The organism is Mycobacteroides immunogenum, from assembly GCF_001605725.1.
Taxonomy (GTDB): domain Bacteria; phylum Actinomycetota; class Actinomycetes; order Mycobacteriales; family Mycobacteriaceae; genus Mycobacterium; species Mycobacterium immunogenum.
In genome coordinates this window covers 1,258,482-1,372,458 of record NZ_CP011530.1, presented here as the reverse complement: position 1 = coordinate 1,372,458, position 113,977 = coordinate 1,258,482, and the positions used below count along the sequence as shown (strand labels likewise).

The window sequence follows — 113,977 nt, the reverse complement described above, 5'->3', positions numbered from 1 at the left end:
CGATCACGACATCGAAGATCGTTTCGCCCTCAAGTTCGTCGCGCTGGGTGACGACGGCCTGGCGCAGGTCGCCGACCCGACTGACTCTGCCTTGATCTGCCGGTTCGATGCCGGCGAGCACCTCCAACAGCGTCGTCTTGCCGCCACCGTTGAGGCCCACGACCCCGATGCGATCTCCCGCCTGTACTCCGAGGCTGACGTTCGAGAGCAACGGCTTGACGCCGTACGACTTCGATACGTTCTCGAGGTTGACGAGGTTGATGGGCTTGGCGGGGCTGGTCATGGCCTCCACAAACTACTCAGGCACGGGCGGCCGGCGCCACTTCCCTGCCTCGGTCGAGGAGCCCCGCCCGCCACAACGCGAACAATGCCGCCGCGCACACCAGGCCGACAGCGGTCAGCGATACCCACAACAACGAGGGCATACCGTGCTGCTGGGCGTAACCGAACACCGACCCGGTCATCAGATTCCCGGCCAGGATGCCGATACCGACGATGGTGTTGTACAGCCCGTAGTGAGTGGCCACCAAACGGTTGTCGGCCAGCCTGACCACGGTGTCCATCTCGAAGGGAAAGGTCGCGATGGTTCCCACGGCCAACAACGCCGCCGAGAGCAGCAGCGCGGCGACCGCGGCGAGTCGTCCTGCCGACGCCGCGGCGGGTAGCAGCGCCAACGGCACGAACGCCGTCGCGATCACCAGCATCCCGAACACCAGACTGCGGCTGGGGCCGAACCGCGCGGAAAGCCAGCCGGTGAGTCGCACCTGACCGGCGATGGCCACCAGCCCGGACACCACGAAGATGCTTGTCACCAAAACCGTTTCGGACCTCTGGTCCTCGGTCAGCAGCGCGGCCTGGAACGGCAACGCCAGGTACACCTGGAAGGTGAGCACGTACGAACCGACCATGGCGCCCGAGAACAACAGGAATGCCCTGTTGGAAACCACCGACCGCCAATCAGCGAGCACCGGCTGCCGATCGGCACCCGGCTCGGCCCCATTCGCCGGCAGCGCCATCAACTGGATGACGGTCAGAAAAGCGAAGACCGCCGCGGCGACGGCACAGGTGATTCGGAAGTCCCACGCGGTCAACGCCAAACCGAGGATCGGCCCGAACAGGATGCCGGCCTGATAGAAGACGTTGAAGACCGCGAAGGCTTCCACCCTGCGCTCCCCCGAGTCGGCCGCGAGGTAGGCACGCACCGCGGGATTGAACAGTGCACCCGCGAAACCCGTAGCCGCCGAGGCGATCAATATGGCGGGCAGAGTTCCGACGAAGGCCAGCATCAGGAATCCCGCGGTACGCAACAAACAACCCGCGACGATCAGCGGCTTGTACCCGAACCTGTCAGCCAGCGTGCCGCCGACCAGAAACATGCCCTGCTGGGAGAAGTTCCGAACTCCCAGCACCAGCCCCACCATCCAGGCCGCCAGCCCCAAGGGCCCGGCCAGATATCCGGCGAGGTAGGGCATCAGCATGTAGAAGCCGACGTTGATGGCGAACTGATTCACCATCAGAATCTGGCTGGGCCGATCGAAAGACCGGAACTGGCGGAATGTCTGGATCACGCCGTCCGTCCTATCGGGTCAATCACGCGGGTCAGTCTGGTCCAGCGATCCACCACCCTGTCTGCGGGATCGTCGATCACGTCGGGATTCTGCGCGGGCGGGCGGTCCAGCAGATCGTGGCTGCGGCAGTAGTCGTCATCGTAAATTGTGCCGTGATAGCGCATCGGGCCGTCGGGGAAGATCGCGGCGATGCGCGTGCCGGGCGCCGAGGTGCGTGCCACCCAACCCGCGACCAATGCCACCGCACCGACGCTCCATCCACCGCTGGCGTGGTAGGTGGCGGCGAGAGTCCGGGCCGCCCAGACCGCCTCGTTCGGTGCGACCCAATGAGCTTCGTCAAAGGCGGGATAGTCGACATTGCCCGGGTAGATGCTCGACCCGAGCCCGCGCATCAGCCGCGAGGCGGCGGGCTGCCCGAATATCGTCGATCCGATCGTGTCGACGCCCACGAGCCGCAGATCCGGATTATGTTCCCGCAGCACGCGTCCCACGCCGGAGGAGTGCCCGCCGGTTCCCACCGAACACACCAGTGTGTCCACGGTGCCCAGCTGGTCGATCAACTCCTCGGCGAGGCCGCGGTAAGCGTCGACGTTGTCGGGGTTCTGGTACTGGTCGGGGCACCACGAATCCGGTTCGACGGCAAGTATTTCGGCAACGCGATCCTTGCGTGCCTGTTGCCAGCCGCCGATCGGGTGCGGCTCGGCCACGATTTCCACGCGCGCACCGTAGGCGGTCAGCATGCTGCTGACGATGGGTTCCAGACCCGGATCGGTGACCAGGGTGACCGGATGACGGTAGATGATGCCCGCCAGCGCCAGCCCCAAACCTAATGTTCCGCTGGTTGATTCGACGATCATGGCGCCAGGCTTGAGGTCACCACGTGCCCGGGCCTGCTCGATCATGTGCAGTGCGGGCCGGTCTTTCATACCGTTGGGATTGTGGCCTTCGAGCTTGGCCCAAAATCCGGTGCCGGGTGGCGCGAAGGGCTCGGACACCCACAGCACCGGGGTATTACCCACCAATGTGTTGGGGTCGTGGAACCTGGGTCCCTGGTGAGTGCAGCTACGACGAGATGACAGAGCAATGCTGTTGTTCATGAAGAATCCCTGCGTGAGGGCCGCACGAAGCGGCCGGGAAGCTGATGGCGGCGCGCGTGGGCAGGACGGAATCCCGTCATGCCCGTGGGCCGATCAGCGCCGAATGACGCAGAGAGTGGTGAGGATGTCGCGGCCCGTCCGGGCCCTGTAACAATCGGTGGGCAGCGGCGGCCCCCGCGACAGATGTGCCGCCACGAGTTGGAACACGAGAGTGGCCAGCATCAGCGCGGCGAGCACGATCAGAACGCGCAGCGGATTCAGGCCGCGGGCCACGGCAACCATTCCGTCCAGGGTCTGGCATGTCAGCTGGTGTATCGAATTGTCCAGGTGCGCATGGGTAGCCGACGGGCCATGCCCGGGCAGTGCGGCGTGTGCCGCCTGGTGGTGCGGCGCACCGGCGCCGCCATGCCCGGAGACACAATGCAGGATCGGCAGGCTCGACATCATCGCGACCAGGATCGCGACGAGCCAGAGTCGACCATGACCACCGCTGCGGCGCGCTCGGGTCGACATGGCAGCCAGGCTAGCACCATTTTTTATACCCTTACGGGGTATGTGATCTGATCGCGACCTATTCGTGGTGAGCGCTCAATGCGATTGGCGCGTGCCCGGGTTGCTCCACATACCCCTGCGGGGTATACATGGACTTCATGAGCACTGGCATGTCAGCACGGCTTGGCCGACGCGAACTCCTTCGTCTGGGCATGACGGCCGCAGCCGTGGGAGTCTTGGCCTCCTGCACCAAAAACACCCCCAGAGCTGCCACATCGCAACGAATCAATCCCGATTCACCCCGAATTGCCGCAGTGGAAGCGACGCGAAGAGGTCCGGGAGCCGCAGTCCGGCAATTCGCGCTGAACGCAGGTCCCACGGAACTCGACCTTGCCGGAACCCGGGTGCCAACCTGGGCATACGGGGGGCGGGTACCCGGACAGGAGATCCGTGTCCGCAGAGGGGAGATACTCCGGGTGCGGACGGTCAACAACCTCCCCGCGCCCACCACAGTGCACTGGCATGGGCTGGCTCTGCGCAATGACATGGACGGCGTGCCCGGCCTCACTCAGTCAGAGATCGCGCCGAACGGAGTCTTCGACTACGAGTTCGCGGTACCCCACGCCGGAACATATTGGTTTCACCCCCATGTGGGAACGCAGATCGACCGAGGGCTCTACGCACCGCTGATCATTGAAGACCCCGATGAGCGCACCGCGTACGACGAGGAGCTGGTGGTGGCGCTCGACGACTGGATCGATGGCACCGGCACCGATCCAGATCAAGTACTCGACGGGCTGCGTACCAAGGGCATGGCACCGATGGATCATTCGATGATGAGCATGGGGGCAGATCCGACGGCGCCGCTGGGTATGGATGCCGGCGATGTGACCTATCCCTACTACCTGATCAACGGGCGGGTGGCCGCCGATCCCCAGTCCGCGACCTATCGCGCCGGGCAGCGGGTGCGGCTACGCATCGTCAACGCGGGCGGCGACACGGCGTTCCGGCTCAGCATTCCGGGCGTGCCGATGACGGTCACTCATACCGACGGCTTTCCGGTGCAGCCCTACCAGGCCGACACCGTCCTGGTCACCATGGGCGAACGAGTGGACGCGATCATCACCATTCCGGGTTCTTCGGTACCGCTGGTGGCCGTTCCCGAGGGGAAGAAGGGATTCGCACAATTGATCCTGCGGTCCGGCGATACGCCGGTGCGCGGGCGGGCCGAGGATGCCGCGATGCTCATGAAGTCCCAGGTGCCACTGGATACCGCGACGCTCACCGCCACCGGGGAGGTTCAGCTCACGCGCCGCGAGCCCAACGTGACCCACGATGTGCGATTGGCCGGGCCGGGTGAGAAGTACACATGGACCATCAACGGCAAAACCTACGACCCGCAAGATGGGCTACCTGTGCGCGAAGGACAGCGGGTACGCCTGCGTTTCATCAACGACTCCATGATGTTCCACCCCATGCATCTACACGGGCACACCTTCGCGGTGCACGATGCCAAGGGGGCGTTCCGCGCCCGCAAGGACACCGTCCTCGTCGCACCCATGAAGACCGTCGAGGTGGACTTCGACGCCGACAACCCCGGGCAGTGGCTTACCCACTGCCACAACATCTATCACGGCGAAACCGGGATGATGGCGGTGGTGTCGTACATGCGGGATTGACGTACTGCCAGTTTCTCATGGCATATGCAAGTGCTCGGCCATGAGCGACAATCGCTCGGTGACGAATCGCTGGATCGGGCTCACCATCGACTGCGCCGACCCTGCGCGCCTCGCATCGTTCTGGGGTGCGGTCCTGGATATTGCGCCATCCACGGAACACGGCGAGGATCCGGGATGGACGAGCCTGGGCACACGAAGCGGCGATCAACCGCGACTCACCTTTCAACGAGTACCCGAAGTCAAGACCTCAAAAGTGCGCTTGCACCTGGACGTCGAAGTCGATGACATCGATTCCGCGCGAAGCCAAGTAGAGAGCCTCGGCGGATCTTGGTCGGGCGAGCGCCACAACTACGACGAGGGCGTGGTGCTCCTCATGCGCGACCCGGAGGGGCATGAGTTCTGTCTCGTGCAGTTTTACGAATGAGATGTCCAGCTGGCCGCGAAATATCCTCGGTACCTTCGCGATGCGTTCGCGTGAAGGTGGCCGCGGAATGCTCGATCGCCAACCGCACCTGCCAAGACCTGCCACGCCGCGAGGCCCGTTTCAGTCCCCCGAAACTGGAGATTGGCCAGGGCGTCCGCATCGGCTTTGCCGAGTGCCCGCATCACCTCATCGTCGCTGAGCTTTGCATCCTCGATGTCCCGCGCGTGGGCAGCTGCGGTCATACAGGTGGATCCTTCACCCATGACAATCATCGAGACGCGCTCGGCCCGTCCGGCCAAATCCCTCCCCAGCTCAGCACACGTATGTCGCGACGCACCGAAATCGACGGCTTGGAACGCAACATCGGCGGCAATTCCCCCTCTCTCACCTATCCGAGATTTACTCATGAGCCAGTACCCGAGAGTCAGGGACAGCGGTAGGGGCTGAGGGTTCTCGCTGTCGACACCCCACCCGTAGTCCCAGCGGACACCGCTGGCCCAGAGGCTTCCATAGACGCAGGCCGGATCGAAACTCCTTGTCATATCGTCGCCGCCCACGATCACGACCAGATGGGGTGCATTCGGGGCAATCACGTGTCCCCCACCGACAATCGGAATATTCAGTCGGCGAACCGATTCCAGGCAAGCATCACGGAGCCGACGCCACTTTCTATCCGCATCGCCCGCAATGTCAGGGATCAACATCATTGGGTGTGGACATATCGCGGCCGAAACCAGCGCCATCAGATCGACTCGCGCCGGTGCACGGCTGGTCCACGTGGCGCGTGGCGACAGGTCATACGCCGAACTTAGCGCGCGCTCCATCCGTAACCGGCGTGAACAGGTTGACGAGATTCCCGTCGGGGTCCCGGAACAACAACGCACGGTTACCCCACGGCATTGTCGTTGGCTCGGTCACCACCTCGGAGAGCTGCGCGCGAAGCCGCTCATACTCGGCATCCACATCGCCCACGATGAACTCCAGAATGGCTGAGCGGTTGGCCGCAGGCTCGGCAGATCCCTGCCCGAACAGCGGCACAGTCTTATCGCTGCCGATGGCCAGCGTGCCGACCGAAGTCGGGATCTCGGCGAAGAGTTCGTTCCCCCAGACAGCCGCCGTCTCGGTCACCATCTCGTAGAACGTGACCAATCGACGGACGTCGGCTGTGATGATTCGTGTCGAAACAAATCTCATAAGGAGACCTCCTGAGTGTGCCGCCGATGATCGGCAGACTGTGCGATGAGCCAGATGCTAGGTACGCACCCCGACAAGTCCTCGAGACTGCAACCATCTGGTCGAAAGGAAGGCCACCATGACCGACAAGGACCTGCGAGATCTGCTCGAAAACCATTGGGCAGCCTCCAATACAAACGCCTTCGAGGCCGAACATCGGGTCTACCGAGCCGACGCGGTTCTCGAATACCCCCAGTCAGGTTGCCCTCGGACTTCCTCACCTCGTCGATTGCGGCAAGTCGGCAAACGAACAGGGCTAATCGGCTAGAGTGCCCGGCGACAACGCAAGGGGGCCGTATGAAGATTTCGGGCATTGCCATTCAGAAGTACCGTTCGATCAAACGTTCGCCGCGCCTGGACCTTGGGGACTTGACTGTTCTCATCGGCCCCAACAACGAGGGCAAGTCGAACGTCCTCCGCGCCTTGGCTGTCAGCATGCGGATAATACGAACCTACGGCTTCCCTTCTGGCAACGCCCGGGCGGCTCGAGCTGCGACCCGCCCGCTGCCTCGCAGTCTCTACGACTGGTCCGATGACTTCCCTAAGGATCTCCAGGAGAAAACGCCCGACGGCAACTCGATCATCGACCTCTGGTTTGATTTAGATCCCGAGGAACAAACGCAGTTCTACGCCCGCGTCGGCTCGAAGCTGAAGACCGAGTTGCCGATCCGGTTGACGATTGGCGCGCGGACCGTCGAGTTCGCGGTTCGAAAGCAAGGCCCAGGTGCGGCGGCCTTGACGAGGAAAACTGGCCTTGTCGCCGAGTTCGTCGGCCGGTCGCTTCGTGTCGAGCACGTGGAATCCGTTCGGACGGCGGCTCGGGCCAAACGGGTCGTCGAAGACATGGTCGGACTCGAACTCTCTGGCCTGCAGGGTGACGATGGGTTCTCCACCGCGCTTGCGACGCTGGTGGACGCGGTGAAGCCCGTCGCGGAACGACTGTCCGCAGACCTCGCCGCCACGTTGAAGGCATTCCTGCCTGACGTTAAGGGCGTTGAGGTCGCACTCGGGACTGATCGCATCATCTCAGCGCTGTCGTCGCAGGTTCAGATCACCGTCGACGACGGGGTGTCTACCGAGTTGCAACACAAAGGCGATGGTGTTCAGAGCCTCGCCGCGCTTGCACTGATCCGGAAGGCTGCGGAAGTCAGGCGAGGTGCGTTGGTTCTTGCGATCGAGGAACCAGAGGCGCACCTCCACCCCCGGGCGATTCATCAATTGCGTGACGTACTCTCGGAAATTGCCGTCAGTCAGCAGGTTGTTCTGACAACCCATAGCGGTGCTCTCGTCGACCGGCGGAACCTCAGCAACAACATACTGGTCCGAGCAAACCGAGCAACGCCGGCCAGTTCCCTTGAAGAAATCCGAAATGCACTGGGTGTCCGGGTCGGGGACAACATGAGTAACGCGGATCTCGTACTGGTCGTCGAAGGCGGATGTGATTCGAAGGCCCTTGTCTCGTTGCTAGCACATATGTCCGTAGATCTCGCGAACGCGCTGACGGGAGGTGCTCTCGCCGTTGAATCGCTCGGAGGCGCCTCGAACTTGTCTGCAAGGCTGGATGCACTCACGAATGTGCTTTCCCAGGTACATGTCCTGCTAGACAACGACGATGCAGGTCGCCAAGCGGCTCAGAAAGCTCGCAGCCTCGGGCTGTTATCGGTAGCCGAGGAGAACTTCGCCACCGTGCCCGGAATGAGGAACTCTGAGTTTGAGGATGTTCTCGATCCGGCGTGCTACACGCCTGCCATACTTCGAAGCTTCGGAGTGGATCTGAACGTCAAGGAGTTCAAACACAGCCGGGCCACATGGTCGAATCGCGTTGGAAGCACGTTCACCTCTCAGGGCAAGGCTTGGAACGACTGCACCAAGACCTCGGTAAAGACAATGGTCGCGATGGAGGTCGCGCAGAATCCAGGCATTGCACTTCACCCGACGCGCTCGACCAGTATCAATGCGCTCGCGCAGAGCCTCGAACGCCGACTCGCTAACAGTGGACAGCCGTAGCGAAACATCGGTCGTTCGAGTCGCGTCTCGCCTGAGCACGAATACGTCACCGCCGTTCGGCCCGAAGCGCCCTGCCTGCCGCTCGTTCGGGCGGTCGATGTTACTCCCGCACACGTAGTTCGGCCCAGGCCCGAATCTCAATACCTCGGTCAGGTCCGATTTCTACACGTTGAACCCGAACTCAACCGGGTAGGCCCCCAACTCATTGCGATAGTCATGATCGAGCCCGAGGCGCTCCTGCCATTCGTCCACGAACCGTGCTGCCGCATCACAAGCCCAGTTCGCGCATCCAGCACCGAGAACCTTGTTCGGAAAGAGGGGCGGACCAACGGGTTGCTGATTCTCGCCAGCCCGCTGCATCACTCCAATGAAAACTTTTTGAAGATCAACTGTGTTCGGACTCTCGGAGTTGTAATGAATTAGGTAATTTCGCAACTGAATCAACATAGCTATGTCCTGAAGTGGGGCGCACCCTGGAGCGAAAGTCCGCTTGCCTCCGCATAGTAAGGCGAGCTGGTACTTGTGAATGACGGAAATTCGATCACTCGGAACGGCGCCGCCTTTCCACAACTCGCGCATCTGCTCACGCGCCGTGTCCGACAGGCCACGAGTACGCGGTGTCCCATGTGGCTTTTCGGCAACATCCGAGAAAAGCTCGTTGACGAACCCCTCAAGAAACATCACTGCCGACACAACTGCGTTGATCGCGTCAGCCCTGTGTCCCGGGTCTAGTCTCGGCGTAGCCTCTGCTACTAGTGCAGCCTCGCGTTCCGAGCACATTTGCGCGGACCTTTGCGCCGACCATAATGAATGCACGGCCATATAGACACGAGCGAATGCACTCTTGGCGCCTCCGTTGAACGACACCGCGTCCCAGCCAAGCAGGTACACCTCGATCTCCGCGCTCAGTGTCCCTACTGCTCCGGCGGCGGCCACGCTGCTACCTGCAAGATCGGCGGTTTCTTCCGGCTCCAAGCTAGCCATTGGACCTACACATTGAAGCGGAACTCCACCACGTCCCCGTCGACCATGACGTATTCCTTACCTTCCATCCGGACCTTCCCGGCGGCCTTGGCCGCGGCCATCGAGCCAGCCTCGATGAGGTCCTCGTAGGACACCACCTCGGCCTTGATGAAGCCCTTCTCGAAGTCGGTGTGAATGACGCCGGCCGCCTTGGGCGCGGTATCGCCCTGATGAATCGTCCACGCGCGCGCCTCTTTTGGCCCGGCGGTCAGATAGGTCTGCAGCTTGAGGGTGTGAAAACCGGCATGCGCCAAGGCATCCAGGCCGCGCTCGGTCTGCCCGATCGACTCCAGCAGCTCGGCAGCCGACTCTTCGTCCAGCTCCTGCAACTCCGACTCGATCTTCGCGTCCAGGAACACCGCATCGGCGGGGGCCACCAACGCACGCAGCTGCGCCACCCGGGCCTCGTCCCCCAGCACCGACTCGTCGGCGTTGAACACATACAGGAACGGTTTGGTGGTCATCAGGTTCAGCTCGCGCACCGACGACCAGTCCTTACCCGTCGAGAACAGCGTCTTGCCGCCATCGAGCACCTCTTGCGCGGCCTTGGCGGCATCAAGAAGCGGCTGGCGTTCCTTCTTGGTCTTGGCTTCCTTCTCCAGCCGCGGCACCGCCTTCTCCAGCGTCTGCATGTCGGCGAGAATCAGCTCGGTCTCGATCACCTCGATATCGGCCGCCGGGTCTACCCGCCCATCGACGTGCACCACGTCGTCATCAGCGAACACCCGCACCACCTGACAGATGGCATCGCATTCGCGGATGTTGGCCAGGAACTTGTTCCCCAGCCCAGCCCCCTCGGAGGCACCCTTGACGATTCCGGCGATATCCACGAACGTCACCGTCGCGGGCAGTGTCCGCGCCGAGCCGAACACCTCGGCCAGCTTGTCCAGGCGCGGGTCCGGCAACGGCACCACGCCCTCGTTCGGCTCGATGGTCGCAAACGGGTAGTTGGCCGCCAACACGTTATTGCGGGTCAACGCGTTGAACAGCGTCGACTTTCCGACGTTCGGCAGACCAACGATTCCCAAGTTCAGGCTCACGAGATGGAGAGTCTACGGACCGCGGCGGATAAGAATGGCGAGGTGACCTTTTCCACCAAGCGGATCTACGAGACTCCCGACCCCTCAGACGGCTACCGCGTCCTGGTCGACAGGCTCTGGCCGCGCGGCGTCAGCAAGGCCGCCGCGCAGGTCGACCTCTGGTTCAAGGACATCGCACCAAGCCCCGATCTGCGGGTCCGCTGGCATCACGCGCCCGCTGAAGACTGGGGCGTCTACGCCGAGGAGTATCGCGCCGAACTGTCCGCCAACCCCGCGGTGGACACCGCCCATGACCTCGAACGCGAGCACGGCACCGTCACGCTGCTTTACGCCGCCAAGGACCCGGAGCACAATCACGCGATCGTGCTGCTGGACGTCCTCAGCACGTGATATCGACGTTGACGACGCGGTGCTGCAGCAGAATGCCGCCCCACGCCACTCCGGGCGTATTGACCACCGTTCCCGGGTTGAGGAACCTGCCCGGGCGCACAGCCGTCGCGGTGCAGTCGGCCATGGGACCACTGCCCACGCGGTTGACGACCACGATGTTCCCGCGGGCCTCTAAGTCCGCGATGACATCGGCGGCACTCTCGCCGTCCTCCGGTCCGGCAAGCGCCGGCGGCGCCGCCAGCAGTGCCCCCGCAACAACGAGAGCGGAAATCGCACAACGAGAAAACATGGATGCTCCTGTGTAGAACCGCGTTATCGCGGCATGACTGACATGGGTCGGGACGCACCGACCACATCAGCACCTATGTACACAGCCCCCGAGCAACACCGCCCGACCAGAACGGCCAAAAACCCGTTGCAGCACAGGCGATCCCCGCGTCGCGGTAAGCAGCACGTAGCGCAGCACAAACGCCAGCACCAACAGCATCGCCCCCGCGAGCACCCCCCGGCACATCTTGGTGATCTGCACCACCTGCGCAAAGGCGTCGACCTGCGGCGCGTCCGACGGTGCCGCAGCGGCATTTTCCGGGCCGACACCGTGCACCACAGAGATCGGCCCTGGCTGGCCCACAACACTTCCGGGATTAACACCCACAAGGCAGAGCACTCCCACGACAAGCGTCAGCACGGTAACCCCTAGGGGGTAATCGTATCGACGCATGTCCGCAGACTAACCCATGATTCGCCCCCATGCCGAGTGTCATACACCCGCTGGTTACGAAGAATTAACGTACGACTCCCGGCGTCACTGCTCCCTCGGAATGAGCACCCACAACGCCAGGTAGGCCAATACCTGTGGGCCGGGCAGCAGAATCGACGCGACCGCAAGGACCCGGACGATCGTCACGTCCCACCCGAAGCGCTGCGCGAACGCCGCACACACCCCGCCGATCATCTTTCCGGTGCTGGGCCGACGCAGTGCAGAAGTAGTCATGAGTTCACCGTAATACGCTGAAACACCCTGCGGCATCGGGGAAATCCCTGATCTTTCCCCGAGCCACGGCTCAGCATTTCAAGTCCACGTAGTACGTTCCGTGGTCCAGGATCTTCGTCGGCGCGGTGTTGGAATCGGAACCGACGGGCCGCTCAAATCGATACACCGAGGGTCCTTGGCGAACCTGGGTCACCATGCAATCTTCCACGGGTAGGTTGCCCACCCGGTTGAGGATCACGTAATTGCCTTCCTCTTCAAGGGAAGTGATCAAGACCTCGGGGTCGCCGTAACCCTGCGGCCCCGCATGCGCGACGGCCGCCAGCGCCACTGCCGCAACCGGGAAAACCACCACGGCGGCGTCCAAAGCTGTTGCAAAACACGCTGATTTATGGCTCTATTGCCATGAATGTGGATGACCTCATGTGTGGTATGGGAGTTCGAGGGTCACCGGTCCGCAGACGAGCATGATCATGGCGAGCGCGTTCTCGGCGTTGTGGAAGCCGTAGGCCCTGCGGATGATCAACCGGACCTTGTTGTTGAGCCCTTCGTGGCGGCCGTTGGCCAGTCCGCGCTCCACCGCGGCTTGGATGCCATCGAGGTGTTTGTTGATGGTTCGGCCGACCTTGACGAACTGCGGGATCCGGCACCGCTGCGCCCATGAGCACCATTTCCCGAGCATGTCGGTGACGGTGTCGGCGTCAAGATCCCCGGCGAACACCGCCCGCAGCGATTCCTTCAGTTCGTAGGCGCGGACCAGTGCGCCGCCCTCGCGTTTGAGCTGGGCGAGGGTGGCTTTCTGTGTGTCGGTGAGGGATTCGGGGTTCTTCAGCAGCGCCCAGCGGGCTCCCTTGTAGGTTTTGGCGATCTGCTTGTCCGACAGTTTGCGCGCGGACTGCCATACCTGACGGCGAACGTCGTCGAGGGCGTCGGTGGCTAGTTTGACGACATGGAACGGATCGAAGCAGATCACCGCCTGCGGGGCATGTGCGCGAACGGATTTCGCGAATGCCGGCCCGAGGTCCATCGACACGGCCTCGATCTTCTTCGCGCCATCGGCGGGTAGGGCCGCGGTGAAGAACGCGTCGAGAGTGGCTGCCTTCTTGCCCGGCGCACCCCACACGATTGTGCCGGTGTCGTGGTCGGACACCAAAGTCAAATACTTGTGGTGCTTGCGCCAGGAGATCTCATCGACGCCGATGTCGACCAGCCCGGCCAGCCGGTCGGGGTCCAGTTTCTCGGCCACGACGCGCGAACACATCGCCCCGACGGTGCGCCACGTGACGCGGCAGAACGTCGACACCGTCTTCTTGTCACACTTGGCGGCCAGCCAGACCGCAAGGTCCTCGAAGTCGCGGGTGAACCCCGATCCCGGCCGCGCGAACGGCACTGACTCGGCCAGGACACCGTGCTCGGGGCAGCGCAACCGACGTCGCCGCAGTTTGAGCACACATACCCGCCCACTGAGGTCCAGGTGCCGCCACGCCGAATCCACCATCCGTGTGTCGTAGCGGTGCCGGGTACGGAAATCGCAATGCGGACAGGACATCACCCGCTGTTGCGGGCGCACCCACACCGTCACCTTGTCGCCGCACTCGACGTCGCGGACCGTGGTCTTCGGCAGGTCGAGGACACGGTTGAGTAAAGTGGTCGCGCGCACGGGCAAGCTCCTTGGTACGAGGTGTAGGAGCTTTCGAACCTATGAGCTACCCGTGCGCCCAGACCACTCCGCCACGCGAGACATAGCACACCCCACCCGACCCACATTCATGGCAATAGAGCCTGATTTATTCACGTCTCGACGCTATGAATCAAGATCACCAGACGCATCAGGGATGGCCCCGATCTTTCCCTGATCTTGAACACGCCCACAACTCTGAACAGGGCCTGGCGACGGCCACATAAGGTGGCTCGCATGGCCTCAGACGCGCCGCAAGTCCTAACTCCCCCGCCCCACGTCGAGCTGCTGCGGACCGATCCTGACCTTCCACCCGTCGGCGTGATCGACAACCGGGCACCGTCCCCCACCGCTCGGGTGGTGCTGCTGCTGGTGGCGCTGCTCGGCGCTTTCGCCTGGACGATGATCGCGCTACTGCGCGGCGAACACGTCAACGCGGTCTGGTTCGTCGTCGCGGCCATCTGCACCTACCTGATCGCCTACCGCTTCTACGCCAAGCTGATTGAACGCAAGCTGGTTCGGCCGCGCGATGACCGCGCCACTCCCGCCGAGGCGCTGGACAATGGCAAGGACTTCATCCCCACCGACCGGCGGGTGCTCTTCGGACACCACTTTGCCGCCATCGCCGGGGCCGGTCCCCTGGTGGGACCGGTACTGGCCGCGCAGATGGGCTATCTGCCCGGAATCATCTGGATCGTCGTGGGTGTGGTGCTGGCCGGGGCCGTGCAGGACTACCTGGTGCTGGTGGTCTCCACCCGCCGCGGCGGCCGCAGCCTCGGCCAGATGGCCCGCGACGAGATGGGCACCGTCGGCGGCGTCGCGGCGATGGTCGCGATCTTCGTCATCATGATCATCCTCATCGCGGTGCTCGGGCTAGTCGTCGTCAACGCCCTCGGCGAAAGTTCATGGGGCGTGTTCTCCATCGCGATGACCATCCCGATCGCGCTCTTCATGGGCGTGTACCTGCGTTACCTGCGGCCGGGCAAGGTCAGCGAGGTCACCGTCATCGGAGTGGCGCTCCTGCTCACCGCCATCATCTCCGGCCGCTGGGTTTCCGAATCGGGCTGGGGCGAAACATTGTTCAGCCTGGACAAGACCACCATCGCCTGGCTGATGATGTTCTACGGGTTCGCCGCCTCGGTGCTGCCGGTGTGGCTACTGCTCGCTCCCCGCGACTACCTGTCGACCTTCATGAAGGTCGGCACCATCGCGATGCTGGCAGTGGGGATCCTGATCGCGCGACCGGTCGCACAGCTTCCCGCGGTCAGCGAATTCGCGTTCAACAGCGCGGGACCGGCCTTCGCCGGATCGCTGTTCCCGTTCCTGTTCATCACCATCGCCTGCGGAGCGCTCTCCGGTTTCCATTCGCTGATCTCCTCGGGCACCACGCCCAAACTGCTGGAAAAGGAAAGCCAGGCCCGCTTCATCGGCTACGGCGGCATGCTCACCGAGTCGTTCGTGGCCGTGATGGCCCTGGTCACCGCGGCAATCCTCAACCAGCACTTGTACTTCGCCATCAACGCGCCCACCGCGGCCACCGGTGGCACCGCCGAAACCGCGGCCGCCTACGTCAACAGCCTGCCCCTGACCGGTCCGAACATCACCGGCGACCAGCTGACCCAAACCGCCCGCGACATCGGTGAAAGTTCCATCGTTTCGCGCACCGGCGGTGCCCCCACTCTCGCCATCGGCATCTCGCACGTCATGTCCGATGTGTTCGGCGGCAGTGGCTTCAAGGCCTTCTGGTACCACTTCGCGATCATGTTCGAGGCGCTGTTCATCCTCACCACGGTCGACGCCGGCACCCGGGTCGCGCGTTTCATGCTGTCCGACTCCCTGGGCAACCTCGGTGGTCCGCTGCGCCGCTTCAAGGACGCCTCCTGGCGGATCGGCGCCTGGGTCTGCTCGGCGATCGTCGTCGGCGGCTGGGGCTCGATCCTGCTCATGGGTGTCACCGATCCCCTCGGCGGCATCAACACCCTGTTCCCGTTGTTCGGCATCGCCAACCAGCTGCTGGCCGCCCTGGCCCTGACCGTGGTGACGACGATCGTCGTCAAACAGGGCCTCTACACATGGGCATGGATCCCGGCCCTCCCGCTGGGCTGGGACCTGATCGTCACCATGACGGCCTCCTGGCAGAAACTCTTCTCCGCGGACCCGGCCGTCGGCTACTGGAAGCAACACCAGATCTACGCGGCCGCCCGGGACGCGGGCCTGACGAGTTTCAAGACCGCCAAGACCCCCGAGGCCATGGACGCCGTGATTCGCAACACGTTTGTCCAAGGGACACTGTCGGCTGTCTTCGCCTCACTGGTGCTCATCGTCGTCGCGGCCGGAGCCTGGACGTGCGTGCGCGCGATCCGGTCCGGAGGTCTACCCACCAGTGAGGATTCGGCAGAGCCCTCAAGAATCTTCGCGCCCAGCGGCTTCCTGCCCACCGATGTGGAGAAGGACGTCGAAAAACAATGGTCAGCGCACCAACTCGCCGAGGCCCGGACATGAAGGCGATCAAAGGGCTGGTGTGGTGGTTCACCTCGGTCATGGGCGACCACGACTACCGGCGCTACGTGGAACATCTGCGGCGCCGCCACCCGGCCGCTCCGGTGCCCACCGAAGCGGAATTTTGGCGCGCGCGGTACGCCGACGCAGACGCCAATCCGTCGGCTCGCTGCTGCTGACACAACCGCGCTGACGGGCACCGTTACCGAACATCCGGCTCGGCACCGGTACCTTTCAACATGTGACAGGTCAACGCGCCCGCTCATCGGTGGAAGCCGATCACCGGTCGGCACATCCCGATATCCCGGGCGTGCCGTGGTGGGGTGCCATCCTGATAGCAGTTGCCGGAACCCTGCTCGGTTTCGCACTTGACGCGATGACCAATGGTGAGAAGCTGACCGGCGCATTCGCTGGCTGCTATGCGGCGGGATGCGTCGTGGCAGTCCTCGCGGTCCGCTACGCATCGATCTTCACCGCCGTCGTACAACCGCCGCTGATCCTCTTCGCGAGCATTCCGACGGCCTACCTGATCATGTCGCAGGCGCCCCTTGCCGGCGGAAAGTCGACGGCCATCACCATCGGATACCCCCTGATCGAACGATTCCCACTGATGATCAGCACCGCGCTGGGTGTGCTGATCATCGGAGTGGTGCGCTGGTACTGGGGAATCTTCAGCAGCAAGCCGGTTCGGGAGAAAGCAGCCAAACCCGCCAAACCGAAGGCCACCAAGGCGGCCAAACCGAGGGCATCCGCACGGACCCGGGTACAGACGCTGGCCGACACCGAAACCGACTCCACCAGCAAGGCCGGCGCAACGGCCACCCGCAGCCGACGCCCCCGGGCCGACGAAGCCGCCGCACGCACCCGACACGGACGGCACGAGTCCCCCGCACGGCGTCGCCCCATCCATGATTCCGAGCCCGTCGCGCGACGCACGTCGTCGCTGGGCACCCCATGGGAGGACGAGCGTCCGATGCGCACGGAACGCCGTCCCGCGCGCCGACTCCGCGACGAATACGAATATGACGAGTACGGCTATGAGGAGCGGCCGCGCTACCGGGAGCCGCGTGCCACCGAGGCCCCGCGCGAACCGCACCGGCCGGCCGTCAGATATCGGGACGAGCGTCCCCCGGTCCCGCCGCGGCGCCGCACGGACCGCTACGACGCCTGGGACTACGACCGCTAGCGCGAATTAGTGGCGTGCTGCCCGCAGTTCACGCGGCAGCGAGAACACCAGAGTTTCGTTGGCTGTCGTGACCGGCTGCACTTCGCCGTAGCCGTGCTCCGCGAGCCGCTCCAGCACGCCGCGCACCAGCACCTCCGGCACGGAAGCCCCCGAGGTGACACCGACCGTGGTCACGCCCTCAAGCCAGGCCGGATCGATGTCCTCGGCGTAGTCGACCAGGTACGACGCATTCGAACCCGCACCCAGCGCCACTTCCACCAACCGCACCGAGTTCGACGAGTTGCGCGAACCGACGACAATCACCAGCTCGCATTCGGGGGCCATCGCCTTGACCGCGACCTGACGGTTCTGGGTGGCGTAGCAGATGTCGTCGCTGGGCGGGTCCTGCAGCGTCGGGAAACGCTCGCGCAGGCGCTGCACAGTCTCCATGGTCTCGTCGACGCTCAGCGTCGTCTGAGACAGCCAGATGACCTTGTTCTCATCACGCACCGTGACGTTGTCCACCGCGTTGGGGCCGTCGACCAACTGCACGTGGTCGGGGGCCTCGCCGGCGGTACCGATCACTTCCTCATGGCCCTCGTGACCGATGAGCAGAATGTCGAAGTCGTCGCGCGCGAACCGCTTGGCTTCCTGGTGCACCTTGGTGACCAGCGGGCAGGTGGCGTCGATGGTCTTCAGATTGCGCGCCGCGGCATCCACGTGCACGGTCGGCGCCACTCCATGAGCGGAGAACACCACGATCGCGCCCTCGGGCACCTGATCGGTCTCGTCGACGAAGATCGCGCCCGCCTTGGCCAGCGTGTCCACCACATAGCGGTTGTGCACAATCTCGTGACGCACGTAGACGGGAGCACCATGTTTCTCCAGGGCGCGCTCCACCGTCTCGACGGCACGATCGACGCCCGCGCAGTAGCCGCGCGGCTCAGCCAGCAGCACGCGCTTGCTCGTCGCCGGGCCGACGACGGCGCTCACCATCCCCGGAGTGCCCATATCGACTGCAGCCATAGTCACCAGCTTACGGCCCAGTCTTTCGCTGCACGACCGACGTAAGGCAAGCTTGAACCTATGATTCGTCCCCCGTTCGGTGTCCGGTTGATTCTTGGGGTCGCCGCGACCGTTCTCGAAGAGACCCGCAAGCTGCCGCAGGCGGTGCTGACCTATCCGATGACGGCGGCCAGCCAGGCCGTGCAGAACTTCATGCGGTTCCAGCAGACGGTCACCGAACTGGCCATCAAGGGCGACGAGACCTGGGAAAACATCTTTCCCCCCACCGAAGAGCAACCGGAGTGGGCGACGTTCGACGAGGACCTCGACGAGCTCGACGCCGCCGAGCCCGATGAGACACAGGCCACCGCCGTCTACGAGGACGCCGCCGAGCGGATGACGCAAGGACGGTTTGCCCTGTACTCGTCGGAGCCGGCCGCGCCCGAAACCGAGACAGCACCGGCCGCCCAGCCCGAACCGGCCGCGCCGCGCAAGGCTCCGGCGAAGAAGGCCGCCGCCAAGAAAGCCCCCGCGCCCGCCGCTGCTTCCCCCGATTCGAACGCTCCCGACGTGGTCACCGAGCTCGGCTACCACGACCTGACACTGGCCCAGCTGCGGGCGCGGCTGCAGTCGCTGTCCGTGACCGAGCTCGAGGCGCTGCTGGCCTACGAAGACGCCCACAAGGCCCGGGCGCCGTACCAGACCTTGCTTGCGAACAGGATCACCCGCGCCGCTGCCCGTGGCTGATCCCGGAACCAGCCCCGAGAACCCCTGGCCGGTCCGGGCTGTCGCTACCCGTGTCGCCAAGTGGATCGATCGGCTGGGGCAGGTGTGGGTCGAAGGTCAGCTGACACAGATCGACATCCGCCCCGGCAGCAGAACGGTATTCATGGTGCTGCGTGACCCTGCCGCCGACATGTCGCTGACCGTGACGTGCCCGCCGGATATGGTGCGCAACGCCCCCGTGAAGCTCACCGAGGGCACTCAGGTGGTGGTGTGCGGCAAACCCACCTTCTACACGGGCCGTGGATCTTTCTCGTTGCGGCTCAGCGAGATTCGCGCCGTCGGCATCGGTGAACTGCTGGCCCGCATCGAACGGCTACGCCAGCTGCTGGCCGCCGAGGGACTGTTCGACGCGCGGCTGAAACGCCCCGTCCCGTTCCTGCCGTCGCGCATCGGTCTTATCACCGGCCGGGCCAGTGCCGCCGAACACGATGTGACCTCGGTGGCCGCCGCGCGTTGGCCCGCAGTGCAATTTGAGGTGCGCAACACTCCGGTGCAAGGCCCGCACGCGGTGGCGGAAATCGTCGCCGCGCTCAGAGAGCTCGATGCCGACCCCGCCGTGGACGTGATCGTGCTGGCCCGCGGCGGCGGCAGCGTGGAGGACCTGCTGCCGTTTTCCGATGAGACCTTGTGCCGCGAGATTTCGGCCTGCCGCACCCCGGTGGTAAGCGCCGTTGGCCACGAACCGGACAACCCGCTCTCCGATCTGGTGGCGGACCTGCGTGCGGCGACGCCCACCGACGCGGCCAAGAAGCTGGTGCCCGACGCCGCGGCCGAGCAGGCGTTGATCCTGGATCTGCGGCGGCGTTCGGCGCACGCACTGCGCAACTGGGTGCAGCGCGAAGAGCGCGGGCTGGATCAGGTGCGCAGCCGGCCGGTACTGGCCGATCCGCTGCGGATGGTGACCGTACGGCAGGACGAAATCGACGGCGCCCGAAGCGCTTTACGCCGCGATGTGCGGCGGCTCGTGGACATGGAGTCGCAACGGATCGAGCATCTGGCTGCCCGGCTGACCACGTTGGGCCCGGCAGCCACCCTGGCTCGCGGATACTCGGTGACGCAACGAGTGCGCGACGATGGCACCGTGGAGGTGCTGCGCACAGTGGCCGACGCACCCGCCGGGGCAACGCTACGAATAAGAGTTTCGGACGGCGCCGTGACCGCAACCGTGACAGGAGAGGATTCATGACGGAATCCGGGAAGCCCGTGGGCGAACTGGGATACGAAGAAGCGCGCGGCGAGTTGATCGAAGTTGTGCAGCAGCTCGAACAGGGCGGCCTGGATCTGGATACCTCACTGGCGCTTTGGGAACGCGGCGAGGCGCTGGCCAAGCGCTGCGAGGAACACCTCGCTGGGGCACGCAAGCGCATCGAAGACGCGCTGGATTCCGACTAGTGTCACTGGACGGGCTCGACACTCCTTTCCTGGCCGTCGATCTGGCGGTGATGGACCGCAATATCGAACGACTGGCCGGGCGCCTGCGCGGCACCGGCATCCAGCTGCGGCCACATGCCAAGAGCCACAAGTGCGTCGAGATCGCTCAGCGCCAGATCGACAGTGGTGCGATCGGCCTGACCGTCGCCACGATCGGCGAGGCTGAGGTCTTCGCCGAAGCGGGATTCACCGACCTCTTCATCGCCTACCCGCTGTGGGTCACCGCGCCGAAAGCACGGCGGCTACGCCAGGTCGCCACCCGCACGGCGTTGCGGTTGGCGGTGGATTCCGCCGTCGGTGCCCAGCAGCTGGCCGAGCACCTTGGCGATCTACCCTTTACCGTTGTCGTCGAGATCGATTCCGGACATCACCGCACCGGGGTCACCCCAGAAGAGGCCGGCGCGGTTGCGGCAGCAGCGCGAGCGGCCGGGCTGAACGTTGTGGGTGTCTTCACCTTCCCTGGCCACGGCTACACGCCCGGACAACGCGCCGAGGTCGCCGCGCAGGAATCGCGTGCACTCGACGCGGCTGCCAAAAGCCTGCACGCACAAGGGATCGAACCGTCGGTACGCAGCGGCGGCTCCACCCCCACCGTCGGCGCCGCAGACTCCACCGTGCTCACCGAGGTGCGGCCCGGCGTCTACCCCTTCAACGACGCGCAGCAGTTCGAGTTGGATGTCTGCACGCTCGATGACATCGCATTGTCCGCCATCACCACCGTCGTACACGCTCGCGGCCGGACCGCGATCGTGGACGCGGGCAGCAAGATCCTGGGCGCGGACCGCCCCGGATGGGCCACCGGTTTTGGGCGCGTGATCGACGCGCCGGACGCCCGCATCGTCGCGCTGTCCGAACATCATGCGACCGTCGAGTTCCCTGGCGCCGCACCATCTCCCGGCACCCGTCTACGCATCGCCCCGAATCACCTGTGCAACGCCGTCAATCTGGTCGACTCACTGGTGATCGACACAGCGGGCGGCCCATATCACTGGGCGGTGGCGGCACGGGGCGCCAACACGTAAGGCGGCATCGAGATCGACGTTTTGCAGCAAAATGCCGAGAAGAGCCCTGCATTTCGTCGATTTCGACGTGGCAGAACCTAGCGCGGCAGCGGCGTAGCGGTCTGCACCGCACGCGCGACGGTCCGGAAGGCCTCGGCATCCCCGGCCCCGGTGACACCTACCGTCACCGTGTTGCCCAGCCGGGTAACCCACAGTGGCTCGACACCTTCATCGCCCTCGTACGCCACCCAGCGCACGCCGTCGACATCCTCCGGCCCGCGCGGCACCAGCGAGGTGTTCACCTTCGGCACGAGTCTCTCCTCGGGCGCACCGCTTTGCAGGACCGCCATGTACGCACCCGACGGGCTCAGGTACCCGACCCTCGAGAGCGGTACTCCGTCAACGCTGTCGCGGCCACCGGAGTTGGCACGCCACCCCTCGGGCAGCGACGGTTCGCGGATCGGGAACGAGAACTGCCGGGCATCGGCCTGCAACGCGGCGTGCGCGTCATAGGAGGGCGGCGCACCGGCGGTCGGCCCGCTGGGCGTGAACGAGCACATGCCCAGCACCCCAGCCAGCACGATGCACACCAGCACGAGCGGCGCCATCGACCAGAACATGTCGCGGCCGTCCTGAAACAGGCGCGGCTTGGCCGGCCTGGGTGCGGGCACGGCAATGCGATCGTCGGGTTCTGGATCTCCGCTTGCATCTGCGCTGCCTGCCACGCCTCCCATACTCGCAGGCCCGCATGAAAGAATCACATCCCATGACCCCGTCGCGCAGAGAAGCCCCTGACCGCAACCTGGCGTTAGAGCTGGTCAGAGTGACCGAAGCGGGTGCCATGGCCGCGGGCCGCTGGGTCGGCCGCGGCGAGAAGGAAAAGGGCGACGGTGCCGCCGTCGATGCCATGCGTGAGCTGGTCAATTCCGTGTCCATGCGCGGCGTGGTGGTCATCGGCGAGGGCGAGAAGGACAACGCCCCGATGCTCTACAACGGCGAGGAAGTGGGCAACGGCGACGGCCCGGATTGCGATTTCGCGGTGGACCCGGTGGACGGCACCACGCTGATGAGCAAGGGCATGCCCAATGCCATCTCTGTGCTCGCTGTTTCCGAGCGTGGCGCCATGTTCGATCCGTCCGCCGTGTTCTACATGGAGAAGATCGCCGTCGGCCCCGACGCCGCCGATGTCATCGACATCAGCGCTCCCGTCTCGGAGAACATCAAGCGCGTCGCCAAGGTGCGCAACTGTTCTGTCTCCGACATCACAGTCTGCATCTTGGACCGGCCCCGTCACGGCGAACTGATCCAGAAGGTCCGCGAAACCGGCGCCCGCATCCGCCTCATCTCCGACGGCGACGTGGCCGGTGCCATCTCCACGGCCCGCCCCAACTCGGGCACCGACATGCTGCTGGGTATCGGCGGCACCCCCGAGGGCATCATCGCCGCGGCCGCCATGCGCTGCATGGGTGGTGCCATCCACGGCAAGCTTGCCCCGCGTGATGACGAGGAACGCCAGAAGGCCATCGACGCCGGCTACGACCTCGATCAGATCCTCACCACCGAAGACCTGGTTTCCGGCGAGAACGTGTTCTTCTGCGCGACCGGCGTCACCGATGGTGATCTGCTGCAGGGTGTCCGGTACTTCGGCGGCGGGTGCACCACGCAGTCGATCGTGATGCGCTCCAAGTCCGGCACCGTCCGGATGATCGAGGCCTACCACCGCCTCACCAAACTCCGCGAATACTCCGCGGTCGACTTCACCGGCGACGACGGCGCCACTCATCCTCTCCCCTGATCACTCCATCATCGACGACGAGAAGGAAGACCATTGTCTGAACAGCAGTACCGCATCGAGCACGACACCATGGGCGAGGTCCGGGTACCCGTGGAAGCACTGTGGCGCGCGCAGACTCAGCGCGCGGTCGAGAATTTCCCCATCTCGGGACGCGGCCTGGAGCGCACCCAGATCCGCGCCCTCGGGCTCCTGAAGGGCGCCTGCGCACAGGTCAACAAGGACCTGGGCCTGCTGGCTCCGGAGAAGGCCGACGCGATTATCGCAGCGGCACAAGAGATTGCCGACGGCAAGCACGACGATCAGTTCCCCATTGACGTCTTCCAGACCGGCTCGGGCACCAGCTCGAACATGAACGCCAACGAGGTCATCGCCTCGATCGCCGCGAACAACGGCGTGACAGTGCACCCGAACGACGACGTGAACATGTCGCAGTCGTCCAACGACACCTTCCCGACGGCCACCCACCTGGCCGCGACGGAAGCCGCTGCACGCGACCTGATCCCGGCGCTGGAGTACCTGCACCAGGCGCTGGCCACCAAGGCCAAGGCCTGGAAGACCGTGGTGAAGTCCGGCCGCACCCACCTGATGGACGCGGTGCCGGTGACCCTGGGCCAGGAGTTCGGCGGCTACGCCCGCCAGATCGAGGCCGGCGTCGAGCGCGTCAAGGCGACACTGCCCCGCCTGGGCGAGCTGCCGATCGGTGGCACCGCGGTGGGCACCGGCCTGAACGCCCCCGACGGCTTCGGCGCGAAAGTTGTTGAGGTGCTCAAGCAGTCGACGGGCCTGTCGGAGCTGAAGACGGCCACCGACTCGTTCGAGGCGCAGGCCGCCCGCGACGGGCTGGTCGAGGCGTCCGGTGCGCTGAAGACCATCGCGGCGTCGCTGACCAAGATCGCCAATGACATTCGCTGGATGGGATCCGGCCCGCTGACCGGCCTGGGCGAGATCCAGCTTCCCGACCTGCAGCCCGGCAGCTCGATCATGCCCGGCAAGGTGAACCCGGTGCTGCCCGAGGCCGTGACCCAGGTCGCGGCGCAGGTCATCGGCAACGACGCGGCGATCACCGTGGGTGGCCTGTCCGGCGCCTTCGAGCTCAACGTGTACATCCCGGTCATGGCGCGCAACCTGCTGGAGTCGTTCACGCTGCTGGCCAACGTGTCTCGTCTCTTCGTCGACAAGTGCGTCGACGGCCTGGTCGCCAACGAGGAGCACCTGAAGACGCTGGCGGAGTCCTCGCCGTCGATCGTCACCCCGCTGAACTCGGCCATCGGTTACGAGGAAGCGGCGGCGGTCGCGAAGGAAGCCCTCAAGCAGCGCAAGACCATCCGTCAGACGGTCATCGATCGCGGCCTCATCGGCGACAAGCTGAGCGTCGAGGAGCTGGACAAGCGCCTGGACGTACTCGCCATGGCGAAGGTGAAAGATTAATTAAGGCTCGGTTCGTCCGTCTGGTCCTCGTCATCGCCGGTATCTACCAGGCGGTGACGGGGACCTGGGCGATTGTGGCCCCTGAATCGTTCTTCGAGACGCTCGGCGCGTTCGGTGTGCGAAATGACCACTACCTGTTCGACTTCGGGTCCTTCGCGATCCCGGTAGGGCTGGCGCTGCTGGCGGCGGTCGCGTGGCAGTCGTGGCGAGTACCCGCGCTGGCCATCGCCACCGGCCATTGGGTGCTGCACACCGTGAGCCACCTGGTGGACACCAACCATCACCAGGGTCAGACGTTGGGGTGGCTCGAAGGCATCGGCCTGTTGGTGACGGCAGCGCTCCTGGCGCTGGCCCTCTGGTTCGCCGCCGCCGAGGAGTCCGGCCCCCGCACGTCCTAACGCGGCCGCGACACCGTCACCGTAGACACCGCCTCCTTGGCGACGTCGTCGGCGGTGAAGGCCAAGGGGCGCAGCTGTTCGGCGCTGAAGGCCTGAGCTCCCGTGTAATAGGCCGGATTTCTTGGATCATCCGGATTTCCGTAAACCAGAACGCCTTTGGCATCCGGCCCGTCGGGTCCGTATTGCAGCGCCATGATGAAGCTATCCCCCTCCTGGACGGGGTAACCATTGAGCACGCCCGGGGCATCCGGGATGGCGCGCAGCTCGGTGCCCGGCTCCAGACGCTCGCCCGGATCTGGTTGCGGCTCGGAAGTTGTTCCCCAGGAGCAGCAGTCCACGATGTTGGCAGCACCTTCGATATCGGTACCGCCGCCGACGGGCAGCAGCCGGCCGGTGTGGAATTCACGTTGCACACTGCCCAGCGGTGCGTCCACCGGGATGCCCGCCCGCTGCAGCAGTCGCACCGCGGCGGCCAGCTCAGCGAGCCACGGCTTGACATCGGTGGCCGGAACCGAAGGCGAGCCAACGGGATTGGCAGGGTTGAAGCCATCAGCGAAGAGCCTGCCACGATCCTTGCGTTCTGCCGAGGTGAACCGGGACAGCCATTCGCGGAACACGACGGCCCCGCGTGCGGTCTTGGTGAACCTGCCGTCCCAGCCAGCCAGCGCCGCGCAGGCCGGCGCCAGATCCACTCCGTCGACAACCTTGGTGATCGTGCAGGCCCGGACCAGCGGCACCCGCAGCTGGTCAGCGAGGATCGCGCGGTCGCTGAACAACGCGGCGCTCACATCGTCGACGGACCACTTGCCAGGGTTCTCGGCGAGCAGGCGTGCGTTTGTTTTGGTCCGGGGCGAGAGGATCCATTTCTCCCCGCCCTGCTGCGGCTGGTAGCCGGTGAGCAGCTGATCTGGATTGGCAAGCCACATACTGTCATTGGCGTTGAAGACGTAGTCGCGCCGCTCCAGCTGCGGCATATGTTCATATCCGATGAGTCCGGGTGCCGCGGCGTCCTCGTCGTCGGCCCAGTCGAACAATGACCGGGATCCGTTGAGCACCACCATGCCCGCGGAGCGGAACGCATCGCCGATCAGTCCGGGTTTCTGGCGGTCAGCAGCCCAGGCGGCCAGGGCTTCTTTGGACAGGTTCGGGGTCGCCGAGCTGTCGACGATCCAGGCACGCCCGTCCGCACTCGTCGAGACGGTGTTCATCCAGGGCACTCCCCGATTCAGCCGGAACACGTCCTGGAATTCATCCATAGACCGTGCGGTGGCCATACCCAGATACTGGGACAGCGTGCTGTTGGTCGCGGCGTTGGCGTCGGCCATCGCGACGGCCTGCGTGGATGTCCAGCCCACGGTGTCGGCGTCAACCACCGGGCCGTGCTTGGTGGAGTAGAGAGTCCGGCTGATCGGCGAAATCCCGTGCTCGCCGGCAACTTCAATGGTGATCGGGTCGGGTGTCATCACCTGGCGGCGGCCATCGACGTAGTACGCGGTGGGATCTGCCGGATCCAGGTCGTAGCGGTACAGCGCGAAGCGGCGCCCGGCTGCCACCGTCGCGGTCCAGGCCACCGCATCGGTGAAACCGAGCTGCACCAGCGGCATTCCCGAGAGCCCGACGCCGTAGACGTTCAGCTGCCCCGGGATGCTCTGGTGCGCTTCCCAGAGCCGATTCTCCCCCGTCCACGGGTAATGCGGGTTGGCCAACAGCAGACCACCACCGGTGGAGGAACGTTCCGAGCCCAGGGCCCACCCGTTGCTTCCCATCCGCGGCGGCGCGGGCAGCGCACCCGGATGCGGTGTCGAGGTGCCCGACGGTGGTTGTGCCCTGCCGATTTCGGTGATCATGGCGACGCTGGACACCGTCATCACGACATCGGAGAAATGTGCATAGAGGTCCTGGGCGGTGATCGGACGGACCCAACCGGCACCATCACACCAGCCGCCGTTGACGCCGTTGACCGCTAGTGACTCGTTGAACCCGGCAACGTATCCGTCAACCATCTCGCGCACTCTGACCGGCTGGTCGGCCCAGCGCTTCGGCGCGTTCTCCCACAGCTTCAGGTGCCGGTAACCGAAGTCCATATCGACGTTCCGGTTGCCGACTCCCGGCCCCAACCACTTGCTACGTTCCCCACGCACCTTGACGATCTGATCGATCAGCGTGCAGGCCCGATCCTCGCTGAACGCATATCCGGTGCCGTAGCCCAGTGAGCCCCAATCATCGGCACTCACATGCGGGACACCGCGCTCGTCGCGACTGATCGTCGCCGAATAATGTTGGCGGGCAGGCACTACGACACTAGCGGGACCAACGAGAAGTGCCGTGATCAACACCAAGGCGACGAGGCGCACCCCTATTGCCCGACGGTCGGTCCGCCCGCCCCTTGATTGGGCAGGTCGGTGATGGGAATGTTGGTCGCGGGCAGTGGCGACGGGGTGTTCGGCAGCGGCGGGATCTCCGATGCCGGAATATCTTTCAGCAGATTGACGGGCGGGCCGTTTTCTCTGCTGCCGTAACTGGTGCCTGGCTCGCGCGGTCCGAGCATCTTCGTGACCGTCACCGCGTGATAGCCGTTGGCCCGCAACACCGGTAGAAACTGCTCAACCAGATCCACTGTGCTCGAATAGGTGTCATGGAACAGCACCACCGATCCGGGTTTGATCTGTGACATCAGGATGGCCCGGGAAGCATCGGTGTTCGAATCGTTGGCCCAGTCGAAGGGGATGACGTCCCAGTTGATATCGGCCAGGCCCTGTTTCTTAGCCTCGGCCAGCACCTGATCGTTGACCAGGCCACCCGCGGTACGGAACAGTTTGGGACGCTGGCCGGTGGCCGCCTCGATGGCATCGCTCGCCTTGCTCAGCTGACCGGCGATCGCTTCGGGCGGGATCGTCGTCATATTGGGGTGTTCCCAGGTGTGACTGCCGAGCTCCATCCCGGCCTCCACCACCCGTTTGGCGCCTTCCGGGTCGCGCTGCACCTTGTTGCCGATTTCAAAGAAGGTGGAGTGCGCGCCATTGGCCTGCAGGATGCGCAGCAGCCGGTCGGTGAAGGGGCTCGGCCCGTCATCGAATGTCAGCGCGACGCACTTCTCCTGCTGGCAATCCACCGGCTCGGCGAGGGCGCGCTGCTTGTCGGTGACGACGATCGCGGCCGCGATCAGACTTCCCACCGCGGCCGCGACCATCGTCCAACGAAAGACGTCACGCTTAGTTAGCACGTCTAACAGCGTAATGCCGGTTTACACCGGCACTACGCGGTGAGGCCGGGCCCGAACTCCTCCAGCATCTCCGTGACCAGTGCCGCGATGGGCGAACGTTCGCTGCGCACCAGCGTGACGTGCGCGAACAGCGGATGCCCCTTGAGCTTCTCGATCACCGCGGCGACACCGTCGTGACGGCCGACACGTAGGTTGTCGCGTTGCGCGACGTCATGGGTGAGCACCACCCGCGAACCCGTGCCCAGCCGCGACAGCACGGTCAGCAGCACATTGCGTTCCAGGGACTGTGCCTCGTCCACGATGACAAAGGAGTCGTGCAGCGACCGGCCGCGGATGTGGGTCAGCGGGAGCACCTCGAGCATCCCGCGCGAGAGCACCTCTTCGATGACCGCCGGTGACGCCAGCCCTTCCAGGGTGTCGAAGACGGCCTGCGCCCACGGGCCCATCTTCTCGCTCTCGCTGCCCGGCAGGTACCCCAGCTCTTGACCACCGACGGCGTAGAGCGGACGGAACACCACTACCTTGCGATGGCTGCGCCGTTCCAGGACCGCTTCGAGTCCGGCGCACAGTGCCAGCGCCGACTTACCGGTGCCGGCCTTGCCGCCGAGAGAAACGATCCCGACCGACTCGTCGAGCAGGATGTCCAGTGCCACACGCTGTTCGGCGGACCGGCCGCGCAATCCGAAGACCTCACGGTCACCGCGGACCAGCTGCACCCGCTTCTCGGCGTTGACGCGACCCAGGGCACTGGAGGTTCCGCCCAAAAGCCGGACTCCGGTGTGGCACGGGAGATCTCGCGCTGCTTCCAGATCAGCCTCGCCGGACTCGAAGAGTGAGTCGATGACGTCGGCGGTGGTGTCCAGCTCGGCCATGCCGGTCCAACCCGAGTTCACCACGTCCTGGGCGCGGTACTCGTCGGCCGCCAGGCCCACCGCACCGGCCTTGACGCGCAACGGGATGTCCTTGCTCACCAACGTAACCAGCTTGCCCTCGGCGGCGAGGTTGAGCGCGCACGCCAAGATGCGGGAGTCGTTGGAGTCGGTGCGGAAGCCCACGGGCAGCACCGAGGGATCGGTGTGGTTCAACTCGACATGCAGCGAACCACCTTGTGTCCCAACAGGAATGGACTGATCAAGACGGCCGTACTCCAGCCGCAGATCGTCGAGCATCCGCAACGCAGTGCGGGCGAACCAACCCAGCTCGTGGTGGTGACGCTTGCCTTCCAGCTCGCTGATCACCACCAACGGGATCACTACCTCATGTTCGGCGAATCGGTTTGTAGCCCAAGGGTCAGACAACAACACCGAGGTGTCGAGCACATAGGTACGGATTGTCCCAGGGTTCATTGAAGCAGTCACCGAGCGCTCCTGACATCCGTGCGGCACCACACGCGATCTGTCGTGGACGCGGTCGGTACTGGGTGTGAACCGTCATACAGACGGTCCACATCAGGACCGGGGCCGGTCCTGTCGCTCTCGCCACGATCAGTACCTCCCGGATAGCAAAGCATGTCGCTAGCCATCGCTTTTGACGCTACTCGCACCTACCCGCAGATGCCGCGCACCGGATCAAGCGTGTTGACTAACACCGGGTTAACGCACATTTCGTGTGAGTGTCGAGTTACCACACGAGTGCACAAACGCACCCGCCCACGGGGTGACGTTCGGCGAAACCCTAGAGCCTGTCGGTGACGCCCCACTTGTCGGTGAGCTCGCGGACCACATCCTGCACGGTGCCCTCATCGATGATCCCGGCCTCGGCCACCGTGGCGACCTTGTCCTCATAACCGTCGATATCAGCCCCGATGACCTTGAGTTCCGCCGCGCGGGCCTTGATGGCCGCGATGGTGTCCTCGGGGTGCAGGCGCAAGCATTCCAGCACGATCTTGCTGTACATCTGCTCGTGACGGCGCTCGTCCTTCTCGATGTTGGCGAGCAGACCCTTGAGCACCGGGTCCTCCGCCTGCGCGGCCAGGTTCTGAACGAACACGGCGTGCATCTGCTCGAAGAACGCGTTGAACACCAGCGTCTCGATCTGGCTGTACGAATCGGCCCGGTAGCCCTTCATGACATGAGCCAGCCGGGTGTCCTCGTCGGCATTGGGATCGGCATTGCGGGTCACCACGAGGTACTCACGCAGCGCGATGGCGTGCAGGTTCTCCTCGGCGGTCCAGCGTCCGATGAAATCGGCCCACGGGATCACCTCCAGGGAGAAATGCTCGACCATCTCGCGGTGGTAGCCCGCGAGGTTGTCCTTGGTGATCAGCAGAATCTGAACGGCGTCGACGACAGCCTTGGGCAGCTTGACGTCGGAAGGCTCCCAATCGCGTCCACCCAGGAAGGCGAAGTTCTCACCCTCGTCGTAGGGGACGTGCTCATGGGCGTACCAAAGCTCCGCAGAATCGCGGTGGCGATCGATGGTCTCGGCGACGACATCCGTCAGCTCAAGAGTCAACGCATTGGGTACAGGTTTCTGTGCCATGCGGTAACAGTAACCGGACGCGGCAGAATTGTGAAATCGCCGCGCGACCCTTCGCGAGCAGACGCAAAAGCCCCCGAAACACCAGCGTGTCGGGGGCTTTTGCGTCTGGTCGTGGTGACTAAGGACCCTAGAGAGTCAGGCCCGGGTAGAGGGGGTTGGCAGCCAGCAGCTCGGCGGACGCGGCCTTCACCCGATCCGCCACGCCGTCGGCAAGGGTGTACTTGGCCTTCGAGGTGCCGTCGGGCGTGGTGTTGGACAGCACATCGACGACGAGCTCGGCGACCTTGTCGAACTCATCGCCGTTGAATCCACGGCTGGTGAGCGCCGGGGTGCCGAACCGGATGCCGCTGGTGTACCAGGCTCCGTTGGGGTCGGCCGGGATGGCGTTGCGGTTGGTGACGACGCCCGCGTCCAGCAGGGCCGATTCGGCCTGGCGCCCGGTGAGCCCGAAGGACTGCACATCGAGCAGCACCAGGTGGTTATCGGTGCCGCCGGTGACCAGGCGGGCGCCGCGCTTGAGGAAACCCTCGGCCAGCGACTTGGCGTTGTCGGCGACACGCTGCGCGTACGCCTGGAACGAGGGCTGGCGTGCCTCGGCCAGGGCGACGGCCTTGGCGGCCATCACGTGCGAGAGCGGTCCACCCAGCACCATCGGGCAGCCCTTGTCGACGGCGTCGGAGTACTCGGCGGTGGCCAGCACCAGGCCACCGCGCGGGCCGCGCAAGGACTTGTGGGTGGTGGTCGTGGTGATGTGCGCGTGCGGCACCGGGTTCTCGTCACCGGTGAACACCTTTCCGGCCACCAGGCCGGCGAAGTGTGCCATGTCCACGAACAAGGTGGCGCCCACCTCGTCGGCGATTTCACGCAGCTTGGCGAAGTTCACCCGGCGCGGGTAGGCCGAGTAGCCACCCACCAGCACCAGCGGCTTGAACTCGCGGGCCGCGGCGGCCAGCGCGTCGTAGTCCAGCAAGCCCGTCTCGGGGTCGGTTCCGTAGCTGCGCTGGTGGAACATCTTGCCCGAGATGTTCGGGCGGAAGCCGTGGGTCAGGTGTCCGCCGGCGTCCAGCGACATGCCCATGAGCCGCTGGTTGCCGTACTGGTGCCGCAGCTCTTCCCAGTCGGTCTCGGACAGGTCGTTGACGTTGCGCACACCCTTGTCCGCCAGCGCGGGCGCCTCCACCCGGGTGGCCAGGATTGCCCAGTAGGCAACGAGATTGGCGTCAATTCCCGAGTGTGGCTGCGCATACGCGTAGGGCGCACCGAACAGCTCGCGGGCGTGCTCGGCGGCCAGCGCCTCGACAGTGTCGATGTTCTGGCAACCGGCGTAGAAACGGTGCCCGATGGTGCCCTCGGCGTACTTGTCCGAGAGCCAGGTGCCCATGGTCAGCAACACCGCCGGCGAGGCGTAGTTCTCACTGGCGATCAGCTTGAGCGAATCGCGTTGGTCGGCAAGCTCTTTGCGGGTGGCATCCGCGATACGCGGCTCGATGGTCTCGATGACCTGCAGCGCCGACTGGTAGGCGGCGCTGGCGGTCTCGGCGTACTGCGCACCCTGCGCGATGTCGGCTGAAGCTGTGTCGGTCATGGCCATCAGCCTAGTCGGCGACTACACGAGCGTGGACGCCACCAGGGGCTCGTCGAGCAGCCTGCCGAAGCGGGCCGTCAACGACTGCTCCGGCGGTCGGCGATCCAGCCATCCCTTCAACAATTGATAGCCCTCGACGTAGGTGGAGATGTACGCGCGCCACAGCGGCGAGGACAGGAATTTGAGCATGTGCCGGGCCCGCTCATCGGTGACCAACAGCCAGCGTTTGAGGAATGCGACGACGTCCTCGACGTCGCGATGCTCGTCATGGAGCATCAGGGCAGCGTCCTGGCGGACGTTGATCAACCCGGCCCGCGCCCGTCCGATGGCTTGGGCCTGTTCACCGTCGAACCGCAGTCCCAGGTCGGCGTAGATCTCTTGAGCCCACAAACCCCAGTCCTCGCCGACGGCCGCGTAGAGCGCGAGGTCCGCGAGCCCCTCGGCCATCAGGCACTGGGGTGTGTTGACCAGGAATATCGTTTGTTCTTGCTGGTCACCCAGGTGCACCAGCCCGGCCTCCTTGCGGCAGTGCTCGGTGTGATGTCCCGGGTAGGACTCGTGTGCGATCAGGGCGGGCACGTTGTTCAGGTATTGCTTGAGGTCGGAGTTGACGGCGACCGTCGAGCGGTAGTTGCCCTCGTAGTAGTTGAAGCCCGACCAGGGTTTGTCGCTGACAACCTCGTACTTCACCGTCTCGGTGTCGGGCAGCGGAAATTCGGCACGCACCCTGTCACGCAGCGCGCTGGAGAAGGCGTCCACGCATTCCTGCAGCCGGTTCGGGTCGATCTCCTGGGACCGGTCATAGGCGATCTTGCGTTCTAGCAACGAACCACCCTCGGGCAGAACGGCTTCCAAAGCATGGTGCGCTTGGCGGTAATTTTCCTCGTCGCCCTTGGCGATGCGCACATCGAAGTAGTCGTGTACCTCGTCGACAAACCCGATGTCCTCGCCGGCGAACTTGCGCCCGGCACAAGCCAGCGCCTTCAGGTGGGTATCGATGAACGCCTCGCGCGCGTCGTCGAGGTCGGTGGACGCCAACTCCGCCCGCAGCGCGCCCGCCTGGCGGGCGAGGTCGGCGGGGTTGGGCGAGGGTTCGTTCTCGACACGCTTGCGCAGCGCGGAATCACCGGTGAAGGAGTCGACGTAACCGCTTTCGATGCGGTCAAATCGCAGCCCGAGCAGCAGGTATTCGGTGACGACACTGTTCTTCGACTCGCCGTTATCGCCCATGTCACACAACCCTAGTGCCGCGTTCACGAATGGCTCCTGCAAGACTTGCGTTCATGCCGCGGCTGAGCGAGCCGAGCCCCTACGTGGAGTTCGACCGGAAACAGTGGCGCGCGCTGCGCAAATCCACGCCACTGGTACTTACCGAAGAAGAGCTGATCGGCCTGCGCGGCCTGGGTGAGCAGATCGACCTGACCGAGGTCGCCGAGGTCTATCTGCCGCTGGCCCGTCTGATCCACCTTCAGGTGGCAGCCCGGCAGCGATTGTTCGCCGCGACCGCGACCTTCCTCGGCGACCAGCACCCGGACCGTCTGGTTCCCTTTGTCATCGGGGTGGCGGGCAGCGTCGCGGTTGGCAAGTCGACGACCGCCCGTGTGCTGCAGGCACTCCTGGCGCGATGGGATCACCACCCCCGCGTGGACCTGGTGACCACCGACGGGTTCCTGTATCCCAACGCCGAGCTATCGCGGCGAAACATCATGCATCGCAAGGGCTTTCCCGAAAGCTACAACCGGCGGGCGCTGCTGCGGTTCGTCACCGAGGTCAAATCGGGGGCCCACGAGGTCACCGCCCCGGTGTACTCACACTTGCTGTACGACATCATCAAGAACGAGAAACACGTTGTGCAGCAACCCGATATTTTGATTCTTGAGGGCCTGAACGTGCTGCAGACGGGACCCACGCTGATGGTCTCGGATCTGTTCGATTTCTCGATCTACGTGGACGCGCGCATCGAGGACATTGAGCAGTGGTACATCTCCCGGTTCCTGGCGATGCGGGGCACCTCGTTCGCGAATCCGTCCTCGCATTTCCACCACTACGCCAAGCTCTCTGACAAGCAGGCAACCCTTGCCGCCCAAGAGATTTGGCATTCGATCAACTTGCCGAACCTGCTGGAGAACATCCTGCCGACCCGGCCGCGCGCAACGCTGGTACTACGCAAGGACGCCGACCATTCGATCAACCGGCTGCGCCTGCGCAAGCTTTAACCCTTGATCCCAGTAGACCGACTGGTATATCTTCGGCCCATGATCAACAATGTGGTTGAAACCTGGCACGGCATCATTTCCGGCGCGAACCCGGAGGCACTCAACGACCTCCTGGCCGACGATGTCGTCTTCTATTCGCCCGTGGTGTTCACCCCGCAGCACGGCAAGCCGGTCACCGCGATGTACCTCCTGGCAGCCTTCGCCACCCTCGCCGGACCCGAAAACGGGTTCCACTACGCCAAGGAAGTCCTGGCCGGAAATCAGGCGGTGCTGGAGTTCGAGTCCACCATCGACGGCAAGTACATCAACGGCGTCGACATCATCACCTGCGACGATGCCGGGAAGATCGTGGAGTTCAAGGTGATGATCCGGCCCCTGCAGGCCATCAACGCGATCCACGAGAAAATGCGCGCCGCGTTAGCTCAAGCGCAAGGCTGATTTCACCCCGCAGCGCACGACCAACCAGTAGGTTGGCCGCCATGGACTATGACTACGACGTAGTCGTCATCGGGTCCGGTTTCGGTGGGAGCGTTGCGGCCCTCCGCCTCACCGAAAAGGGCTACCGAGTCGGCGTATTGGACATGGGAAAGCGCTGGAAACGCGAGGATTTTCCCCCGAACAACTGGCACGTCCGCAAGGCGATGTGGGCACCGGCCCTGGGATGCTTCGGCCCCCAGCGCATGACGGTTCTCGGCAAGACCTTCATCGCCAGCGCGGTGGGTGTCGGCGGCGGATCGCTGATCTACGGCAACACCCTGTACGAGCCGCTGGAGCAGTTCTACACCGACAAACAATGGGCGCACATCACCGACTGGAAAACAGAACTGGCGCCCTACTACAACCAGGCCAGCAGAATGCTCGGGGTCACGCAGACCCCGCACACCACTCCACCGGATGAGGTGTTGTTGGCCGTCGCCAAGGACTTGGGCGTCGAGGACACCTACCACCCCACCAACGTCGGAGTGTTCTTCGGCGACGAGCCCGGCAAGACCGTGCCGGATCCGTTCTTCGGCGGCGCCGGCCCCGAACGTACGGGGTGCATCGGGTGCGCGGCCTGCTTCACCGGCTGCAAGCACAACGCCAAGAACACCACCGAGACCAATTACCTGTATCTCGCCGAACACGCAGGCGCGCAGATACATCCGCTGACCCAGGTGCTCGACGTGCGCCCGCTACCGGACCGTGAGGGATACGTCGTGCGCACCAAGCAGACCGGGCGGCTGGTGCGCAGGAACAAGCGTGATTTCACCGCACGTCACGTCGTGTTCTCGGCGGCGTCCCTGGGCACCCAGCGCCTGCTGCACAAGCTGAAGGACTCCGGGTCACTGCCCAACCTGTCGGCCCGACTGGGCGAGCAGACGCGCACCAACTCCGAGGAGGTGCCCATCGTCTACTCCCCCACGCGTGATGACTTCTCGCAGGGTGTCGCGATCACATCGTCAATTCACCCCGAACCCAACACCCACGTCGAAGTGTGCCGGTACGGCGAGGGGTCGACCTTCCTGAGCATGTTGGGCACCAACATGGTCGACGGCGGTCCGTGGCGTTTCGCCCGTACCTGGCTTCTCAACATCCGTCGGCCCACCATGCTGCTGCGCTCGGCGTTCCCGTACCGGGCAGCGCAGCACTCGATCATCGTGCTGGTGATGCAGTCCCTCGACAACTCGCTGACCACCTATCTCAAGCGCGGCGTTTTCGGCAAGAAGATGACGGCGAAACAGGGCTCGGGAGAACCGAACCCGGATTGGATCCCGGTCGCTCACGACGTGGCGCGCCGCATGGCCGAGAAGGTCGACGGCTACGCGGGCAGCACCCACCTGGATTCGGTGAACATCCCGCTGACGGCGCATTTCATCGGCGGCTGCCCCATCGGCGACTCCCCCGAGACCGGCGTGATCGATCCGTACCAGCGGATCTACGGCTACCCGGGGCTACACATCACCGACGGATCGGCGATCTCTGCCAACCTGGGCGTGAACCCGTCGTTCACCATCACGGCCCAGGCCGAGCGCGCAATGGCGTTCTGGCCCAACAACGGTGAGGCCGATCCACGCCCAGCACTGGGCACGCCGTATCAGCACATCGCCCCGGTGCAGCCCAAGCGGCCGACGGTTCCCGAGTCGGCGCCCGGCGCGCTGCGGTTGCCCCTCACCCCGGTCTAGACATGAAAGGTGCCGGGCCACCACACGGGTGACCCGGCACCGGCTCACTCTCAGCAGGTGAGCCATGTGGGCGGCTACGCGGAGCGCAGACGCCGTAGTCCCAGGAATTGGATGTCCGCCATGACGGCGGTGTAGACCCCGAAGGCGACGCATAACGTCACGCCCGCGGTGGTCAGCGGCACCCATTTCATGACGCCGGCCGTCACGTAGAGCACGGTGGCCAACAGATTGCCCGCGATGTAGACGAGGCCGATCGCCGGGAGCTTCGATCTGTCCGCCCGGCTCAGGACGAAGGCCAGCACTCCGTATCCGATGAGGGCGGCGGCGTGCGCAACCTGGAACTCCAGCGAGGGACCGAGCGGTTCGACGAGCCACTTTGCCGCGATCAGCAGCCCGACGGCAGTGATCCCGGTGGCGACGCCGTCCAGACCGATTCCGAATCGCAGGAGCGAGTCGGGTTGGGCAAATCGTGTACGTAATACCGAAGCGTTTTGGGAAGCAATGGACATTGGTGACTCCTTGGCGAGCTCCGTGTGAAAGCTGATAGGGACGACTCTGCTCGGCATGCACTGCCATCTCGACATTCGGCACTGCCAATTCCTGCCAATTCACCGGGATGTGTGCCATCATCAAAGGATGACAACAGCGGATGTCATCTCTACCGCTCCGGGTGCCCAGCTGGGCCGCAGTTCCCTGTTGTGGCGCTGGGCAGGCGATATGCGGATAGCATTCACCGGCGGCACCGCCGGCCTGCTGCAAACAATGGATCCCGCCATCGGGTACGCGCTGATCGAGCATTCCAACTTCTTCGCTGACCCCGTCGACAGGGTGTTCCGTTCGTTGCCCCCAATCCTCGGAACCGTGTACGACGATCCGGCCGCCGGCACCGGGGTGAAGGTGCGAGATTTCCACCGCGACATCAAGGGCGTGCAGCCCGACGGCGTCCGGTATCACGCGCTGAATCCCACCACCTTCTGGTGGGCGCATGCGACGTTCCAGGTGATGGTCGAACAGACCATAGACAGGTACTCCCGGCATCGGTTGTCCGACGCGCAGCGCGAGCAGCTCTACCAGGAGGGTGTCGAATGGTATCGCCGGTATGCGATGAGCGAGCAGCCGCTGCCGCCGAATAGAGCCGCTTTCCAACAGGAATGGGAACGCTACTGCGACGAGGTGCTCACCCCCAACCCTGCCGCCGATTACCTGATGAAGGTCATCGAAGGGCGGACCGTTCCCGATATGAGCAAGTCCCCCTACCTGCCGGTGGCCCCCTACTTGAAGCCCGCCGCGAAGCTCGCCTTGCCCAGCACACCCCTGCGCATGGCGTTGGCGCCGCCGCTGCGGCTGACCATCTACGGCGGACTGCCGCCCCAGGTGCGCAAGCGTTTCGGGATCCGGTGGAACCTGGCGGACGAGACGGCCTATCGCGCGCTGTTGCGCGCGGTACCGCTAGTCTGGCCGTTCATCCCGACGTCGTGGCGTTGGCATCCCGGCAGCCACGCCGGATGGCGGCGAGAGCGCGGCAGGCTACCGCGCAACTGGTGATGAGCCGTTGGTACGCACACCATTGGTCTCGGGGGCGCTCTGCGCGCGCAGATCGGCCGCGATGAGCTTGGCGGCGGCGTTCTGCCAATTGTGCAGTGAACGCTGGGGCACCTCGGTGACCAGCCACTGCCACGCCTGACGGGATACCGGGTCCAGCCCGGCAGCCGTCGCACCCTGCGCGTACGCCCGCACTCCCATGACGTACGGGAAGTACAGCGCGTTGTAATAGCGCCACTGATCCGTGGTGCCAAAGTCGCCGTCGTCGCGAGGCTTGAGCCGCGAAATGGATTCGGCGAGCACTGCTCTGAGCTCATTGGCGCGTTCGACGGGCTGGTCGGTGGCCCCACGACCACCCAGGCGCTCATCGATGACCGGTAGCGCGGCCAATGGGCTGGCGACGAGTTTGGCGAGGTCGCCGTAGTGGCTGAGTGCACGCCGAGTGAGCCGGGTGAAGCTCTCGTCATCGATTCCGGCGATGGGCGAGGCGGACTTGAGCGGCAGCGCGGCCTCGGTGCTGCGCAGCTCGGAGCGTTCCTGGCGCAGCTGCGGAGACCGCGAGAAGGCCAGGCGGTCAAGGAAGTCGGCGAACGGGCCGGACTGCACCTGGATGCAGACCGCCAAACCGACGCTGGTGAACAACAACACCACCAAGGCGACAGACTGTCCGACAACGGCGATGCCGATCATGGCCTGGGCACCGAACAATGCCCCCACCAGAATCGAGGCGACAAAGGAGCGCAGCATGTCGCCGCGCAGCGCCTGCCCCTCGTCGAAGGCATCCCAGAGCGCGACGCCCAAGCCGAGTAACACCAGGTCGAACCCGGTGGAGGCTAACGCCAGCCAGCTCGGCACGATGCCCAGCGGAATGATCAGCTGAGCATCACCGAGGGTGAAGAACATGGTCGCGACCAGGACGACACCCCGCGCGGATCCGGGTATAGAGGCACGCCGGCGGAACAACAGGATGGCGGCCCCGATGGCCGCGGTCCCGTTGGCACAGAACATGATCCAATGCCCGAGCCGCGCGGGACCCGCGATGGTGCCCGCCAGTGACGCGCCCACCAGCAACACCACCGCCAACACGACGCCGGGTACCGCCATCGCGGCCCGATCGCGCCACCGATCCCCGCTGTTGGTGAGTTCGAGCAGCACCATCAGCCAGGCAACGCTCGGGATGATCGCGGTGAAAACCTCGATGCGCCCCAGAAGTTCGGCATCGGAGCCGGGGGTGACGCGAACGGCGTCGAGCGCCACCACCACGGAGTAGCCGATCAGTCCGATGGCCGCGAGGACCAGGACGGGCTTGCGGGGATTGCGCGCGAGCAGGTACAGACCCAACCACCAGCTGAGCCCGAAAACCAGTGCCGACATCGCCACCATTACTCATAGTGTGACAGGTGCCGGCCTATCAAGGGCTAGCGGCTGAGCAGACCTTGGTCGATGAGCCAGTCACGCGCCACGATCGCGGGGTCTGCGCCGGCCGAATCCACCCTGGCATTGAGCGCCAACATCGTGTCGTTGGTCAGCCGCGGGTTGAGCAGGGCAAATACCTCCCTTAGCTCGGGATGAGCCGTCAACAGATCGGCATCGATGACCTCGGTCAGGTTGTACAGCGGGAAGAAGTGCCGGTCATCTTGCAGGACACGCAGCTTCAGAGCCGGGATGCGCCCGTCGGTGGTGAACACCTCCCCGAAGTTGCAATCGCCCTTGGCGGTGGCGGTGTACACCACACCGACGTCCAGGTTGGTGACCCTGCCCAATTGTGCTGTCGACAATCCGTACGTCTTGAGCATCGGGATGAAGCCGTCATTTCGGCTCGCGAATTCGCTTTCTACACAAAAAGTCAGATCACTGCGGGAGAGACGGCCCAAATCGGACAGTTTGGCCACACCCAACCGTTGCGCCTCCGACTCCCGGATCGCGAACGCGTAGGTGTTGTTCATGGGGGCCGGGGGCAGCCAAACCAGACGGTTGGCGGCATCCTCCCGGTTGACCGCCTGCCACTGCGCGACGGGATCCTTGATGGGGTCGGCGTGCCCCAGATAGTTGATCCATCCGGTTCCGGTGTACTCGGGCGATATGTTGGCCACCCGCTTGAGCATCGACTGTCGCACGCCGAAGCTGCCAGGGGTATTGGTCATGTTCGTGACGCTGGCACCGGCCGCGTTGAGAATGATCGCGACGATGTTGCCCAGCACCAGTTGTTCGGTGAAGTCCTTTGCCGCGACGGTGATCTGCACATCGCGAAGCGAGTCGTAGTGCTGGATCAGGCCCGGCTTGGCCGCCAGCACCGCACCGCTGGCGGACTGCAGCCCGCAGCTCGCCGACAATATCGTCGCCAGGCAAAGAATCGCCAGCAGCCGATGACGCATCACAGTCCCCTTGGCGCGGCGATGATCTCGACGACACGAGCCAGCCAATCGATGAACAAGGCAAGGGCGGCCACCAGAATGGCGCCCACTACCAGGGTGACCGGTTGCTGAAGTTTGATGCCCGTCGTGATCAGCTGGCCCAGTCCGCCGGCTCCGGTGAATGAAGCCAGCGCGGCTGTGCCGACGATCAGCACCAACGCGGTGCGTACCCCGGCGACGATGACGCGCAATGCCAACGGTAGCTCCACTCGCAGCAGGGTCGATCGCGCCGACATTCCCATCCCCCGGGCTGCCTCGACGAGACGGCGATCGACACCGTCGAGACCGATCACGGTATTCGCGACGATGGGCAACGCCCCATAGACGGTGAGGGCGACCACCGCACCCACCCCGCCAATGCCGAAAAGTACCGCGCCCAGCGCAATCAGTCCGATTGCCGGTGCGGCCTGGCCGAATCCCACCAGCGTGGTGATGGTCTTCGCGTACCGGCGCACTGGCCCGCGGGTCAACGCGATACCGAGTGGAATCGCCACAACACATGTGAGCACCGTCGCGGCGACGCTGATCGCCATGTGTTGCCCAAGCAGGAGAAGCAGATTCGATATCCCCAACGAGCGCTTCTCCGACGCGGAGACGTCTGCGAGGTCGACGTAGGCCAGCGAAATCACTACGGCCACCACGCATGCCAGCGGCTGTAGCAGCTGCCGGCCGGCAAGGGCCCTGCTAATGCCTTTCGGTGGTGCTGATTCCGGCGACTCGGGCGCGGTGACGGTGGACGCGGTCATCTGCGATATACCTACTGCGCTGCCGCACGCATCTCGGCCATCGCGTCCATGATCGTCTCGACCCGGATCACGCCCTGGTACGTGTTGCGCCGACCGGTCACGACCACCACGCCGTGCGATGAGGTCAGCATGTCCTCCAGCGCGTCAGTGAGAGTCGATGCCAGGCTAACCTTTTCGAGGTCCTCATCTTGGGAAACCCGTTGCAGTGCATTGGGCGCACGGAGTTCGTCCAACGATGACCATCGCAGCGGGCGTTCCTGCGCGTCGAGCACGATCACGTGTTCGCGATCGATCGATTCGGCGGCCTCGATCGCATCGGCGGGATCGTCACCCACATGTGCGACGGCCGCCTCGTGCAATTCCACATCGCGCACCCGGGTCATGGTGAGCTGCTTGAGCGCAGCGCCGTGCCCAACGAATCCGCGCACAAAATCGTTGGCCGGGTTGGCCAAGATCACCTCGGGGGTGTCGTATTGGACAATCTGCGATCCCTCGCGAAGGATCGCAATCCGGTCTCCGAGTTTGACCGCTTCATCGAAGTCATGAGTGACAAACACGATTGTCTTACTCAATTCCTCTTGCAGACGCAGCAGTTCGTCCTGCAGGCGCTGCCGGGTTATCGGGTCGACCGCGCCAAAGGGTTCGTCCATCAGCAGCACCGGCGGGTCGGCCGCCAATGCCCGGGCCACACCGACACGCTGCTGCTGACCGCCCGACAGCTCACGCGGGTAGCGGCCGCGGTACTGGGCCGGATCTAGATTCACCAAATCGAGGAGCTCATCCACGCGTTCGTCGATGCGTTGTTTGTCCCAGTTGAGCAGCCGGGGAACGATAGCGATGTTGTCACCGACCGTAAAGTGCGGAAAGAGTCCCGCGCCCTGGATGACATAGCCGATGTGGCGCCGCAGATCGTCGGGGTTCTTATCGGTCACATCCTCGTCACCGATAAAGATTCGTCCACTGGTGGGTTCGATGAGACGGTTGATCATCTTCATCGTGGTGGTCTTGCCACATCCAGAGGGGCCGACGAACATCACCGTCTCGCCCGCGGGTATCTCCATCGTCACGTTATCGACTGCGGGAGTGGATTTTCCGTCGTATAGCTTGGTCACCCCGTCGAGCAGAATCCGTGCACCACCGGTACTGGTTGCGTTTTCCGTCGCGTCAGACACGGATCCCCCTTGGTGTCGTAAGGCGGGTAACGACGTTGAGCACCGTGTCGAGGATCACCGCCAAGATGAGAATGCCGACCGTGCCGGCTATTACGGAGTTGGTGGCATTGGCACCGCCCATACGTGAGATACCGGAGAATATGTATCCACCCAGGCCCGGGCCCAATGCGAACGCGGCGATCGCCGCGGTGCCCATCAGCATCTGTGCTGAGACCCGAATGCCCGTCATGATTACGGGCCAGGCCAATGGGAGCTCCAACCGCACCAGGGTGGCTACACGGCCCATGCCCATTCCGCGCGCTGACTCGACGAGCGTTTGATCCACACCGGTCAGCCCCACCAACACATTGCGCAGAATCGGCAGGCAGCCAAAGAAGACCAGCATGATGACCGATGGCGAAACACCAACACCGACGATGCCGACGAGCACCCCGAGTAGCGCGTACGAGGGAATCGTCAGACCGATGGCGGCAAGCGCATTGCCGCTGGCCACACCCCACGGTGAGCGGTAAATCAGCACCCCAAGCAGCACGGCACACGTCGCCGCGACGACAAGCGTTTGCAGGACCAGACTCATGTGCTGATAGGCGAGAAAGGACAGGACCGCCCAGCGGTCCTGCACGAACTCGACAAAACCCATAAATCCGCTGGTGCCTCCATAGAAAACAAGTACCGACACCCGCTCTCACCGGGCACCGCCAACCCACCATATGCCAATGACGGCCCCGGGGGCTACTTTTCACATACGTAGCCAGGCGATAACTCCAGCTATTCGCACCGATGGCTACGCGGTGATCCGGCCCCCGCAAGACGCGGTTCCCAGCCAGGTGTGCGGATTGCGATCCCAGCACCAGCCGAGTTTCGGGCGACGATCGGATATCCAGATCGCGGGCACGCGCTGTCCTCTCCCCCGGGACGCCGCAAGGGAGAAACATCTGTTCTTGCGCAACATGTCCGGCCGCGCCGTCACCAGTGCGATGCCCTCATCGATGGTGAGCGGGGTGCGGCCGCTCACGGTGATTGCCTCCAGGGCCTTCTCCGGTGTCACATTGCAGAACTCGCTGCCGGTGTCGACATCGGTGAGCAGGTAGGCACTGGCGGGCACGTTCACGTTGGGTTGATACACATCGATGTCGCCGTCGTCCATAACGTGAAATCCGCTGCGCCCGTTGAGACTCATCAGCGGCGCAGTCTGTTCATAGGTGGTTCCGGTGGCGACGAGCACAAATGGGACGTGATCGTCGGGGCTGACGGTGGAAGCACGCAGGTCCTGTACCAACGGGCGAAGCCGTTCGATGCCATCGGTGATGGGGTACCCGAGATCGGTCAGGTGGGCGAGCTGGCGGTCGAATTCATCCTGAGCGGCAAGCATTGCTCGCCAACGCGGCACCACGCCCGCGAGTTCCCGCGAGCTAGACCACGGTCAGCGGCAGCGACTTTCGCGGTTCGAAGATGAACCGCGATCCCCCGCTGACGTTGGCGATCATCACCTCGGGTAGCTGTGTGTCCTCACCCTCGTGCTCGGTGAACGACGCCACCCAGTCCTGGGCATCACCCCCGATCTGCACACCGATATGCGGGTCGACCGCTGTCGCAATGGCCTGCAGTGGTCGCGTTTCCGCGGGCCCACACAGCGAGATCCAGGCCGCGTCCTCATGAGCAGGCGACCCCCACACGTGGAGCTGGCCACCGGATACTTCGGCGTTCACATATCCGAGGGGACTCAACAGCGGATGCAATTCCAGCACCCGCAGTACCCCCTCGATACCCTCCGGCATCTGCAGCGCGTGCTTGATCCGCGCCGCCGCGACACCGGCGAGCCCGACGAGCTGCTGAGTACATATGGTGCGGGCCAGTTCCGCATCGGACGCCCTCTTACGCACGGCGATCGAGAACCCGAGAAACAGCAGATGCATCTGCAGACAAATCTCGTCGGCAATCCGCACCAGCGCCGCATGCGAGAAGGCACCGAAGTCCAGATCGGACAGCAGAGGCCCGGCATAGTCCGAAGCGCCCGTGCCCGACGTGTCAATACCGTCCAATTCCCAACCGGCGGCGATAGATCGACCGACAACATCCAGGGCTGGAATTCCGGAGACGGCCGGATACGACTCGTCGATGGTCACCGTCCACGCACAGTGCGGATGCCGATCCGCCGGGGTACGCGGCGGCCGGTGAATCGGCCGCACCTGGGCGTGCGGATTGGTCGCGAAGGCCGTCGCATCGAAGGTGGGGTCCTCGATGTCGTGGCACATGCCCGTCACGTAATCGGGTCCGAGCGGCTCCACATCGAGCAGCGCGCCGCAGTGGTCGAGATGAAACTCCCCGTGCCACTTGTCATGCACGGTGTAGCGGAAGTCCATGAACTGCGGCGGAGCCCCGATATCGAGCTGCATGCCTTTGAAGATGGTGATCACGTCGTCGCCCTCGAACCGCAGCGCCCTCTGCATACGCCGGGTGTATATCGGGCTTGACGACGCCCACTCCTCGATGGCGACCTGCAGCATCTCCTCGCGGCCGAAATGCTGTATGCAATACGCCATTCCGGACCGGTCGATCAGCTGGCCGATCAACAACAGCTCCGGCACCAGGACCGCCAATTGGTCCCGGGACAGTCCGGAAAATCGGCTAGTCACCCGCGGATTCTTTCGTGCGCTTAGCTTCGTTCTGTTTTGCCACGGCCATCTCGACATGCTTGTTGACCCGCTGTCCCAGCGGCCAGCCGACGTAGTGGGTGATGAAGATGGCTACCTCACGCAGCTCGGCCTCGGTGAGTTCCCCGTTTTTGAGGGCCGCACCCGTCTGGATCTCCAGGATCTCGTCCAGCCCTAGTGCGCTCACCGCGCCGAGCAGTAACAGCCGGCGATCCCGCATGGACAACTCGGGGCGCGTCCAGATGGTGCCGAAGAGATGGTCGATGGTGTATTTGAAATAGTCCCCCGGGATATCGGGCATGTCCCAGCCGTAGACCTCTTTCATCTTGTCCAGCCCCTGGCGGCGCAGCTCATCCATTATTTGCCCCTTCCTCATGTGGCACACCAAGACTCGCGGCCAGCCACTCCCGGGCCAGTTCCGCGAGCGGCAACTCGACAGCCCGTTCCTCGCCCAGCGCCAGCGCCAAGCTCAGATCCTTCTCTCCCAGGCCCCGCACATGGGTGAAAATGGGCAACCAGAAGCTGTCTGGCGTCACCGGCTCGGTGGTGTCGCGCAGCATGATGGCCCCCGGCCCACCGGTGATGGCGTCGGTATGCCGCACCACCTTGCCTAGATCGGTGATATCCAGCCCGCAACTTTCGGCCAGGCGCTGTGCCTCTCCCGCCGCGGTGAATGCCACAAAGTGCAACAGGTTGCGCGCCAGTTTCATCCGGGTACCCGCGCCCGGAGCCCCCGCGTGAATCACCAATGACGCCCACTTGGAGAACGGCTCTTTGACGCGCCCGAAGATCTCGGTGTCGGCACCCACCATGGTGGCGAGCTCACCCTTATGCGCGCCCGGCGCGCCACCGCTGACCGGTGCGTCTATGACGTGGATATTCTGCGGGCTCCAGGCCTGTGCCAATTCAACGGCGGTGGTATCGCTGATGGTGGAGTGAATCGCGATGATGGTGCCGGGCTTGGCCCTAGGAGCCACCGCGCCGACCACCTCACGCACCTGCGCGTCGTCGAGCACTGTCACGCTGATCAGGTCGGCCTCGGCGATATCGGCAAGGTTGTCCGCCGCACGCGCTCCTGCCTCGACGAGCGGCGCCATGGTCTCGGCCCGTAGGTCGAAGACCGTGAGACCGCCGGGCCAGTCCACCAGTCGCTGGGCCATGGGCGCACCCATGTTTCCCAGACCGATGTATCCCAGCTTCATGACCGGATGATCTGTCCGCCGTCGACATTGAACACCTGGCCTGTGATCCAGGATGCCTTGTCCGACAGCAGGAAAAGGCACATGCCCACCATGTCCTCGACGGTGCCCATGCGGCTGAGCGGGATGTTCTTGACCAATTCACTGCGGAACTGTTCGGGCACCGTGCCCCGAGTCGCCTCGGTGTCGGTGGGTCCCGGCGCGATGGCGTTGATACGGATCTTCTGACCACCCAACTCCCGCGAGAGCTGCTGCGTCAGACCGTTGATGCCCACCTTGGCCAGCCCGTAAAAGCCTGAGTAGAGCCATGCGGCCGTGGAGGATTGGTTGACGATGGCGCCGCCGCCGCGTTTGGCGATGTGCTTGTAGACCGCGCGGGTGCACACCAAGGCCCCGTCCTGGTTCACGCTCATGAACTTCTTGTAGTAATCCCAGGGCACCGAGAGCAATAGGTCGAGCTTCATGCCGCCGTAGATCGCGGCATTGTTCACCAGGTAGTCGATACCGCCGAACTCGGCGACCGCCTTATCTGCCATGGCAATTGCCGAGTCAGGATCGGAGACATCCACACTGGCGAAAATGGCCTTGCCGCCGTCGGCGACGATCTGTTTGGCGACACCCTCACCCACTTCGGCGTTGATATCGGCAACCACCACCGCCGCTCCCTCGCGGGCCAGCGCGTGTGCGTACGCCTCGCCGATGCCTTGTGCGGCTCCGGTGACGATGGCGACCTTGCCCTCAAACTGCCCAGTCGAACTCACGTTGCGATCCTTCCTATTTCACTGCCGTCGCAATGACTTTGGTTTCCAGGTATTCCTCGAAACCGGCCACACCCATTTCTCGGCCATTGCCCGATTGCTTGTAACCGCCGAAGGGCACATCGGCCGAATACCACACCCCGCCATTGACGTTCACCGTCCCGACGCGCAGACGCGACGCCACCCGGGCCGCACGTTCGTCGTCACCGCTGAATACCGTGCCGGATAGTCCGTACGGAGAATCGTTGGCGATCCACACCGCGTCATCGTCTCCGTCATGGGCGATCACCACGAGCACGGGGCCGAAGATCTCCTCGCGTGCCACCCGCGCCTCGTTGGTCAGCCCGGCCACCACGGTGGGTTCGATATAGAAGCCCCGGTCCGCGTCTGTTGGCCGTCCACCGCCGCAGGCAAATGAACCACCTTCGGCGACAGCCATATCCAGATAGGTCTGCACCCGGTCACGCTGGCGCGCGGAGATCACGGGCCCGCAGATCGTTCCCGGTTTGGTGGGATCGCCCGGCTTGAGTGAGCCCATGGTGGCGGCCGCGGCCTGTACCGCGTCGTCGTATCGCGCGCGCGGCACCACCAGCCGGGTGGTGATGGCGCAGCCCTGACCGGCATGCATCGCCGCCGTGAAGGCGGCGACGGAGCAGGCCGCACCCAGCTCGGCGTCGTCGAGCACGATGAACGCCGACTTACCGCCAAGCTCAAGGAAGACCTTTTTGACGGTGGCGGCGGCATCGGTCATCACCGCGCGTCCGGTGGCGGTGGAGCCGGTAAACGACACCATGTCCACCCGGGGATCCGTCGACAGCTGCGCACCGATCCGATGGTCGCTGGAGGTGACGATGTTGAAGACGCCCGGGGGAAAGTCGGTGTGCTCGGCGATGATTCGTCCCAGTACCGCCGCGCACCACGGGGTGTCCGGGGCGGGCTTGAGTATGAGAGTGTTGCCGGCGGCGAGCGCCGGGCCCACCTTGGCGAGGTTGATCTGATGCGGAAAGTTCCACGGCGTCACCGCACCGACCACACCGACCGCCTCACGCGCCAGGGTGCGCCGAGTCTTGATACCCATCGGCGAGGCGACGCCGAGATCAGTAGTCCAGTTGAAGGATTCAGCGGTCTCGGCGGCGAACCGCAGATCGTCCACCGGCCCTTCCAACTGCGCACCAGCGGTCAGCATGCGCGGCGCGCCCACCTCGGCAATCGTGAGTTCCCGTAATTCTTCGATGTGGAGCCGCATGCCCTCGCGGAGTTGACGGATGCAGTGCGCGCGCAGTCCGACGTCTCGCGACCACTCGCTGTCATCGAATGCCCGGCGCGCCGCCTCGATGGCGCTGCTCATGTCGTCACCATCGGCATCCGCGGCGGTGCCGAGCACCTCCTCGGTGGCCGGATTCACCGTCGGGAACCGTCCCGCACCCCCGGGGATCAGCTTTCCGTCGATGAACAGTTCGCTTTCACCATCGGCCAACAGGGTCATCTCACCTTGTCTCCAATTCTGGACACTTGTCCATTCCTTACTCACAAACCATAACCACGCAAATCCCACCATGGCAAGGCCATAGCCGGGCCGTTCTCAATAATTGATGGTGGACAGCATTTTTCACACCCGATCTTGCCGAGTAGCGCACGTGACGCTAATCTGGACACGTGTCCAGTGAAGTTGTGGTGGCCCTCTCAGATGAAACGCCGCGGAACAAGCGGCAAGAAGAGACGATCCAGAAGATCGTCACGGCGGGCCGGGAGCTGCTCGGCGAGACCACATACGCAGATATGACGATCCGCGGTGTCGCAGCCCGCGCGAAGGTCGCCCCCGCCACCGCGTACACGTACTTCTCGTCGAAGAGTCACCTTGTCGCCGAGATCTATCTGGACCTCATCCATGAGGCGCCCTACTTCACGGACGTCAATGACACCCAGGTCACCCGGGTCACCAAAACGCTGCGAAGCCTGGCCCTTGTCGTTGCCGACGAGCCCGAGATCGCGACCGGCTGCACCACGGCGCTGCTGAGCAATACCGACCAGGCCGTGCGCAGTGTCCGCGACAAGATCGGACTGGAGATCCATCGCCGGATTCGTTCCGCCATGGGACCGGATGCCGATCCGCGCGTGGTGTCAGCTCTGGAGATGACGTTCTTCGGCGCCCTCATGCACGCGGGCAGTGGCACCTTCACGTATCACCAGATCGCCGACAAGCTGACCTTCGTCGTGGATCTCATGTTGGGAGAGCGCTCGTGACGGCTACCAGACTGGTTCTCGACCCGTACAACTATGACTTCCACGAAGACCCGTACCCGTACTACCGGCGATTACGTGACGAAGCACCGCTCTATCGCAATGACGACCTGAAGTTCTGGGCGCTATCACGCCATCACGATGTCCTTCAGGGCTTCCGGAACAGTGAGGCGCTCTCCAACGCCAACGGTGTCTCGATGGACAAGGCATCCTTCGGGCCGCACGCCAAACTCGTCATGTCGTTCCTGGCCATGGACGACCCCGAGCACCTTCGGCTGCGCACACTGGTGTCAAAGGGCTTCACTCCCCGGCGCATTCGTGAACTCGAGGGACAGGTGATCACGCTCGCGCGTACCCATCTGGAACGCGCATTGGCCAATACTTCTGACGGATCTTTCGACTTCATCGCCGAGTACGCTGGCAAGCTGCCCATGGACGTGATCTCCGAGTTGATGGGCGTGCCCGAGTCCGATCGCGCTCGTATTCGCGAACTGGCCGATGGCGTCATGCACCGCGAGGACGGGCTGGCCGACGTGCCGCCCGAAGCCATTCAGGCGTCCATCGACCTCATGACGTACTACATCGACATGGTCCGAGAAAGACGCCGTGCGCCGTACAAAACCGAAGACCTGACATCGGCCCTGCTGCAAGCGGAAATCGACGGCGACCGCCTCACCGACGAGGAAGTGCTGGCCTTCCTGTTCCTGATGGTGATCGCCGGCAATGAGACAACCACCAAGTTGTTGGCCAATGCCGTCTATTGGGGCCATCGCAATCCCGACCAACTTGCCGCGGTGCACGCCGATCACGAGCGGATACCGCTGTGGGTGGAGGAGACACTGCGCTATGACACCTCCAGCCAGATTCTGGCGCGCACGGTGGCCCAGGATATGACGTTCCACGACACCACGATCCCCGCAGGCGATGTGCTCTTGCTACTGCCCGGTTCGGCCAACCGCGACGATCGGGTGTTCGACGGTGCCGACGAGTACCGCATCGGGCGTGAGATTGGCGCCAAGCTGGTCAGTTTCGGCAGCGGTGCACATTTCTGCCTGGGCGCGCATCTGGCCCGGATGGAGGCCAAGGTGGCCCTGACCGAACTGTTCACCAGGATCAAGCGCTACGAGGTCGACGAAAATAATTCTGTACGTGTGCATTCCAGCAATGTCCGTGGGTTCGCGCATCTGCCCATCACCGTGGAGGTCAACTGATGCCCCGATTTGATCCACACCCCAAGCGCCGCCCATCCATCGTCGCCGGCGCGTCCTCGGGCATCGGGGCGGCGACGGCGATCGAGCTGGCCGGGCGCGGATTTCCGGTCGCGCTGGGCGCCCGCCGCGTCGACAAACTGACCGAGCTGGTCGAGAAGATCCGGGCCGACGGCGGCGAGGCCGTCGCGTTCCCGCTGGATGTCACCGACGCCGACTCGGTGAAATCATTTGTCGCGGAAACCATTGACGCACTGGGTGAAATCGACCTTCTGGTATCCGGCGCCGGCGATATGTATCCGGGCCGGGTGCACGAGATGAGTGCCGCAACCTTCGCCGCGCAGATCCAGGTCCATCTGCTGGGTGCCAATCAGCTGGCCACCGCCGTGGTACCGGATATGGTGGCGCGCCGCCGTGGTGATGTCATCTTCATCGGCTCCGATGTCGCGCTGCACCAGCGCCCACACATGGGCGCCTACGGCGCAGCCAAGGCAGCCCTGCTCGCCATGGTCAACACCATGCGCATGGAGTTGGAGGGCACCGGCGTTCGCGCATCCATCGTGCATCCCGGCCCCACGCTGACCTCGATGGGCTGGCAGCTCTCGGCCGAGCAGGTCGGCCCCATGCTGGAGGACTGGAAGAGCTGGGGGCAGGCCCGGCATTCCTACTTCCTGCGGCCCGCTGATATCGCGCGTGCAGTCACCTTCGTCGCCGAAACTCCCCGGGGTGTGCACGTCCCGGAGATGGAAGTGCAGCCCGAGGCGCCGCTCAAGGACGCGCCCGCGGACAAACAGAAGCTTGAGCTCGGCGAGGAAGGAATGCCGTCATGACCACAGTCGGAGGGCAGGAGCGCAGCGACCCGGGATTCAGCACTACCGTTCCCCGGGTCTCTGGCGGCGAGGACCAGTACGGACACCTCGAGGAGTTCCGCACCGACCCGATCGCGCTGATGGAGCGCATCCGCGAGGAATGCGGAAACGTCGGCACCTTTCAGCTCGCCGATAAGCAGGTCGTCTTCCTTTCCGGCGCCGAGGCCAACGAATTCTTCTTCCGCTCCAGCGACGACGACCTGGACCAGGCCCAGGCGTATCCATTCATGACTCCGATCTTCGGCAAGGGCGTGGTGTTCGACGCCGACCCCGAGCGCCGCAAGGAGATGCTGCACAATGCGGCGCTGCGCGGCGAGCAGATGAAGGGGCACGCCGCCACCATCGAAAACGAAGTACGCCAAATGATCTCGCGCTGGGGTGAGTCCGGCGAGATCGACCTGCTCGACTTTTTTGCCGAACTGACCATCTACACCTCGTCGGCATGTCTGATCGGCAAGAAGTTCCGCGATGAACTGGACGGCAGATTCGCCCACCTCTACCACCAGCTGGAGCAGGGTACCGATCCGCTGTGCTACGTGGACCCCTACCTGGAGATCGAGAGCTTCCGCCAGCGCGATGAAGCGCGCCTGGGACTTGTCGCGCTGGTTCAAGAGATCATGAACAACCGGATCGCCAACCCGCCCACCGACAAGACTCAGCGCGACATGCTCGATGTGCTGATCATGATCAAAGACGAGGACGGCAATCCCCGCTTCACCGCCGACGAGATCACCGGGATGTTCATCTCGATGATGTTCGCCGGGCACCACACCAGCTCGGGAACCGCCTCCTGGGTGCTCATCGAACTGCTGCGCCACCCGGACATCCAGACACAGGTGATCGACGAGCTCAATGAGCTGTACGCCGACGGCAGCGAGGTGAGTTTCCATGCGCTGCGCCAGATCCCGAAGCTGGAGAACGTGCTGAAGGAAACCTTGCGACTGCACCCACCGCTGATCATCCTGATGCGGGTCGCCAAGGGGGAATTCGAGGTGGGCGGGTTCCCCATCCATGACGGAGACATGGTGGCGGCCTCCCCCGCCGTTTCCAACCGGATTGCCGAGGATTTCCCCGACCCGGACGGCTTCGTACCTGACCGCTACGAGAAGCCCCGCCAGGAAGACATCGTGAACCGCTGGACGTGGATACCGTTCGGCGCGGGCCGGCACCGCTGTGTGGGCGCCGCCTTCGCCACCATGCAGATCAAGGCCATCTTCTCGGTGTTGTTGCGCGAGTATGAGTTCGAGATGGCCCAGCCCGCCGACTCATATCACAATGATCACTCCAAGATGGTGGTGCAGCTGGCGAAGCCGGCCAAGGTGCGCTACCGCAAACGGGGAGTATGAGCAATGGCGTCCTCGGCCAAGTTCCGCGTCGACGTGGACACCGATCTGTGCCAGGGGCACGCCATGTGCGAGCTGGAGGCCCCCGACTATTTCCGCGTGCCCAAACGCGGAACCGTCGAAATCCTCGACCACGAACCACCCGATGACGCCCGCGACGAGATCGAGCGCGCCGTCGAGGAATGTCCCGCCCGAGCCTTGTTCATCACCGAGAAATAGGAGCGCCGACGATGCCGCAATTCCCCCGCCAGGAACTCGACGATGTGGTCGCGGACTGGCTCCAAGCCAACCTGGATGCCGAGAAGACGGGCGACTGGAAACCGTTGGCACGCTTCTACACCGACGACGCCACCTACGGCTGGAACATCGGCCCCAAGGAAGACGTGATGTGCGTCGGTATCGATGAAATACGCGACATCGCATTGGGCCAGGAAATGGAGGGTCTGGAGGGCTGGACCTACCCGTATCAGAAGGTGATCGTCGATGACAGGCAAGGCGAGGTCATCGGATTCTGGAAGCAGGTGGCTACCGATTCCGCCGGAGGACAGTCGGAGATCTACGGTATCGGCGGCAGCTGGTTTCGGTATGCCGGTAACGGCCAATGGAATTGGCAACGAGACTTCTTCGACTTCGGACATGTCTCGGCTCTCTACATGGACCTCATCAAGGCGGGCAAGCTGAGCGAGGGCATGCAAAAGCGCATCCAACGGGGTCTGTCCGGCGAGAAAGTGCCCGGCTATTACCCCTTGGGCAAGACGCCGGTACCGCTCTGGTGACCGCCATGAAGACCACTGCGGAGCTGGGCTTGCCGGAGGGGTTCGATTTCACCGATCCCGAGTTGTACGGGACCCGGATGCCACACGCAGAGTTCGCGACCATGCGTCGCGAGGCACCCGTCTGGTGGAACCCGCAACCACGTACCGTCGGCGGATTCGCCGACGACGGATACTGGGTGATTTCCAAACACCGTGATGTGCGCGAGGTTTCGCTACACACCGATATCTTCTCGTCGGGGCGCAAGGGCGCCATTCCCCGTCTGGAAGACCACATCAGCCCGGAAGAGTTCCAGGCCACGCTGTCGGTGCTGATCAACAAGGACGCGCCCGAACACACTCAGCTGCGCGGACTGGTGTCGCGCATGTTCACCCCACGTTCCATCGCCGCACTACGCGCCACCCTGGAGGAGCGCGCCGAACGCATCGTCCGCGCGGCCCTGGAGGGCGGGCACGGCGAGTTCGTGCGCGAGGTCGCCAGTGAGCTGCCCATGCAGGCCATCGCCGAACTGATCGGTGTTCCCGAAGACGACCGCGTCAAGCTCTTCGAGTGGAGCAACCAGATGACGGGATACGACGAGGCCGACATCGAGATCGATCCGCGGATCGGCGCCGCCCAGATCCTGGGGTACTGCTATCAGCTTGCCGAGCGGCGTCGCGATTCTCCGGGCGATGACGTGGTCTCCCGCCTCCTCACCGGCACCGTCGACGGCGAGCAGCTCACCCCCGAACAATTCGGTTTCTTTGTGGTGATGCTGTCGGTCGCCGGCAATGAAACCACCCGCAACGCCACGACCATGGGCATGATGGCGTTCCTGGAACACCCCGAGCAGTGGGAGCTGTTCAAGGCCAACCGTCCCAGCACGGCGATCGACGAAATTGTCCGGTACACCTCGCCGCTGATCTCGCAGCAGCGAACAGCTATGCAGGACACCGCTATTGGTGATGTACCGATCAAGGCCGGCGAACGGGTGGTCATGCTCTATCCGTCGGCCAACTTCGATGAGGAAGTGTTCGAGCACCCGCACACCTTCGACATCACCCGCGACCCCAACCCGCATCTGGGTTTCGGCGGCACCGGAGCGCACTACTGTCTGGGCGCCAATCTCGCGAAGGTCGAGCTGGAGATCATCTTCAACAAGATCGCCGACCGCATGCCGGATATTTCCGGGATCGGGGACGCGCCCCGGTTCCATTCGGGCTGGATCAACGGCATCAAGAAGTTCGACACGGCTTACTGCCCCGTCTCACACTGATGGCCAATTGCGTTGTCGTTGGCGGCAGTCGCGGTATCGGCCGCGCGGCCGCAGTGCTGCTCGCCGAGCGGGGTGCCCAGGTGGTGGTCAATGGCCGGCATGCCGACGCGGTCGAGGCGACGGTGCGTGCGATCACGGCGGGCGGTGGCGTGGCCACGGGGTTTGTCGGCGCACCGGACAACGAGCAGACGGCCACCGATCTGATCGACACCTGCCGCACCCAGTACGGCGGCATCGATGTGTTGATCAACTGCGCGGGCATCGCCGAACCCGCCGGATCGTCCATCCTGACGATCAGCCCCGAGGACTTTCACCGGCTGATCGACGCGCATCTGAGCACGGTGTTTCATACCTGCCGCGTCACCGCACCGCTGATGACCGCCCAGGGGCATGGCTCCATCATCAACACCGGATCGACTGCGTCCCTGGGCATTTACGGCGGCACCGGGTATCCCGCGGGCAAGGCGGCGGTCAACGGGCTGACCTTGGCCATGGCCGCCGAACTGAAGCACACCGGGGTACGCGCGAACGTGATCTGCCCGGGTGCGCGCACCCGGCTGTCGGAGGGGCCGGAGTACGTGGCACACCTGCACGATCTGCACGCACGCGGCCTACTGGACGAGATGACCCTGCAGGCGTCGCTCGCACCGGCACCGCCGGAGTGGATGGCACCGCTGTACGCCTATCTGGCCGGCGATCTCTCCACGCGCATCACCGGTCAAATCTTCATCGCGGCAGGCGGTTTCATCGGACGCTTCAAGCGACAGGTCCCGACACCGCTGGCATACCGTGAGGGCCCGATATGGACCGTCGACGAGATCGACGAGCTGATGGGCCGCCGCTGACTACTGCCCGAAACGCCGGTTTCGCGCGGCGTAGTCGCGCAGCGCGCGCAGGAAGTCCACCCGGCGGAATTCGGGCCAGTAGGCGTCGGTGAACCACATCTCCGAGTAGGCGCTCTGCCAGAGCAGGAAGCCGGACAACCGCTGCTCCCCCGATGTCCGGATCACCAGATCCGGGTCGGGCTGCCCCGAGGTGTAGAGGTTCTCCGAGATCGCATCGACGGTCACTGCCTGCACCAGCTGCTCGGCGGTGGCGCCGTTGGCCAGCTCCTTGTTCAGCAGGGTGCGCACCGCATCGGTGATCTCCTGCCTGCCGCCATAGCCGACCGCCACGTTCACATGGAAGCCCGCGTCGGAGGGCGCGGACTTCACAGCCTGACGCATGCGCTCAGCCACCTCGTCGGGCAGCAGATCTAGGTCGCCGACGCTGCGCACACTCCACTTGTTCTGTGGGGCGCACAGCTCCTCGACCACGTCGGTGATGATCTCCAGCAGCTCGGTGAGCTGGTCGGGATCACGGGTCAGATTCTCGGCCGACAGCAGATATACGGTGGCCATCTCGACACCGGCGTCCTGGCACCAGCCCAGCATCTCGCTGATCTTGCGGGCACCCATCCGGTACCCGTGGCTGACATCGGTGTACCCCGCCGACCGCGCCCAACGACGGTTTCCGTCGCACAGGACCGCGATGTGCCGCGGTTTCGGCGCCTTGACCAACTCCTGACGGAGCCGCATCTCGTAGAGCTTGTACAGCGGTTCCTTCATTCGCGGCGGGATGATCTCCACGGACCCAGCCTAGCGATCGCCACGGGGGCCGGAGCAGCGGATATGGATCTGCACACAACCTTCACAATCCTGGTTGGGCGAACGCGATACTGTGACGCATGCAGACCGATGAGTCTCCTGCACCCGAAGCACCTGAAGCATCCACGTCGGAACTCTCCATCCCGATGGCCGCACTGGTCGGCGGTATCGAGACGCTGCCCATCAAGCCCAAGGCGCGGGGCTGGATCCATTTCTATGCCTGCGTGATCGCGATCGTCACCGGGATCGTGCTGGTCTCTGTCGCATGGTCGGTGCGCTCACCGAAGGCCGGATTGGCAACGGCGATCTACAGCCTGACGGTGCTGGGCGTCTTCGGCGTCAGCGCCGCCTACCACCGCGTGAACTGGAAATCACCGGCCACCCGCACCTGGATGAAACGGCTCGATCACTCGATGATCTTCGTGTTCATCGCGGGCAGTTATACACCGTTCGCGATGCTGGCGATGCCGCCCTCGCAAGGCAATCTGGTGCTGGCCATCGTGTGGGGTGGCGCGCTTGCCGGAGTGATACTGAAAATGTGTTGGCCCACGGCACCGCGCTGGGTAGGGGTGCCGCTGTACCTGTTGCTCGGCTGGGTGGCGGTCGGCTTCTTCCCCACCCTGCTACACGGCGCCGGGGTACCCGCGGTGGTGCTGCTGATCGTGGGGGGCGCGCTCTACAGCATCGGCGCGATCCTGTACGCCGCGAAATGGCCGAATCCCTGGCCGAGACATTTCGGGCACCACGAGTTCTTCCACGCGGCGACGGTTATCGCCGCGACATGTCATTACATCGCGGTGTGGTTCGCCGTCTTCTCGTAACAACTCATCACGCGAGCGCCGCCTGAACAGTGGCGAAGTTCCGGACAACAGATTCGGCGTCGTGGGTAGCCATCGTGTGGACGGCGCGGCCGAGGGCCGATTCCTCGTCACTCGTCAGAGGCACCCCGTCCGCGGTTTTCCCGACGATCGAACTGACCTGCCGGACCCACGCCTGGAGCAGAAGGATGCGCTGCCTGCAGTAGTCGGCATAGCCGGCGTCGTAGTGGTCCCCAAGGTGGACGCGAGCCGAGTTCAGGTGCTCGTCAAAGTAAGCCGTGCTCGCGACGTGCGCGATCGCCCGCGCACGCGAGTCATTCGGCTGTGGCCGGTTCCCGTCGATCCAGCCACGCACCGCCGCGATGATCGGGCTGAGCGCCGCACGCTGCGCCACGCTCAACCCGCTCTCGAAATCGAATTGCCGGACCGTATCGCCGACGAGATCAAGGGCCGCCTTGAGCTCGCCGGCGTTCACGTCGACAGGGCGTTGCGGGTCCAGCATCTGCGTCGTCCTGGTGAAGACGAAGACTCGCTGCAGATAGCTGTACAGGAAGCCCAGCCCCTCGAGCTGGTCGCGTGCAGAGGCAGTCATGCGGCGAACATACAGCGCCGCAAGCCGTCTAGAGCTGCTTGATGTCGTCCTGGGTCCAGAAGGCCCGCATCGAGCTGATCTTGCCCTCGTCGTTGAAGGTCATCACGTCGATCGGCGCGATCACCATGCCACCGTTCTCGTGCTTGATGGTCAGCTCGAAGCTGAACGCGGCCTCGTTGTTCGTGGCCCGCACCAGCTTCAGCTCGCCGTGGCGGTCCAGCGGCTCGATGGTGGCGTAGAAGCCCTGGATCGCCTCGCGGCCCTTGAGAACATCGGCGCCCAGCGGATCCTCCACGGTCGCGTCATCGGCATACAGGTCGGCGATCTGCGCCGCGGTGCCCGTGGTGAGCAGGTCGCAGTAGCTTTGGACGACGGCGAGAACGTGTTCGCGAGTTACGGTCATGCTCCCGGACGCTACCTACCCAACGCGGCGTCTAATTGTTCGGTCCCGGTGACCGGGAGATCACAGACGGTACCGCGGCACACATAGGCGGCTTCGAGGTCGCCCACCGTCCCCCTGTCACGCAGTAGCTCGCTCGAATCCTTGACCCCGCCAACCACAATGGCGCCACCGGGGGCTGAGAGCCGGGCCCGCCGCAGCAGCACCGAGGTCTCGGCATCGCAGGCCACCGCCACCTGGATCGGGCCGCGGACGGCGGCCTCGGCCACCGCCAGCCAGTGCCCGGCAGATCGCGGGGCACGCGCCAGCGCCATCGACGCCGCGGCCAGCGCGGCCCGCGCGGCCTCCCGATAGCGCGCGTCCTCCAGCAGGTAGCCGGCGGTGAGCAGGGCCTCGGTCACCGACGACGCTCCCGACGGGGTGGCCCCGTCCAGCGGATCACCCGGCCGCAGCACCAGCTGCTCGGCATCGTCGGCGACGTCAAACCACCCACCGGGTGATTCAGGATCGGCGAAATGATCCAGCGCGGTATCCAGCAGCTGCGCGGCCGCCTCACGCCAACGCCATTGGCCCGTCACCTGATACAGCGACAGCAGGCCCGTCGCGAGGGTGCCGTAGTCCTCCAGCACACCGCTGCCTTCGGATACCTGCCCGCCCAGGCTCGCGCGCCGCAGCCGCCCGTCGCGCACATGCAAGTCCAGCAGCGCGGCAGCGCACTCGGACGCGGCGTCCAGCAGGTCGTCGCGGTCCAGCGCGATCGAGGCTTCGACAAGCGCGGTGATCGCCAGCCCGTTCCAGGCGGTGACGGCCTTGTCGTCACGACCGGGCTGCACCCTGCGTAGCCGCTCCGCGAGCAGCACCGTGCGCACCCGCTGCCACCGGTCGACATCGTCGGGATCGCGCAATAGCTGCAGCACCGAGCTGCCATGTTCGAATGTTCCCGCCGATGTGACCTCGAAAAGCGTTGCCGCCCAGGCACCGTCCTCGGTACCCAGAACTTCGGCAAGCTGCCCGGGGGTCCACACATAGGTCGAGCCCTCGGAGCCGTCGGCGTCGGCATCCAGCGACGACACGAACAGCTCCCCCACCCGCAGCTCGTTCAGCAGGAAATCTGCCGTCTCCGAGGCGATCCGGCAGGCCAGCCCATCGCCGGTACGACGTGCCCAATGCGCGTACACGCGCAGCAGCAACGCGTTGTCGTAGAGCATCTTCTCGAAATGCGGCACCACCCAGGCCGCGTCCACGCTGTACCGCGCGAAGCCCCCGGCCAGCTGGTCGTAGATGCCGCCGCGTGCCATCGCCGTGGCGGTACGCTCCACCGCACCGAGCACCGTGGTGTCCCCGGTGCGTTCGTATCCGCGCAGCAGTGCTTCCAATAGAGACGAAGGCGGAAACTTGGGAGCCCCACCGAAACCCCCGAAACGCATGTCCTCGGCGGGCAGAATCGCGGCGATCGCGGCATCGCACAGCGCGGTATCCACGCCCGGCCCTGCGGGCAGGCGGCCCGACATCGCTTGCAGCTGCCCGGTGATGCTCGACGCCGCCTCCTCCACCTCATCGCGGCGCTGATCCCAGGCCTCCCGCACCGCCGAAAGCAGCTGCAGAAAGCCTTGTTTCGGGTAATAGGTGCCGGTGTAGAAGGGCCGACCGTCCGGGGTGAGAAAGCACGTCATGGGCCAGCCGCCCTGGCCGTTCATCGCGACGGTGGCGTTCATATAGACCGCGTCCAGGTCCGGACGCTCCTCGCGGTCGACCTTGATGTTGACGAACCCGGCGTTCATGACGGCGGCCACCTCATCGTCCTCGAAGGACTCGTGGGCCATCACATGGCACCAGTGGCACGCCGCGTATCCGATCGACAACAGGATCGGCACATCGCGAGACTGCGCTTCCTGCAGTGCTTCCGGTGTCCACTGCTGCCAGTGCACCGGGTTATCGACATGCTGACGCAGGTACGGGCTGGTCGCCTCCCCTAGCCGGTTAACGGTCATCGCCCCGCTGGTCGGCGGATTCCGAGGAAGTCTCGGGTTTGTCGGGGGACGTTCCCACCGTGCCCTCGTCGACGGCCTGATCGGCCTCGGGATGTTCGGGATCGAACGTCTCCGGCAGCTTGCGCAGATGCGAGTTCATCGACCGGACCAGGAAGAAGGTGCCCACCAGCAGTAGCACCACCACCGTAAGACCGAAGGGCCCGGCCTTGCCGAAGTCCGGCCCAACGTTGGTCGGACTCTTCTCGTCAGCCAGCACCAGCACGACATCCATCAACATCATTTGGTTTCAACTCCTGCGAACAAATCGTCCTCGGGGATGCTCGTCGGCACGCGCGACTTTGCGAGCTCGAAGTCCTCGGTGGGCCACAGATTCCGCTCGAACTCGCGCGGGACCGCGAAAAAGCTACTGTCCGGCGGGATTTGCGACGCGTGCGCACGTAACGCCGCATCCCGAGCATCAAAGAAGTCGGCACAGGGCACGCGCGTGGTCACCCGGCGATCAAAGATGTCGTCGGCCGGCCAGCGTTCGAGCCATTCATCGAACGGCCCCTGGTACCCGTGCTTCTTGCACTCGTCGTTGAGCAGCTGCATACGGGCCCGCATGAACCCATGGTTGTAGTAGATCTTGCTGACGGTCCACGGCTCACCCGCCTCCGGGAACTGCTCCGGGTCCGCCGCGGCTTCAAAAGCCGCCATCGACACCTCGTGGCACCGAATGTGATCGGGGTGCGGATAGCCGCCGTTCTCGTCGTAGGTGGTCATGACGTGCGGGCGGAATTCCCGGATCACCGCGACCAGCTTGGCGATCGGCTCTTCGATGGGCACCAGCGCGAACGAGTCCGACGGCAGCGGCGGCACCGGGTCGCCCGTCGGCAATCCCGAGTCCACATAACCCAGCCAGCGGTGCTGCACACCGAGCTCGGCAGCGGCCTTGGCCATCTCCTCGCGCCTGATGGCCCCGATGTTCGCGGCCACCTCGGGGCGGTCCATCGCCGGGTTGAGAATGTCGCCGCGCTCGCCGCCGGTCAGGGTCACCACCATGACGTCGTTGCCCTCGGCGGCGTACCGGGCCGTAGTGGCTGCACCCTTACTGGCCTCGTCATCGGGGTGGGCGTGCACCGCCATCAATCGCAATCCGGTCACCCGTGCGCCCGCCTCTTTCTGGTCCGTTCTCTGTCCTCGAGAGAGGACTCACATCCCCCATCGTTTCATCTCGGGTATACCCGTCATACCGTTGACCCGTGCAGCGACCAGAGGACCGATACGGCACCAAGCCCGCCAAGCCCGGCCGCGGCCGCTGGGTCGCCATTGGGCTGACCGCATTGGTGATCGTGGCCGGAGTCGGGATCGCCGCGATCGGATATAGCCGTTTGGGCCCGGGAGACGTCAAGGGCGAACTTTCCGCGTACAAGCTGGTGGACTCCTCCACGGTCTCGGTGACCGCGTCCGTGGAACGCAAGGACCCGTCCAAGCCCGCCGTCTGCATCCTGCGGGCACGCTCGATCGACGGCAGCGAGACCGGACGCCGCGAGGTACTGGTGCCGCCGTCGCCGGACAGATCTGTGCCGGTCACAGCCCTGGTGAAGACGACACGGCCGCCGGTGACCGGCGATGTCTACGGCTGCAGCCTGGCAGTTCCGCCGTATCTGGTCGCGTCCTGATCTAAAACGTGCCGCCGGCGGCACCGCCGAACCGCCCCGAGCGCCATCAGCCACACGTCGGCAACGTTCACATCGGGCAAACCTCCATCAAAAATGGGCTGAACATCACAGCGACAGTGGTATGCTGGGCGGATACACGGATCCCTGCTGGGACCGTGTATTGCTGCATTTTGGACAGTGCTACCCGCAGCAATGCACCCAACCCGGCACCCGATAGATGAGCGCCAGTGGACGTTGCTGGCCTGAGACAAGGAGTACCTGCACCATGACCGACACCCAGGTGACCTGGCTGACCCAGGAATCACATGATCGGCTCAAGGCGGAACTCGACCAGCTGATCGCCAACCGCCCCGTCATCGCCGCCGAGATCAACGAGCGCCGCGAAGAGGGAGACCTGCGTGAGAACGGCGGTTATCACGCCGCCCGCGAAGAGCAGGGCCAGCAGGAGGCACGCATCCGTCAGCTTCAGGAACTGCTCAACAACGCCAAGGTGGGCGAAGCCCCCACTCAGTCCGGCGTCGCGTTGCCCGGTTCCGTCGTGAAGGTCTACTACGACGGCGACAAGGACGACTCCGAGACCTTCCTCATCGCCACCCGCCAGGAAGGCGTCAAGGACGGCAAGCTTGAGGTCTACTCCCCCAGCTCACCGCTCGGTGGTGCCCTGATCGACGCCAAGGTCGGCGAGACCCGCAGCTACACGGTGCCCAACGGCACCGAGGTGAAGGTGACGCTGGTCAGCGCCGAGCCGTACCACGAGTAGTTCCTCCGAGAGTTCTTCAATCGAGTGCGAGCCTCACGCGGAAATCTGACCTGAAATCCGCGTGAGGCTCGCACTCGTTGTGGGTTTAGTGGCATTTCTGAGCGCCTCGTCGACACGTGCGACCACGGTGCCCGCCCGGTGACGAAGCATGTCGGCACTCACCCGCACGATTACCCAGCCCTCCGCCGCCAACTCCGAAGCCCGATCGATGTCACGCGATCGTTGACGGGCGTCCAACCAGTGTTGAGCTCCATCGAATTCGACACCAACCTTCAGGTCCTCCCACCCCATGTCTATGCGGGCAATGAAATCGCCATAGCGACTGAACACCCTTATCTGTGTCTGGGGCGGCGGAAACCCCGACTTCACCAAGAGCAGCCGGGTTTTGGTCTCCTGCGGCGACTCGGAACCCGCGTCAACCAACGCCAACGCGCTCGTCAGGTGAGCCAGCCCCCGAACCCCTTTGTGCGTCGTCATGACGTCCTCAACCTGCGCGGCCGTCAGGCCGGTCGCCGCCATGAGGGCATCCATCCGCTCGACGGCCACGGCCTGCGGTAGCCATCTGCCGAGGTCGAACGCGGTACGCGCGGGGCTGGTGACGGCAAGCCCATGTAGACGGTCAATCTCGTTATCCAGCAACGTGTCCCGATGGACCCGTAAGCCGGTGGCGGTCTTGTGGTGACGATGGATAAGGTCAACGATGACACCAGCGTCGACCCATTTCGCACCGTGCACGGCCGAGGCCGCCACCCCGGCGATCACGCCCCCGCGCTCAGTCCACAACCACGCCGAGTACGCGCGCTGCGTGGCACTCACCTCCGCATCACGCGGAACGTAAATGCCCGGGTACAGCTGCCGGTAGCGGGTGCGCATGTAGTGCTCGGTCACGGCGCCCGTCGACAGCATCTCGGTCGCACGGAACGGCCACGGAATCTCCCCCATGGCTCGCAGCATCACACCGGCAACCGACAACTCGCCTGCTTCCAATCGAGTGCGAGCCTAACGCGGAAATCTGACCTGAAATCCGCGTGAGGCTCGCACTCGTTGTGGGCCTGGGCCGGGGCGGGTCTATCGCTCTTCGTGAACCGTCAGGCCGGCCGCGACGATCGCGTCGAGGACGGCCTGCCGGTGTTCTGGCCCCCGGGTCTCGACAGTCGCCAGCACGTCCACCTCGCCCAGACGCAGCCGCTCGCTATTACGCCAATGCGTGACGTCGACGACGCTGGCGCCCGAGGACCGGAAGACATCCAGCAGACCCGAGAGGCCGCCCGGGGCGTCGGCGACGGTCACCCGCACCGTCAGATAGCGCCCAGCAGCCCGCAGACCATGGGTGATGACGTGAGTGAGCAGCAGCGGGTCGATATTTCCACCCGAAAGCACCGCGCACACCGGGCCGCGCAGACCCAGCTCTTCCGCGGACAGGGTGAGCAGCGCGGCCACTGCCGCGGCACCGGCGGGCTCTACCACCAACTTGGCCCGCTCCAGGCAGAGCAGCAGACCGCGCGAGAGCGCCTCTTCGCTGACCGTGACCACATCGTCGACCAGGGCGGCCACATGCTCGAACGGCACCGCGCCTGGCTTACCCACGGCGATGCCGTCGGCCATGGTTTCCATGGATTCCAATGCCACCGGGTGCCCGGCTTTGAGCGACACCGGCCAGGCGGCCGCACCGGCGGCCTGCACCGCGACGATCCGCACCTGCGGACGCTCCGCCTTGACCACCGCGGCGATACCGGCGACGAGGCCGCCACCGCCCGCGGGCACCACGATGGTGCCTACGTCCGGCAGCTGCTCCAGGATCTCCAGCCCGACGGTGGCCTGCCCGGCCACGACGTCGTGGTGGTCGAACGGGTGAATGAGCACCGCGCCGGTTTCTGCCGCGAACTCCGTCGCGGCCACCAGTGCCTCATCGATGGTGGAACCGGTCAAGTGCACGGTCGCTCCGTACGAGCGGGTGGCCACGATCTTGGGCAGTGCGGCCCCCACCGGCATGAACACCGTCGACGGGATGCCGAGCGTGGTCGCCGCCCAGGCCACACCCTGCGCGTGGTTACCCGCACTGGCCGCCACCACACCATTGACCCGCTGATCCTCGGGCAATCTGCTGATCCTGTTGTACGCGCCGCGTGGTTTGAAAGATCCTGTGCGCTGCAAGTTTTCGCACTTCAGCCGTACCTCGTGCCCGCACCGGTCGCTCAGCGCACGAAAGGCCACCATCGGTGTGCGCCGTATCACAGGGGCCAGCCGCTCGGCCACCTCCTGGATCTCGCCGACCGTTACTAACCCCGTTGCTCCCGATGTCTCCATGGCCATGCCAGGCATCATGTCACCAGTTCTGCCGCTATTGTCCCCTCATGCCACAGATTGCGGAGGACCTCCTGCTTCTGTTGCTGAACAATGCCTCGGGGCGGCCACTGCTGGACAAAAATCGGCGCTCGCAAGCCCTGGCCGCCGCGATCGTGCTGGATCTTGCTCTGGCGCAACGCGTTCGCCCCGCCACCCACGGTGAACCCGCCAAGGCCGGCCACCTACTGGTGCTGCAGGCACCCGATATCGGCGATCCAGTGCTCGACCGGGCGATTCACCGGCTGCGACGACGGCCGATGGATCCGGCAGAGGCGATCACCAAGGTAGGGCGCGGGGTGAACTCGCAGATGCTGCACCGCCTGGAGATCACCGGGGATATTCACACCGTCCGCATGGGCAACCGGCTGTTTCCGGAGAAATACTGGCCGGTGACCAACAACGAGCGCGCCAATGCCGTACGCCAGGGCGTGACGGATGCGCTGTTCCATTACACCGCGCCCTCCCCGAGTACCGCGGCGATCATCGCGGTACTGCACGGGGTCAACGGATTCGACGCGATCTTGAGCCTGGATCCGGTGGGCAAACAGCAGGTGTCGCGATGGTCGCAGACAATCGCGGACGGCGGATGGGCGGCCCAGACCCGCGACAACCGGGGCCCGGCAGTCAATCTCGCGGTGACCGCCGCCGTGATCGCGGCGGCACTACATTCGATGAACTAGCGCAGTGCCTGCTCGAGATCGCCGATCAGATCGCCGACCTCCTCGATACCCACCGACAGCCGCACCAGATCGTCCGGCACCTCCAGCAGCGATCCGGCCGTCGACGCGTGCGTCATGGCACCCGGATGCTCGATCAGCGACTCCACGCCGCCCAAGGATTCAGCGAGAATGAAAAGCTCTGTTCGCGAGCACAAATCGAGCGCGGCCTGGCGCCCACCGGCGAGCCGCACGCTGACCATGCCGCCGAATCCGCGCATCTGCTTGGCTGCTACCGCGTGTCCGGGGTGACTCTCCAGCCCCGGGTAGATCGTCTGCGCGACCGCCGCGTGTCCGTCCAGGAACTGCGCCACCGCTTGCGCGTTCTCGCTGTGCCGCTGCATGCGCAGCGCCAAAGTCTTGATGCCCCGATAGGTCAGGTAAGCGTCGAACGGACCCGGCACCGCACCCGACCCGTTCTGCAGGAACGCGAACGCCGTGTCCAGCTCTTCACTGTTGGTGAGCAACGCACCACCCACCACATCGGAATGCCCGCCAATGTATTTGGTGGTGGAATGCAGTGCGATATCGGCGCCCAGATTCAGCGGCTGCTGCAGCGCCGGTGAGGCGAAGGTGTTGTCCACCAAGAGTTTGACGGAATGGTCGGCCGCCACCTGAGCGACTGCGGCAATGTCGGCGATGCTCAGCAGCGGGTTGGTGGGCGTCTCCAGCCAGATCAGCTTGGTGCTGGGCGTGATCGCCGCGCGAATGGCGTCGACATCGGCCACCGGCACCGGGGTGTGGCTAATCCCCCACTGCGAGAACACCTTGTCGATGAGACGGAAGGTGCCGCCGTAGGCGTCGTTGGGAATGATCAGGTGATCGCCCGGCCGCAGCAGCGCGCGCAGCGCGCAGTCGGTGGCCGCCATGCCGGACGCGAACGCCCGGCCGAAGTGGGCGTCTTCCAATGCCGCCAGTGAGGATTCGAGGACCGCGCGCGTCGGATTACCGGTGCGTGCGTATTCGAAGCCCCCGCGCAGCTGCCCCACCCCGTCCTGGGCGAAGGTCGAGCTGGCATAGATCGGCACGTTGACGGCGCCGGTCTGCGGATCGGCATGGAAACCGCCGTGGATGGCCCGTGTGGAAAACCCTTGCCACCGAGACGCGTCGGCGGCGCTGCGCTGCTCACTCATCGGGTCCGAGCCTATACCGGACCCGCGGGAGTGAGACAGCCCAGCGCCGCCTTACGGGTTACTTCTACTTGGGAACGACGACGGTCTTCACTAACATGTCGGCGATCGTCTGGCGCTTTGCGGTGAAAAGCGGCAGCAGGAAGCCGATGTAGCAGATGACGGCGTCGAGGAAGTGCGCGATCTGACGAACAACGGACATGCCGAATCCGATGGGCTGGCCGGTGGTCTCGCTGAGCACCCGGATGCCGAGCACGCCCTTGCCGATGGTCGAGCCCGTGTCACCCTGCTTCTTCAGATTCCAGAGCCAGAAGGCGAGCGCCGCGATCCCGAAGACGGTGACCGCAGCCATGCCGAGGCCGGTGAAGCTGTAGACCTCGGCGTCTTCGCCGTAGGACATGCCACCCATGGAATCGCTGTCGTACACGCCGGTCGAGAAGCTCTGCTTCTCGGCGGTGGCGAGGGCGATGCCGTAGCCAATCCAGTAGAGCACCGCGACAATCCCGTTGTCGATCAGAGCGGCGCCAACACGCTTGATCCAGATCTCAAAGTTGCTACCCGGCAGGGCCGGCACAGCGGCGGCAGGGGGAGGCGGCGGGTAAGCGCCCGGATCCTGCGGCGGGGGTGGTGGAACTTCAGTCACGATCGTCCTCCAGTTCGTATGACACGCATCAGCGTCGAGCAACAGAGGACATTACGCGTCCAGCGTTTCCACAGGTTGGCTTCCGCGAAACCATTTGGGGCCAAATTCAGAGCCGCACGCCTCTACCCGAAGAAACGAATCCCAGCAGGTCATGGCGGGTAATCACGCCAACGGGCTTGCCTTCGTCAACAACCATCACCGCGTCGGTGTCACGCAACATGGACCCCGCGGTACTCAGCGGCTCACCCGAACCGACCAGCGGCAACGGCGGGCTCATGTGCTGGGCCACCGCATCGGCGAGCTGCGCCCGGCCTTCGAATACTGCTGACAGCAGCTCTCTTTCGGAAACCGACCCGGCGACCTCGCCCGCCATGACGGGCGGCTCGGCGCCCACCACCGGCATCTGCGACACCCCATACTCACGCAGGATCTCGATGGCATCGCGTACCGTCTCCGACGGGTGCGTGTGCACCAAATCCGGTAGCGCACCGGACTTTCCGCGCAGTACGTCACCGACAGTCGGCTCGGAGATGCTGCCGTCCAGGCGGCTGCGCAGAAATCCGTAGGAGGACATCCAGGCGTCACTGAACACCTTGGACAGGTATCCACGGCCGCCGTCCGGCAGCAGCACCACGACCAGCCCGCCGGGACCCACCTTCTCTGCCAATCGAATTGCCGCGACCACCGCCATGCCGCAAGATCCGCCGACCAGCAACCCTTCTTCACGCGCTAGCCGGCGAGTCATCTCGAAAGAGTCGGCATCGGACACCGCGATGACCTCGTCGACCACGCTGGGGTCGTACGCGGTGGGCCAGAAGTCCTCACCCACACCTTCAACGAGGTAGGGGCGGCCGGTTCCGCCGGAGTAGACGGACCCCTCGGGGTCGGCGCCGACAACCTTGACCTCGCCTATCGCACGGCCCGCAGAGACCTCCTTGAGGTACCGGCCCGCGCCGGTGATGGTGCCGCCAGTGCCCACGCCCGCGACGAAATGGGTGATCGTGCCGTCCGTGTCGGCCCAGATTTCCGGGCCGGTGGTCTCGTAGTGGCTGGCGGGACCGTTCGGGTTGGAGTACTGGTCGGGCTTCCAAGCACCCTCGATTTCGCGCACCAGGCGGTCCGAGACGTTGTAATAGCTGTCCGGATGTTCCGGCGGAACGGCCGTGGGGCACACGACGACCTCGGCCCCGTAGGCCCGCAACACATTCCGCTTGTCCTCGCTGACCTTGTCGGGGCACACGAATACGCAGCGGTAGCCCTTGCGCTGTGCGACCAGCGCCAGACCGACACCGGTGTTGCCCGAGGTGGGTTCGACGATGGTGCCGCCGGGCTTGAGCAGGCCCGCTTCCTCGGCGGCCTCGATCATCTTGACGGCGATACGGTCCTTGGAGCTGCCGCCGGGGTTGAGGTACTCGATCTTGGCAGCCACCGTCGCGAATCCCTCGGGCACCACCGAGTTGAGCCGGACGAGGGGGGTGTTACCGATCAGATCCGAGACATGCTGGGCGATGCGCATGCCGCTAACGCTATTAGACCGGTGCGTGCCCCGCGCGCAGAGGCTCCAACACCGGCAGCCGACGCGGACCGGAAGCGGCGATCAGACCGCGGCCGGCGCGAGGAACTCCGCCGCGGAAGTCTCGGGCACCGCGTCGCGGATGTACTGCCCGATTTGCGCCAGCGACCTCTTCGCCTCGGGCACGACCTTGGTGGCCACCTGGAAGACATGCATCTGACCGGGCCAGATCTTGATCTCCACCGGCACACCCTGCTCGGCCAGGCGCTGTCCCAGCAGGCGCGCGTCATACAGCAGCACCTCGGACCCGGAGCAGTGCACCAGCGTCTGCGGCATCCGGCTGTCGACCTTGTCGATGATCTCGCGCGGCGGTATGCCACCGCCCGCCTTGGTGAGAATCTGCTCGAGTGCCGCGAAACAGTTGGGCGGCAACATGACATCGGTCTTGGCGTTGGGATGTGCGACCTTGGGCGCGGGGTCCAGCTCGATCAGCGGTGAGATGAGCGCGAGTGCGGCCGGAGCCTCACCGTCCTCGGCGAGGAGACGTTCGGCCACCGCTACCGACAGGAAGCCTCCTGCCGAATCGCCAGCCAACACAATCTGATCGGCCGCGTATCCCTGCGCACGCAGCCAGCGGTACCCGTCGAGGCAGTCGTCGACAGCCTGATCCAGCGAGGCCTTGGGCGGCATCCGGTAGTTGACCACCAGACAGGGCGCATCGGCATACTCAGAGATGGTGGACACCATGGCGCTGTGCGTGTTTGGGCCACCGACGAGGAAGGCTCCGCCATGCAGGTACAACACCACGCGCCCTATGCCGTCTGCCGGCCCGACGCCCTTGGCGCGGATCAGCCGCGCGTTGGTGTTCGGCAGGGTGACTGTCGCCTTGACCGTGCCGCGCGGCGGTACCAGGACGCGGCCGAGCTCTTCGATCAATCCGAAGGGGTACGGAAGCGTGGGGGCATGACTGCCGAGCTGCAGGACCGTGCGCACCGTCATCCGGACGCCGAGTCCAAGGAGCCGTCCGGCCAGGCTGGCGGCGTCCTCGATCACTTCGACGGCGGCGCCGTCACTCAGCGGTAAGCCACGGACCAGCGTATTCACGGTGCCAGGGGAAGAACCCGGGGCCCCGTACTGCACGGCGCGCTTCGGTGCGGTCATCTGTTCAGGCTCCTTTGCCTAGCCAGTGTCCTGTGACGCTCAGACTGCTAGCTGCCAGCTAGCGTCCGATGGACTATACCTATCAACAAGCAACAAACCGCTTTCGATACCGCATCGTCCACGCCTCATTTCCCGTGATGCTGGTCAGAGGACTGGCGCGGGGTGTCGTGGTCGTTGAAAATAGCCACCGTGAGCATCCTCGCCACGCGGAGACGGACGATCTGGGCGGCCCTGAGCACCGGGGCCGCGGGCGCGGCGATGGGTACCGGACTCTGGGGCGCGTACAGCTTCCTGAATGCGCAGGCCAGACAGGTTCGCCGGGTAATTCCGAAGACTCATGACGCTCCCCCGGTTGCCGACGGCGTCTATGAGCGTGGCGGCGGCCCCGTCACCAAATACACCCGCGGCGTGCAGTACGACCTGCATCTGGCGATCTTCGGCGACTCCACGGCTACCGGGTACGGCTGCCACATTCCCGACGAAGTGCCCGGTGTGCTGCTGGCACGCGGCTTGGCCGAAGAATCAGGCAAGCGAGTCCGCTTGTCCACCAAAGCGATATCGGGAGCGACGTCGAAGGGGCTGGCCGCACAGATCGACGCCATGTCGATCATCGGACCGCCCCCGGATGCCGCGGTCATGATGATCGGCGCGAACGACGTGACCTCGCTCAATGCGGTACGGGCCTCGGCGCAGCGCCTCGGCGACGCGGTGCGACGGCTGCGCGCGGCGGGATCGGTCGTGGTGGTGGGTACCTGTCCCGATTTCGGGGTGATCACTGCCATACCGCAGCCGCTGCGTGCGGTGGTGCGCTCGCGCGGGCTGCGTCTGGCACATTTCCAGGCCGCGGCGGTGCGGGCGACCGGCGGCGTGCCGGTGCCGCTTGCCGACCTGCTGTCCCCCGAGTTCCTCCAGGCGCCCGAGGAGATGTTCGCCGACGACCATTACCATCCCTCGGCCGCGGGATACGCGCTGGCAGCGCGGCTGCTGCTGCCGGCGGTGGCGAATGCTCTCGGGGAGTGGACGGGCGGGCCCATCCCAGATTTGCCGTGGGTGTCCGCGGCGGCGGAGTCGCAGACCATGAGTGCCCGGCTGCGGGTCCTGAGCCGGATCTGGCGGCGCAACGTCGCGGAGATCACCGCGGGCGTGACCGAGCCCGCAGACCGGGCCGACAGTCTGCCCGTTGCGTCGCTGCATTAGATTCCTGGGGAGTAGAACCAGTACTAAATCCCCTATATTCAGGAGTTTTCATGCCCGAAGCCGTGATCGTTTCCCTTGCCCGCTCCCCGATCGGGCGCGCCGGCAAGGGCTCGCTGGTGAGCATGCGGCCGGATGACCTGGCCGCGCAGATGGTGCGCGCCGCGCTCGACAAGGTGCCCGCGCTTGACCCCAAGGACATCGACGACCTGATCCTGGGCTGTGGGCAGCCCGGCGGCGAGGCCGGTTTCAACATCGGTCGCGCGGTCGCGGTGCAGCTGGGCTACGACTTCATGCCCGGTACCACCGTCAACCGCTACTGCTCGTCATCGTTGCAGACCACCCGTATGGCGTTCCACGCCATCAAGGCCGGCGAGGGTCACGCCTTCATTTCCGCTGGCGTGGAGACGGTTTCGCGTTTCCCCAAGGGCACCTCTGACGGCTGGCCCGACAGCCACAACCCGCTGTACGCCGACGCCGAGGCCCGCACCGCGACCGCCGCACAGGGTGCCACCGAGTGGCATGACCCGCGCAACGATGGTCTGACCCCCGACGTGTACATCGCGATGGGCCAGACCGCCGAGAATGTGGCCCTGCACACCGGCATCAGCCGCGAGGACCAGGACCACTGGGGCGTGCGCAGCCAGAACCGGGCCGAAAAGGCCATTGCCGACGGCTTTTTCGAGCGTGAGATCACCCCGGTGACCCTGGCCGACGGCACCGTCGTGTCCAAGGACGACGGCCCGCGCGCCGGTACCACCTACGAGGCCATCAGCCAGCTGAAGCCGGTGTTCCGCCCCAACGGCACCATCACCGCCGGTAACGCGTGCCCGCTCAACGACGGCGCGGCCGCGCTGGTTGTGATGAGCGATGTGCGCGCCAAGGAGCTGGGTCTGACCCCGCTGGCGCGCATCGTCTCCACCGGTGTGTCCGGCCTGTCCCCCGAGATCATGGGCCTGGGCCCGATCGAGGCCGTCAAGCGCGCACTGGCCAACGCGGGCAAGACGATTGGCGATATCGACCTGTTCGAGATCAACGAGGCGTTCGCGGTGCAGGTGCTGGGCTCGGCGCGCGAGCTGGGCATCGACGAGGACAAGCTGAACGTCTCCGGCGGTGCGATCGCGCTGGGCCACCCGTTCGGTATGACCGGTGCCCGCATCACCGCCACGCTGCTGAACAACCTCACCACCTATGACAAGACCTTCGGCGTCGAGACCATGTGTGTCGGTGGCGGCCAGGGTATGGCGATGGTCATCGAGCGGCTCGCATAGCTCTCCCCTCTCTCTCGTCGACACGCCGTGTTGCAGGGCGATCAGGACTTCGCGGCCGAGCTCACCAGAACCGAGCAGCATGACGCGGGTGGCGCGCGGTGACAGGGGCGTTCCGATAGTGGTCATCGCGACGGAATTCTAGTGAGCGGGCGCCTGCCAGCCATGCGGCAGGCGCCCGCTCACTAGAATTCCGTCGCGATGACCACTATCGGAACGCCCCTGTCACCGCGCGCCACCCGCGTCATGCTGCTCGGTTCTGGTGAGCTCGGCCGCGAAGTCCTGATCGCCCTACAACGTCTGGGTGTCGAGACCATTGCCGTCGACCGCTACGAGAACGCTCCCGGGCACCAGGTAGCCCACCACGCGCGCGTCATCTCGATGACCGACCCCGAGCAGCTGCGCGCCCTGATCGAGGCCGAAAAGCCCGACCTGGTGGTCCCCGAGATCGAGGCGATCGCCACCGCCACCCTGGAGGCCCTGGAAACCGAGGGCTCGGTGCGGGTGATCCCGACGGCCCGTGCGGCGCGACTCACCATGGATCGCGAGGGCATTCGCAGGCTCGCGGCCGAGACGCTCGAATTGCCCACCAGCCCTTACCGATTCTGCGACTCACTGGACGAACTGCAGGCCGCGATCGATGACGGCATCGGCTACCCGTGTGTGGTGAAGCCGCTGATGAGCAGCTCCGGTAAGGGCCAGAGCAAGCTCGATGGACCGGCCGATGTCGCGAAAGCCTGGGACTACGCGATGGCGGGCAGCCGGGTGACCAACAACCGCGTGATCGTCGAGGGGTTTGTCGACTTCGACTACGAGATCACGCTTTTGACCGTCCGGGCCGTGGGCGCCGACGGCGAGATCGAGACAAGCTTCTGCGCGCCGATCGGACACCGGCAGGCCAACGGCGACTACGTCGAAAGCTGGCAGCCGCACCCGATGTCGGAGGCCGCCCTGCGCAGCGCGCAGCACATCGCGCGTTCCGTCACCGAAAACCTGGGCGGACAGGGGATTTTCGGTGTGGAGCTGTTCGTCAAGGGCGATCAGGTGTACTTCAGTGAGGTGAGCCCGCGCCCCCATGACACGGGCATGGTCACCATGGCCACACAGTGGCAGAACGAATTCGAGCTGCACGCCCGCGCCATCCTCGGACTGCCCGTGGACACCACGCTGAGGTCTCCCGGGGCCAGCGCCGTCATCTACGGCGGGGTGGAGGCGCAGGGTGTGGTGTTCGACGGGATTGATGACGCACTGCGTGTCCCGCGGACCGATCTGCGGCTATTCGGCAAGCCGGAAAGTTTTGTCACCCGTCGCATGGGTGTGGCGTTGGCCCGCGACGAGGATGTGGACACGGCCCGGCGTAACGCCGCCGAGGCCGCGGGCCGGGTCCGCGTTTCCGGCTGAACACACGCATGAAAAAGGGGCGCCCCTCCCGGGGGCGCCCCTTTTCGTTGTCTCGCGCTAGTCGTTCTGGAAGTAGCTCAGCAGTCGCAGGATCTCGACGTAGAGCCAGACCAGGGTGACAGCCAGGCCGAGGGCGATGCCCCAGGCGGCCTTCTCGGGGGCCCCGGCGCGCACCATCTGGTCGGCGGCGTCGAAGTCGATCAGGAAGCTGAACGCGGCCAGACCGATGCAGACGAGCGAGAAGATGATGGCGATCGGACCACCGCTACGCAGGCCCATGTCGATACCGAACAATCCGAGCACCAGGTTGCCGAGCGCCAGCACCAGCACGCCGACCAGGCCGGCCAGCAGCATCCGCTGGAACTTGGGGGTGACGCGGATGGCGCCCGAGCGATAGACGAACAGCATGCCGATGAAGACACCGACGGTGCCGAGCACCGCCTGGCCGATCAGGGCGCCGGCGTTGGCCCCGGCTACCGGGACGGCGATGGCGAATGAGATGGCGCCGACGAACAGACCTTCGAATGCCGCGTAGCTCAGCACGATCGCCGGGTTGTCCTGCTTACGCCCGAAGCTCGCGATCATGACCATGATCAAGCCGCCGATACCGCCGACCGCCAGAAATGGCATGGCCAATCCGACGTTGGTGCTGACGAGGAAGAAGGAGGCGATGGCGACGGCAACGATGACACCGAGGGTGATGCCGGTCTTGGTCACCACATCATCGATGGTCAGCGGCCGGGATACGCCGGACTGCGCCTCCGGGTACGCGGTGTAGGGGTCCTGGCGCATCTGCTGGGCCGCCATGGCTCCAGCGCCTGCCGCACCCGCCCCGAACTGCGCATAGCCGCCACCCTCTTTTCCGGGCAGCGTCCGAAGAATGGGATTGCTGGTGGTTCGCACCGTCGTGGTCCTCTCCTGGAAGTGCGGCGCCGCGATATGCGGCCTCCGCGGATGACGTCAAACAAGTCAACTGGACGTTTAACGAGCAGGCAAGTGCAAGAGTTCCAGGCTTGCGCGAATGGTCCCCGAGCTGTCCGGCCACGTCGTGGGCTCACACTACCGCTCGCATCCTGCCGTTGTGGCAAATCCCTGTGAGATCCCTGTGAACACTAGGATTTTTACCTGGAAGTCCTACTAGACATTACATGGATGTCCAACTAGATTCGGGAGTACCGACCTCCCTGATCTCCCACCGCTTCCCAAGGGGCTACACCATGAGTTCACTACCCACATTGACGCATTTCGTCGGCGGCAAGCATGTTCCCGGCACCTCGGGCCGCTTTGCCGACGTGTACGACCCGACGCAGGGCAAGCCGGTGCGACAGGTACCGCTGGCCGATGTTTCCGAGGTCGAGGCGGCCATCGCGAACGCCGCCGAGGCGCAGCCCGGCTGGGCGGCCCGCAACCCTCAACAGCGCGCCCGCGTGCTCGCCAAGTTCGTCGATCTGGTGCGCGCCGAGATCGACAGCCTGGCCGCGATGCTGTCGCAGGAGCACGGCAAGACCCTCGCCGACGCCAAGGGCGATATCGAACGCGGGCTCGAGGTCTGTGAATTCGCCACCGGCATCCCCCACCTCATCAAGGGCGAGTACACCAGCGGCGCCGGTACCGGCATCGACGTGTACTCCATCCGCCAGCCGCTGGGCGTGGTCGCGGGCATCACCCCGTTCAATTTCCCCGCCATGATTCCGCTCTGGAAGGCCGGCCCCGCGCTCGCGTGCGGAAACGCGTTCGTCCTCAAGCCCTCCGAGCGTGACCCGTCGGTGCCGCTGCGCCTGGCCGAGCTGTTCCTCGAGGCGGGTCTGCCGCCGGGCGTCTTCAACGTCGTCAACGGGGACAAGACTGCCGTGGACGCGTTACTGAACGATCCGCGCATCGCCGCGGTCGGATTCGTCGGCTCCACCCCGATCGCGCAGTACATCTACGAGACCGCCACCGCCAACGGCAAGCGCGCCCAATGTTTTGGCGGCGCCAAGAACCACATGATCATCATGCCGGACGCCGATATCGACCAGGCCATCGATGCGCTGATCGGCGCGGGCTACGGCTCGGCCGGCGAGCGCTGTATGGCCATCTCTGTTGCGGTACCCGTCGGCGAGGCCACCGCCGAACGGCTCGTCGACGGATTGACCAAGCGTGCCCGCGAGCTGGTGGTCGGGCCATCGCTGGACGCCGGCTCCGACTTCGGCCCGTTGGTGGGCGCCGACGCGCTGAAGCGGGTGCGTGACTACATCGATATCGGCATCGCCGAGGGGGCCGAGCTGGTCCTCGATGGTCGCGACCTCACGGTCGACGGGCACGAAGACGGATTCTTCATCGGCGCTTCGCTTTTCGATCATGTAACACCCGACATGCGCATCTACAAGGAAGAGATCTTCGGGCCGGTGGTGTCGGTGGTGCGCGCCAAGGACTACGAGGAGGCGGTGCGGCTGCCGTCCGAGCACGAGTTCGGAAACGGTGTCGCGATCTTCACCCGTGACGGCGACACCGCGCGCGACTTCTGCGCCAAGGTCAACACCGGAATGGTGGGCGTGAACGTTCCCATCCCGGTTCCGGTGGCGTACCACACCTTTGGCGGTTGGAAGGCGTCCGGATTCGGCGACCTCAACCAGCACGGACCCGACTCCATCCGGTTCTACACCAAGACCAAGACGGTGACCCAGCGCTGGCCGTCTGGCATCAAGGAGGGCGCCTCCTTTGTGATCCCGACCATGGACTGAGCGGGCGATCCATGTTCAATCTCACCGACGAACAGCGCGAAATCTGGAATACGGCAAGAGAATTCGCCGATATCCACATCGCGCCGCACGCGCTGGAATGGGACCGCGACAAGTACTTCCCAGTCGAGGTTTTCCCCAAGGCCGCGGCCCTGGGGATGGGCGGCATCTACATCAACCCCGATGTCGGGGGCTCCGGGCTCACCCGCCTGGACGCCTCACTGATCTTCGAGGCCATGGCGACCGGATGCTCCGCCGTCTCGGCGTTCATCTCCATCCACAACATGGCGGCCTGGATGATCGATGAATTCGGCGACGAAGAACAGCGCCAACGCTGGCTACCTTCGATGTGCACAATGGAGACCATCGGCGCCTACTGCCTGACCGAGCCCGAATGTGGCAGTGACGCATCGGCTTTGCGGACCAGCGCGGTTCGCGACGGTGACGAGTACGTGCTCAACGGCGTCAAGCAATTCATCTCCGGTGCCGGCGCCGCGGATCTCTATGTGGTGATGGCACGCACGGGAGGCCCCGGCCCCCGGGGCATCTCCACCATCGTGGTTCCCAAGGACGCCCCCGGGCTGTCCTTCGGCCCACCCGAACGCAAGATGGGCTGGCATGCCCAGCCCACGGCGCAGGTCATCTTCGAGGATGTCCGGGTGCCGGTGGCCAACCGGATCGGCGAGGAGGGTGTCGGGTTCACCATTGCGATGCGCGGTCTCAACGGCGGCCGGCTCAACATCGCGTCATGCTCTTTGGGCGGGGCTCGCTCGGCGCTGGAGAAGGTCATCGAGTACCTGCGCACGCGCAAGGCGTTCGGCGATGAGCTGATCAAATTCCAGGCGCTGCAGTTCCGGCTCGCGGATATGGCCACCGAGCTGGAGGCCGCCCGCACCATGGTCTGGCGCGCGGCCTCCGCGGTAACGGAGGGCGATCCGCGCGCGGCCGAGCTGTGTGCCATGGCCAAACGCATCGCCACTGACGTAGGTTTCACCGTGGCCAACGAGGCGTTGCAGCTGCATGGCGGCTACGGCTACCTGGCCGAGTACGGCATCGAGAAGATCGTACGAGACCTACGGGTGCATCAAATCTTGGAAGGAACCAACGAGATCATGCGAGTCATCGTGTCCCGCAAGTTGATAGAACAGGGGCTTCCGGCGTGACGGATCAGATTGAGACCCGGGTCGAGAAGGGTGTCGGCCTGCTGACGCTGAACCGCCCCAAGGCCATCAACTCATTGACCAACGACATGATCACCGCGATGTCCGCGGCCCTGTCCGAATGGGAGGCCGATGACGCGGTACGTGCCGTGGTGTTGTCCGGCGCCGGGGAACGTGGGCTGTGTGCCGGCGGCGACGTGGTGGAGATCCACGACAGCGCAAAGATCGACGGGGTGGTGGCACGGCGCTTCTTCCGCGAGGAGTATCAACTCAACGCGCAGGTCGGACGCTTCTCGAAACCGTATGTGGCGCTGATGGATGGCATCGTGATGGGCGGCGGTGTGGGTGTCGCCGGGCATGCCAACACCCGCATTGTCACCGACACCTCCAAGGTCGGCATGCCCGAGGTGGGCATCGGATTCATCCCGGATGTGGGCGGAACCTATCTGCTGTCCCGCGCCCCGGGCCAGCTTGGCCTGCACGCCGGACTCACCGGCGCGCCGTTCTCCGGCGCCGACGCCATTGCCATGGGATTCGCCGATCACTACGTGCCACATGACCGGCTCGGCAAGTTCACCAAGGCCATCATCGACAGCGACCTGGCCACCGCGCTCGCGGTGCACAGCGCCATTGCGCCATCGAGTGATCTATTGGCCCAGCGCAGCTGGATCGACGAGTGCTACACCGGAGAATCCGTCGCCGACATTGTGGCGGCGCTGCAGGCACACGGCGATGAGCGTGCCCGCGCGGCCGCCGACCAGATCCTGACGCGCTCCCCCATCGCACTCTCGGTGACACTCGCGGCGGTGCGCCGGGCCCGTGAGTTGCCCTCCCTGGAAGCGGTTCTCACCCAGGAATATCGGGTGTCCAGCCAATCGGTGCGTTCACACGATCTGGTCGAGGGCATCCGCGCGCAGCTGGTCGACAAGGACCGCAACCCGCAGTGGGATCCGAAGACACTCGCCGCGGTGACCGACGCCGATGTCGAAGCCTTCTTCCAGCCGGTCAGTGATGATCTGGAGTGGTCATGACGAATATCGCCTTTATCGGCCTGGGCCACATGGGATTACCGATGGCGGTCAATCTCACCAAGGCCGGCCACACCGTGGCCGCCTTCGACCTGTCCGAGCAGGCACGCGCCGCCGCCACCGAGGCCGGTGTGGCGTTGGCCGAGTCCGGCACCGCCGCCACGGCATCTGCCGATGTGGTGATCACCATGCTGCCCAAGGGCGCGCATGTGCTCGCGGCGTACGAGGATCTGCTGCCCGCGGCGCGGCCCGGCACCCTGTTCATCGACTCCTCCACCGTCGACGTGGCCGATGCCCGCGCTGCGCACGAGGCGGCCACCGCGGCGGGCCACCGCTTCGCAGACGCTCCGGTATCCGGTGGCGTACCCGGCGCCACCGCGGCGACCCTGACCTTCATGGTCGGCGCCGAGGACGCCGTATTCGCCGCTGCCGAACCAATTCTGGAGGTCATGGGCAAGCGGGTGGTGCACTGCGGCGGCCCTGGTGTAGGCCAGGCCGCGAAGATCTGCAACAACATGATCCTCGGCGTTTCGATGATCGCCATCAGTGAGGCGTTCGTACTCGGCGAGAAACTGGGGCTATCCCATCAGGCACTGTTCGATGTCGCGGCCAACGCCTCGGGCCAGTGCTGGGCACTCACGTCGAACTGTCCCGTACCGGGACCGGTGCCCACCAGCCCCGCCAATCGCGACTACGCCCCAGGCTTCGACGTCGCGCTGATGGCCAAGGACTTGGGCCTGGCCGCCAACGCCGTGCGCGCCAACGGAGTTGACGCACAGTTGGGCTTGGCAGCTGCGCACATCTACGACGACTTCAATTCCACCGGGGGCTCCGGCCTAGACTTCTCAGCGATCTTCTCGCGAATCCAAGGAGCGTCATGACTTTCGAAACCATCCTCACCGAACGCATCGATCGCGTCGCAGTCATCACATTGAACCGGCCCAAGGCCCTCAATGCGCTGAACTCGCAGGTGATGAACGAGGTGACCACCGCCGCAGCAGAATTCGACGCGGACCACGGTATCGGCGCGATCATCATCACCGGCAGCGAGAAGGCGTTCGCGGCGGGTGCGGATATCAAGGAAATGAGCGAGCAGTCGTTCAGCGACATGTTCGGCTCCGACTTCTTTTCCGCCTGGGGCAAGTTGGGCGCGGTGCGCACCCCGACCATCGCCGCGGTGAGCGGATACGCCCTCGGTGGCGGCTGTGAGCTGGCCATGATGTGCGACCTGATCATCGCCGCGGAGAACGCCAAGTTCGGGCAGCCCGAGATCAAACTGGGCGTGTTGCCCGGCATGGGCGGATCCCAGCGGCTCACCCGCGCCATCGGCAAGGCGAAGGCCATGGACCTGATCCTCACAGGCCGGAACATCGACGCCGCCGAGGCCGAGCGCAGTGGCCTGGTCTCACGCGTGGTGCCCACCGAGAGCCTGCTCGACGAGGCCAAGGCCGTCGCCAAGACCATCTCGGAGATGTCGTTGTCGGCCTCGATGATGGCCAAGGAAGCCGTCAACCGGGCCTTCGAGTCCAGCCTGGCCGAGGGATTGCTGTTCGAGCGCCGGATTTTCCACTCGGCATTCGGAACCGCCGATCAGTCCGAGGGCATGGCCGCGTTCGTCGAGAAGCGTCCCGCCAACTTCATTCACCGCTAAGCGCATGACCCTGCCGTTCGATCCCGTCGACGATGCCCATCGCCATTGGGTGGAAAACGGCTGGGGCGAGGTTGCCGACGGGATGGCCGCCGTCACGTCGGTGATGCGCGCCCACCAGATCATGCTGGCGCGGGTCGAGGATGTGCTGCGCCCGCATGGTCTGACTTTCTCGCGCTACGAGCTGCTGATGCTGCTGTCCTTCAGCCGCGCGGGCTCCATGCCGATGGCGAAAGCCAGTGCCCGCCTTCAGGTTCATCCGACGTCGGTGACCAACACCGTGGATCGGCTGGAGGAGGCGGGCCTGGTGCGCCGCGTGCCCAACCCCGCCGACGGTCGCGGCACGCTAGTGGAGATCACCGACGCCGGACGCGATCTCGGCTCGGTGGCGACCGCAGACCTGAACGCCAAGGTCTTCGCACAGATCGGGCTCTCGCCCTCACGCACCCGCACGCTGGTGTCGGTGCTGACGCATCTGCGGCGCGACGCCGGGGACTTCGGCTAGATCAGGATGCCCTTGTCCTTGAGTGCCTTGTATCCGCCGATGACATCGGTGGCGCGGTAGAGGCCGATCTCCTGTAGCGACGCGGCCGCCAGGCTCGAGGTGTAGCCCTCCTGGCACAGAATGACCCATTCCACATCGTGATTGCCGGCCTGCGGAATCCGGGCGTCGCTTTCCGGGTCCAGCCGCCACTCCAGCACGTTGCGCTCGATGACGAGGGCGTTCACCACCTCGCCCTCCTCGGCACGTTGCGCGGCCGGGCGAATATCGACCAGGAACGCACCGCGCCCAAGCGCCGTCGGCACCTCGTCGGCGGGCAGCCTGCGCAGGCGACCGCGCGCCGAGGCCAGCAGATCGTGGATCGTCATGCTGCCGGGCCTTCGGGCTCGTCGGTGAGGATGGTGCGGCTGCGTCGCAGCGTGTTGCCTTGGGTCACTTCGTAATACGACATCGCGGTCAGCGGCGGCGAGTACGCGTGCACGCTCAGCGTGGGCCCGATTTCGGCAGGAAGCGGCGCGCCGCTCACCTTCACAGGAGCACGCATGACGTCATGCACCCACCCCAGCGGAAATCCCGCTTGATCGCCCGCGTCGAGCCTCCGTCGCACCAGTTGGCTCCCGTCCCAGCGGTACTCGCGCAACGAACCGCTCAGGACGGTCAGCGCGCCAAGTGATCCGCAGTGGTCGTGCAGTTCGGTGGATTTGTCGGGCACCCAACTGATCAGCCAGACATCGAGCTCGTCGTCGGCGTGGATGCGGGTGGCCCAGCGCTCGTCGGTCGGTAGGCCGCCCTTGGGCAGCAGATGGTCGAACCGGCCGTGCAGCGCGTCATCGGCACCCTCATCGGTGATACGCAGCAGGTCGGGCAATCGCAGGCGGGTAGGCAGGGATCCGGCGGAGGAAGGACGGCGCAGATCCAGGACAGATGCAGTGGTCATGAAGGCTCAATCGATGGAAGGGGCAGGGGGTACACGGCTAGCCGCGACAACACCCCTGAAAGCCCCTGTGTCCCATCACAGCTCAAATGGTACCGGCGTTTTCCAGCGGTTTTGCCTTCCGGGCAAAAGCTCTGGGTGAGTAAATGTTGATGCTGGTAGGCACTTGCTAGTTTGGAGTGGTGACCGCCCCCAATCGCATCGCCGCGACCCTGATGACCTTCTGCGTCGCTTTGATCGGAGCGGCGTGCACGTCGAAATCGGACGAGAAGACGGCGCCCAGCCCTTCGACCACCGCTGGCACCTCCACCACGCCGGTCGGTGCACCCGCCGCCCAACCGCCTGCCGCCGGATCAGGGGTGTCGCCGGCAGGCGTCACAACATCGGTGAACGCCGCGCCCAGCTCCTTGGAGGAGGAGTACTACCAGGCATGCCGCGCGGCGGCCGACTGGATGATCGGCAAGCAAGACGGCGCCGCCCAGCTCGTCGAGGGGTACTTGCAGTCCATTCAGAGCACCGGGAATGTCGGCCCGGGGACCTTTCATAAGTCTTGGCACGACCTGACCGCCGACCGGCAGGCCGCGGTCATCGTGGCCACCAATGCCGCTGCCGAGCAGCAGTGCGGTTAGTCCCCTAGCATCAGCGCGTGCCAACAGCGCTGGCGCGGTGGGAACGACGGACCGAATGGCCCTTGGCCGGGGTGGCCTCCTGCTTTCTGGCCGCCTACTCGGTCCAGGTGCTTGTTCGACCGGTTGGGATCTTTACGGAGACGACCGAGGCGGTGATTCTCGCGTCCTGGGCCGCGTTCGGGGCGGATTTCGTGGTGCGCCTCTGCTTGGCTGAGCGCAGGGGACGGTGGGTGCTTCGGCACCTGCATGAGCTGGCCATCATCGCCCTCCCCGTGCTGCGGCCGTTGCGGCTGCTGCGATTGGTCACGTTGGTGGCTGTTCTGCAGCGCGCGGTCGGCGGTGCGGTGCACGGCCGAATAGTCACCTACACCGCCGCCACCACCTCACTGCTCATCTATGTCGCGTCGCTGGCGATGCTCGACGCGGAGCGCGGCAAGGGAGGTCGCATACAGACGTTTCCCGATGCCCTGTGGTGGGCGGTCACCACCATCACAACCGTCGGCTACGGCGACTACACGCCGGCCACCCCGACCGGGCGATGTGTCGCGGTGGCGCTCATGCTCGGCGGAATCGGGCTGATCGGCGTGGTCACCGCGACACTGGCGTCGTGGATCGTGCGGCGGGTCAGCGAGGAAGAGGACGCCCAACTTGCCACGAAGGCTCAGATCCAAGATCTGTTGCGGGAGGTCCGGGATTTGCGTGAGCAAGTCCGCGATCTGGAGGGATCACTACTAGGCGAGCAGTCACGAACGCGTTAGGCCAGGCCTTATGGCCGGCAATCATCGGAAATCTATTGTGATTCAATTCAATTCGGGCAAACCGGCATATCCGCGCATTCAGCAAACTTGAAGTGCTGCGCGTAACCTGACCTTGGACGAACCCCTGCGCGGTGTTAACATGCTGCGGTCAGTGCTCATGGGGTCACGGATGCAGCGAATGTGTCCACTCACCGAACGGACGGTAACGACGTTGGCAAATTCAGATCAGCTTCCCCCGAAGCCCACACTGGTTCATTGGACGATCGTCGGAGCGGCGATTGTCGCAACCATCGTCGCGGCAGTTGTCGGCTTCACCGCAAGCGATGCCGAACTCACTCGATTCGTCCAGGGCATCGTCACTCCGCTGCTGGCACTCGTCTCTGGAATCTTGATTGCCGACCTGTATCACCGCATTCAGCAGAGCAACAAGCTTGATCGCAATGTCGGGCAGTCGGCGTACGCGACCATGGTGACGCTGCAGGGCATGATGGACGTGGACAAGCACCTTGCGACCGCTTCGAACGATCTCAACGAGGGCAACAAGCAGTCGGCCTCCAGCGCCCTGAACCTGGCGCTGACGATAAGCCGCCTGACTTTGCGCCACGCCTTCCAGGCGCTGCGCGAGTCGGAGAACGTCTCGAGCACCGCAGTGGCCAAGGCCAAGACCGATTTCGCGACCGCCGAGACCGCCGGGCAGCCTGAACGGCAAAAGATCGAAGCCGCGTCGCGCCCCAACAACTACACCGTCGGTGTGGGCAATGCCTGAAGAGACCAAGCCGGCGGAGCAATCGGCTGGTGAGCAGGAGCCCGAGCCCGTCGACCCGATCATCGGGAAGGTGGCCGATATCGTCGACCGTTACTCGGTACTGGTCAACAAGGGTGACGAGGCCGGCGTAGAGGTCGGGATGATCTTCTCGGTCATCGGCGCGACCGGGACCGCCGTGCGCGACCCGGAAACCGGCGACGACCTGGGTACCTTGCCCATCGAGAAGGCCCGCATCCGCGTCACCGAGGTGTACTCGAAGTTCTGTCAGGCCGAGACCTACCGTGTCACCGAGCCCGCCGTCGCCGGCTTGATCAGCGACATCTTGCAAGCACAGTGGCCCGGAACCAGCGATGACTTCGGTCGTGAGCAGTTCCAGCTCGACGTCGTGCCCACACCGACGGTCCCGGTGGCGGCCGAGGTACACATCGACGTCGGCGATTACGTCTGCGAGCTGACTCCGGCCTCCTGACCGCTCGTTTTGTCGCCGAGCGCACACCTGGCGCACACGTTCTCACCGGTTTGTGCGCGTACGGTATGCGTTCGGCGAATTAATGGCCGTTCCCCCGACAATTGGTGAACATCGAAAAACTCACCTAAATCGCGTGGCTACGTTGTTACGTTCGAATCATGGATACCAATCTGATGAAACGAGCAGCAGGCGCGGTCTCCATCGTTGCGATCTCCGCAGCGGTAGCTGTCGCCTGTTCCCAGCAGGATAAAGATGCCGCGAAGGAATCGGTGTCAAGCGCCACAAGTGCGGCATCATCGGCGATCAGCGCCGGTGGCAGCGCCGCATCCAGTGCGGCATCGTCGGCAAGCAGCGCGGTGTCGTCCGTCGTTGCGGGCGCGCCGTCAACCGTCAACGTGCCGGGCGTGGGTGAGGTAGTGCTGGAACCGCCCGTCGCGGAGGCGTACACCAAGGCCGGTGGCGAGGCGAAGCTCGGCGCTCCGACCGGCCAGCCCGAAAAGGTAGGCGACGGTACCGTGCAGGCCTTCGCCAAGGGCACCATCTTCAGCTCGCCGTCCACCGGCGCGCATCTGGTTCAGGGCGAAATCCTCAAGGTGTACACCGCGCACGGTGGCGCCGGCGGCACGCTCGGCTTCCCCACTGCCGACGAGGACGAAACGGCCGGCGGCCCGGATGTCGCCAAGGGCGGCTGGATCAGTGAGTTCCAGAAGGGCACCATCACTTGGCTGAACCAGGGCGACGGCACCTTCAAGGAAACCGTCACCCAGAAGTAGCCGTTTGGCCGCGGCGGGCGCTGAGCAGTCAGCGCCCGCCGCGCCACCACTGCGGGTTCTCCGCGGGCGACCAGCCCGGCAACGTGAGATCCGGCCAGGGTGGTCGGCGGACGATGGCGAGCAGTCCCAGGGCCGCCGCGAGCATGCCGGTGAGTATGCCCAGCGTTGAGGCACGATCGGCATTGAAAGCTGGGCGCCATTGCGCGTCACCATCTTTGACGACGAACACGCCCAGCGGTCTGGCGACCGTTTCCAAAGGTTCACCCTCTGGACCACGGCCCCGGTTTCGTACCTTGGCCACGGTGATGACCAAGGTGCCATCGGCGGTCGTATACGGCTCTCCGTAGACGATCGACTTACCGCCGTCGGTCACAAGTCCGTCGAACGAGCTTGGCAGTTGCATATCGCCCATTGTGGTCGCCGGCAGCTCCCCTGGCGAGGGATTCCTAAGCCTCGGCGCCAGAGAACAGAATCAGGTTGCCGTCGGGGTCTCGCACGATGAAGGTGACGCTGCCCCACTCCTGGGTTTGCAGCGGTTGATGGAAGTCCACGCCCGCGGCTCGATACTCCTCGTGCAGCGGCCCGAGCTTGTATGCGGTGAGTGTGGCAGCGAGTGGGTCGCGTTCTGTGGCAAGGAAATTGCCGTCGAATACCGGACCCGCGACCTTACGTAAGTTCACATTCGCCCCACCACGCCGCACCTGCCCATAGAACGGCGGCTCGCCGTAGGTGAAGGCCACCTCGAAGCCGAGCTTGTCCACGTAGAAGGAAATGGAGCGTTCAAGATCGGTCACAAACAGCTGCGGCTCGGCAGCGACGATCTCGGTGGATCCCATAGAAGAAACGCTACCGCCGCAAGGGTCCAAATGTGCGACCATCGGTGGGTGGAGCCGGACGGTGATCCCGAGGCTCGTATCCGGGAACTGGAGCGCCCGCTGAATCAGGGGGCGCGGGCATCAGAGCTGGGCGTGACGGGCCCGAGCCCGTATCCGCCGGCGGTGTATGAGACTGCCCAGAGCCCGGTGGCTGCCCTTCGTAAGTTTCGGCGGCGATTCATTGTTTTCTCCGCCGCGATAACAGCGGGCGTGGCCGGGCTCATCTTCTACGCCTCTAAGCCCACGATTCCGCATGGTGCTCCAACGACTTCGGCTCCGACGGGTACGCGCCCAGCAAGATCGACCGTGGTGAAAATCCCCAGGTCAGCGCCGTCATCAACCGCAGCACCGGGGCCGACGTTGGTGCCCGCGGGATCGACGTTCAGCGTCGCCGGCACCCATAAGAACGTCGCGATCACGTGTGATGGGTGCTCAGTCAACGTCAGCGGAGTGTCCAATACCGTTGAAATAGCCGGAAATTGCGACTCCCTGACGGTCTCCGGGGTGGAAAACTCGGTCACCGTCGAGACCGCGGAAAAGATCGGCATCTCCGGCTTCAACAACAAGGTTGTATATCGCTCCGGGCAGCCCGAGGTCAATAAGTCGGGGGACGGAAATGCGGTGAATCAGGGCTAACAACAACAGCGCGTGTGGAATTTAGCATTTGGGGTATGAAAATGCCCCCCAGTTTCCTGGGGGGCATTTCCAATGTGTGTTCGGCGGTGTCCTACTCTTCCGTTCCGTGTCGAGAACAGTACCATCGGCGCTGAGAGGCTTAGCTTCCGGGTTCGGGATGGGACCGGGCGTTTCCCTCTCGCTGTGGCCGCCGTAACTCTTTCGTGTGTTTAGTACACACAAGTTATCTGGTGGTGGAGTGTGGTTATCCAATTGCTCGGATAACTCCAATAGTGGTTGCAAGCTATTTATTAGTAAGTTTTCGGTCGATTAGTGCCAGTTCCCTGAACGTATTACTACGCTTACAGGTCTGGCCTATTGAACCCATAGTCTGTGGGTGACCTTATCCCTCTAAAAGGGTAAGAAACCTGGTCTTGGAATAGGTTTCCCGCTTAGATGCTTTCAGCGGTTATCCTGTCCGAACGTAGCTATCCAGCCGTGCTCCTGGTGGAACAACTGGTACACCAGAGGTTCGTCCGTCCCGGTCCTCTCGTACTAGGGACAGGTTTCCTCAAGTTTCTGACGCGCGCGGCGGATAGAGACCGAACTGTCTCACGACGTTCTAAACCCAGCTCGCGTGCCGCTTTAATGGGCGAACAGCCCAACCCTTGGGACCTGCTCCAGCCCCAGGATGCGACGAGCCGACATCGAGGTGCCAAACCATCCCGTCGATATGGACTCTTGGGGAAGATCAGCCTGTTATCCCCGGGGTACCTTTTATCCGTTGAGCGACACCCCTTCCACTCAGAGGTGCCGGATCACTAGTCCCGACTTTCGTCCCTGCTCGACTTGTAAGTCTCGCAGTCAAGCTCCCTTGTGCACTTGCACTCAACACCTGATTGCCGTCCAGGTTGAGGGAACCTTTGGGCGCCTCCGTTACATTTTGGGAGGCAACCGCCCCAGTTAAACTACCCACCAGGCACTGTCCCTGGACCGGATATACGGTCCGAGGTTAGAGGTTCAATACGATCAGAGTGGTATTTCAACGATGACTCCACAAACACTGGCGTGCCTGCTTCACAGTCTCCCACCTATCCTACACAAACCGAACCAAACGCCAATACCAAGCTATAGTGAAGGTCCCGGGGTCTTTTCGTCCTGCCGCGCGTAACGAGCATCTTTACTCGTAGTGCAATTTCGCCGAGTCTATGGTTGAGACAGTTGAGAAGTCGTTACGCCATTCGTGCAGGTCGGAACTTACCCGACAAGGAATTTCGCTACCTTAGGATGGTTATAGTTACCACCGCCGTTTACTGGGGCTTAAATTCTCCGCTTCACCCAAGGGTTAACGGGTCCTCTTAACCTTCCAGCACCGGGCAGGCGTCAGTCCGTATACATCGTCTTGCGACTTCGCACGGACCTGTGTTTTTAGTAAACAGTCGCTTCTCACTGGTCTCTGCGACCCCGATCAGCTCACGGAGCAAGTCCGGTCACCAAGCGAGGTCCCCCTTCTCCCGAAGTTACGGGGGTATTTTGCCGAGTTCCTTAACCATAGTTATCTCGTACGCCTTAGTATTCTCTACCTGACCACCTGTGTTGGTTTGGGGTACGGGCCGTGTGTGAACTCACTAGAGGCTTTTCTTGGCAGCATAGGATCACTGAATTCGCCTCAATCGGCTATGCGTCACCTCTCAGACATATGACACCCGGATTTGCCTAGATGTCGTCCTACGGGCTTGCTCCGGTAAACCACTAACCGGTACAGCTACCTTCCTGCGTCACCCCATCGCTTGACTACTACCACCGAAGGTCCCACGCAGCGGGTTCACGTCGCACTCCGAAGAGATTGATCTAGAACCTTTTGGGTGGTTAGTACCGATGATTCATCATGGGCGCGCACACACGGGTACGGGAATATCAACCCGTTGTCCATCGACTACGCCTGTCGGCCTCGCCTTAGGTCCCGACTTACCCTGGGAGGACTAGCCTGGCCCAGGAACCCTTGGTCATTCGGCGGGCAAGTTTCTCACTTGCCTGTCGCTACTCATGCCTGCATTCTCACTCCCGCACCCTCCACTGCTGGATTACTCCGCAGCTTCGCTGGGTGCAGGACGCTCCCCTACCCATCCATGCCACTGCCCCGAAGGGAATGTATTGCATGAATGCCGCGGCTTCGGCGGTGTACTTGAGCCCCGCTACATTGTCGGCGCACAATCACTTGACCAGTGAGCTATTACGCACTCTTTCAAGGGTGGCTGCTTCTAAGCCAACCTCCTGGTTGTCTTCGCGACTGCACATCCTTTTCCACTTAGTACACGCTTAGGGGCCTTAGCCGGCGATCTGGGCTGTTTCCCTCTCGACGTACGGAGCTTCTCCCCCGCCGTCTCACTGCCGCGCTCTCACTTATTGGCATTCGGAGTTTGGCTGACGTCAGTAACCTAGTAGGGCCCATCGGCCATCCAGTAGCTCTACCTCCAACAAGAAACACGCGACGCTGCACCTAAATGCATTTCGGGGAGAACCAGCTATCACGGAGTTTGATTGGCCTTTCACCCCTACCCACAGCTCATCCCCTCAGTCTTCAACCTAAGTGGGTTCGGGCCTCCACGGCGTCTTACCGCCGCTTCACCCTGGCCATGGGTAGATCACTCCGCTTCGGGTCCAGAACACGCCACTACGGGCGCCCTATTCAGACTCGCTTTCGCTACGGCTACCCCACACGGGTTAACCTCGCGACGTGTCCCTGACTCGCAGGCTCATTCTTCAAAAGGCACGCCATCACCCCACAAGGAGGCTTTGACGGATTGTAGGCACATGGTTTCAGGTACTATTTCACTCCCCTCCCGGGGTACTTTTCACCATTCCCTCACGGTACTAATCCGCTATCGGTCACTAGAGAGTATTTAGGCTTACCGGGTGGTCCCGGCAGATTCACAGCAGATTCCACGAGCCCGCTGCTACTCGGGATGAAGTACGAGACAGGTGTCGGATTTTCGCGTACCGGACTCTCACCGTCTGCGGCGGGCCGTCCCAGACCACTTCCGCTAATCACAACACTTTTTTACTGTCCGCCGGCCTGGTAGAACCGGCAAGTACAACTCCCACAACCCCGCACACACAACCCCTACCAGGTATCACATGCATACGGTTTAGCCATCTTCCGCTTTCGCTCGCCACTACTCACGGAATCACGGTTGTTTTCTCTTCCTACGGGTACTGAGATGTTTCACTTCCCCGCGTTTCCTCCCACAACCTATATATTCAGCAGTGGGTAACACGACATCACTCGTGCTGGGTTTCCCCATTCGGACATCCTCGGATCAAAGCTCGGTTGGCAGCTCCCCGAGGCTTATCGCAGCCTCCTACGTCCTTCTTCGGCTTCTAGTGCCAAGGCATTCACCATGCGCCCTTAAGAACTTAGCTAATAAAATTGCAAAAACCAGCCCCACCCGAAAAATCGAGCGAGGCTTGTTTAGATGCTCGCAACCACTATTCAGAAGTCAAAGTCCACACCCCACCACCAAGCAGGGCGACAACACAATGTGTTGCCTCAGGACCCAACAGTGTGCCAGCATTCCAATTCTTTTGACAGTCCGACGTCTTGCCGACTACCCATCCACCTCGATAACGAGAGCGGACAGGATTTATAAAACATATTCACCAAGCAGGAAACCACTACAGAAACCCGCTTTATGTTCCCACGCTCATTCGGCGGGGAAATGGTGCTCCTTAGAAAGGAGGTGATCCAGCCGCACCTTCCGGTACGGCTACCTTGTTACGACTTCGTCCCAATCGCCGATCCCACCTTCGACAGCTCCCTCCACAAGGGTTAGGCCACTGGCTTCGGGTGTTACCGACTTTCATGACGTGACGGGCGGTGTGTACAAGGCCCGGGAACGTATTCACCGCAGCGTTGCTGATCTGCGATTACTAGCGACTCCGACTTCATGGGGTCGAGTTGCAGACCCCAATCCGAACTGAGACCAGCTTTAAGGGATTCGCTCCACCTTACGGCTTCGCAGCCCTCTGTACTGGCCATTGTAGCATGTGTGAAGCCCTGGACATAAGGGGCATGATGACTTGACGTCATCCCCACCTTCCTCCGAGTTGACCCCGGCAGTCTCCTACGAGTCCCCGGCATTACCCGCTGGCAACATAGGACAAGGGTTGCGCTCGTTGCGGGACTTAACCCAACATCTCACGACACGAGCTGACGACAGCCATGCACCACCTGCACACAGGCCACAAGGGAATACCTATCTCTAGATACGTCCTGTGCATGTCAAACCCAGGTAAGGTTCTTCGCGTTGCATCGAATTAATCCACATGCTCCGCCGCTTGTGCGGGCCCCCGTCAATTCCTTTGAGTTTTAGTCTTGCGACCGTACTCCCCAGGCGGGGTACTTAATGCGTTAGCTACGGCACGGATCCCAAGGAAGGAAACCCACACCTAGTACCCACCGTTTACGGCGTGGACTACCAGGGTATCTAATCCTGTTCGCTACCCACGCTTTCGCTCCTCAGCGTCAGTTACTGCCCAGAGACCCGCCTTCGCCACCGGTGTTCCTCCTGATATCTGCGCATTCCACCGCTACACCAGGAATTCCAGTCTCCCCTGCAGTACTCTAGTCTGCCCGTATCGCCCGCACGCCCACAGTTAAGCTGTGAGTTTTCACGAACAACGCGACAAACCACCTACGAGCTCTTTACGCCCAGTAATTCCGGACAACGCTCGGACCCTACGTATTACCGCGGCTGCTGGCACGTAGTTGGCCGGTCCTTCTTCTGTAGGTACCGTCACTTTCGCTTCGTCCCTACTGAAAGAGGTTTACAACCCGAAGGCCGTCATCCCTCACGCGGCGTCGCTGCATCAGGCTTGCGCCCATTGTGCAATATTCCCCACTGCTGCCTCCCGTAGGAGTCTGGGCCGTATCTCAGTCCCAGTGTGGCCGGTCACCCTCTCAGGCCGGCTACCCGTCGTCGCCTTGGTAGGCCATTACCCCACCAACAAGCTGATAGGCCGCGGGCTCATCCCACACCGCAAAAGCTTTGCACCACACACCATGAAGCATGCGGTCCTATCCGGTATTAGACCCAGTTTCCCAGGCTTATCCCAGAGTGCAGGGCAGATCACCCACGTGTTACTCACCCGTTCGCCACTCGAGTACCCCGAAGGGCCTTTCCGTTCGACTTGCATGTGTTAAGCACGCCGCCAGCGTTCGTCCTGAGCCAGGATCAAACTCTCCAAACAAAATTTAACCCCGACAAAACAACTGACAAAAGAATTGTTTTTTCGACATAATAAAATGTCACGACATAACAAAATGTCTTGTAAACACTGACACACTATTGAGTTCTCAAACAACACACCAAACTATTTGAACAAAACCTCCGGGAAACAATCTCCCTCAGTCCTGCCCGCCACCCTCTCGGGCAACTCGGAAACCGTATCAAGTCCGTGAACCCGAAGCAAATTCCCGATTTCGGCCAGTCACCAACACACCAACCAACCGCCGAAATTCTTGAATTACTTCTTGAATTTCGACTTCCACTCTTTAAAAGCGGCCCGGGAACCGTATCAAGTTCGATGAACTCGAGTCAAACTCCGGGTTTCGGCTGGTCAACTGCGCACCAACCTAAGACCGGAGAATCGGAAAACTCCCGACACCCGGCCTCGCTCTTTCAGGGCAACCCCACCAGCCTACCAAGACCGAGGAGCTTGAGTCAATTTCACCCGATGACCAGCGCAAGTACCGCGGCGGACAGGCTTCCCTACCGGGAAGGGCCGGTCCTCTCGCTCCACAGTACTCAGACGGACCCGTAGGCGTGCAGCAGCCCAAGGGGCATCGAGTGTGACTCTCGGGCAGAACAACCCCTTCGGCGGCCAACCGGTTGTTCACCGCTCCAGGATCGTGGAGATCCGGGTCTGGGAACTACGGACCCGAGTGGTGATCCAGCATCCGGCAGATGGCGACGAATCCCATGTCGATGACCAGCACAACCGGGAGACTCTCTTAGATGCCCAGCCCAAGCCGGTTGGTGGACTGGGCATCGAGCGTCGTATCCGCCCACCGGCTCTGCCCGCAGGGATGTCGCCGCAGTGTTCGTTGACCGTCTCGGCCAGAGCGTTGTCGTACAAACAACTCATGACTCCGGCCGATCCCGCGATGCCCGCTTCAGCGCACAGCACCCGACAATCCCATGAGCGGTTGCGCGGCGCTGCGGACTACCGCGACACTGCCGCGGACCAGCCACGCCTTAGGCGCCGTAAACACCGTAACTAGTCGCCTACACCGAATGCGGTTGCACTACAGCGCAACCCAATAGTCACGATCAGTCTGCGCAGCGATGCCTCTGGTAGGAACCGTTGAGCTCGCGAACCACCGGTGCAGCCGATCGTGCCCGGCTCCGAAAAACCAGCGCCGCTTTCATGATCAGGTTAGACCGCATCAGTTCTGCCACTTAAGATTCCGCAACTCCGCAGACTCGCTGACAATGGCATCCGACCCGACCCAAGTCCGGGATCGGCGCACCTCATTGCGCAACGCACCAGCGCCGCCATAGGCAACAGAGGCCACCTGCACCAGCACCGACCATTTCGTCCCACCATCGAAAGGTTCGACGACATCCAGCACCGCCCGCGCGTTCAATTCAGCTGGACAGCGCTTCGCGGTGTTCCCTGCCAGAACTCCGACCCTCCCAAAACTTGGAGTCCCCGACTTACCGGACCCCAACAGCACTACAACTGCGGCGAAACTCGAGCGTTCCCGAAACAGGGTGCCCCCAGTCGGACTCGAACCGACACTTGGCGGATTTTAAGTCCGCTGCCTCTGCCAATTGGGCTATGGGGGCTTCGCAGGTCAATCACATAATTTACGGGCATGGACCGCCCGCTGTAGCCTACGCTGTAGCCTACGTCGCGCAAACAGCCGCATCCACGGTAGGTACAAACTACGGCAACGGGAGTGATCAGCACATTCCCGCCCGCGCTGGCCCCTGATGAGGCGATCTTAAACGCACTGCAAGCCCCCGAATTAAAGGCGATAGCCAAATAACTCAGGTCAGGCATACCAGCAAGATCAACAATCACACGCGGCAGTCAAATCAAACAGTCGTCTTCCTCAGCATTATTTTCTAAATTGAGGTGGAACGTACAGATTCTGCGTAGGTATCATTCGACCGGTTGGTGTGTCGACTATTCGAATCCCCTGCTCATCTCGAACTATCTGCAGGTCTGATCCAATAGCCATATCCCAAATACCGATGAGCGCCGGCTCGATTGAACACAGATCATTGAAGTCCACAATCTGCCAATTATCCGCGTCATCAAGATAATCACTGGTATCAATATGACTCATGATCAGCCACCCGTTATCAACCGAGTCTCGAGAAGGCTGCCGCACCATCCAACGGACCAGACCATGCCCGCTAACAACGTTCTTCGTTGCGAGGGAAGCACCTGCGTGGGGAATGAACTCAGTAGACATGTCCGGATTCCTCGTATGCCAGAACTCGCTCACGCAATATGGGAAGATTATATACGCCGTGAAGTATCCATTCGCGCAATGTCGTCTGACCGTAAGGCACGGAAAGATCCAGGTTCGGCTGATCGAAGATCACATCGTAGAATGGCACTGCGGCGCTCTCAGGCCTTGGTCCGTTTTCCATCAGTCCGATTAGCGGCGCTCCCCATCTTTTCGATACTTGATTGATATCTGCTCCGCACTCGATAAGTCGACGCAACATTGGCGCCTCAAGCCCCGCGTCATGCTGCTTATTTGGCCCGAACAGTACGTGCAGAACATTCACGTCCGCGTCTAGCACCGATGGGTCCACGCCATCGTCCAGCAAGCGGAGAGTGATGGCAATCCTGGCCGCAATATCACGGTTTGCGACCGAACCAAAGAGAAGAGTTTGCCCTGCAGAACGGAAGGCTGGAGCTAACGAAGGATCGTATCCTTCCATGAATTGATCGAAGGTGGCCCGCATAGCAGAATTAATACTTACAGACATATGGCTCAACTCTCCAGAAATATTCAACAAGAATGACTAGTGGCCCTCATCGACATGCGATTGGTTCCTCATCCAATCCTCGACGACATAATTATCAGGATCATTATACTCATCTAGGAACAATTTCTTATTTCTAACCGGGTCCTTCGGATCAAGTTTATGACCTAGGTACTCCTCCAAGAGTCTACTATACTTCGCCTCCGGAATATGCCCCATGTCCCAGAGGCCCTTTCGCAGATCCCCTGGCTTCCATTCTATGAGCCTATAGCGCGCTTCAGTTCCATTAGGCAATTTCACTTTATGAATGTTGGCACCTTCAGCGTCGTCGAGCGCCCTTACCCACATTTGGTTTTCTTTTAGTTTCGGTAAATCAATAATTTTGTTTTCGATGTCGGCCGCCATCTTATTGCGGGAGGCCTCCCATACTTTACGAACAACACCTACTCGGAAACTCGGGCGACTGCCATTCGCATAGGTCATCAAGTCGCCATTTTCATCATATCCGTAGGAGTTTGGCTCTCCCTTTTTGGGCTTGCCCTTGGTCGGCTCTACAGACGCTATTTCCGGCTCTTCCAGCGAATTGTCACCCGGTTTTTCATCCTTAGGCTTGCTATCACTGCTACTGCTTTCGCTCTTTTCTCCGCCAGGCAACTTCTCGCCTTTGAGGAGTTTGCGAAGCATATTTACAATCTTCGCTGCGCCGGCAGTGGTTACAAGATTTCCGAGGATCTGCCCTACCGCATGTGCGTACTTCCCGTCAGCCCAGTCTTGCCACGCGACAAAGTCTTTGAAAATAGCCTTGAGCTCGCCAGTCAGGCCATCCCATGAAGCTAGTTTCTTGAGAGTGTCCCAAAGGTTCTTCCACTCCTCCCTGGTGTGCAACAAACCCCAGAGGAAGGACACCGTGTCGCCTAAGCCGGCAATCGTGCCCTTGAGTGACCCAAAGAAGCCACCGAAGAAGTCGCGTGCCCACGAGGGCATTCCAGTCTTGTCGGCGAGACCTGAGCCGAACGCGCCAAGCCACTCCGAGGCGCTATCACCCAATCGAGTGACGGCATCGCCCCAGCCACTGATTGTGTCGAGGACACCCCCAATACCGCTCTTCAACTGTTCCCAACCGCTGGGCGCCGGTGGCGGCGGCGCAGGTTTTGACTCTTGTGCAGCAGCCTGTGCTTCGATTTTGGAGTCCCATGCGCTTCGTGCATGGAGTTCGGGAGTGCCGAGGGTCGACTTCTCGATGGCATTGGCCCCATGCAATGTGGGCAGATATTGGTCAGCGATAGCTACCGGCGGGATCATCACCTCGTAGGTGCCCTGACCCTCCATCACTACATACCAATTGCCTTTTGAGATAGAGACCTCATTCAGGGGAGATGTCAGCAACAACTCCTCGAAGGTCACCTCTTTCCCATCCTTGAATTCCTGATACGTCGTTGAGTCCATCAGCCGACAGGTGAAGGCACTCCCGGGGTCAAGCTTTACCCACGCCCGTGTCGGCGAAAGAATCGTTCCCAGATGCACATAGGTGTACATGCAAACACCTACTTTCTGTCTTGAATTCGCCTGAGCGCGAATGTGAGTCGGATGAGCGCGTACGCCAGCCCGGCGTAGAGCAGGCCGCGGATATGAGCACGCCAGGGGTAGTCCTCACCCCACCAGGTACTGACGGCGTTCTGCGAAAGCACCAGAGAAAGCGCGAGACACGCGGCCACCAGGCCGCGGCCGACGGCACGCACCCACCACGCCGAGCGCGCCAGGTACATCACGGTGAAGGTCCACGCCGCCAAGGCCGCGACCAGCAGCAGGACATCGGCGACGGTGTCGGGATCGAACCAGATCGCCGGTAATAGCCCAAGCACCATCACGGCGGGGATATGCCGCCACCACATCGAGGCCCTCACTGGGCCCACCTCCGCCTCATCGTTCGCTCGATCGCCTCGGCGAAGCCGTTGTTCTCAATCAGTTGTTCTGCCCGCGCAGCCAAATCACTTGCCTGGTCGAGTTTTTTCTGTGCATCGCTGCAGGCCTGGCGTGCTGTCTCGATACCTCTTTGATCACGCAGCCATCGCCGCCAACGCCGCACAGTCATCACTGCTCCCGTAGCGTCTCGATCGCCTGGACCGCCAACCGCGCCGGTGCGGTGAGCTTGTCGACTGTCTCGCTGAGCTTTTCGCCGGTCTCTCGCAGATACGCGATCTCGGCATCCTTGGCGCCGAGTAGCCGGTCGACGGTGCTACGCGGCACCAGTCGCCCAGAGATGACCATCCACACTTGCTGAACCGCCAGGGCCACAAATGCTCCGGCGAACATGTACTCGTCAGGGGAATTGAGCAGGGGCGACACCGGCCCCATCTAGCCGCCCGTCTCAAGAAATGAAGCCGACCTGGTGCTGCCTACACCGGACGCCGCGACCGCGGTCAGCAGCGTCAAAAACGCCGACAGCGCCGAAACACCGAGGGCCTGGGTCCAATCCACGTCGATGATGGACAACCCGGCGGCCTGTTGACCCAACAATGCCGCGAGGGTCGCGGCAAAGGTCCGCAGGATCCGCTCGCCGGTGTCCTTCCAGAAGGCTGAAGTAAACATCGCCGTCCTTCCGTGTAACCAATCAGGCAGCCACCGCTTGGCGGCCCAACGCATTGAGGTGGTCGATGGCATGCCGCAACGAGCTGCGGCCGCTGCCATCCATGACGTCATCGGCGTCGTAGTTGATGTGGTCCAGGGTGGGCGGCTGTGTTGTCGCGAATCGCGTGGCAATGACGATCGCCTCGAACACCGACGTCAGGTTGAACGGGTTGGTCAGCAGCTCCCAGAGTTGTTCACCCAGACCACCCTTGCCGCTGAAAGCGGTGAGCATCTCCTCGATGAGCTGCACCGGATCATGGATCTGCAGCTGAGTCACCGCTTGATACACCGCGGTGCAGTTGTCGCCGGCTTGGCCGTCGGGCACACAGGCGTACAGGTCGCCGCCATGGGCGTAGTCGTTCCACTGCGACGGGGTGTTCGCGATCCGCAGCGCGGCAATACCATGACCGCTCAGGGTGTCCCCGGGCCAGGTGTGACCGCTCTGCCGGCACGGGTTGCCGAAGGTGACGCCGCCCAGCAGATCCTGCTGTCGGTGCGCCAATTGCCCGTGCTGGATCTCGAGCAGCACCCGCGAGGTGACCTCGGCGCCCTGTGAATAGCCGATCAAGACGAAGGGGCCGGCGTTGAGGTTGATCAGTCGGATCAGTTCGGTTACACCCTGGCGTACCGATTCGGCGTATGAGGGCAGAGTCGGCGAAGACGCCGGCGGCACCGGCCCGAACGATGCCGGGTAGGCCACCGGCTGCCAGCGAAAGGCATTGGGATCCAGGGCTCGTGCGACGTCGGCCGGGAAGCCCTCATTCCATGCCGCCCAGGTGCCCGAGACCGTGTACGCCCAGATGCGGCCCGTGCCTTCGTTGCCGGTCATGAGGCACGCAGCCGCGCGACGGCATCCACCACTGATGCGTTGCCAAGTTGGGGCCATCCGGCAAGCGCCGGCCCGCGTAGCTGGCGTAGTACCTCGATCATGAGGTCTCGATCTGTCCAGTCATCGGGGAACACCTTTTCCTCGGCCGGCAGTCGCCAACCGTTCTTGATGACTTCGTTCCATTCGGCGAGATAGACCCCGCCATAACCGAAGTCGGGATTGGACGGCCAATTGCGCTGCTTCTGCAGAACAGTGGCGGCATCGCGGGTGGCGTCGTCCCACCGTTTGGTCACCGCCAGCCCGAGGGCGGCCTGCCAGCGGCCGAGGCCGTCTTTCCATTCCTGAAGGTCGCCGACGTACTCACCGGAAATGCAGTAGTCAGGCCCGTCCAGGGGGCCGTAGCAATACCCCTCGGGTAGCGGGAAGTCGTCGGGGTTGGCCGGCGCCACGGGGCCGCGCCGGAACGTCGAGAACCCGTCGGGACGAATCTTGCGCGCGATGAAGTCGTTGCACTTGGCCTGGTTGTTGTACGTGTTGTACCCCATCTGGAAGTGCATCGAATCCTTCGGACTCTCCCAGTCGTTACCCCAGTAGATCATCGATTCGTAGAACGCCAGAAGCTCACGAACCGTGGCAATCTCACCACTGGTGTAGCCGTCGTAGGCCTTGCCCATAGGGTGATCGGTCCAGTTCAAATCCATCGCAGTGCCGCCAAGATGGTTGGATGTGGCTACCGAGTTGGTCGGCGTCCATCCGCCCTCGTCGGCGCCACCACGCGAGTTGTACAAAGATTCCACGAACGCGTGGAAGTCTGCCGCGAACGCCTTCATGATCCGGTTGGGTATGCCGCGCTGGAGCGCGATGACGATCGTGGTACCTGGCACCGGGTTTCGTTCCAACATGCTTGAATCGCATGATGGCCAGCCATTTTCAGTGATCATGGTCTACCTCTCACCACCCGTACCTAGCCTCGCCGATACGTGGGTCGACGTTGTCCATGCGGTCGCTAACGTACTGCGCCGCCCACCAGCCCGTCCGGAATGCGATGGCGACGAGCCCGAAATAGAAGGCCGAGTATGTGAGCAGCTGACTACGCATCACGGCTCATGCGCCGCGGACCGCCGCCCAGCCATCCACCTCGCCGTCCGTGGCCCAGTGCCCGCCGTTGGCCGGATGCATCACGCCCCAACGGTTTTCACCCGCCTTGATGGCGACTGCACCGAACAGGTGTGACCCTGCGATAGCACATTGCTTAACCTCGGGTAGTTCCATGTCAGTTCCCTTCTGTTACTGAGAATTCGGCGCGATAGTCGACGTCGGACAGCACGCGGACCACACCTCGTGAAGAGACCACGATCCACATGCCAGCCATGGCCGTTACTTCCGGAAGTCCGTCGCGGCGCATGAGCTTGATCCACCATTGGGTGGGAGATTCGACCTCTTGAAATCCGTGGACGATGCCGTAGTGCAGCTTCCGGTCCGTCAGGAGCGAATCGATCATCGTGAGGGCTTGGGCGGCGCTTTGGGGTGTCCCGTCGAAACGCATCGACTGATATGTGGGTTCCTGCAGCGGTGTTGCGGGCGTGAAAGACAATTCTGCTCCTAGGGTTTCGGTTCGACAATGAGATGGCGGTCAGCGAAAGTGCCGGTGCTGGTGTTGGTCTTGTACATGGCCTTGAACGTGGTGGTTCCAGGTGTCAGGCCGGTGAGGTGAATCCGGCGAGAGATCACGCCGAACAGTCCTGCGATCACCGCACGTCCGCAGGCGGCGGTCGTATCGGAGGCCGCGCGCGTGGTGGCGCCAGACAACGCGAACCCCATATATCCGGCCTGAGTGGTGCCAGCCGCCGAGAACGACGCAGACAGGTCAATCGTGACCTCGCCACTGGCAGGCACATTCAGCGTCACCGACGGTCCCGTGGTAGGCAAGTCTGCGTAGGTGGTGCTGGTAGTTCCCTGCGACGTCACCACTGTGCTGGAGGTAATGCGCGCGGGCGTGCCGGTATCCAGGAACGCGAACTGGGTGATCGATCCTGGTAGCGCCGAATCCGAGGAAGCCCATCCGCCGGAGCGGTTACCAGCGCCCATCGCCGAGGTGTTGCCGATGTCGTTGTAGGAGTCGAACCCGGTTCCATTGATACCGATCGTGAATGTTCGCGCGGAATCAGATGTGAGGGAGAAGACGTTGAATGGCACGGCCTCGGCGATGGTGCCGGACTTCCATGCCGACTTGCCGCCCGAGGCGACTCGGCCCAGCTCGTAGTTGGTCACGCCGTTGACCACCCACAAACGCAGATACACGTAGTCGGTGAAGGCCGCGTTAGCTCGTGTGATGAGTATGTGGCCGCCCGCGGCGTCGCCCGGCGGGATGCGGCTCCAAGATGCCGCCACCGTCATCGCATCGGTTTGTGCGACACCGGTGTTGAGCTTGAAGGTGGGCAACAGCAGCGCGCCCATCGGGGTGAATGCGGCGGGCATCGCGGCCCGGGCCCGCACGAACACCGCACCGGCAGCGCCCCTTCCGCCCGGGAACCCAAAGAGCCCTGCCGTACCACCCGTGCCGCCTGCGGCTACCGCACCCGTGATCGCGGCGCTCGTCGGTATCACGCTGAACGCGTTCCAGTGGCCTGCGGTGCCACCCACTCGGTCGTTGAGCGGCGTGGGGTTACCCGCCGCGCCACCACCGCCCGGGGCGTTGCCCCCGCCCCCGAAACCGGCCTGTGTGCCGCCACCCGGATACAGGATGTCCAGATAGGTCAGCGGAGCGAGGCCCTGGCCGTTGTAGTTGAAGTGGTCACCGCCCTTGCCGCCTTCCGCGGTATGCGTGGTCTCGTTGACGGTCAACGAACACGGACCCGCATCACCGCCGTCCGGCGCGCCGGGACCGGTGCCGTCGCCGCCACCGCCGGCCGGCGCGATGATCCCGTCCACACTGTCGACGCCGAGCACAAACCATGCCGGCAACGTGTAGGCGAACGAGCCGGGCACATCGAATACCGTCGTTTCGGACGGCCGGAACGCGACCGATGTTCGAAATCCGTTGGCGCCCTCCATAATATTCTGCAAGGCATTGATCGCCGCACCCTGCGCGTTGACGGTGCTGACCAGTGCCTGCATGGCGGCGTTGGCCTGAGCCTGCGACGCACGCGGCACGTTGTTGCCGCCCATCCGGTTGAAAATCGATGTCGGCAGCGAGGCAAGCGCGGCCTCCCAGTCCGAGAAGGCCTGTCCCACAGCGCCCGGGGTGTTGCGCAGTGCATTAATACCCGCGTCGATGGCGCCCTGCAGATCACTGGACATATCGCGCGTCAGGTCGGGAAACAGACCCTTGCCGAACTTGCCCGAACCGATCTTACTCGCGTCGAGGGCGGGGATAGTCCCGCCGGATAGCACCCCCGAAATGAGGCTGGCCGCGATGTTCGTGATGTTCAGAAACACCTGCGAAATCGAGCCGCTGATGATCTTCGAGGCATCCAGACCCGGAATGTTGGGCGGGGTCAACGGTGAACCGATGTTTCCGCCCGGGATCTTCATCAGCGCGTTGTACGCGTCGGTGACCGTGTGTCCGGTTCCCGCTACACCCAAAGCATTACAGATCTTGTCGATAAGCCCCTGACCGCCGGGGACGTTGTCGATCCCGTGCTGCAGGAGGTTGAGTGTGTCCTGCAAGTTGCCAATCCGGTTGATGGGGAACAGCCCGGAAATGATCTTGCTGGCATCCAGGCCCGGGATCAATCCACCGGGGATCAAGCCGCCGATAAGCTGAGCGAATGCGTTGAGCGGCTTGATCAAATTGTCTACGACGAGCTTCCAGATGTCCTCGGGCGATGGCGGATTGCCGAAGTCGATGCCACCGAATATGTTCCCGAACACCGTGTTGATGATGTTGATGACATCCCGCGAACCCGAAATGATCAGGCTGCCCAGGCTTACCACGAAATTCTCGGGGCTGGACAGATCAAGCTTCGTGACCTCCTTGATCAGCTGCACCAACTGCTTCTCGATGAATTCGCGCCACTGATCAAGGATCTGGCTCAGGTCGATCTTCCCAATCTTGGGATCAACCGAAAGCCGTTCCAGCGCATTATGGGTGACCGGGAGCCCCGAACCCAAGTCAATCTGCCGAGGCATCGTTTTTCACTTCCTGCTAGTCACGTAAGGAAACACCCGGATCCCACGGGCCATCAGAGCTTGAAGATGCGATTCGCGCCGGTGTCCCAGGCGATATTGATGTCGCCACCGTTGGGGGACACGGGTAGGCCGGTCGCGGTGTCGATGAGGGCGATGAGGTTGGAGGTGGCCGGGTTGCCGGTGTCCTTGTAGATCACCAGCGCCTCGACGCTCGCACCGCTCACGGCGGAGAAGTTGACGTTGGCGGCATTGCAGACCCCCGCGGTGGCCGTCTTCCCGGTCAGTGCGTTCGAGGTGGCGACGCGCGCGGCCGGAGCGATGTCCGAAAGATACTGATTTGTCGCAAGATTGGGTGTGTACGCGCCTCCGGAAGTATCCACGAGAACCACCTTGATGGTGTCGGCGTTCCAGTTGATGCCGCCGGTCGCGAATGCCTCGCGCGCCTTGTCATACAGCGCATTTGCCATGGTGGTACCTACTTCCTTTTGAGTGATGGGGTCTAGCTGAGAACAAGCGCCATCGCACCCCAGTTGACGGAGGTGTTGGCCAGTTTGAAAGTTGTCGGTTCGTGGGCGACGTTGACCGACAGGAAGATCTGGCCGATTGTCGTCACTGACAAGCAGGTTCCGCCCGATGTGCCGGTGGGCATCGTCGAGGTGGCGAAGACCTGCAGGATCATCTGGTTGCCCGAGCAGGTCGCGGCCTGGACCGGTTGCGAGGACGTTCCGGATGTCTTCGTGACGGTGCCCAAGGGATTCGAGGCCCCGGATACCGCAATCCCGAAGATGCGGCACCAGCCATTCCCAGTGGAGGTGACCGAAAGAGTCTTTGTGCCTGCGGAAGTCATGGCCGCAGCGCTTCGGTAGATCTTGATGTACGAGGCGCCGTACGGCGAGCTCCATGGCGCCGTGTCGATGAGCGTCATGGCCGTTCCGGCACATGTCACCGTCGACGGGTCCCCCGGCCGGTCCTGCGCGACCACCGCATAGATGTAATCACCGGACGCCGCTACAACATCGGCCGTTGTCGTGGTGCTCAAGACGGAGGGCGTGCACACGTTGTACTTCGCACGGACGCCCGTGGGCGCGATCGCGCGAAGAGCGACAGACAATATTGCCCAGTCACGCGAAGCGCTGAGGGTGCCTGTGAAGGTGCCGGCCACGTCGGTATCTCGCACGGATTGGGTGAGAAAGCCCACGTTGTCCAGGTAGCGGCTCACGCCACCGGTGAGACCGGACAACGTCGTGCTGGTCTCCCCCGGCGTGAACGCGTGGACCGTTCGACCGTTCAGGGGCACGCTGACCGTCTGCGAGAACGTGGCACCGTTCCCGACCAATTGCGTGGCGGGATCATATCCTTGCGCACCCGCGTAGGACACGGCGACGGCCTGGCCCCACCGGCTGCCGGTTTTGTTAATGGTGATGGTGGCGTTGCCGGCGGTCGCTCCACGGATGAGGTACGCCGCGATCAGCACACCATTGGAGAGGGCCTGACCGACACAGGTCATCGGCAGGTTGCTCGCACCGTAGGTGGCACTGACAGCATCGCCACCGCCCTGGGAGAAGAAGACCAGAACGTCGTCCCCGGCAGCGGGATTGATGGTGCACTGCGTGGCCGTGGCGGTTGTCTCTGCACCTACACCCACGGTGCTGTAGACAACGCTCGCCTGTTGCGTGATCACTGCGGCGCCGAATGCCTCAGCGGACGGAATGCCATTGGACGCAATGCCGACAGCACCGCGGGTCACCATCTGCGACCCGAAGGCCTCGGCGCCGGCGATACCGGGGACACCGATACCCCGTCCGACGACGGGCCGGCCGGCCGCCTCAGCGGAAGGAATATCGAGCGGTGCCACACTGCGCCCAAGCACATAGGTGCCGAATGCCTCTTCCGACGCAACTCCGGCAGGTGCGATGACTACGGAGCCCAGCTGCATCGTGGGGATCCCGAAGGACTCAGGCGAAGGAATGCCTGACGCGTTGAGCGTCTGCCCGACCGCGACTGCGCCGAATGTCTCCGACGATGAGACGCCGGTGGGTGCGATGTCCTGCGGATAGGTGATGCGTGGGGTCCCGAACGCCTCTACAGAAGCGATGCCTGCGGGCCAAAGACCCAGTGGGCCAGTGCTAATCCCGTGCGTGCCGAATACCTCACTCGAGGAGATCGACGGTACCAGCGTGCGGAACCGTGCGTACCACTTGCCGTCTGTGCGGCGTGGCCGGGGCTGGGTCACGCCGTCCTCACTGCGCAGAAGCCGGCGCCGCCCTGACCGCCGCCGTTGGCAGAGCCGGCGAAACCGCCGTCTCCACCGCCGCCACCGCCACCGGGGCTGTTGCCGCTGGTGTCTTGGGCGGCCTCAAGGCCGCCCACAAACAACCGGCCAAAGAATGGATAGTTCACCTGCGCCTCGCCGACCGGATCACGATTGAAGAAGTTGCCGTACGCCAGTCGGCCAGCGGCGCCGCCATTGGCCGCGAGCAGAGTAGTGGTGACACCGGCAAGGGTGTAGGTGATCAACGCGGGACTGCCCGCGCTGCCGTTCTGCTCCTTACCGGGAGCGCCGGCACCACCGGCCGGGACCACAATGTTGAGCTGCGTGACTTCCGCCGGGATACCCACGCCACGTTCGAGACTGACCGCCGACCAACTACCGCGGCGACCACCCTCGCCTGGTTTGTCCCAGCCGCCATCGCCGCCGCCTCCGCCGCCACCGGAACCCGAACCGAGCATGTAGAGATACTTGGCGACACTGGGAATAGTGAAGGTGTAGGTTCCGGGGCTGAGAAAATCGGTCCACGGGGAATCCAGCAGGGTTTCCCCGAGCGCTCCCCACGCCGGGGCAGACTCCGCACGGACGATCGCGCCGGAGATGGTGGCCGGCAATCCACTACTGGTGTTGGCTTTTTCGGTGGGATAGACCGGTATCGGCTGAACCACCTCGGTGACCTGTAAAAGCGAAGGCGTGGAGAACATCTGCCCGGCGACACCGCCCACTTGGCGGACGGCTAGAAAGACAGTCTCGCCGCGGCCCACCGACAGGTCCGGGATTGAAAAGGTCTGCACCTTCGAGGCGGTCAACACAGACTTCTTGTCCCCGAGATTCGTCGCGAGGGTGAGAGTGCCGTCCGTGCCGATCTTGTACACGCCGACATAGCAGTTGGTCATCGCATTGCCGACGAGGCCGAACTTGAGAGTCTTGTACACCCTGTCGGTGTCCGGGGTAATCGGGATGAATGTGATGTCGTTCAGTGCCGGGGCGAACATTGTCTGCGCCGAGATCACCGGGAAGGAAACGTCGTCGTGGGTGCCGGTGGAGATCCAGCGGGGGCTGCGGCGAGGACGGATAACCATGCTGGAGGCGAACTGGGCGGCGGCGTTGGCGTCGTCGGCGACCGATTTCAGCTGTCCCGCTGCCGTTTTGACATCCTCCGGTGTCTTGCCGGTGTCGGTACCGCCGAATACGCCGTTCCAGAAGTTGTCCCAGGTTTTCCTGATGTCCTCAGCGAGGTCGGCGCCCTCCTCCAACAGGCTTTCGACGATATTAGGCGGCAGCTTGTTCGTCTTGTGCGGCAAGACATTGGAGAAGTGCACGGTACCCGCAGTGGCACCCGCGTCAAGAATCAGCAGCGCAGCAGCGCGCGCAACGCCGGTGGTCACCGTCCAGTTGCTGGTCGGAACCGGCCGCCACGCACCGGCGGCGGCCGGCGGCTGCAGCTGGCCGGTAATGACGTCCGGCAATGGGTTACCGGCCATGTCGAAGGTGGCGAAGCCAACCTTGATCGGATTGGACCCCGCGGCGGCGACAAGGTCCGTCCATGAAGCGGCGGCCTCGAGGCTCAATACCTGACCCGCCACCACATCGAAGATTTCGGTACGCATCGACTGACGCGTGCCGTTGCCGATCACCTTGACAGAGCCACCCGATTTCCAGCCCGGCGTCGCCGAATCCCAAACAAAGTAGGGATTTTCGGTAACACTCGCCGCGTTAGGGAATTCACCGGCACCGTTACTCAAGTCTTGGACCACATCGGCGATCCACGACACTGGGATCAGACCGTTGAACCCGAGAAAGCTGTTTACCGCATCAAGAATCCCCTTGAGGAACTTTCCGGGGCCGGCAGCGACGTCCTTGATCAGCTTGAGGAGCTGCTCCTCCAAGAACTTGCTCCACTGCTCCAGAATCGCTGCGACATCGATCTTCCCGACATGCGGTTCGATAGCAAGACGCTCCAGCGCGTTGTGGGTGACCGGCAATCCCGGCCCCAAGTCAACTTGCCGAGGCATTTAGACCGGCACAGCCATCACGGACAACGAAGCGCCTGCCCGATCGAAATCGTAGATGGCACTGAGTCCGTCGTTGAACAGGTTCACGTAAATCGTGGAGGCTGTGCCTGTTGTGTGCGCCGGTATCAGGCCCACCTCGTTGTCAGGGGTGATCGCGGTGTTCGGCGACTGGGCCGTAGAAGCGCCCGGTTCCAGGTAGGTGTAGCCGGTGATGTTGCCGTATCCACGCGCAATCACCTGTCCGGTATTGGGATTACCCAACCGGACTTCACATCCGATCAACAGAGGTGTCGAGTCGAGCTCGATGCCGACCGCATGGACCTTCCCCGTGACATGAAGCTTGCAGTCCCAATCGAGCGCCGGAAGTGTGAATGAGCCGATGGGGAATCGGGTGGAGTTGATCGCCTTCCCGTTCGTGAAGTTCGATTCGGGAACAGTCCACCACTTCACGGTGGGCAACCCCGCGAGTGGGGTGGGCTTCCACTTGCCGGACGCGGTGTATGTGGGAACGTCGCCCACCTCAGGTGCAATGGTTCCATCGAAGTCAGATGCACCTGAGATGGTGGCCTGCGGTCCCATTGGCCCCCTGGGCGCCTTCAGATAGAGCGTCCAGGTCGGATGAAAGTCGTCACCCGTCACAGTGATATGTGACGTGAGGTTGGGGTCATCCGGATTCAGCAAGACCACGTTCGGCGTGATGGCCGGAACCGGCCCCGCCGGCCCTTCCGAACCCATCATGAACGCTTGGTAGTGGTCGCGGTTCCACATGTAGGCCTTGGAGCCGGTGACGTTACCCTGCGGGTCGCGATCTTCGATGATCCAGTACTTGCCCGCGTCCACGTCGTCAGCAGTCAGGTTCTGCGGCAGATCATCCGGCTCCAGCAAGGTGTTGGGCTGCAGCTTGGGCAAGGGCGCGTTCGTGCCCGCGGGGCCCGCGGGCCCCATCAAAGCGGCCAGGCTCATTTGCCCGTTTCCGCCGAACAGTTCCAGTGTGGCCGACACCTGATCGGGGGTATCCAGATCGGAGATGACGCCAAAGATGTTGAGATTGGCAGTCACTGTCTTCAAGAAGACAGAATCGCCAAGCTGGGGGGTGATAGGTGTGCTCATTCGGTCGGCTCCTCGTCTTCGATCGTGACTTTTGGTGTCACAGTCCATAATTCGGATGGGTTGAGTTCCCCGGATTGGGGCGGATCGGGTTCGTTCAGAAACGCGTAGGTGCCATCAGCCAGGCGCCGCAGCCACACGCGATCAGTGTTCTGTTCGTACCCGCGCAGGGCCAGAGTCCAGGCGCAGGCATCGACAACCAGTTGCAGATAGGTCATGTCCACGGTGTCTCCCGCAGGAGTCATTGGCTTCTGGAGCGCATCGTGGATCTCCAGATAGTTCTTCCGAACGGCGCGCGCCACTTCTTCGTTGGCCGGGATCGGGCTGCGCATCAGCCGAGCACCGAACCGTTGCCCAGCGCCATCGATACCATCGACGCGACACCCTGCAACGCACGCAATCCTTGCGACAACGGATCGTCCTCTTTCCTATCGTCGCCTACCGACACCGAGTACGTAACGGGGCGAGAACGGTCGTACTCGTACTTGATCGCGAAAACCTGGTCGACGTAAAGAATTCCGTCTTGTTCAAACCCCACCCGGTCACCGAGCAGAATGTCCTCGTTGATCACATACGGTGCGCCGTTGCGAATCGAGGTCTTGAACGACCGGTACGCACGTCGTTTCCAGTTCAACTGCCTCAGTACCAACAGGGCACTCGCCACGTACGCCGTGCCGCGCTCGTAGAGCTCTTGGTAGGCCAAGTCCCCCGTCATCGCCCGCCGTTTAGGATCGGTGAAACGCATGTGCGCGAACAGCATGTCGTCGAACTGCCCCTGATAGAGGTTCTCCAGCCCGTTGCTGCCTGGAGCCTGCGTAGCAGTTCCCGGCAGAGGGATCACCTCCGACAGTTTGGCCAATCCGTACCGGATTCCAAAGGTCTGAAGTTCGTTGACGATCCGCGGTGAGTGCCCGCCCGTCATCGCCGTGAGCACCGGCCCCTTGTGCTGGTAGTAGCCCGAATCGACGATCCCGGAATGCTGGCTTTCCCAGAAAATGGCCCAAGGCTTCTTGGGTGCCACCCCGAGGATGCGGCGGAAGAGAGGGTCGACTTCCCCGTCGTCATCGGTATCGATCGGGAAGACCGTCTCGGTGATCAGATCGTCCGCGGTCGAGGCAAACAGGTTGATCACGCCATCGATGGCAGTGCCGGTAGGCCCCTCGTATCCCGACTTGTCCTCAAAGGCAAAGACCACGCAGTTGCGATGGGGGCGGGCCAAATCCGCGACACCGCCGGCGAGTGCCTCCAACTCCGGGTGCGGGTTCTCCTCGTCCTCGGTGAAGAACGTGTATGCCCGTGCGATCACGCCGGCGTCACGCAGCAGCTCGGCCGTGGCACTGTGGAAGTCGGTCCACGACCCCATCAGCATCGACGTCCGCGACTGGTCCAGCAGCGGATTGACGAACTGCACCTGCAGCGGCCATGACAACGGATCGATATTCGAGATGCCGCCCTGGAACCATCCCGCCGGATTCAGGATGTTGGTGATGAAGGAGAGCGGCTGCGAGAACAGTCGGGCCAGATTAATGGCAAGTGTTGCCGCACAGATGGTTCGGGTGTTACCGGGCAAGAACCACATTTTGAGCGGCTGAAACTCCGGCGGACTGACCGGAGTAGCGCCGACCAGCAGCGTCTTGAGATGCTCGCGGTTGGATGTCGCCTGAAGCTCAACGGTGTGGATACCACTGCTGTTTCGCTTGGCGTTGATCCGGGTGATCTTGCCGCCCCACCGCGTCTTCCACGATGGCTTGGACGGGATCGGGTCGATCGACAGGTGCAGGTCTTCGTCCAGCCGGACGGCCTTACGCACGAAGTCGGCGAGATAGTCGCCGCCGCGCAACACCACGGTCGCAGAACCACTCTCCGTCGCCACTTCCTCCATGGAGCAGGACACTTCGCTGCCGATGACGGCCAGATGCTCGAGGTTCTTATCCTGCAACCGGATGAGTGGACGTTGCTTGCCCGCGCCGGCGATGATGTCCCTGCGGCCACTCAGATACCTGTAGGCCGCCATGGGGTCCGACGCGGGCAGCGGCGCCGCCAGGGCGCCGATCAATGCGGACTGCAGGTTCCCACCGATGTTTCGCGTGAACTCCAGCGGCACATCGATAAGCCCTTCGGCTCCGCGGTAGATGTCGTCGATGATCGTCATACCGGTCGCGACCATCTCTGCGGAACAAGCACCGACACGGTGCCGCCGGCATGATCGTGGCGCACTTTGATGTTGGCCGTGGTGCGCGGCGGGATCTGCGAATTGAAGCGAATACCGTTCGCGCGGCGCCATACCGGCAGTCCCAGATCGGCGATGTCATGCAGGAAGAAGTCCAGAATGCGGGAGCTACGCGCCCACTGGTAGAAGATGTTGTCCACCGGATCCTTCGACGCGGTGAGCATCCGCTCACCCGGATCGGTATCAACCAGCACATAACCGTCATTGGCATCCAACAGCGGAAGCGGCACCAGCCTGCTGGTCACACCGTCCTGCACCCATGCGCGGCCCGGGCCGCTGTACACAAACTTGGGCCACACCGCGACATTGCCGCGGTTGCAGATGGTGATGGTTTCTTCGTCATACCCGTGCAGCGCGTGCGTCTGCGGATGCGCCTTCCACGTGGTGACCAATGTCCGCTTCGCGAAATACGGTTTGGGAGCGACGATTTGCATGCTCCACAAGGTGTGATTGTTGTTGGCGTAGATCGGCGATTTCGACACCGTGGTGTTGACCGGGCTGGCCTGCATCACCTGCACCCAGCGCCAGCCGCCAAACCGCGAGTGCATACCCAGCCACCCGGTGACGCCCAGCGGCCATGAATCCCACCAATTGGACTCGACAAGTTGGTACTGATACTTGGACAGCTTCCGGGTACCCGACCCGACCATGATGCCGATGTCGATGACCCGCTTGAGGATGTTGGTTCGCTCGTAGGTGGCACCCTCTTGATAGGCACCCTCAGTGAACAAATGCTGGAACGACGGGTGATGCAGTCCATGGATTTCCGTGGACAGCTGCACACCCTGGCGACCAGCCAGCGGACCCAGCAAGTCCCAACGTCTTCCATTGGGAGCGAGGTAGACCAGCTTGAACTCTTCGCCTTTGAGAATATTCGGCATGGTCGCCCAGTTCTGGTACTGGAGCGCCTCGGTGCCTTGCAGAAACTTCACTGGATGAGACTCCCCACTGCGCCGGCCAGGCCACCCCAGCGACCGAACTCGCGCCAGAAGGACATGAACAAGTCCATGCCTGGGTCTTTGCCGCCGCCATTGATGTTGAAGGTGGCGTTCTGATTGTTGGTGGTGCCGCCGCCCATACCCGGGAACAGAGCAGCAGCGACGGTCTTTCCCATGTCGTTTTGCGACCCGAGGGATGATGCGTCGGCGGAACCTGTTGGGGCATTGCCCATAGGGTCATTGCCCATGCTGATTCGGCCGGAGGTCAGCGTGCCAGCTCCTCCGCCGATACCGCCGGCGGGATTCATTCCACGACCATCGGCACCTCCGCCTGGAAGGTTAAGTACGCCTGCGTCGCCACGTTGTCCACCGGCGCCGCCGCCTGTGCCTCCACCCGAGGCCCCCGGGGCCATGCCCGGTGCGTAGTAGTTGTCGTTCTGCCCGCCAAGCTGATTCGCGCCTGGCAGCTGCGGTCCACCATTGGCAGCAGTGGCGGTCGCGGTACCCAGTGGGTTCGAATTGGCAAGACCGCCGGAAGTGCCCAACCCATCGCCGAGGCCCGCGGGCATCGACGGGAGTGACAGGCCCGGCATCGGCGAGCCGAGGCCACCCGGGGAAAGGCCGCCACCGAGCCCACCCAAGTTCGTCAGGCTACGTAGTGAATCCAACAGACCCGGGGCCAAAGCGTCTGACCCGCCGCCGCCTGGCATCTGCTGCGCACCTGCGGGCGGCGACATCTCAGCCGCCCCCGGCGGCATCGAGCCCGTGGTCATGTCCGCCATTGGGGGCGCGCTCATGCCGGGCACCGCGGATTGGGTTTGCGGAATGCTTCCACCGCCCAACGCGTCGGCGGGGCCTTGAATTCCCGGCGAACCAGCCGCCTGGCTCGGTGGAGCAACTGTGACATTGCCAGGTACGCCAGCGCCCCCCAACTTCGAGAGGCCATCGGCGACCGAGCCCAATGCCGGCAATGCGGAGCTACCCGACGAGGCGCCCGTTCCGGGAGAGACCGGCTGCGCGGCGCTCATCCCCTGATCAAGCGAGTCCCCCGCGCTATTGAGCGGGGGTATCGATCCGAGGGGAGGGGGCGACGCAGCCGTTGGAACACTCAGTCGCCGAATCGAATCACGCAGCTGGCTTGCGGACGAGCCCAGTGCGCCGACCGCACCGACCACGCCACCCACCGCCCCGGCCAAACCGGCAGCGGCCGCCGATGCCGTACCGATGGCATCAGCCATCGGACGTAGACCACCGCCACCGAGCGGCGCGCCCGCGGCGCCTGCCGCAGCGTCCACGTCAGCCCCGACATTGATCGCCCGGTTACGTCCGAGCTCACGATCCAAGGACTGGATATCTGACAGCGCCTGACGAGTATTCGCGCGGATGTCGACGTTCCCGGCGCGATCGAGCTCTCGATTGATTTCGCCGGCCCATCGTTGTCCGGCGGTCCGTGCGTCGGCATCCAGGGCCGCAAACGATTGCCGGAAGAGCTCCGACAGCCGCGCAACTTCTTGCTGCGCCTTGCCTGAGGCCGAATCCATCGGCGTATCAGCCATTATGCCTCCTCACCGATGCGTTGTAGATAGTCGTTAATGGTCATGCCGTCAGGCTCGCGTGTGACGGTCCGGTACACCACACCCGGACGCGGTGTCAGTTGCGGCCGGAACTCTTGTAATTCAGGGGGTTTCAGGGCATCCACAGTGTGCATCCACACCTGTTGGCGCACCGCGTCTAGCACCTGGGCCATGAGATGATCGTTGACCGTCCAGCCTTCGTGAACCTTGTGATAGACGGCCGTCCCCGGAGGGGAGTACACAACGAAGTGGACAAATTGGCTCAGCGTAAGCCGAGTTCCAATGTCCGAGAAAGAGTAGCCGGCCTGCAGGAGGTCGCGCTCCACCGCACCTAGATAGCTATCTAGGATGTGCTGGAGCGCTTGGATTCCCCCAGTGTCATGTTGGCGTCCTGCAGCCACGCGGTGAAGAAGGCCAAAACTTTGGCGTCATCCCATTGGTTGAGCACCGAGTACGCCTCGGCGGTGAGCACCTTCTCCAGCCGCGCCCAACACAGTTCACTCGGGTCATGGCGCGACTGCAGCTGAATCTGGAATGGCAGCCGGATGTCATTCATATGTGGCACGCCCACGGTCCGGCCGTCGACATCGGTGTAGACAAAGACGTCGGGGAACCCCGGATACACGGCGGCCCAGTCGAAGCCAGGCTCCCCCACCTTTGGGGGAGCCTGGCGGTGACTCTTCATCGTTATCACGACGCGAGGACTCCGTCATCGGTCACGGTGTAGGAGAACTTGCCATTCGTGTCGGGGAACATCTTGACTTCGCAGTCATGGGCCAACACGTCCTTGTGGGACCACTTCTGCTCGGCGCGCTTGATGATGCGGCCCAGCGGGAAGAACTTCTGGATGCGCTTGCCGCCCGGGCTGAAGGTATCGAGAATCCAGCCGTGGTTGTCCAGCACGTCCGAGGTCTGCATGATCGACAGGCGCCGGCCGTGAGTAGCGGTGGCGGCCTGTACGGCGACGTTGTCGGAACCGTAAGCAACCTTGGCCACATCAGGATTCAGGAATTCGTACAGCTTGAACTTCAGGCTGATCGAGTAGGTTTCCTGCGGCTCTGCCACCTGATCCGAACCCCAAGCGTAGATCGACTTGGTGGGGCGATCTTCCGTCTCGGAGAGGCCGTCGTCAGCGACGAAGCCAAGACGGGTTGCGGT

General features: G+C 63.6%; 119 protein-coding genes, 1 tRNA gene, 3 rRNA genes and 1 pseudogene (2 of these 124 only partly in view). 47 read left to right on the top strand and 77 right to left on the bottom strand.

Features of this window, described 5'->3' with window-relative positions:
• The 4 genes from ABG82_RS06855 to lpqS form a co-directional block, all read right to left on the bottom strand.
• Positions 1–292: the start of an ABC-F family ATP-binding cassette domain-containing protein gene (locus tag ABG82_RS06855; protein WP_078343878.1), read on the bottom strand. The gene continues 1,493 nt to the left of window position 1, outside the view; the window shows 292 of its 1,785 coding nt (coding positions 1–292); its start codon is at positions 290–292; its stop codon lies beyond the left edge, outside the window.
• A 7-nt stretch (positions 293–299) separates the two neighbouring features.
• A complete protein-coding gene (locus ABG82_RS06850; RefSeq protein ID WP_043077335.1) occupies positions 300–1,514 on the bottom strand; it encodes an MFS transporter in 1,215 nt (404 codons plus the stop codon).
• 50 nt (positions 1,515–1,564) lie between these two features.
• Positions 1,565–2,590: a PLP-dependent cysteine synthase family protein gene (locus ABG82_RS06845; RefSeq protein ID WP_043077293.1), complete on the bottom strand. Its 1,026-nt coding sequence runs from the start codon at positions 2,588–2,590 to the stop codon at positions 1,565–1,567.
• Between the two features lie 168 nt (positions 2,591–2,758).
• On the bottom strand, positions 2,759–3,178 hold the full coding sequence (gene lpqS / locus ABG82_RS06840) for a putative copper homeostasis (lipo)protein LpqS (protein ID WP_078343875.1): 420 nt from the start codon (positions 3,176–3,178) through the stop codon (positions 2,759–2,761).
• 137 nt (positions 3,179–3,315) lie between these two features.
• Here lpqS and ABG82_RS06835 point away from each other — a divergent pair, with 137 nt between their 5' ends.
• Together ABG82_RS06835 and ABG82_RS06830 are read left to right on the top strand one after the other, a co-directional pair.
• Positions 3,316–4,836: a multicopper oxidase family protein gene (locus ABG82_RS06835; RefSeq protein WP_043077337.1), complete on the top strand. Its 1,521-nt coding sequence runs from the start codon at positions 3,316–3,318 to the stop codon at positions 4,834–4,836.
• A gap of 40 nt (positions 4,837–4,876) precedes the next feature.
• Positions 4,877–5,260: a VOC family protein gene (locus ABG82_RS06830; protein ID WP_234707998.1), complete on the top strand. Its 384-nt coding sequence runs from the start codon at positions 4,877–4,879 to the stop codon at positions 5,258–5,260.
• Here the strand turns inward: ABG82_RS06830 and ABG82_RS06825 are convergent.
• Complete coding sequence (locus tag ABG82_RS06825) at positions 5,251–5,967, bottom strand: class III extradiol ring-cleavage dioxygenase family protein (protein ID WP_043077294.1); 717 nt, start codon at positions 5,965–5,967, stop codon at positions 5,251–5,253. The genes ABG82_RS06830 and ABG82_RS06825 overlap by 10 nt on opposite strands.
• Positions 5,968–6,055: 88 nt before the next feature.
• Positions 6,056–6,454, bottom strand: a complete 399-nt coding sequence (locus ABG82_RS06820) for a VOC family protein (RefSeq protein WP_043077295.1) — start codon at positions 6,452–6,454, stop codon at positions 6,056–6,058.
• A 336-nt stretch (positions 6,455–6,790) separates the two neighbouring features.
• On the opposite strand from ABG82_RS06820, the gene ABG82_RS06815 reads away from it, so the two are divergent.
• Positions 6,791–8,500 (top strand): ATP-dependent nuclease, encoded by a 1,710-nt coding sequence (locus ABG82_RS06815; RefSeq protein ID WP_043077296.1) that lies wholly within the window; start codon positions 6,791–6,793, stop codon positions 8,498–8,500.
• 162 nt (positions 8,501–8,662) lie between these two features.
• On the opposite strand, the gene ABG82_RS06810 is transcribed toward ABG82_RS06815, so the two are convergent.
• Both ABG82_RS06810 and ychF read right to left on the bottom strand, forming a co-directional pair.
• Positions 8,663–9,484, bottom strand: coding sequence for a hypothetical protein (locus ABG82_RS06810; RefSeq protein ID WP_043077297.1), 822 nt, complete (start codon positions 9,482–9,484; stop codon positions 8,663–8,665).
• 5 nt (positions 9,485–9,489) lie between these two features.
• Positions 9,490–10,563 (bottom strand): redox-regulated ATPase YchF, encoded by a 1,074-nt coding sequence (gene ychF / locus ABG82_RS06805; RefSeq protein WP_043077298.1) that lies wholly within the window; start codon positions 10,561–10,563, stop codon positions 9,490–9,492.
• Between the two features lie 3 nt (positions 10,564–10,566).
• On the opposite strand from ychF, the gene ABG82_RS06800 reads away from it, so the two are divergent.
• A complete protein-coding gene (locus tag ABG82_RS06800; RefSeq protein WP_043077299.1) occupies positions 10,567–10,953 on the top strand; it encodes a DUF488 domain-containing protein in 387 nt (128 codons plus the stop codon).
• Here ABG82_RS06800 and ABG82_RS06795 read toward each other — a convergent pair.
• From ABG82_RS06795 to ABG82_RS06775, 5 genes are all read right to left on the bottom strand, one after another.
• Positions 10,943–11,242, bottom strand: coding sequence for a hypothetical protein (locus ABG82_RS06795; protein ID WP_043077300.1), 300 nt, complete (start codon positions 11,240–11,242; stop codon positions 10,943–10,945). The genes ABG82_RS06800 and ABG82_RS06795 overlap by 11 nt on opposite strands.
• A 66-nt stretch (positions 11,243–11,308) precedes the next feature.
• Positions 11,309–11,641 (bottom strand): hypothetical protein, encoded by a 333-nt coding sequence (locus tag ABG82_RS06790; RefSeq protein ID WP_043077301.1) that lies wholly within the window; start codon positions 11,639–11,641, stop codon positions 11,309–11,311.
• Between the two features lie 117 nt (positions 11,642–11,758).
• Entirely contained in the window at positions 11,759–11,983 is a 225-nt protein-coding gene (locus ABG82_RS06785; protein WP_043077302.1) for a PspC domain-containing protein, read from the bottom strand.
• A 34-nt stretch (positions 11,984–12,017) separates the two neighbouring features.
• The gene (locus tag ABG82_RS06780) at positions 12,018–12,299 is read right to left on the bottom strand and encodes a hypothetical protein (protein WP_234707999.1); all 282 of its coding nucleotides are present in this window, start codon (positions 12,297–12,299) and stop codon (positions 12,018–12,020) included.
• A 66-nt stretch (positions 12,300–12,365) separates the two neighbouring features.
• Complete coding sequence (locus tag ABG82_RS06775; RefSeq protein WP_043080596.1) at positions 12,366–13,604, bottom strand: ISL3 family transposase; 1,239 nt, start codon at positions 13,602–13,604, stop codon at positions 12,366–12,368.
• Between the two features lie 255 nt (positions 13,605–13,859).
• Here ABG82_RS06775 and ABG82_RS06770 point away from each other — a divergent pair, with 255 nt between their 5' ends.
• The 3 genes from ABG82_RS06770 (at position 13,860) to ABG82_RS06760 (ending at position 17,307) form a co-directional block, all read left to right on the top strand.
• Positions 13,860–16,124, top strand: a complete 2,265-nt coding sequence (locus ABG82_RS06770; protein ID WP_043079395.1) for a carbon starvation CstA family protein — start codon at positions 13,860–13,862, stop codon at positions 16,122–16,124.
• Complete coding sequence (locus ABG82_RS06765; RefSeq protein ID WP_043079396.1) at positions 16,121–16,300, top strand: YbdD/YjiX family protein; 180 nt, start codon at positions 16,121–16,123, stop codon at positions 16,298–16,300. Before ABG82_RS06770 ends, ABG82_RS06765 begins: the two co-directional genes overlap by 4 nt.
• Before the next feature lie 62 nt (positions 16,301–16,362).
• A complete protein-coding gene (locus ABG82_RS06760) occupies positions 16,363–17,307 on the top strand; it encodes a DUF6542 domain-containing protein (RefSeq protein WP_179948710.1) in 945 nt (314 codons plus the stop codon).
• A 6-nt stretch (positions 17,308–17,313) separates the two neighbouring features.
• Here ABG82_RS06760 and ABG82_RS06755 read toward each other — a convergent pair whose 3' ends face one another.
• Positions 17,314–18,312: a 4-hydroxy-3-methylbut-2-enyl diphosphate reductase gene (locus ABG82_RS06755; protein ID WP_043079398.1), complete on the bottom strand. Its 999-nt coding sequence runs from the start codon at positions 18,310–18,312 to the stop codon at positions 17,314–17,316.
• Positions 18,313–18,372: 60 nt separating this feature from the next.
• Between ABG82_RS06755 and ABG82_RS06750 the strand changes: the two genes are divergently transcribed.
• The 4 genes from ABG82_RS06750 to ABG82_RS06735 are packed head-to-tail and all read left to right on the top strand — an operon-like array spanning position 18,373 to position 21,530.
• Positions 18,373–19,038, top strand: coding sequence for a lipid droplet-associated protein (locus ABG82_RS06750; protein ID WP_043079399.1), 666 nt, complete (start codon positions 18,373–18,375; stop codon positions 19,036–19,038).
• On the top strand, positions 19,031–20,263 hold the full coding sequence (gene xseA, locus ABG82_RS06745; RefSeq protein ID WP_043079400.1) for an exodeoxyribonuclease VII large subunit: 1,233 nt from the start codon (positions 19,031–19,033) through the stop codon (positions 20,261–20,263). The genes ABG82_RS06750 and xseA overlap by 8 nt, the downstream gene beginning before the upstream one ends.
• Positions 20,260–20,469: an exodeoxyribonuclease VII small subunit gene (locus ABG82_RS06740; RefSeq protein WP_043079401.1), complete on the top strand. Its 210-nt coding sequence runs from the start codon at positions 20,260–20,262 to the stop codon at positions 20,467–20,469. Before xseA ends, ABG82_RS06740 begins: the two co-directional genes overlap by 4 nt.
• The gene (locus ABG82_RS06735) at positions 20,469–21,530 is read left to right on the top strand and encodes an alanine racemase (RefSeq protein WP_043079402.1); all 1,062 of its coding nucleotides are present in this window, start codon (positions 20,469–20,471) and stop codon (positions 21,528–21,530) included. Before ABG82_RS06740 ends, ABG82_RS06735 begins: the two co-directional genes overlap by 1 nt.
• Positions 21,531–21,607: 77 nt before the next feature.
• Here the strand turns inward: ABG82_RS06735 and ABG82_RS06730 are convergent, their stop codons facing one another.
• Entirely contained in the window at positions 21,608–22,180 is a 573-nt protein-coding gene (locus ABG82_RS06730) for a DUF4245 domain-containing protein (protein WP_043079463.1), read from the bottom strand.
• Positions 22,181–22,275: 95 nt separating this feature from the next.
• On the opposite strand from ABG82_RS06730, the gene glpX reads away from it, so the two are divergent.
• The 3 genes from glpX to ABG82_RS06715 are packed head-to-tail and all read left to right on the top strand — an operon-like array spanning position 22,276 to position 25,130.
• On the top strand, positions 22,276–23,304 hold the full coding sequence (gene glpX, locus ABG82_RS06725) for a class II fructose-bisphosphatase (RefSeq protein WP_043079464.1): 1,029 nt from the start codon (positions 22,276–22,278) through the stop codon (positions 23,302–23,304).
• A gap of 33 nt (positions 23,305–23,337) precedes the next feature.
• Complete coding sequence (locus tag ABG82_RS06720; protein ID WP_078344000.1) at positions 23,338–24,732, top strand: class II fumarate hydratase; 1,395 nt, start codon at positions 23,338–23,340, stop codon at positions 24,730–24,732.
• 53 nt (positions 24,733–24,785) lie between these two features.
• The gene (locus ABG82_RS06715; protein WP_234708074.1) at positions 24,786–25,130 is read left to right on the top strand and encodes a hypothetical protein; all 345 of its coding nucleotides are present in this window, start codon (positions 24,786–24,788) and stop codon (positions 25,128–25,130) included.
• Here the strand turns inward: ABG82_RS06715 and ABG82_RS06710 are convergent.
• From ABG82_RS06710 to ABG82_RS06685, 6 genes are all read right to left on the bottom strand, one after another.
• A complete protein-coding gene (locus tag ABG82_RS06710; protein WP_264032196.1) occupies positions 25,127–27,424 on the bottom strand; it encodes a penicillin acylase family protein in 2,298 nt (765 codons plus the stop codon). The genes ABG82_RS06715 and ABG82_RS06710 overlap by 4 nt on opposite strands.
• Positions 27,425–27,486: 62 nt before the next feature.
• Positions 27,487–28,353, bottom strand: a complete 867-nt coding sequence (locus tag ABG82_RS06705; RefSeq protein WP_078344001.1) for a polysaccharide deacetylase family protein — start codon at positions 28,351–28,353, stop codon at positions 27,487–27,489.
• Positions 28,354–28,385: 32 nt separating this feature from the next.
• On the bottom strand, positions 28,386–29,699 hold the full coding sequence (locus tag ABG82_RS06700; RefSeq protein WP_043079405.1) for a PhoH family protein: 1,314 nt from the start codon (positions 29,697–29,699) through the stop codon (positions 28,386–28,388).
• A 328-nt stretch (positions 29,700–30,027) separates the two neighbouring features.
• Positions 30,028–30,834, bottom strand: a complete 807-nt coding sequence (locus ABG82_RS06695) for an acyl-ACP desaturase (protein ID WP_043079406.1) — start codon at positions 30,832–30,834, stop codon at positions 30,028–30,030.
• Between the two features lie 127 nt (positions 30,835–30,961).
• Entirely contained in the window at positions 30,962–32,419 is a 1,458-nt protein-coding gene (locus tag ABG82_RS06690) for a glycine hydroxymethyltransferase (protein ID WP_078344009.1), read from the bottom strand.
• Positions 32,420–32,440: 21 nt separating this feature from the next.
• Positions 32,441–33,649: a hypothetical protein gene (locus ABG82_RS06685; RefSeq protein WP_043079408.1), complete on the bottom strand. Its 1,209-nt coding sequence runs from the start codon at positions 33,647–33,649 to the stop codon at positions 32,441–32,443.
• 53 nt (positions 33,650–33,702) lie between these two features.
• On the opposite strand from ABG82_RS06685, the gene coaA reads away from it, so the two are divergent.
• From coaA to ABG82_RS06670, 3 genes are read left to right on the top strand one after another with little or no spacing between them, the layout of a single operon-like run.
• The gene (gene coaA, locus ABG82_RS06680; protein ID WP_043079409.1) at positions 33,703–34,635 is read left to right on the top strand and encodes a type I pantothenate kinase; all 933 of its coding nucleotides are present in this window, start codon (positions 33,703–33,705) and stop codon (positions 34,633–34,635) included.
• Between the two features lie 39 nt (positions 34,636–34,674).
• Positions 34,675–35,073, top strand: a complete 399-nt coding sequence (locus ABG82_RS06675; RefSeq protein WP_043079410.1) for a nuclear transport factor 2 family protein — start codon at positions 34,675–34,677, stop codon at positions 35,071–35,073.
• A 41-nt stretch (positions 35,074–35,114) separates the two neighbouring features.
• The gene (locus ABG82_RS06670; RefSeq protein WP_043079411.1) at positions 35,115–36,797 is read left to right on the top strand and encodes a GMC oxidoreductase; all 1,683 of its coding nucleotides are present in this window, start codon (positions 35,115–35,117) and stop codon (positions 36,795–36,797) included.
• 74 nt (positions 36,798–36,871) lie between these two features.
• On the opposite strand, the gene ABG82_RS06665 is transcribed toward ABG82_RS06670, so the two are convergent.
• Positions 36,872–37,306: a hypothetical protein gene (locus ABG82_RS06665; protein ID WP_043079412.1), complete on the bottom strand. Its 435-nt coding sequence runs from the start codon at positions 37,304–37,306 to the stop codon at positions 36,872–36,874.
• A 127-nt stretch (positions 37,307–37,433) separates the two neighbouring features.
• Here ABG82_RS06665 and ABG82_RS06660 point away from each other — a divergent pair, with 127 nt between their 5' ends.
• Complete coding sequence (locus ABG82_RS06660) at positions 37,434–38,342, top strand: oxygenase MpaB family protein (protein WP_043079413.1); 909 nt, start codon at positions 37,434–37,436, stop codon at positions 38,340–38,342.
• On the opposite strand, the gene ABG82_RS06655 is transcribed toward ABG82_RS06660, so the two are convergent.
• The 11 genes from ABG82_RS06655 to ABG82_RS06605 all read right to left on the bottom strand — a co-directional run bounded on the left by ABG82_RS06655 (position 38,325) and on the right by ABG82_RS06605 (position 48,768).
• Entirely contained in the window at positions 38,325–39,722 is a 1,398-nt protein-coding gene (locus tag ABG82_RS06655) for a hypothetical protein (RefSeq protein ID WP_043079414.1), read from the bottom strand. The genes ABG82_RS06660 and ABG82_RS06655 overlap by 18 nt on opposite strands.
• A 35-nt stretch (positions 39,723–39,757) precedes the next feature.
• Positions 39,758–40,699, bottom strand: coding sequence for a glycine betaine ABC transporter substrate-binding protein (locus ABG82_RS06650; protein ID WP_078344010.1), 942 nt, complete (start codon positions 40,697–40,699; stop codon positions 39,758–39,760).
• 14 nt (positions 40,700–40,713) lie between these two features.
• A complete protein-coding gene (locus tag ABG82_RS06645; RefSeq protein ID WP_043079416.1) occupies positions 40,714–41,499 on the bottom strand; it encodes an ABC transporter permease in 786 nt (261 codons plus the stop codon).
• Between the two features lie 11 nt (positions 41,500–41,510).
• A complete protein-coding gene (locus ABG82_RS06640) occupies positions 41,511–42,671 on the bottom strand; it encodes an ABC transporter ATP-binding protein (protein ID WP_043079417.1) in 1,161 nt (386 codons plus the stop codon).
• The gene (locus ABG82_RS06635) at positions 42,664–43,311 is read right to left on the bottom strand and encodes an ABC transporter permease (protein ID WP_043079467.1); all 648 of its coding nucleotides are present in this window, start codon (positions 43,309–43,311) and stop codon (positions 42,664–42,666) included. The genes ABG82_RS06640 and ABG82_RS06635 overlap by 8 nt, the downstream gene beginning before the upstream one ends.
• 144 nt (positions 43,312–43,455) lie before the next feature.
• Positions 43,456–44,043, bottom strand: coding sequence for a DUF5701 family protein (locus ABG82_RS06630; RefSeq protein ID WP_043079418.1), 588 nt, complete (start codon positions 44,041–44,043; stop codon positions 43,456–43,458).
• 40 nt (positions 44,044–44,083) lie between these two features.
• Positions 44,084–45,307, bottom strand: coding sequence for a hypothetical protein (locus ABG82_RS06625; protein WP_043079419.1), 1,224 nt, complete (start codon positions 45,305–45,307; stop codon positions 44,084–44,086).
• Positions 45,300–45,683 carry a carboxymuconolactone decarboxylase family protein gene (locus tag ABG82_RS06620; protein ID WP_043079420.1) on the bottom strand — a complete coding sequence of 128 codons (384 nt, stop codon included), beginning with the start codon at positions 45,681–45,683 and terminating at the stop codon, positions 45,300–45,302. The genes ABG82_RS06625 and ABG82_RS06620 overlap by 8 nt, the downstream gene beginning before the upstream one ends.
• On the bottom strand, positions 45,676–46,527 hold the full coding sequence (locus ABG82_RS06615; RefSeq protein ID WP_043079421.1) for an NAD(P)-dependent oxidoreductase: 852 nt from the start codon (positions 46,525–46,527) through the stop codon (positions 45,676–45,678). The genes ABG82_RS06620 and ABG82_RS06615 overlap by 8 nt, the downstream gene beginning before the upstream one ends.
• Positions 46,524–47,285, bottom strand: a complete 762-nt coding sequence (locus ABG82_RS06610) for an SDR family oxidoreductase (RefSeq protein WP_043079422.1) — start codon at positions 47,283–47,285, stop codon at positions 46,524–46,526. Before ABG82_RS06610 ends, ABG82_RS06615 begins: the two co-directional genes overlap by 4 nt.
• A 13-nt stretch (positions 47,286–47,298) precedes the next feature.
• Positions 47,299–48,768, bottom strand: a complete 1,470-nt coding sequence (locus ABG82_RS06605) for an aldehyde dehydrogenase (RefSeq protein ID WP_043079423.1) — start codon at positions 48,766–48,768, stop codon at positions 47,299–47,301.
• A 170-nt stretch (positions 48,769–48,938) separates the two neighbouring features.
• On the opposite strand from ABG82_RS06605, the gene ABG82_RS06600 reads away from it, so the two are divergent.
• Genes ABG82_RS06600 through ABG82_RS06565 form a run of 8 tightly spaced genes read left to right on the top strand, consistent with a single transcriptional unit; the run spans position 48,939 to position 55,817 of the window.
• On the top strand, positions 48,939–49,526 hold the full coding sequence (locus ABG82_RS06600; protein ID WP_043079424.1) for a TetR/AcrR family transcriptional regulator: 588 nt from the start codon (positions 48,939–48,941) through the stop codon (positions 49,524–49,526).
• Positions 49,523–50,734, top strand: coding sequence for a cytochrome P450 (locus ABG82_RS06595; protein WP_043079425.1), 1,212 nt, complete (start codon positions 49,523–49,525; stop codon positions 50,732–50,734). The genes ABG82_RS06600 and ABG82_RS06595 overlap by 4 nt, the downstream gene beginning before the upstream one ends.
• The gene (locus tag ABG82_RS06590) at positions 50,734–51,561 is read left to right on the top strand and encodes an SDR family oxidoreductase (RefSeq protein WP_043079426.1); all 828 of its coding nucleotides are present in this window, start codon (positions 50,734–50,736) and stop codon (positions 51,559–51,561) included. Before ABG82_RS06595 ends, ABG82_RS06590 begins: the two co-directional genes overlap by 1 nt.
• Positions 51,558–52,946 carry a cytochrome P450 gene (locus ABG82_RS06585; protein WP_043079427.1) on the top strand — a complete coding sequence of 463 codons (1,389 nt, stop codon included), beginning with the start codon at positions 51,558–51,560 and terminating at the stop codon, positions 52,944–52,946. The genes ABG82_RS06590 and ABG82_RS06585 overlap by 4 nt, the downstream gene beginning before the upstream one ends.
• 3 nt (positions 52,947–52,949) lie before the next feature.
• Entirely contained in the window at positions 52,950–53,162 is a 213-nt protein-coding gene (locus ABG82_RS06580) for a ferredoxin (protein WP_043079428.1), read from the top strand.
• Between the two features lie 11 nt (positions 53,163–53,173).
• Positions 53,174–53,719 carry a Cif family virulence factor gene (locus ABG82_RS06575; RefSeq protein WP_043079429.1) on the top strand — a complete coding sequence of 182 codons (546 nt, stop codon included), beginning with the start codon at positions 53,174–53,176 and terminating at the stop codon, positions 53,717–53,719.
• A gap of 5 nt (positions 53,720–53,724) precedes the next feature.
• The gene (locus ABG82_RS06570) at positions 53,725–54,972 is read left to right on the top strand and encodes a cytochrome P450 (RefSeq protein ID WP_043079468.1); all 1,248 of its coding nucleotides are present in this window, start codon (positions 53,725–53,727) and stop codon (positions 54,970–54,972) included.
• Complete coding sequence (locus tag ABG82_RS06565; protein WP_043079430.1) at positions 54,972–55,817, top strand: SDR family NAD(P)-dependent oxidoreductase; 846 nt, start codon at positions 54,972–54,974, stop codon at positions 55,815–55,817. Before ABG82_RS06570 ends, ABG82_RS06565 begins: the two co-directional genes overlap by 1 nt.
• Here the strand turns inward: ABG82_RS06565 and ABG82_RS06560 are convergent, their stop codons facing one another.
• On the bottom strand, positions 55,818–56,600 hold the full coding sequence (locus ABG82_RS06560) for an isoprenyl transferase (protein ID WP_043079431.1): 783 nt from the start codon (positions 56,598–56,600) through the stop codon (positions 55,818–55,820). It abuts the gene before it with no gap.
• A 98-nt stretch (positions 56,601–56,698) separates the two neighbouring features.
• On the opposite strand from ABG82_RS06560, the gene trhA reads away from it, so the two are divergent.
• The gene (trhA, locus tag ABG82_RS06555) at positions 56,699–57,439 is read left to right on the top strand and encodes a PAQR family membrane homeostasis protein TrhA (RefSeq protein ID WP_043079432.1); all 741 of its coding nucleotides are present in this window, start codon (positions 56,699–56,701) and stop codon (positions 57,437–57,439) included.
• 7 nt (positions 57,440–57,446) lie between these two features.
• Here trhA and ABG82_RS06550 read toward each other — a convergent pair whose 3' ends face one another.
• The 5 genes from ABG82_RS06550 to mca are packed head-to-tail and all read right to left on the bottom strand — an operon-like array spanning position 57,447 to position 61,562.
• Positions 57,447–58,028, bottom strand: coding sequence for a hypothetical protein (locus ABG82_RS06550; RefSeq protein ID WP_043079433.1), 582 nt, complete (start codon positions 58,026–58,028; stop codon positions 57,447–57,449).
• A gap of 28 nt (positions 58,029–58,056) precedes the next feature.
• On the bottom strand, positions 58,057–58,431 hold the full coding sequence (locus ABG82_RS06545) for a nuclear transport factor 2 family protein (protein ID WP_043079434.1): 375 nt from the start codon (positions 58,429–58,431) through the stop codon (positions 58,057–58,059).
• Between the two features lie 11 nt (positions 58,432–58,442).
• On the bottom strand, positions 58,443–60,419 hold the full coding sequence (locus ABG82_RS06540; protein ID WP_052511083.1) for a thioredoxin domain-containing protein: 1,977 nt from the start codon (positions 60,417–60,419) through the stop codon (positions 58,443–58,445).
• Entirely contained in the window at positions 60,409–60,699 is a 291-nt protein-coding gene (locus tag ABG82_RS06535) for a hypothetical protein (RefSeq protein WP_043079436.1), read from the bottom strand. Before ABG82_RS06535 ends, ABG82_RS06540 begins: the two co-directional genes overlap by 11 nt.
• Complete coding sequence (gene mca / locus ABG82_RS06530) at positions 60,696–61,562, bottom strand: mycothiol conjugate amidase Mca (protein WP_043079437.1); 867 nt, start codon at positions 61,560–61,562, stop codon at positions 60,696–60,698. Before mca ends, ABG82_RS06535 begins: the two co-directional genes overlap by 4 nt.
• A 98-nt stretch (positions 61,563–61,660) precedes the next feature.
• Here mca and ABG82_RS06525 point away from each other — a divergent pair, with 98 nt between their 5' ends.
• Both ABG82_RS06525 and greA read left to right on the top strand, forming a co-directional pair.
• Positions 61,661–62,080, top strand: coding sequence for a DUF4307 domain-containing protein (locus ABG82_RS06525; protein WP_043079438.1), 420 nt, complete (start codon positions 61,661–61,663; stop codon positions 62,078–62,080).
• Positions 62,081–62,345: 265 nt separating this feature from the next.
• Positions 62,346–62,840, top strand: a complete 495-nt coding sequence (gene greA / locus ABG82_RS06520; protein ID WP_043079439.1) for a transcription elongation factor GreA — start codon at positions 62,346–62,348, stop codon at positions 62,838–62,840.
• A 33-nt stretch (positions 62,841–62,873) separates the two neighbouring features.
• Here greA and ABG82_RS06515 read toward each other — a convergent pair whose 3' ends face one another.
• The gene (locus ABG82_RS06515) at positions 62,874–63,782 is read right to left on the bottom strand and encodes an endonuclease domain-containing protein (RefSeq protein WP_043079469.1); all 909 of its coding nucleotides are present in this window, start codon (positions 63,780–63,782) and stop codon (positions 62,874–62,876) included.
• Between the two features lie 126 nt (positions 63,783–63,908).
• Positions 63,909–65,057 carry a threonine ammonia-lyase gene (ilvA, locus tag ABG82_RS06510; RefSeq protein ID WP_234708076.1) on the bottom strand — a complete coding sequence of 383 codons (1,149 nt, stop codon included), beginning with the start codon at positions 65,055–65,057 and terminating at the stop codon, positions 63,909–63,911.
• Between ilvA and ABG82_RS28900 the strand changes: the two are divergent.
• A pseudogene (locus ABG82_RS28900) lies at positions 65,019–65,234 on the top strand (hypothetical protein). The gene ilvA and the pseudogene ABG82_RS28900 sit on opposite strands and share 39 nt — an antisense overlap.
• Positions 65,195–65,866, top strand: a complete 672-nt coding sequence (locus tag ABG82_RS06505; protein ID WP_043079441.1) for a GOLPH3/VPS74 family protein — start codon at positions 65,195–65,197, stop codon at positions 65,864–65,866. Before ABG82_RS28900 ends, ABG82_RS06505 begins: the two are co-directional and overlap by 40 nt.
• Here the strand turns inward: ABG82_RS06505 and ABG82_RS06500 are convergent.
• The 4 genes from ABG82_RS06500 to ABG82_RS06485 form a co-directional block, all read right to left on the bottom strand.
• The gene (locus tag ABG82_RS06500) at positions 65,863–67,035 is read right to left on the bottom strand and encodes a cystathionine gamma-synthase (protein ID WP_043079442.1); all 1,173 of its coding nucleotides are present in this window, start codon (positions 67,033–67,035) and stop codon (positions 65,863–65,865) included. The genes ABG82_RS06505 and ABG82_RS06500 overlap by 4 nt on opposite strands.
• A 64-nt stretch (positions 67,036–67,099) precedes the next feature.
• Entirely contained in the window at positions 67,100–67,675 is a 576-nt protein-coding gene (locus tag ABG82_RS06495) for an RDD family protein (protein WP_043079443.1), read from the bottom strand.
• Positions 67,676–67,781: 106 nt separating this feature from the next.
• Positions 67,782–69,191: a cystathionine beta-synthase gene (locus ABG82_RS06490; RefSeq protein ID WP_043079444.1), complete on the bottom strand. Its 1,410-nt coding sequence runs from the start codon at positions 69,189–69,191 to the stop codon at positions 67,782–67,784.
• Between the two features lie 81 nt (positions 69,192–69,272).
• Positions 69,273–70,349: an alpha/beta hydrolase gene (locus ABG82_RS06485; RefSeq protein WP_043079445.1), complete on the bottom strand. Its 1,077-nt coding sequence runs from the start codon at positions 70,347–70,349 to the stop codon at positions 69,273–69,275.
• A gap of 189 nt (positions 70,350–70,538) precedes the next feature.
• Between ABG82_RS06485 and ABG82_RS06480 the strand changes: the two genes are divergently transcribed.
• The 3 genes from ABG82_RS06480 to purT all read left to right on the top strand — a co-directional run bounded on the left by ABG82_RS06480 (position 70,539) and on the right by purT (position 74,212).
• On the top strand, positions 70,539–71,546 hold the full coding sequence (locus tag ABG82_RS06480; protein WP_043079446.1) for an SGNH/GDSL hydrolase family protein: 1,008 nt from the start codon (positions 70,539–70,541) through the stop codon (positions 71,544–71,546).
• A gap of 50 nt (positions 71,547–71,596) precedes the next feature.
• Positions 71,597–72,814, top strand: coding sequence for an acetyl-CoA C-acetyltransferase (locus ABG82_RS06475; RefSeq protein WP_043079447.1), 1,218 nt, complete (start codon positions 71,597–71,599; stop codon positions 72,812–72,814).
• Positions 72,815–73,012: 198 nt separating this feature from the next.
• Positions 73,013–74,212 carry a formate-dependent phosphoribosylglycinamide formyltransferase gene (purT, locus tag ABG82_RS06470; protein WP_043079448.1) on the top strand — a complete coding sequence of 400 codons (1,200 nt, stop codon included), beginning with the start codon at positions 73,013–73,015 and terminating at the stop codon, positions 74,210–74,212.
• Positions 74,213–74,269: 57 nt separating this feature from the next.
• Here purT and ABG82_RS06465 read toward each other — a convergent pair whose 3' ends face one another.
• Positions 74,270–75,115: a Bax inhibitor-1/YccA family protein gene (locus ABG82_RS06465; RefSeq protein WP_043079449.1), complete on the bottom strand. Its 846-nt coding sequence runs from the start codon at positions 75,113–75,115 to the stop codon at positions 74,270–74,272.
• A 314-nt stretch (positions 75,116–75,429) separates the two neighbouring features.
• On the opposite strand from ABG82_RS06465, the gene ABG82_RS06460 reads away from it, so the two are divergent.
• The 6 genes from ABG82_RS06460 to ABG82_RS06435 are packed head-to-tail and all read left to right on the top strand — an operon-like array spanning position 75,430 to position 81,273.
• On the top strand, positions 75,430–76,935 hold the full coding sequence (locus tag ABG82_RS06460) for a CoA-acylating methylmalonate-semialdehyde dehydrogenase (RefSeq protein WP_043079450.1): 1,506 nt from the start codon (positions 75,430–75,432) through the stop codon (positions 76,933–76,935).
• An 11-nt stretch (positions 76,936–76,946) separates the two neighbouring features.
• Positions 76,947–78,095, top strand: a complete 1,149-nt coding sequence (locus ABG82_RS06455; protein WP_043079451.1) for an isobutyryl-CoA dehydrogenase — start codon at positions 76,947–76,949, stop codon at positions 78,093–78,095.
• Positions 78,092–79,123 (top strand): enoyl-CoA hydratase/isomerase family protein, encoded by a 1,032-nt coding sequence (locus ABG82_RS06450; RefSeq protein WP_043079452.1) that lies wholly within the window; start codon positions 78,092–78,094, stop codon positions 79,121–79,123. The genes ABG82_RS06455 and ABG82_RS06450 overlap by 4 nt, the downstream gene beginning before the upstream one ends.
• The gene (gene mmsB, locus ABG82_RS06445) at positions 79,120–80,001 is read left to right on the top strand and encodes a 3-hydroxyisobutyrate dehydrogenase (protein WP_043079453.1); all 882 of its coding nucleotides are present in this window, start codon (positions 79,120–79,122) and stop codon (positions 79,999–80,001) included. The genes ABG82_RS06450 and mmsB overlap by 4 nt, the downstream gene beginning before the upstream one ends.
• Complete coding sequence (locus tag ABG82_RS06440) at positions 79,998–80,771, top strand: enoyl-CoA hydratase (protein WP_043079454.1); 774 nt, start codon at positions 79,998–80,000, stop codon at positions 80,769–80,771. The genes mmsB and ABG82_RS06440 overlap by 4 nt, the downstream gene beginning before the upstream one ends.
• A 4-nt stretch (positions 80,772–80,775) precedes the next feature.
• The gene (locus ABG82_RS06435) at positions 80,776–81,273 is read left to right on the top strand and encodes a MarR family winged helix-turn-helix transcriptional regulator (protein ID WP_043079455.1); all 498 of its coding nucleotides are present in this window, start codon (positions 80,776–80,778) and stop codon (positions 81,271–81,273) included.
• Here the strand turns inward: ABG82_RS06435 and ABG82_RS06430 are convergent.
• Positions 81,270–81,638 (bottom strand): rhodanese-like domain-containing protein, encoded by a 369-nt coding sequence (locus tag ABG82_RS06430; protein WP_043079456.1) that lies wholly within the window; start codon positions 81,636–81,638, stop codon positions 81,270–81,272. The two genes, ABG82_RS06435 and ABG82_RS06430, sit on opposite strands and share 4 nt — an antisense overlap.
• Complete coding sequence (locus ABG82_RS06425; protein ID WP_043079457.1) at positions 81,635–82,207, bottom strand: cysteine dioxygenase; 573 nt, start codon at positions 82,205–82,207, stop codon at positions 81,635–81,637. The genes ABG82_RS06430 and ABG82_RS06425 overlap by 4 nt, the downstream gene beginning before the upstream one ends.
• Positions 82,208–82,386: 179 nt before the next feature.
• Here ABG82_RS06425 and ABG82_RS28190 point away from each other — a divergent pair, with 179 nt between their 5' ends.
• The 5 genes from ABG82_RS28190 (at position 82,387) to ABG82_RS29215 (ending at position 85,599) form a co-directional block, all read left to right on the top strand.
• Entirely contained in the window at positions 82,387–82,833 is a 447-nt protein-coding gene (locus tag ABG82_RS28190; RefSeq protein ID WP_234708077.1) for a lipoprotein LpqV, read from the top strand.
• Positions 82,834–82,850: 17 nt separating this feature from the next.
• Positions 82,851–83,591 carry a potassium channel family protein gene (locus ABG82_RS06415; protein WP_043079458.1) on the top strand — a complete coding sequence of 247 codons (741 nt, stop codon included), beginning with the start codon at positions 82,851–82,853 and terminating at the stop codon, positions 83,589–83,591.
• A 178-nt stretch (positions 83,592–83,769) separates the two neighbouring features.
• Positions 83,770–84,357 carry a hypothetical protein gene (locus ABG82_RS06410; RefSeq protein ID WP_043079459.1) on the top strand — a complete coding sequence of 196 codons (588 nt, stop codon included), beginning with the start codon at positions 83,770–83,772 and terminating at the stop codon, positions 84,355–84,357.
• Positions 84,350–84,826: a hypothetical protein gene (locus ABG82_RS06405; RefSeq protein ID WP_043079471.1), complete on the top strand. Its 477-nt coding sequence runs from the start codon at positions 84,350–84,352 to the stop codon at positions 84,824–84,826. The genes ABG82_RS06410 and ABG82_RS06405 overlap by 8 nt, the downstream gene beginning before the upstream one ends.
• Before the next feature lie 158 nt (positions 84,827–84,984).
• Positions 84,985–85,599, top strand: coding sequence for an LGFP repeat-containing protein (locus ABG82_RS29215; protein ID WP_078344005.1), 615 nt, complete (start codon positions 84,985–84,987; stop codon positions 85,597–85,599).
• 28 nt (positions 85,600–85,627) lie between these two features.
• Here the strand turns inward: ABG82_RS29215 and ABG82_RS06395 are convergent, their stop codons facing one another.
• Positions 85,628–86,011, bottom strand: coding sequence for a hypothetical protein (locus ABG82_RS06395; protein WP_043079460.1), 384 nt, complete (start codon positions 86,009–86,011; stop codon positions 85,628–85,630).
• A gap of 34 nt (positions 86,012–86,045) precedes the next feature.
• Positions 86,046–86,435: a VOC family protein gene (locus ABG82_RS06390; RefSeq protein ID WP_043079461.1), complete on the bottom strand. Its 390-nt coding sequence runs from the start codon at positions 86,433–86,435 to the stop codon at positions 86,046–86,048.
• Positions 86,436–86,483: 48 nt separating this feature from the next.
• On the opposite strand from ABG82_RS06390, the gene ABG82_RS27545 reads away from it, so the two are divergent.
• The gene (locus tag ABG82_RS27545) at positions 86,484–87,110 is read left to right on the top strand and encodes a DUF3060 domain-containing protein (RefSeq protein ID WP_109475926.1); all 627 of its coding nucleotides are present in this window, start codon (positions 86,484–86,486) and stop codon (positions 87,108–87,110) included.
• A 78-nt stretch (positions 87,111–87,188) separates the two neighbouring features.
• On the opposite strand, the gene rrf is transcribed toward ABG82_RS27545, so the two are convergent.
• The 3 genes from rrf to ABG82_RS06370 all read right to left on the bottom strand — a co-directional run bounded on the left by rrf (position 87,189) and on the right by ABG82_RS06370 (position 92,339).
• Positions 87,189–87,305 (bottom strand): 5S ribosomal RNA (gene rrf, locus ABG82_RS06380).
• Positions 87,306–87,399: 94 nt separating this feature from the next.
• Positions 87,400–90,512: ribosomal RNA gene (locus ABG82_RS06375) — 23S ribosomal RNA — on the bottom strand.
• A 310-nt stretch (positions 90,513–90,822) separates the two neighbouring features.
• Positions 90,823–92,339 (bottom strand): 16S ribosomal RNA (locus ABG82_RS06370).
• The 16S, 23S and 5S rRNA genes sit together here, the layout of an rRNA operon.
• A 601-nt stretch (positions 92,340–92,940) precedes the next feature.
• On the opposite strand from ABG82_RS06370, the gene ABG82_RS28185 reads away from it, so the two are divergent.
• The gene (locus ABG82_RS28185; RefSeq protein ID WP_054173092.1) at positions 92,941–93,372 is read left to right on the top strand and encodes a hypothetical protein; all 432 of its coding nucleotides are present in this window, start codon (positions 92,941–92,943) and stop codon (positions 93,370–93,372) included.
• Positions 93,373–93,866: 494 nt separating this feature from the next.
• Here the strand turns inward: ABG82_RS28185 and ABG82_RS06360 are convergent.
• From ABG82_RS06360 to ABG82_RS06260, 24 genes are all read right to left on the bottom strand, one after another.
• Positions 93,867–93,940, bottom strand: a tRNA-Leu gene (locus tag ABG82_RS06360).
• 275 nt (positions 93,941–94,215) lie between these two features.
• Positions 94,216–94,575, bottom strand: coding sequence for a DUF2185 domain-containing protein (locus tag ABG82_RS27540; RefSeq protein WP_078343503.1), 360 nt, complete (start codon positions 94,573–94,575; stop codon positions 94,216–94,218).
• A complete protein-coding gene (locus ABG82_RS28180; RefSeq protein ID WP_054173093.1) occupies positions 94,565–95,077 on the bottom strand; it encodes a hypothetical protein in 513 nt (170 codons plus the stop codon). The genes ABG82_RS27540 and ABG82_RS28180 overlap by 11 nt, the downstream gene beginning before the upstream one ends.
• Positions 95,078–95,137: 60 nt before the next feature.
• Entirely contained in the window at positions 95,138–96,634 is a 1,497-nt protein-coding gene (locus ABG82_RS06355) for a GH-E family nuclease (RefSeq protein WP_054173094.1), read from the bottom strand.
• A gap of 8 nt (positions 96,635–96,642) precedes the next feature.
• The gene (locus ABG82_RS06350; RefSeq protein WP_054173095.1) at positions 96,643–97,002 is read right to left on the bottom strand and encodes a putative phage holin; all 360 of its coding nucleotides are present in this window, start codon (positions 97,000–97,002) and stop codon (positions 96,643–96,645) included.
• Between the two features lie 187 nt (positions 97,003–97,189).
• A complete protein-coding gene (locus ABG82_RS06340; protein WP_131676312.1) occupies positions 97,190–97,444 on the bottom strand; it encodes a TMF family protein in 255 nt (84 codons plus the stop codon).
• A 9-nt stretch (positions 97,445–97,453) separates the two neighbouring features.
• Positions 97,454–97,687, bottom strand: a complete 234-nt coding sequence (locus ABG82_RS06335; RefSeq protein ID WP_043079676.1) for a holin — start codon at positions 97,685–97,687, stop codon at positions 97,454–97,456.
• Positions 97,688–97,709: 22 nt separating this feature from the next.
• Positions 97,710–98,555, bottom strand: a complete 846-nt coding sequence (locus tag ABG82_RS06330; RefSeq protein WP_043079677.1) for a PE-PPE domain-containing protein — start codon at positions 98,553–98,555, stop codon at positions 97,710–97,712.
• Entirely contained in the window at positions 98,552–99,439 is an 888-nt protein-coding gene (locus ABG82_RS06325; RefSeq protein WP_234715338.1) for a M15 family metallopeptidase, read from the bottom strand. The genes ABG82_RS06330 and ABG82_RS06325 overlap by 4 nt, the downstream gene beginning before the upstream one ends.
• Before the next feature lie 67 nt (positions 99,440–99,506).
• A complete protein-coding gene (locus tag ABG82_RS28780) occupies positions 99,507–99,653 on the bottom strand; it encodes a hypothetical protein (RefSeq protein ID WP_165589753.1) in 147 nt (48 codons plus the stop codon).
• 6 nt (positions 99,654–99,659) lie between these two features.
• Positions 99,660–99,827, bottom strand: a complete 168-nt coding sequence (locus ABG82_RS28560) for a hypothetical protein (protein ID WP_165589752.1) — start codon at positions 99,825–99,827, stop codon at positions 99,660–99,662.
• Position 99,828: 1 nt separating this feature from the next.
• Positions 99,829–100,149: a hypothetical protein gene (locus tag ABG82_RS06320; protein ID WP_043079679.1), complete on the bottom strand. Its 321-nt coding sequence runs from the start codon at positions 100,147–100,149 to the stop codon at positions 99,829–99,831.
• 8 nt (positions 100,150–100,157) lie between these two features.
• On the bottom strand, positions 100,158–102,686 hold the full coding sequence (locus ABG82_RS06315; RefSeq protein ID WP_052511105.1) for a hypothetical protein: 2,529 nt from the start codon (positions 102,684–102,686) through the stop codon (positions 100,158–100,160).
• Positions 102,687–102,739: 53 nt separating this feature from the next.
• On the bottom strand, positions 102,740–103,153 hold the full coding sequence (locus tag ABG82_RS06310) for a hypothetical protein (protein WP_043079680.1): 414 nt from the start codon (positions 103,151–103,153) through the stop codon (positions 102,740–102,742).
• A 32-nt stretch (positions 103,154–103,185) separates the two neighbouring features.
• Positions 103,186–104,919 (bottom strand): hypothetical protein, encoded by a 1,734-nt coding sequence (locus ABG82_RS06305; protein WP_234708092.1) that lies wholly within the window; start codon positions 104,917–104,919, stop codon positions 103,186–103,188.
• On the bottom strand, positions 104,916–106,970 hold the full coding sequence (locus ABG82_RS06300; RefSeq protein ID WP_052511106.1) for a glycine-rich domain-containing protein: 2,055 nt from the start codon (positions 106,968–106,970) through the stop codon (positions 104,916–104,918). The genes ABG82_RS06305 and ABG82_RS06300 overlap by 4 nt, the downstream gene beginning before the upstream one ends.
• A complete protein-coding gene (locus ABG82_RS06295) occupies positions 106,971–108,080 on the bottom strand; it encodes a hypothetical protein (protein WP_043079681.1) in 1,110 nt (369 codons plus the stop codon).
• Positions 108,077–108,409 carry a hypothetical protein gene (locus tag ABG82_RS06290; RefSeq protein WP_043079682.1) on the bottom strand — a complete coding sequence of 111 codons (333 nt, stop codon included), beginning with the start codon at positions 108,407–108,409 and terminating at the stop codon, positions 108,077–108,079. The genes ABG82_RS06295 and ABG82_RS06290 overlap by 4 nt, the downstream gene beginning before the upstream one ends.
• Positions 108,409–110,229 (bottom strand): Gp37-like protein, encoded by a 1,821-nt coding sequence (locus ABG82_RS06285; RefSeq protein WP_234708093.1) that lies wholly within the window; start codon positions 110,227–110,229, stop codon positions 108,409–108,411. Before ABG82_RS06285 ends, ABG82_RS06290 begins: the two co-directional genes overlap by 1 nt.
• Positions 110,226–111,239, bottom strand: a complete 1,014-nt coding sequence (locus tag ABG82_RS06280) for a hypothetical protein (protein WP_052511107.1) — start codon at positions 111,237–111,239, stop codon at positions 110,226–110,228. Before ABG82_RS06280 ends, ABG82_RS06285 begins: the two co-directional genes overlap by 4 nt.
• Positions 111,236–112,801, bottom strand: coding sequence for a hypothetical protein (locus ABG82_RS29140; protein ID WP_043079684.1), 1,566 nt, complete (start codon positions 112,799–112,801; stop codon positions 111,236–111,238). The genes ABG82_RS06280 and ABG82_RS29140 overlap by 4 nt, the downstream gene beginning before the upstream one ends.
• A complete protein-coding gene (locus ABG82_RS28175) occupies positions 112,801–112,992 on the bottom strand; it encodes a hypothetical protein (RefSeq protein ID WP_131676314.1) in 192 nt (63 codons plus the stop codon). Before ABG82_RS28175 ends, ABG82_RS29140 begins: the two co-directional genes overlap by 1 nt.
• 170 nt (positions 112,993–113,162) lie before the next feature.
• A complete protein-coding gene (locus ABG82_RS06265; RefSeq protein ID WP_043079685.1) occupies positions 113,163–113,504 on the bottom strand; it encodes a hypothetical protein in 342 nt (113 codons plus the stop codon).
• 5 nt (positions 113,505–113,509) lie between these two features.
• Positions 113,510–113,977 carry the 3' portion of a hypothetical protein gene (locus tag ABG82_RS06260; protein ID WP_052511109.1) on the bottom strand. It continues 144 nt past the right edge of the window, so 468 of the gene's 612 nt are visible here — the last part of the coding sequence; its start codon lies beyond the right edge, outside the window; its stop codon occupies positions 113,510–113,512.

Coding starts and splice junctions, on each gene's coding strand:
- ABG82_RS06550 (WP_043079433.1), bottom strand. CDS start 58,028: ATGACTGCCTCTGCACGCGACCAGCTCGAGGGGCTGGGCTTCCTGTAC.
- ABG82_RS28560 (WP_165589752.1), bottom strand. CDS start 99,827: ATGGAACTACCCGAGGTTAAGCAATGTGCTATCGCAGGGTCACACCTG.
- ABG82_RS06655 (WP_043079414.1), bottom strand. CDS start 39,722: ATGGTGGCGATGTCGGCACTGGTTTTCGGGCTCAGCTGGTGGTTGGGT.
- glpX (WP_043079464.1), top strand. CDS start 22,276: ATGACCCCGTCGCGCAGAGAAGCCCCTGACCGCAACCTGGCGTTAGAG.
- ABG82_RS06545 (WP_043079434.1), bottom strand. CDS start 58,431: ATGACCGTAACTCGCGAACACGTTCTCGCCGTCGTCCAAAGCTACTGC.
- ABG82_RS06685 (WP_043079408.1), bottom strand. CDS start 33,649: ATGGGCGATAACGGCGAGTCGAAGAACAGTGTCGTCACCGAATACCTG.
- ABG82_RS06535 (WP_043079436.1), bottom strand. CDS start 60,699: ATGATGTTGATGGATGTCGTGCTGGTGCTGGCTGACGAGAAGAGTCCG.
- ABG82_RS06585 (WP_043079427.1), top strand. CDS start 51,558: ATGACCACAGTCGGAGGGCAGGAGCGCAGCGACCCGGGATTCAGCACT.
- ABG82_RS06670 (WP_043079411.1), top strand. CDS start 35,115: ATGGACTATGACTACGACGTAGTCGTCATCGGGTCCGGTTTCGGTGGG.
- ilvA (WP_234708076.1), bottom strand. CDS start 65,057: ATGGTGGCCTTTCGTGCGCTGAGCGACCGGTGCGGGCACGAGGTACGG.
- ABG82_RS06300 (WP_052511106.1), bottom strand. CDS start 106,970: ATGCCTCGGCAAGTTGACTTGGGGCCGGGATTGCCGGTCACCCACAAC.
- ABG82_RS27540 (WP_078343503.1), bottom strand. CDS start 94,575: ATGTCTACTGAGTTCATTCCCCACGCAGGTGCTTCCCTCGCAACGAAG.
- ABG82_RS29215 (WP_078344005.1), top strand. CDS start 84,985: ATGGATACCAATCTGATGAAACGAGCAGCAGGCGCGGTCTCCATCGTT.
- ABG82_RS06770 (WP_043079395.1), top strand. CDS start 13,860: ATGGCCTCAGACGCGCCGCAAGTCCTAACTCCCCCGCCCCACGTCGAG.
- ABG82_RS06630 (WP_043079418.1), bottom strand. CDS start 44,043: ATGCTTGCCGCTCAGGATGAATTCGACCGCCAGCTCGCCCACCTGACC.
- ABG82_RS06405 (WP_043079471.1), top strand. CDS start 84,350: ATGCCTGAAGAGACCAAGCCGGCGGAGCAATCGGCTGGTGAGCAGGAG.
- lpqS (WP_078343875.1), bottom strand. CDS start 3,178: ATGTCGACCCGAGCGCGCCGCAGCGGTGGTCATGGTCGACTCTGGCTC.
- ABG82_RS06490 (WP_043079444.1), bottom strand. CDS start 69,191: ATGCGCATCGCCCAGCATGTCTCGGATCTGATCGGTAACACCCCCCTC.
- ABG82_RS29140 (WP_043079684.1), bottom strand. CDS start 112,801: ATGGCTGATACGCCGATGGATTCGGCCTCAGGCAAGGCGCAGCAAGAA.
- ABG82_RS06850 (WP_043077335.1), bottom strand. CDS start 1,514: ATGGTGAATCAGTTCGCCATCAACGTCGGCTTCTACATGCTGATGCCC.
- ABG82_RS06810 (WP_043077297.1), bottom strand. CDS start 9,484: ATGGCTAGCTTGGAGCCGGAAGAAACCGCCGATCTTGCAGGTAGCAGC.
- ABG82_RS06435 (WP_043079455.1), top strand. CDS start 80,776: ATGACCCTGCCGTTCGATCCCGTCGACGATGCCCATCGCCATTGGGTG.
- ABG82_RS06430 (WP_043079456.1), bottom strand. CDS start 81,638: ATGACGATCCACGATCTGCTGGCCTCGGCGCGCGGTCGCCTGCGCAGG.
- ABG82_RS06310 (WP_043079680.1), bottom strand. CDS start 103,153: ATGGCAAATGCGCTGTATGACAAGGCGCGCGAGGCATTCGCGACCGGC.
- ABG82_RS06505 (WP_043079441.1), top strand. CDS start 65,195: ATGCCACAGATTGCGGAGGACCTCCTGCTTCTGTTGCTGAACAATGCC.
- ABG82_RS06830 (WP_234707998.1), top strand. CDS start 4,877: ATGAGCGACAATCGCTCGGTGACGAATCGCTGGATCGGGCTCACCATC.
- ABG82_RS06665 (WP_043079412.1), bottom strand. CDS start 37,306: ATGTCCATTGCTTCCCAAAACGCTTCGGTATTACGTACACGATTTGCC.
- ABG82_RS06785 (WP_043077302.1), bottom strand. CDS start 11,983: ATGCCGCAGGGTGTTTCAGCGTATTACGGTGAACTCATGACTACTTCT.
- ABG82_RS06835 (WP_043077337.1), top strand. CDS start 3,316: ATGAGCACTGGCATGTCAGCACGGCTTGGCCGACGCGAACTCCTTCGT.
- ABG82_RS06455 (WP_043079451.1), top strand. CDS start 76,947: ATGTTCAATCTCACCGACGAACAGCGCGAAATCTGGAATACGGCAAGA.
- ABG82_RS06765 (WP_043079396.1), top strand. CDS start 16,121: ATGAAGGCGATCAAAGGGCTGGTGTGGTGGTTCACCTCGGTCATGGGC.
- ABG82_RS06265 (WP_043079685.1), bottom strand. CDS start 113,504: ATGAAGAGTCACCGCCAGGCTCCCCCAAAGGTGGGGGAGCCTGGCTTC.
- ABG82_RS06355 (WP_054173094.1), bottom strand. CDS start 96,634: ATGTACACCTATGTGCATCTGGGAACGATTCTTTCGCCGACACGGGCG.
- ABG82_RS06285 (WP_234708093.1), bottom strand. CDS start 110,229: ATGACGATCATCGACGACATCTACCGCGGAGCCGAAGGGCTTATCGAT.
- ABG82_RS06390 (WP_043079461.1), bottom strand. CDS start 86,435: ATGGGATCCACCGAGATCGTCGCTGCCGAGCCGCAGCTGTTTGTGACC.
- purT (WP_043079448.1), top strand. CDS start 73,013: ATGACCACTATCGGAACGCCCCTGTCACCGCGCGCCACCCGCGTCATG.
- ABG82_RS06410 (WP_043079459.1), top strand. CDS start 83,770: ATGTGTCCACTCACCGAACGGACGGTAACGACGTTGGCAAATTCAGAT.
- ABG82_RS06755 (WP_043079398.1), bottom strand. CDS start 18,312: ATGGCTGCAGTCGATATGGGCACTCCGGGGATGGTGAGCGCCGTCGTC.
- ABG82_RS28780 (WP_165589753.1), bottom strand. CDS start 99,653: ATGCGTAGTCAGCTGCTCACATACTCGGCCTTCTATTTCGGGCTCGTC.
- ABG82_RS06425 (WP_043079457.1), bottom strand. CDS start 82,207: ATGACCACTGCATCTGTCCTGGATCTGCGCCGTCCTTCCTCCGCCGGA.
- ABG82_RS06820 (WP_043077295.1), bottom strand. CDS start 6,454: ATGAGATTTGTTTCGACACGAATCATCACAGCCGACGTCCGTCGATTG.
- ABG82_RS06700 (WP_043079405.1), bottom strand. CDS start 29,699: ATGAACCCTGGGACAATCCGTACCTATGTGCTCGACACCTCGGTGTTG.
- ABG82_RS06800 (WP_043077299.1), top strand. CDS start 10,567: ATGGAGAGTCTACGGACCGCGGCGGATAAGAATGGCGAGGTGACCTTT.
- mmsB (WP_043079453.1), top strand. CDS start 79,120: ATGACGAATATCGCCTTTATCGGCCTGGGCCACATGGGATTACCGATG.
- greA (WP_043079439.1), top strand. CDS start 62,346: ATGACCGACACCCAGGTGACCTGGCTGACCCAGGAATCACATGATCGG.
- ABG82_RS06635 (WP_043079467.1), bottom strand. CDS start 43,311: ATGGGTTTTGTCGAGTTCGTGCAGGACCGCTGGGCGGTCCTGTCCTTT.
- ABG82_RS06295 (WP_043079681.1), bottom strand. CDS start 108,080: ATGAGCACACCTATCACCCCCCAGCTTGGCGATTCTGTCTTCTTGAAG.
- ABG82_RS06485 (WP_043079445.1), bottom strand. CDS start 70,349: ATGACCGCACCGAAGCGCGCCGTGCAGTACGGGGCCCCGGGTTCTTCC.
- ABG82_RS06570 (WP_043079468.1), top strand. CDS start 53,725: ATGAAGACCACTGCGGAGCTGGGCTTGCCGGAGGGGTTCGATTTCACC.
- ABG82_RS06645 (WP_043079416.1), bottom strand. CDS start 41,499: ATGACCGCGTCCACCGTCACCGCGCCCGAGTCGCCGGAATCAGCACCA.
- ABG82_RS06440 (WP_043079454.1), top strand. CDS start 79,998: ATGACTTTCGAAACCATCCTCACCGAACGCATCGATCGCGTCGCAGTC.
- ABG82_RS06605 (WP_043079423.1), bottom strand. CDS start 48,768: ATGACCCTGTTGGCCGATGGTGAAAGCGAACTGTTCATCGACGGAAAG.
- ABG82_RS06615 (WP_043079421.1), bottom strand. CDS start 46,527: ATGAAGCTGGGATACATCGGTCTGGGAAACATGGGTGCGCCCATGGCC.
- ABG82_RS06515 (WP_043079469.1), bottom strand. CDS start 63,782: ATGGGGGAGATTCCGTGGCCGTTCCGTGCGACCGAGATGCTGTCGACG.
- trhA (WP_043079432.1), top strand. CDS start 56,699: ATGCAGACCGATGAGTCTCCTGCACCCGAAGCACCTGAAGCATCCACG.
- ABG82_RS06695 (WP_043079406.1), bottom strand. CDS start 30,834: ATGGCACAGAAACCTGTACCCAATGCGTTGACTCTTGAGCTGACGGAT.
- ABG82_RS06500 (WP_043079442.1), bottom strand. CDS start 67,035: ATGAGTGAGCAGCGCAGCGCCGCCGACGCGTCTCGGTGGCAAGGGTTT.
- ABG82_RS06575 (WP_043079429.1), top strand. CDS start 53,174: ATGCCGCAATTCCCCCGCCAGGAACTCGACGATGTGGTCGCGGACTGG.
- ABG82_RS06460 (WP_043079450.1), top strand. CDS start 75,430: ATGAGTTCACTACCCACATTGACGCATTTCGTCGGCGGCAAGCATGTT.
- ABG82_RS06335 (WP_043079676.1), bottom strand. CDS start 97,687: ATGTTTACTTCAGCCTTCTGGAAGGACACCGGCGAGCGGATCCTGCGG.
- ABG82_RS28175 (WP_131676314.1), bottom strand. CDS start 112,992: ATGGCCCAGGTGCTAGACGCGGTGCGCCAACAGGTGTGGATGCACACT.
- ABG82_RS06795 (WP_043077300.1), bottom strand. CDS start 11,242: ATGTTTTCTCGTTGTGCGATTTCCGCTCTCGTTGTTGCGGGGGCACTG.
- ABG82_RS06315 (WP_052511105.1), bottom strand. CDS start 102,686: ATGCCTCGGCAGATTGACTTGGGTTCGGGGCTCCCGGTCACCCATAAT.
- ABG82_RS06620 (WP_043079420.1), bottom strand. CDS start 45,683: ATGGATGAGCTGCGCCGCCAGGGGCTGGACAAGATGAAAGAGGTCTAC.
- ABG82_RS06395 (WP_043079460.1), bottom strand. CDS start 86,011: ATGGGCGATATGCAACTGCCAAGCTCGTTCGACGGACTTGTGACCGAC.
- ABG82_RS06330 (WP_043079677.1), bottom strand. CDS start 98,555: ATGACCGGCAACGAAGGCACGGGCCGCATCTGGGCGTACACGGTCTCG.
- ABG82_RS06815 (WP_043077296.1), top strand. CDS start 6,791: ATGAAGATTTCGGGCATTGCCATTCAGAAGTACCGTTCGATCAAACGT.
- ABG82_RS28180 (WP_054173093.1), bottom strand. CDS start 95,077: ATGCGGGCCACCTTCGATCAATTCATGGAAGGATACGATCCTTCGTTA.
- ABG82_RS06690 (WP_078344009.1), bottom strand. CDS start 32,419: ATGACCGACACAGCTTCAGCCGACATCGCGCAGGGTGCGCAGTACGCC.
- ABG82_RS06290 (WP_043079682.1), bottom strand. CDS start 108,409: ATGCGCAGCCCGATCCCGGCCAACGAAGAAGTGGCGCGCGCCGTTCGG.
- ABG82_RS06825 (WP_043077294.1), bottom strand. CDS start 5,967: ATGATGTTGATCCCTGACATTGCGGGCGATGCGGATAGAAAGTGGCGT.
- ABG82_RS06475 (WP_043079447.1), top strand. CDS start 71,597: ATGCCCGAAGCCGTGATCGTTTCCCTTGCCCGCTCCCCGATCGGGCGC.
- ABG82_RS06565 (WP_043079430.1), top strand. CDS start 54,972: ATGGCCAATTGCGTTGTCGTTGGCGGCAGTCGCGGTATCGGCCGCGCG.
- ABG82_RS06740 (WP_043079401.1), top strand. CDS start 20,260: ATGACGGAATCCGGGAAGCCCGTGGGCGAACTGGGATACGAAGAAGCG.
- ABG82_RS06590 (WP_043079426.1), top strand. CDS start 50,734: ATGCCCCGATTTGATCCACACCCCAAGCGCCGCCCATCCATCGTCGCC.
- ABG82_RS06675 (WP_043079410.1), top strand. CDS start 34,675: ATGATCAACAATGTGGTTGAAACCTGGCACGGCATCATTTCCGGCGCG.
- ABG82_RS06580 (WP_043079428.1), top strand. CDS start 52,950: ATGGCGTCCTCGGCCAAGTTCCGCGTCGACGTGGACACCGATCTGTGC.
- coaA (WP_043079409.1), top strand. CDS start 33,703: ATGCCGCGGCTGAGCGAGCCGAGCCCCTACGTGGAGTTCGACCGGAAA.
- ABG82_RS06540 (WP_052511083.1), bottom strand. CDS start 60,419: ATGACCGTTAACCGGCTAGGGGAGGCGACCAGCCCGTACCTGCGTCAG.
- ABG82_RS06750 (WP_043079399.1), top strand. CDS start 18,373: ATGATTCGTCCCCCGTTCGGTGTCCGGTTGATTCTTGGGGTCGCCGCG.
- ABG82_RS06660 (WP_043079413.1), top strand. CDS start 37,434: ATGACAACAGCGGATGTCATCTCTACCGCTCCGGGTGCCCAGCTGGGC.